This is a genomic window from Parabacteroides sp. (genome assembly GCF_977054455.1).
On the sequence record NZ_CDRTCT010000012.1, the window covers coordinates 1 to 115,343 of the forward strand.

The 115,343-nt window shown below is 48.9% G+C and carries 100 protein-coding genes, 2 tRNA genes, 1 rRNA gene and 1 pseudogene (1 of these 104 running past the window's edge); 53 read left to right on the plus strand and 51 right to left on the minus strand.

Translation table 11 applies throughout. The features are described from left to right. Positions 1-14: 14 nt before the first annotated feature. Positions 15-125, plus strand: a 5S ribosomal RNA gene (rrf, locus tag ACW6QF_RS07390). Positions 126-705: 580 nt separating this feature from the next. On the opposite strand, the gene ACW6QF_RS07395 is transcribed toward rrf, so the two are convergent. From ACW6QF_RS07395 to ACW6QF_RS07410, 4 genes are all read right to left on the minus strand, one after another. After that, entirely contained in the window at positions 706-1,878 is a 1,173-nt protein-coding gene (locus ACW6QF_RS07395) for an acyltransferase family protein (protein ID WP_298553226.1), read from the minus strand. An 81-nt stretch (positions 1,879-1,959) separates the two neighbouring features. Continuing rightward, positions 1,960-2,523, minus strand: a complete 564-nt coding sequence (locus ACW6QF_RS07400; protein ID WP_298553227.1) for a Crp/Fnr family transcriptional regulator — start codon at positions 2,521-2,523, stop codon at positions 1,960-1,962. 126 nt (positions 2,524-2,649) lie between these two features. After that, entirely contained in the window at positions 2,650-3,747 is a 1,098-nt protein-coding gene (locus ACW6QF_RS07405) for a phosphotransferase enzyme family protein (protein ID WP_456087334.1), read from the minus strand. 249 nt (positions 3,748-3,996) lie between these two features. Further along, positions 3,997-4,251, minus strand: a complete 255-nt coding sequence (locus tag ACW6QF_RS07410) for a type B 50S ribosomal protein L31 (protein ID WP_008150452.1) — start codon at positions 4,249-4,251, stop codon at positions 3,997-3,999. A gap of 226 nt (positions 4,252-4,477) precedes the next feature. Between ACW6QF_RS07410 and ACW6QF_RS07415 the strand changes: the two genes are divergently transcribed. Then, positions 4,478-5,476: a class II fructose-bisphosphate aldolase gene (locus ACW6QF_RS07415; protein WP_298553229.1), complete on the plus strand. Its 999-nt coding sequence runs from the start codon at positions 4,478-4,480 to the stop codon at positions 5,474-5,476. Between the two features lie 54 nt (positions 5,477-5,530). On the opposite strand, the gene ACW6QF_RS07420 is transcribed toward ACW6QF_RS07415, so the two are convergent. After that, positions 5,531-6,931, minus strand: a complete 1,401-nt coding sequence (locus tag ACW6QF_RS07420) for an MFS transporter (protein WP_456087335.1) — start codon at positions 6,929-6,931, stop codon at positions 5,531-5,533. Positions 6,932-6,944: 13 nt separating this feature from the next. Continuing rightward, positions 6,945-8,918 (minus strand): hypothetical protein, encoded by a 1,974-nt coding sequence (locus ACW6QF_RS07425; RefSeq protein WP_456087409.1) that lies wholly within the window; start codon positions 8,916-8,918, stop codon positions 6,945-6,947. A gap of 147 nt (positions 8,919-9,065) precedes the next feature. Between ACW6QF_RS07425 and ACW6QF_RS07430 the strand changes: the two genes are divergently transcribed. After that, positions 9,066-9,686 (plus strand): DUF4923 family protein, encoded by a 621-nt coding sequence (locus tag ACW6QF_RS07430; RefSeq protein WP_298553232.1) that lies wholly within the window; start codon positions 9,066-9,068, stop codon positions 9,684-9,686. A 60-nt stretch (positions 9,687-9,746) separates the two neighbouring features. On the opposite strand, the gene ACW6QF_RS07435 is transcribed toward ACW6QF_RS07430, so the two are convergent. Both ACW6QF_RS07435 and ACW6QF_RS07440 read right to left on the minus strand, forming a co-directional pair. Then, positions 9,747-11,873, minus strand: a complete 2,127-nt coding sequence (locus tag ACW6QF_RS07435) for an HRDC domain-containing protein (RefSeq protein ID WP_456087336.1) — start codon at positions 11,871-11,873, stop codon at positions 9,747-9,749. An 82-nt stretch (positions 11,874-11,955) separates the two neighbouring features. Beyond that, entirely contained in the window at positions 11,956-13,554 is a 1,599-nt protein-coding gene (locus ACW6QF_RS07440) for an aspartate:alanine exchanger family transporter (protein ID WP_298553234.1), read from the minus strand. Positions 13,555-13,681: 127 nt separating this feature from the next. Here ACW6QF_RS07440 and truA point away from each other — a divergent pair, with 127 nt between their 5' ends. Further along, complete coding sequence (gene truA, locus ACW6QF_RS07445; RefSeq protein ID WP_298553236.1) at positions 13,682-14,431, plus strand: tRNA pseudouridine(38-40) synthase TruA; 750 nt, start codon at positions 13,682-13,684, stop codon at positions 14,429-14,431. 27 nt (positions 14,432-14,458) lie between these two features. Continuing rightward, entirely contained in the window at positions 14,459-15,355 is an 897-nt protein-coding gene (locus ACW6QF_RS07450; protein ID WP_456087337.1) for an EamA family transporter, read from the plus strand. Here the strand turns inward: ACW6QF_RS07450 and ACW6QF_RS07455 are convergent. After that, positions 15,320-15,541 (minus strand): transcriptional regulator, encoded by a 222-nt coding sequence (locus tag ACW6QF_RS07455; RefSeq protein ID WP_456087338.1) that lies wholly within the window; start codon positions 15,539-15,541, stop codon positions 15,320-15,322. The genes ACW6QF_RS07450 and ACW6QF_RS07455 overlap by 36 nt on opposite strands. An 82-nt stretch (positions 15,542-15,623) precedes the next feature. On the opposite strand from ACW6QF_RS07455, the gene ACW6QF_RS07460 reads away from it, so the two are divergent. Beyond that, on the plus strand, positions 15,624-16,256 hold the full coding sequence (locus ACW6QF_RS07460; RefSeq protein WP_456087339.1) for a DUF3256 family protein: 633 nt from the start codon (positions 15,624-15,626) through the stop codon (positions 16,254-16,256). A gap of 12 nt (positions 16,257-16,268) precedes the next feature. Here the strand turns inward: ACW6QF_RS07460 and ACW6QF_RS07465 are convergent, their stop codons facing one another. Further along, the gene (locus tag ACW6QF_RS07465; protein ID WP_456087340.1) at positions 16,269-18,368 is read right to left on the minus strand and encodes a hypothetical protein; all 2,100 of its coding nucleotides are present in this window, start codon (positions 18,366-18,368) and stop codon (positions 16,269-16,271) included. 148 nt (positions 18,369-18,516) lie between these two features. Here ACW6QF_RS07465 and ACW6QF_RS07470 point away from each other — a divergent pair, with 148 nt between their 5' ends. The 4 genes from ACW6QF_RS07470 to ACW6QF_RS07485 all read left to right on the plus strand — a co-directional run bounded on the left by ACW6QF_RS07470 (position 18,517) and on the right by ACW6QF_RS07485 (position 27,042). Then, complete coding sequence (locus tag ACW6QF_RS07470) at positions 18,517-19,080, plus strand: helix-turn-helix transcriptional regulator (RefSeq protein WP_456087341.1); 564 nt, start codon at positions 18,517-18,519, stop codon at positions 19,078-19,080. 354 nt (positions 19,081-19,434) lie between these two features. Continuing rightward, positions 19,435-20,208: a DUF6261 family protein gene (locus ACW6QF_RS07475; RefSeq protein ID WP_456087342.1), complete on the plus strand. Its 774-nt coding sequence runs from the start codon at positions 19,435-19,437 to the stop codon at positions 20,206-20,208. Positions 20,209-20,522: 314 nt separating this feature from the next. After that, positions 20,523-25,184, plus strand: a complete 4,662-nt coding sequence (locus tag ACW6QF_RS07480) for a hypothetical protein (protein WP_456087343.1) — start codon at positions 20,523-20,525, stop codon at positions 25,182-25,184. 289 nt (positions 25,185-25,473) lie between these two features. Next, positions 25,474-27,042: an ATP-binding protein gene (locus ACW6QF_RS07485; RefSeq protein WP_456087344.1), complete on the plus strand. Its 1,569-nt coding sequence runs from the start codon at positions 25,474-25,476 to the stop codon at positions 27,040-27,042. Positions 27,043-27,063: 21 nt separating this feature from the next. Here ACW6QF_RS07485 and ACW6QF_RS07490 read toward each other — a convergent pair whose 3' ends face one another. Then, a complete protein-coding gene (locus ACW6QF_RS07490) occupies positions 27,064-27,549 on the minus strand; it encodes a PepSY-like domain-containing protein (protein ID WP_456087345.1) in 486 nt (161 codons plus the stop codon). On the opposite strand from ACW6QF_RS07490, the gene ACW6QF_RS07495 reads away from it, so the two are divergent. The 6 genes from ACW6QF_RS07495 (at position 27,548) to ACW6QF_RS07520 (ending at position 32,390) form a co-directional block, all read left to right on the plus strand. After that, entirely contained in the window at positions 27,548-27,697 is a 150-nt protein-coding gene (locus ACW6QF_RS07495) for a hypothetical protein (RefSeq protein ID WP_456087346.1), read from the plus strand. The genes ACW6QF_RS07490 and ACW6QF_RS07495 overlap by 2 nt on opposite strands. Before the next feature lie 238 nt (positions 27,698-27,935). After that, positions 27,936-29,828, plus strand: a complete 1,893-nt coding sequence (locus ACW6QF_RS07500; RefSeq protein WP_456087347.1) for a WG repeat-containing protein — start codon at positions 27,936-27,938, stop codon at positions 29,826-29,828. 95 nt (positions 29,829-29,923) lie between these two features. Beyond that, positions 29,924-30,418 carry an RNA polymerase sigma factor gene (locus ACW6QF_RS07505; RefSeq protein WP_456087348.1) on the plus strand — a complete coding sequence of 165 codons (495 nt, stop codon included), beginning with the start codon at positions 29,924-29,926 and terminating at the stop codon, positions 30,416-30,418. Positions 30,419-30,435: 17 nt separating this feature from the next. Continuing rightward, on the plus strand, positions 30,436-30,981 hold the full coding sequence (locus tag ACW6QF_RS07510) for a hypothetical protein (RefSeq protein ID WP_456087349.1): 546 nt from the start codon (positions 30,436-30,438) through the stop codon (positions 30,979-30,981). A 12-nt stretch (positions 30,982-30,993) separates the two neighbouring features. Continuing rightward, a complete protein-coding gene (locus tag ACW6QF_RS07515; protein ID WP_456087350.1) occupies positions 30,994-31,458 on the plus strand; it encodes a hypothetical protein in 465 nt (154 codons plus the stop codon). 20 nt (positions 31,459-31,478) lie between these two features. Further along, positions 31,479-32,390, plus strand: coding sequence for an outer membrane beta-barrel protein (locus ACW6QF_RS07520; RefSeq protein WP_456087351.1), 912 nt, complete (start codon positions 31,479-31,481; stop codon positions 32,388-32,390). Positions 32,391-32,622: 232 nt separating this feature from the next. Here the strand turns inward: ACW6QF_RS07520 and ACW6QF_RS07525 are convergent, their stop codons facing one another. Next, the gene (locus ACW6QF_RS07525; RefSeq protein WP_456087352.1) at positions 32,623-33,615 is read right to left on the minus strand and encodes an Rpn family recombination-promoting nuclease/putative transposase; all 993 of its coding nucleotides are present in this window, start codon (positions 33,613-33,615) and stop codon (positions 32,623-32,625) included. Positions 33,616-33,837: 222 nt separating this feature from the next. On the opposite strand from ACW6QF_RS07525, the gene ACW6QF_RS07530 reads away from it, so the two are divergent. From ACW6QF_RS07530 to rodA, 7 genes are all read left to right on the plus strand, one after another. Further along, the gene (locus tag ACW6QF_RS07530; protein ID WP_456087353.1) at positions 33,838-34,026 is read left to right on the plus strand and encodes a hypothetical protein; all 189 of its coding nucleotides are present in this window, start codon (positions 33,838-33,840) and stop codon (positions 34,024-34,026) included. 160 nt (positions 34,027-34,186) lie between these two features. Next, positions 34,187-35,710, plus strand: coding sequence for a bifunctional phosphoribosylaminoimidazolecarboxamide formyltransferase/IMP cyclohydrolase (gene purH, locus ACW6QF_RS07535; RefSeq protein WP_456087354.1), 1,524 nt, complete (start codon positions 34,187-34,189; stop codon positions 35,708-35,710). A gap of 5 nt (positions 35,711-35,715) precedes the next feature. Continuing rightward, positions 35,716-36,735: a rod shape-determining protein gene (locus ACW6QF_RS07540; RefSeq protein WP_005640987.1), complete on the plus strand. Its 1,020-nt coding sequence runs from the start codon at positions 35,716-35,718 to the stop codon at positions 36,733-36,735. 100 nt (positions 36,736-36,835) lie between these two features. Next, positions 36,836-37,690 carry a rod shape-determining protein MreC gene (gene mreC, locus ACW6QF_RS07545; protein WP_298548862.1) on the plus strand — a complete coding sequence of 285 codons (855 nt, stop codon included), beginning with the start codon at positions 36,836-36,838 and terminating at the stop codon, positions 37,688-37,690. Continuing rightward, positions 37,683-38,201 carry a rod shape-determining protein MreD gene (gene mreD / locus ACW6QF_RS07550; protein WP_456087355.1) on the plus strand — a complete coding sequence of 173 codons (519 nt, stop codon included), beginning with the start codon at positions 37,683-37,685 and terminating at the stop codon, positions 38,199-38,201. The genes mreC and mreD overlap by 8 nt, the downstream gene beginning before the upstream one ends. Further along, positions 38,191-40,068 (plus strand): penicillin-binding protein 2, encoded by a 1,878-nt coding sequence (gene mrdA, locus ACW6QF_RS07555; protein ID WP_456087356.1) that lies wholly within the window; start codon positions 38,191-38,193, stop codon positions 40,066-40,068. Before mreD ends, mrdA begins: the two co-directional genes overlap by 11 nt. Next, entirely contained in the window at positions 40,058-41,503 is a 1,446-nt protein-coding gene (rodA, locus tag ACW6QF_RS07560) for a rod shape-determining protein RodA (RefSeq protein ID WP_456087357.1), read from the plus strand. Before mrdA ends, rodA begins: the two co-directional genes overlap by 11 nt. A gap of 13 nt (positions 41,504-41,516) precedes the next feature. Here the strand turns inward: rodA and ACW6QF_RS07565 are convergent, their stop codons facing one another. The 3 genes from ACW6QF_RS07565 to spt all read right to left on the minus strand — a co-directional run bounded on the left by ACW6QF_RS07565 (position 41,517) and on the right by spt (position 44,769). Then, a complete protein-coding gene (locus tag ACW6QF_RS07565; protein ID WP_036724653.1) occupies positions 41,517-42,041 on the minus strand; it encodes a gliding motility lipoprotein GldH in 525 nt (174 codons plus the stop codon). Then, positions 41,968-43,428: a PSP1 domain-containing protein gene (locus ACW6QF_RS07570; RefSeq protein ID WP_456087358.1), complete on the minus strand. Its 1,461-nt coding sequence runs from the start codon at positions 43,426-43,428 to the stop codon at positions 41,968-41,970. The genes ACW6QF_RS07565 and ACW6QF_RS07570 overlap by 74 nt, the downstream gene beginning before the upstream one ends. A 153-nt stretch (positions 43,429-43,581) precedes the next feature. Next, the gene (gene spt / locus ACW6QF_RS07575) at positions 43,582-44,769 is read right to left on the minus strand and encodes a serine palmitoyltransferase (protein WP_298548873.1); all 1,188 of its coding nucleotides are present in this window, start codon (positions 44,767-44,769) and stop codon (positions 43,582-43,584) included. Between the two features lie 194 nt (positions 44,770-44,963). Between spt and ACW6QF_RS07580 the strand changes: the two genes are divergently transcribed. Then, on the plus strand, positions 44,964-45,935 hold the full coding sequence (locus tag ACW6QF_RS07580) for a diacylglycerol/lipid kinase family protein (protein ID WP_298548876.1): 972 nt from the start codon (positions 44,964-44,966) through the stop codon (positions 45,933-45,935). Here ACW6QF_RS07580 and ACW6QF_RS07585 read toward each other — a convergent pair. Beyond that, the gene (locus ACW6QF_RS07585) at positions 45,920-46,636 is read right to left on the minus strand and encodes a tRNA1(Val) (adenine(37)-N6)-methyltransferase (RefSeq protein ID WP_456087359.1); all 717 of its coding nucleotides are present in this window, start codon (positions 46,634-46,636) and stop codon (positions 45,920-45,922) included. The genes ACW6QF_RS07580 and ACW6QF_RS07585 overlap by 16 nt on opposite strands. Positions 46,637-46,764: 128 nt before the next feature. Here ACW6QF_RS07585 and lon point away from each other — a divergent pair, with 128 nt between their 5' ends. Beyond that, a complete protein-coding gene (lon, locus tag ACW6QF_RS07590) occupies positions 46,765-49,227 on the plus strand; it encodes an endopeptidase La (protein WP_456087360.1) in 2,463 nt (820 codons plus the stop codon). A 547-nt stretch (positions 49,228-49,774) separates the two neighbouring features. Here the strand turns inward: lon and ACW6QF_RS07595 are convergent. From ACW6QF_RS07595 to nusB, 5 genes are all read right to left on the minus strand, one after another. Next, positions 49,775-50,215: a DUF5606 family protein gene (locus ACW6QF_RS07595; protein ID WP_456087361.1), complete on the minus strand. Its 441-nt coding sequence runs from the start codon at positions 50,213-50,215 to the stop codon at positions 49,775-49,777. Between the two features lie 181 nt (positions 50,216-50,396). Beyond that, a complete protein-coding gene (gene coaE, locus ACW6QF_RS07600) occupies positions 50,397-50,975 on the minus strand; it encodes a dephospho-CoA kinase (RefSeq protein ID WP_456087362.1) in 579 nt (192 codons plus the stop codon). Next, positions 50,968-51,981, minus strand: coding sequence for a YbbR-like domain-containing protein (locus ACW6QF_RS07605; protein WP_456087363.1), 1,014 nt, complete (start codon positions 51,979-51,981; stop codon positions 50,968-50,970). The genes coaE and ACW6QF_RS07605 overlap by 8 nt, the downstream gene beginning before the upstream one ends. A gap of 12 nt (positions 51,982-51,993) precedes the next feature. Beyond that, a complete protein-coding gene (yajC, locus tag ACW6QF_RS07610; protein WP_005647768.1) occupies positions 51,994-52,305 on the minus strand; it encodes a preprotein translocase subunit YajC in 312 nt (103 codons plus the stop codon). Positions 52,306-52,367: 62 nt separating this feature from the next. Beyond that, positions 52,368-53,294, minus strand: coding sequence for a transcription antitermination factor NusB (nusB, locus tag ACW6QF_RS07615; RefSeq protein ID WP_456087364.1), 927 nt, complete (start codon positions 53,292-53,294; stop codon positions 52,368-52,370). A gap of 224 nt (positions 53,295-53,518) precedes the next feature. On the opposite strand from nusB, the gene ACW6QF_RS07620 reads away from it, so the two are divergent. After that, positions 53,519-53,881: a DUF3276 family protein gene (locus tag ACW6QF_RS07620; RefSeq protein ID WP_298548924.1), complete on the plus strand. Its 363-nt coding sequence runs from the start codon at positions 53,519-53,521 to the stop codon at positions 53,879-53,881. Between the two features lie 104 nt (positions 53,882-53,985). Here ACW6QF_RS07620 and ACW6QF_RS07625 read toward each other — a convergent pair whose 3' ends face one another. After that, entirely contained in the window at positions 53,986-54,156 is a 171-nt protein-coding gene (locus tag ACW6QF_RS07625) for a DUF362 domain-containing protein (RefSeq protein WP_005640945.1), read from the minus strand. 153 nt (positions 54,157-54,309) lie between these two features. Here ACW6QF_RS07625 and porT point away from each other — a divergent pair, with 153 nt between their 5' ends. Beyond that, on the plus strand, positions 54,310-55,044 hold the full coding sequence (porT, locus tag ACW6QF_RS07630) for a type IX secretion/gliding motility protein PorT/SprT (RefSeq protein ID WP_456087365.1): 735 nt from the start codon (positions 54,310-54,312) through the stop codon (positions 55,042-55,044). On the opposite strand, the gene ACW6QF_RS07635 is transcribed toward porT, so the two are convergent. From ACW6QF_RS07635 to rsfS, 3 genes are all read right to left on the minus strand, one after another. After that, positions 55,031-55,864 carry a phosphatidate cytidylyltransferase gene (locus ACW6QF_RS07635; RefSeq protein ID WP_456087366.1) on the minus strand — a complete coding sequence of 278 codons (834 nt, stop codon included), beginning with the start codon at positions 55,862-55,864 and terminating at the stop codon, positions 55,031-55,033. The genes porT and ACW6QF_RS07635 overlap by 14 nt on opposite strands. A 114-nt stretch (positions 55,865-55,978) precedes the next feature. Then, positions 55,979-57,973 carry an ATP-dependent zinc metalloprotease FtsH gene (ftsH, locus tag ACW6QF_RS07640; RefSeq protein WP_298548904.1) on the minus strand — a complete coding sequence of 665 codons (1,995 nt, stop codon included), beginning with the start codon at positions 57,971-57,973 and terminating at the stop codon, positions 55,979-55,981. 34 nt (positions 57,974-58,007) lie between these two features. Then, positions 58,008-58,367, minus strand: a complete 360-nt coding sequence (rsfS, locus tag ACW6QF_RS07645; RefSeq protein WP_298548905.1) for a ribosome silencing factor — start codon at positions 58,365-58,367, stop codon at positions 58,008-58,010. A gap of 217 nt (positions 58,368-58,584) precedes the next feature. On the opposite strand from rsfS, the gene ACW6QF_RS07650 reads away from it, so the two are divergent. Both ACW6QF_RS07650 and ACW6QF_RS07655 read left to right on the plus strand, forming a co-directional pair. Further along, a tRNA-Gln gene (locus ACW6QF_RS07650) sits at positions 58,585-58,655 on the plus strand. 35 nt (positions 58,656-58,690) lie between these two features. Beyond that, positions 58,691-58,761 (plus strand) — tRNA-Gln (locus ACW6QF_RS07655). A gap of 49 nt (positions 58,762-58,810) precedes the next feature. Here ACW6QF_RS07655 and ACW6QF_RS07660 read toward each other — a convergent pair. The 7 genes from ACW6QF_RS07660 to ACW6QF_RS07690 all read right to left on the minus strand — a co-directional run bounded on the left by ACW6QF_RS07660 (position 58,811) and on the right by ACW6QF_RS07690 (position 68,480). Then, positions 58,811-60,130 carry an ABC transporter permease gene (locus ACW6QF_RS07660; RefSeq protein ID WP_456087367.1) on the minus strand — a complete coding sequence of 440 codons (1,320 nt, stop codon included), beginning with the start codon at positions 60,128-60,130 and terminating at the stop codon, positions 58,811-58,813. Next, the gene (locus ACW6QF_RS07665) at positions 60,127-61,053 is read right to left on the minus strand and encodes an ABC transporter ATP-binding protein (RefSeq protein WP_456087368.1); all 927 of its coding nucleotides are present in this window, start codon (positions 61,051-61,053) and stop codon (positions 60,127-60,129) included. The genes ACW6QF_RS07660 and ACW6QF_RS07665 overlap by 4 nt, the downstream gene beginning before the upstream one ends. 5 nt (positions 61,054-61,058) lie before the next feature. Next, on the minus strand, positions 61,059-63,185 hold the full coding sequence (dnaG, locus tag ACW6QF_RS07670) for a DNA primase (protein WP_456087369.1): 2,127 nt from the start codon (positions 63,183-63,185) through the stop codon (positions 61,059-61,061). A gap of 85 nt (positions 63,186-63,270) precedes the next feature. After that, positions 63,271-64,377 (minus strand): redoxin domain-containing protein, encoded by a 1,107-nt coding sequence (locus ACW6QF_RS07675; RefSeq protein ID WP_456087370.1) that lies wholly within the window; start codon positions 64,375-64,377, stop codon positions 63,271-63,273. A gap of 310 nt (positions 64,378-64,687) precedes the next feature. Continuing rightward, on the minus strand, positions 64,688-66,847 hold the full coding sequence (locus ACW6QF_RS07680; RefSeq protein WP_456087371.1) for a S46 family peptidase: 2,160 nt from the start codon (positions 66,845-66,847) through the stop codon (positions 64,688-64,690). A gap of 86 nt (positions 66,848-66,933) precedes the next feature. Continuing rightward, on the minus strand, positions 66,934-67,401 hold the full coding sequence (locus tag ACW6QF_RS07685; RefSeq protein WP_456087372.1) for a CYTH domain-containing protein: 468 nt from the start codon (positions 67,399-67,401) through the stop codon (positions 66,934-66,936). A gap of 2 nt (positions 67,402-67,403) precedes the next feature. Then, positions 67,404-68,480, minus strand: coding sequence for a DUF2027 domain-containing protein (locus ACW6QF_RS07690; protein WP_456087373.1), 1,077 nt, complete (start codon positions 68,478-68,480; stop codon positions 67,404-67,406). 332 nt (positions 68,481-68,812) lie between these two features. On the opposite strand from ACW6QF_RS07690, the gene ACW6QF_RS07695 reads away from it, so the two are divergent. The 9 genes from ACW6QF_RS07695 (at position 68,813) to ACW6QF_RS07735 (ending at position 78,363) form a co-directional block, all read left to right on the plus strand. After that, positions 68,813-70,033, plus strand: a complete 1,221-nt coding sequence (locus ACW6QF_RS07695; RefSeq protein ID WP_456087374.1) for an S-adenosylmethionine:tRNA ribosyltransferase-isomerase — start codon at positions 68,813-68,815, stop codon at positions 70,031-70,033. A gap of 56 nt (positions 70,034-70,089) precedes the next feature. Further along, positions 70,090-72,078 (plus strand): PorE family type IX secretion system protein, encoded by a 1,989-nt coding sequence (gene porE / locus ACW6QF_RS07700; protein ID WP_298554901.1) that lies wholly within the window; start codon positions 70,090-70,092, stop codon positions 72,076-72,078. A 213-nt stretch (positions 72,079-72,291) separates the two neighbouring features. Beyond that, complete coding sequence (locus ACW6QF_RS07705) at positions 72,292-73,212, plus strand: DUF5106 domain-containing protein (protein ID WP_456087375.1); 921 nt, start codon at positions 72,292-72,294, stop codon at positions 73,210-73,212. Between the two features lie 8 nt (positions 73,213-73,220). Then, entirely contained in the window at positions 73,221-74,021 is an 801-nt protein-coding gene (locus tag ACW6QF_RS07710; protein WP_456087376.1) for a M48 family metallopeptidase, read from the plus strand. Positions 74,022-74,291: 270 nt separating this feature from the next. Next, positions 74,292-74,924, plus strand: coding sequence for a bifunctional nuclease family protein (locus ACW6QF_RS07715; protein WP_456087377.1), 633 nt, complete (start codon positions 74,292-74,294; stop codon positions 74,922-74,924). Further along, complete coding sequence (locus ACW6QF_RS07720) at positions 74,921-76,243, plus strand: NupC/NupG family nucleoside CNT transporter (protein WP_456087378.1); 1,323 nt, start codon at positions 74,921-74,923, stop codon at positions 76,241-76,243. Before ACW6QF_RS07715 ends, ACW6QF_RS07720 begins: the two co-directional genes overlap by 4 nt. A 49-nt stretch (positions 76,244-76,292) precedes the next feature. After that, positions 76,293-76,991 carry a 16S rRNA (uracil(1498)-N(3))-methyltransferase gene (locus ACW6QF_RS07725; protein WP_456087379.1) on the plus strand — a complete coding sequence of 233 codons (699 nt, stop codon included), beginning with the start codon at positions 76,293-76,295 and terminating at the stop codon, positions 76,989-76,991. A gap of 11 nt (positions 76,992-77,002) precedes the next feature. Continuing rightward, positions 77,003-77,560, plus strand: a complete 558-nt coding sequence (locus ACW6QF_RS07730) for a sugar O-acetyltransferase (protein ID WP_456087410.1) — start codon at positions 77,003-77,005, stop codon at positions 77,558-77,560. A gap of 113 nt (positions 77,561-77,673) precedes the next feature. After that, positions 77,674-78,363, plus strand: a complete 690-nt coding sequence (locus tag ACW6QF_RS07735; RefSeq protein ID WP_298554921.1) for a putative polyvalent protein kinase domain-containing protein — start codon at positions 77,674-77,676, stop codon at positions 78,361-78,363. A gap of 222 nt (positions 78,364-78,585) precedes the next feature. Here ACW6QF_RS07735 and guaA (ACW6QF_RS07740) read toward each other — a convergent pair whose 3' ends face one another. Continuing rightward, positions 78,586-79,893 carry a glutamine-hydrolyzing GMP synthase gene (guaA, locus tag ACW6QF_RS07740; RefSeq protein ID WP_298554924.1) on the minus strand — a complete coding sequence of 436 codons (1,308 nt, stop codon included), beginning with the start codon at positions 79,891-79,893 and terminating at the stop codon, positions 78,586-78,588. 57 nt (positions 79,894-79,950) lie between these two features. Then, positions 79,951-81,471 (minus strand): glutamine-hydrolyzing GMP synthase, encoded by a 1,521-nt coding sequence (guaA, locus tag ACW6QF_RS07745; protein ID WP_456087380.1) that lies wholly within the window; start codon positions 81,469-81,471, stop codon positions 79,951-79,953. 221 nt (positions 81,472-81,692) lie between these two features. Here guaA (ACW6QF_RS07745) and ACW6QF_RS07750 point away from each other — a divergent pair. The 8 genes and pseudogenes from ACW6QF_RS07750 to ACW6QF_RS07785 all read left to right on the plus strand — a co-directional run. Next, positions 81,693-82,868, plus strand: a pseudogene (locus tag ACW6QF_RS07750) (mechanosensitive ion channel family protein); the annotation flags it as partial. 97 nt (positions 82,869-82,965) lie between these two features. Beyond that, positions 82,966-83,871, plus strand: coding sequence for a hypothetical protein (locus ACW6QF_RS07755; RefSeq protein ID WP_298554930.1), 906 nt, complete (start codon positions 82,966-82,968; stop codon positions 83,869-83,871). A gap of 2 nt (positions 83,872-83,873) precedes the next feature. Then, positions 83,874-84,473, plus strand: coding sequence for a Crp/Fnr family transcriptional regulator (locus tag ACW6QF_RS07760; protein ID WP_298554933.1), 600 nt, complete (start codon positions 83,874-83,876; stop codon positions 84,471-84,473). 214 nt (positions 84,474-84,687) lie between these two features. Continuing rightward, a complete protein-coding gene (locus tag ACW6QF_RS07765) occupies positions 84,688-86,073 on the plus strand; it encodes a TolC family protein (RefSeq protein ID WP_456087381.1) in 1,386 nt (461 codons plus the stop codon). Between the two features lie 25 nt (positions 86,074-86,098). Continuing rightward, a complete protein-coding gene (locus ACW6QF_RS07770) occupies positions 86,099-87,106 on the plus strand; it encodes an HlyD family secretion protein (RefSeq protein WP_298554939.1) in 1,008 nt (335 codons plus the stop codon). Positions 87,107-87,124: 18 nt separating this feature from the next. Next, positions 87,125-88,303, plus strand: a complete 1,179-nt coding sequence (locus ACW6QF_RS07775) for an ABC transporter permease (protein ID WP_456087382.1) — start codon at positions 87,125-87,127, stop codon at positions 88,301-88,303. A 12-nt stretch (positions 88,304-88,315) separates the two neighbouring features. Beyond that, positions 88,316-89,512 (plus strand): ABC transporter permease, encoded by a 1,197-nt coding sequence (locus ACW6QF_RS07780; RefSeq protein ID WP_456087383.1) that lies wholly within the window; start codon positions 88,316-88,318, stop codon positions 89,510-89,512. Between the two features lie 97 nt (positions 89,513-89,609). Next, positions 89,610-90,497, plus strand: coding sequence for a sugar phosphate isomerase/epimerase family protein (locus ACW6QF_RS07785; RefSeq protein WP_298554948.1), 888 nt, complete (start codon positions 89,610-89,612; stop codon positions 90,495-90,497). Between the two features lie 49 nt (positions 90,498-90,546). Here the strand turns inward: ACW6QF_RS07785 and ACW6QF_RS07790 are convergent, their stop codons facing one another. The 8 genes from ACW6QF_RS07790 to ACW6QF_RS07825 all read right to left on the minus strand — a co-directional run bounded on the left by ACW6QF_RS07790 (position 90,547) and on the right by ACW6QF_RS07825 (position 97,777). Then, positions 90,547-91,281 (minus strand): HAD family hydrolase, encoded by a 735-nt coding sequence (locus ACW6QF_RS07790; RefSeq protein WP_456087384.1) that lies wholly within the window; start codon positions 91,279-91,281, stop codon positions 90,547-90,549. 94 nt (positions 91,282-91,375) lie between these two features. Continuing rightward, positions 91,376-92,719, minus strand: coding sequence for a glucose-6-phosphate isomerase (locus ACW6QF_RS07795; protein ID WP_298554954.1), 1,344 nt, complete (start codon positions 92,717-92,719; stop codon positions 91,376-91,378). A 10-nt stretch (positions 92,720-92,729) separates the two neighbouring features. Then, positions 92,730-93,725, minus strand: coding sequence for an NAD(P)H-dependent glycerol-3-phosphate dehydrogenase (locus ACW6QF_RS07800; RefSeq protein WP_456087385.1), 996 nt, complete (start codon positions 93,723-93,725; stop codon positions 92,730-92,732). Positions 93,726-93,738: 13 nt separating this feature from the next. Beyond that, positions 93,739-95,469: a lysine--tRNA ligase gene (gene lysS, locus ACW6QF_RS07805; RefSeq protein ID WP_456087386.1), complete on the minus strand. Its 1,731-nt coding sequence runs from the start codon at positions 95,467-95,469 to the stop codon at positions 93,739-93,741. Positions 95,470-95,559: 90 nt separating this feature from the next. After that, positions 95,560-96,171: a nicotinate (nicotinamide) nucleotide adenylyltransferase gene (gene nadD, locus ACW6QF_RS07810; RefSeq protein WP_456087387.1), complete on the minus strand. Its 612-nt coding sequence runs from the start codon at positions 96,169-96,171 to the stop codon at positions 95,560-95,562. Further along, the gene (locus ACW6QF_RS07815) at positions 96,156-96,329 is read right to left on the minus strand and encodes a hypothetical protein (protein ID WP_298554967.1); all 174 of its coding nucleotides are present in this window, start codon (positions 96,327-96,329) and stop codon (positions 96,156-96,158) included. Before ACW6QF_RS07815 ends, nadD begins: the two co-directional genes overlap by 16 nt. Then, positions 96,326-96,895: a guanylate kinase gene (gmk, locus tag ACW6QF_RS07820; protein ID WP_456087388.1), complete on the minus strand. Its 570-nt coding sequence runs from the start codon at positions 96,893-96,895 to the stop codon at positions 96,326-96,328. Before gmk ends, ACW6QF_RS07815 begins: the two co-directional genes overlap by 4 nt. Positions 96,896-96,904: 9 nt before the next feature. After that, the gene (locus ACW6QF_RS07825) at positions 96,905-97,777 is read right to left on the minus strand and encodes a YicC/YloC family endoribonuclease (protein WP_298554973.1); all 873 of its coding nucleotides are present in this window, start codon (positions 97,775-97,777) and stop codon (positions 96,905-96,907) included. A gap of 277 nt (positions 97,778-98,054) precedes the next feature. Between ACW6QF_RS07825 and tsaB the strand changes: the two genes are divergently transcribed. Beyond that, positions 98,055-98,759: a tRNA (adenosine(37)-N6)-threonylcarbamoyltransferase complex dimerization subunit type 1 TsaB gene (tsaB, locus tag ACW6QF_RS07830; RefSeq protein WP_456087389.1), complete on the plus strand. Its 705-nt coding sequence runs from the start codon at positions 98,055-98,057 to the stop codon at positions 98,757-98,759. 64 nt (positions 98,760-98,823) lie between these two features. After that, a complete protein-coding gene (locus ACW6QF_RS07835; protein WP_298554979.1) occupies positions 98,824-98,970 on the plus strand; it encodes a hypothetical protein in 147 nt (48 codons plus the stop codon). A 67-nt stretch (positions 98,971-99,037) separates the two neighbouring features. Here ACW6QF_RS07835 and ACW6QF_RS07840 read toward each other — a convergent pair whose 3' ends face one another. The 6 genes from ACW6QF_RS07840 to ACW6QF_RS07865 form a co-directional block, all read right to left on the minus strand. Further along, entirely contained in the window at positions 99,038-100,234 is a 1,197-nt protein-coding gene (locus ACW6QF_RS07840; RefSeq protein ID WP_298554982.1) for a sodium ion-translocating decarboxylase subunit beta, read from the minus strand. A gap of 4 nt (positions 100,235-100,238) precedes the next feature. After that, positions 100,239-100,670 (minus strand): biotin/lipoyl-containing protein, encoded by a 432-nt coding sequence (locus ACW6QF_RS07845; protein ID WP_298554985.1) that lies wholly within the window; start codon positions 100,668-100,670, stop codon positions 100,239-100,241. A gap of 22 nt (positions 100,671-100,692) precedes the next feature. Continuing rightward, the gene (locus ACW6QF_RS07850; protein WP_456087390.1) at positions 100,693-101,580 is read right to left on the minus strand and encodes an OadG family transporter subunit; all 888 of its coding nucleotides are present in this window, start codon (positions 101,578-101,580) and stop codon (positions 100,693-100,695) included. Positions 101,581-101,601: 21 nt separating this feature from the next. After that, positions 101,602-103,155 (minus strand): acyl-CoA carboxylase subunit beta, encoded by a 1,554-nt coding sequence (locus ACW6QF_RS07855; RefSeq protein ID WP_298554990.1) that lies wholly within the window; start codon positions 103,153-103,155, stop codon positions 101,602-101,604. A 97-nt stretch (positions 103,156-103,252) separates the two neighbouring features. Then, on the minus strand, positions 103,253-103,660 hold the full coding sequence (gene mce / locus ACW6QF_RS07860) for a methylmalonyl-CoA epimerase (protein WP_022322820.1): 408 nt from the start codon (positions 103,658-103,660) through the stop codon (positions 103,253-103,255). A 144-nt stretch (positions 103,661-103,804) separates the two neighbouring features. Next, positions 103,805-106,210, minus strand: a complete 2,406-nt coding sequence (locus ACW6QF_RS07865) for a TonB-dependent receptor (protein ID WP_456087391.1) — start codon at positions 106,208-106,210, stop codon at positions 103,805-103,807. A 228-nt stretch (positions 106,211-106,438) separates the two neighbouring features. On the opposite strand from ACW6QF_RS07865, the gene ACW6QF_RS07870 reads away from it, so the two are divergent. The 5 genes from ACW6QF_RS07870 to ACW6QF_RS07890 all read left to right on the plus strand — a co-directional run bounded on the left by ACW6QF_RS07870 (position 106,439) and on the right by ACW6QF_RS07890 (position 111,367). Further along, entirely contained in the window at positions 106,439-106,999 is a 561-nt protein-coding gene (locus ACW6QF_RS07870; protein WP_456087392.1) for a nitroreductase family protein, read from the plus strand. Next, positions 106,996-107,763, plus strand: coding sequence for a Rossmann-like and DUF2520 domain-containing protein (locus tag ACW6QF_RS07875; protein ID WP_456087393.1), 768 nt, complete (start codon positions 106,996-106,998; stop codon positions 107,761-107,763). Before ACW6QF_RS07870 ends, ACW6QF_RS07875 begins: the two co-directional genes overlap by 4 nt. After that, on the plus strand, positions 107,756-108,277 hold the full coding sequence (locus ACW6QF_RS07880) for a KdsC family phosphatase (RefSeq protein ID WP_298548839.1): 522 nt from the start codon (positions 107,756-107,758) through the stop codon (positions 108,275-108,277). Before ACW6QF_RS07875 ends, ACW6QF_RS07880 begins: the two co-directional genes overlap by 8 nt. A gap of 23 nt (positions 108,278-108,300) precedes the next feature. After that, positions 108,301-108,891 carry a Maf-like protein gene (locus tag ACW6QF_RS07885; RefSeq protein WP_298548837.1) on the plus strand — a complete coding sequence of 197 codons (591 nt, stop codon included), beginning with the start codon at positions 108,301-108,303 and terminating at the stop codon, positions 108,889-108,891. Positions 108,892-108,982: 91 nt separating this feature from the next. Then, a complete protein-coding gene (locus ACW6QF_RS07890) occupies positions 108,983-111,367 on the plus strand; it encodes a TIM-barrel domain-containing protein (protein WP_456087394.1) in 2,385 nt (794 codons plus the stop codon). Here the strand turns inward: ACW6QF_RS07890 and ACW6QF_RS07895 are convergent. The 3 genes from ACW6QF_RS07895 to feoB form a co-directional block, all read right to left on the minus strand. Continuing rightward, complete coding sequence (locus ACW6QF_RS07895; protein WP_456087395.1) at positions 111,364-111,744, minus strand: hypothetical protein; 381 nt, start codon at positions 111,742-111,744, stop codon at positions 111,364-111,366. The two genes, ACW6QF_RS07890 and ACW6QF_RS07895, sit on opposite strands and share 4 nt — an antisense overlap. Before the next feature lie 10 nt (positions 111,745-111,754). After that, positions 111,755-112,783: an FAD:protein FMN transferase gene (locus tag ACW6QF_RS07900; protein ID WP_456087396.1), complete on the minus strand. Its 1,029-nt coding sequence runs from the start codon at positions 112,781-112,783 to the stop codon at positions 111,755-111,757. Between the two features lie 204 nt (positions 112,784-112,987). Next, on the minus strand, positions 112,988-115,343 hold the 3' portion of the coding sequence (gene feoB, locus ACW6QF_RS07905; RefSeq protein ID WP_456087397.1) for a ferrous iron transport protein B. The gene runs 122 nt beyond the window's last position; 2,356 of the gene's 2,478 nt are visible here — the last part of the coding sequence; its start codon lies beyond the right edge, outside the window; the stop codon is at positions 112,988-112,990.

Here is a 115,343-nt window from a genome sequence, read left to right on the forward strand (position 1 = left end):
AGATCGTAAGGTATTAAGGTGGTTATAGCGTTGGGGATCCACCTCTTCCCATTCCGAACAGAGAAGTTAAGCCCAACCGCGTCGATGGTACTGCGTAAAAGTGGGAGAGTAGATAGCCGCCGTTTTATAAGTCAGTTAAAGCTGAAAGAAAGAGAAGGAGTCAGTCCGAAAGGATTTGACTCCTTTTTTCATATCCAGTAAGCAACAGTCGGTTTTTTGTTAGGGATAGACAGTAGTTAGGGATCATGGCCGCTTGACCGGTTCCCGGGGTCAACAGATTTTCCCGGTGGGCGGTGGGGAGTTCATGAGTAAAGTGTTAACTTTACAGTATGCACCTTCAAGGTTTACTACGAGCTATTCTTTTCGGATGTTCTGATAGACAATTTCGATTCGATGTCGACCGATTTGAAAAGACTGACACCCGTTTTGGCATCTGGCTTGACGAGAAGACAGTTCAGTTTCGCGAGGACAGTACAACAAAGATGTAATTGCCCACGGCTTCGGTGATTACCATATGATTGGAAGAGACAAGGTATTGTTAGGTGACTTGCGGGAAGGTTTCAGAAATACTCGAAAAAATGTCGGGTGCCGACGTTGTACTATCTTAATCCACATCGACACCCGTTAATTGTTGTTTGTTAGATGGTATATTAAAAGGTCTTGGAGCCGACCTTTTGGGTACAATAAATCTATATTAAAGTGTTTTTAAAGTGCAGGTTTCTTTTTCAGGAACTTTTTGCTTAACCACTTTCTTACCGGTTCGTCATAAAGTTTCAGGCAGAGGTAAGCCAAGACGATGCTGCCGGCGTAAACTACTATTGCCATAGGCCAGATTTCGGCTAAAGTATAGAGTTCGTTGTCGATCAGCCAAGCATAGAACAGGTACATGATCGGGTAATGAACAGCGTAGAGCGGATAGGATATGTCGCCTAAGAATTTACATATTTGCGTCGAACGTTTGTCTGTCGTTTTGCCGGAGGCTCCAAGCCAGACAAGAACCGGGAAAATAAGAATGATGCAGGCAGCTTCAAATAACCCGTTGAGACTGATAGGAACAGCGTCTGCCTTTATATAGGGGACACAGAAGAGGATCAACAGAACGATCGAACAAATCCAGAAAGCTCCCCTCATTTGGAATGGTTTGAAGTTGCGGGATAACAGCATTCCTAATGAGAAGGGAAAAAGCATGCGCAAGGAACCGCCGATGAAATTCACGCCGTCGAGGGTCCAGCCCACACCGATCATGTCGTATCCTGAAACATTGAAAAGCGTGAATCCGGCAAGTCCAATCCCTAAAAGGGCGACGAGTACGGTCAATGCTTTAGTGGAAAGACGGTGAATGAAAACGGCGTAAAGGATGTTACCGATATATTCGAAAAAAAGTGACCAACTTGGACCGTTGAGCGGGAACATTTCGCCATTGCCGCGCACTTCATATTTCGCACCGGGCAGGGCGGGAATGAAAAACATTGCACAAAGTGTGGATAACATCACTGCCGAGATTGTCACGTGTTTACCGTCCCACTGGACACAACCTTGTATGAAAAAGGCTATTGTTCCCAATACTACTCCCATGATAATCATCGGATGGAGACGGATCAGGCGGCGCTTGAAAAAGTTGCCGGTCGTCATTGTTTTTCCCAAGCGGTCGTCGTAGGCATAGCCGATTACGAAACCTGAAAGGATGAAGAAAAAATCGACAGCCAGGTAGCCATGATTGATCGTTGTGATAGGAGTTCCTCCGGCTGCAAAAGAAAGACCTTCAAAGATGTGATAAAAAACAACCAGTAAGGCTGCCACCCCTCGCAATCCGTCAAGAAGTTCGTAATGGGGTTTGGTATCCGCAAATGCGGCTGAAGAGATTGTTGTGTCTGACATTGATATTGAATTAGATATTTGTAATATGCGGCAAAAGTATTCGTTTTTTTGGGTAAAAAAATTGTCCTATGTCAAATTCGTCTATCCGTTAGCCCGGAGCCGGCTGAGCGTGGAAAGCCTGATACCCAAATAAGAGGCGATATATCCTAAGTTCACTCGTCGGTATGCGTCCGGAAACTGTTCCTTGAAAGCTTCGTATCGTTCCCGCGCCGACAAGGTCAAATGGTCTTTGTGGCTGCGATGTAAACGTCTGTATTCGTTCTGGTGGATGATTCTTCCCCAATTACACAGTTCGATGTTTGTTTCGAAAAGATGCGTCAAAGTAGCCAACGATATCCGGTAGGCTTCTACCTCTTCCAGTGTTTCGACAAATTCTTCGCTTATCTTTCCGTAATAGAGTTCATCCATACTGAACACAATACTCCCTTCGCCGGCAAACGATGTCGTGACCTCTTCGCCATCTACCAGCCAGAAGGAACGTGTAATTCCTTTCTCGATGAAAAAGGCGGATTTACAATAGGTGTCAGCTTTTATCAACTGATACTTTTTAGGAAAGCGGCAGTAGGTCACATTCTCTTTCAATACTTGAATGGTATCATCGGAAATAGGAAACAAAGAGTTTATTTTATTTAATATATTTGTCATGATGTTACTTTGGCATTGTCTGTCAATCACAAAGATACGAAAAAACCGGTAAAAAACAGTTGGCAACCGGGCAGTAATCATCTCACTGCCTGATTGCCAACCGTCAATTGAATTATTGAACTGTTCCTACAGCCATTCGCTCATGAACGCATCCATCTCGTCTGCATGTGCTTCGAGGCTTTGGAGCAGTTTGAACTGAGCCTTTGTGCGGATCAGGTTGTGCTTCGGGCTGTGGATCTTGTAATAGGTGTCGCCGTTGATGTAGTCGGTCAGGAAACGGACTGTCTGCATATAAGTCAGCAAGCGGCCGCCGTACGGGAGCAACTTGATCTCTGTCGGGGTCAGGAATGACTTGGCTTTTTCCATGTAACCGCGTGTATAGGCTTTGAAGATGTCCATGTTGACATTGACGTTGTCCAGGTTTTCGTCATCTTCCGCACCGGTATTGGCTCCTGTGCGGATGAAGTCACCGATATCCGACAGGACGAAGCCCGGCATGACCGTGTCGAGGTCGATCACGCATAACACCTTGTCGCTTTCGGCATCGAACATCATATTGTTAACCTTCGTGTCGCAATGGTTCGTGCGTTTTTTGAGCTTGCCTTCGCGATAGAGGCGTTCCTGGATACACATGGCTTCGGCGCGTTTTTCGATTTCCTCGATCAAGTCTTTCACTTCGTCCAGACGGCCGGCGGCATTGGCCTTTACTGCATCGTGGAATTGCTCCAGACGGAATTCCATATTGTGGAAGTTCGGGATCGTTTCGCCCAACGTGCCTTCCGGAATGTCGGCCAGCATGGACTGGAAGTCGCCGAAAGCCTTGCCTGCTTCGTAAGACAGTTCAGGGCTGACCTCTTCGTAGCTTTTGCTGTTCGGAATGAATAAACATACGCGCCAATAGCTGTCTCCGTCGAAATAGTACAATTTGTTATCTTTTGTCGGAAGGAAAGTCAGGACTTTGCGGTCGATATCGTTTTCGCCTTTTTCTTCCAGTTTTTTACGGATATGCGAAGTAACGACCTGGATATTGTTCTGCAACATATCCACGTTGGTAAAGATCAAGTGGTTGATGCGTTGCAGCACGTATTTGATTTCGCCTTTTTCGTTTGTTACTTTCAGCGTATCGTTAATGTGTCCGTTTCCGAATGGTTCGGCGGAAACTACTTTCTCTGTGAGCTGGAACTGGTCCAGGATGTTTAGTAATTGTTCTTTCGTTTTTGCCATGGCATTATGTTAATTGATGATTGATAATTGACAATTGAAGATGAAGGGATGCACGGTGCACGACTTCATTTCAATCTTCAGTTACGCACAAAAGTAAGAATATCTTTGTAAATAAAAAACGGAAGTTGCTTTCTTTATCGGTGAATCCCGTATAAAATAAGAAAGGCTATCCAATATGGACAGCCTTTCTTATTCGATATAATCGTAATTGAGAACCGGCAATTACGATTCTCAATTTTCCATTTCCAATTACTTCTTATTGCGGTTACCGTAGCGGCTCATGAACTTATCAACACGTCCGGCAGTATCGACCAATTTAGCCTTACCAGTGTAGAACGGGTGAGAAGTGCTTGAGATTTCGACCTTTACTAACGGATAAGTAACGCCGTCAATTTCGATCGTTTCTTTTGCATTGATAGTAGAACGAGTGATAAATACGTCCTCGTTTGACATGTCCTTGAATACTACAGGACGATAGTTGTCAGGATGAATTCCTTTTTTCATTGCTTTGTTATCTTATTTTTAATTTATACTCTTGTACTTAAGTCTGGTAACCGGTATTTTGGGTTGCAAAGGTATGGATTAGAGTTGAACAAACAAAGAAATTCGAACTATTTTTTCAATCAGGTCTACTTTTGTGTTATTTTATATGCTTAAAAGCATAATGTTACCGGATAGTTGTTATCTTTGTGGGAGATTTCTAATCATTAACGTAATAACATATACAACAATGGTAAATTACAAAGATTTAGGTTTGGTGAACACAAGAGAAATGTTCGCAAAAGCCATCAAAGGCGGATACGCAATTCCGGCTTTCAACTTTAACAACATGGAACAGATGCAGGCTATCATCAAGGCTGCTGTTGAAACAAAGTCTCCGGTAATCCTGCAGGTATCTAAAGGTGCTCGCCAATATGCAAATGCTACTCTGTTGCGTTACATGGCTCAGGGAGCTGTTGAATATGCTAAGGAATTAGGCTGTCCGAATCCTCAGATCGTTTTGCACCTGGATCACGGCGATACGTTCGAAACTTGCAAAAGCTGTATCGACTCTGGCTTCTCTTCTGTCATGATCGACGGTTCTCATCTTCCTTATGAAGAAAACGTAGCTCTGACAAAGAAAGTTGTTGATTATGCTCATCAATTTGATGTAACCGTAGAAGGTGAATTAGGTGTATTGGCAGGTGTTGAAGACGAAGTTTCTTCTGACCACCACACTTATACCGATCCGGAAGAAGTGATCGATTTCGCTCACCGTACAGGTTGCGATTCTTTGGCTATCTCTATCGGTACTTCTCACGGTGCATACAAGTTTACTCCGGAACAGTGCCATATCGATCCGAAGACAGGCAAGATGGTTCCTCCTCCATTGGCTTTCAACGTATTGGATGCTGTAATGGAAAAACTTCCGGGATTCCCTATCGTTCTTCACGGATCTTCATCTGTTCCTGAAGAAGAAGTTGAAACAATCAACAAATACGGTGGCGCTTTGAAGGCTGCTATCGGTATTCCTGAAGAAGAATTGCGCAAGGCTGCTAAATCGGCTGTTTGCAAAATCAACATCGACTCGGACTCTCGTCTGGCCATGACTGCTGCTATCCGCAAGACTTTCGCAGAAAAACCGGCTGAATTCGACCCGCGTAAATATCTGGGTCCGGCTCGTGATAACATGGAAAAGCTGTACAAGCACAAAATTATCAACGTACTCGGTTCTAACGATAAACTCTAATCCCTGTTTACGGGACGAGATAAAAGAAAGGGATGCCCGAAAGGTGTCCCTTTTTTATTTCCTTTTCAGGGGAGCCGGTTGGGAGATGCGCAGGCAACTGACGATTCCGGCAATGACGGCAAACGTCCCCGCCAGGTACAGGCAAGCCTGTGTGCTGTGGTTGGGAACGAGGTTGAACAGCATGGCGACCAGTGTCGCTCCTAACGTCTGTCCCAAAAGGCGGGCCGTGCCGAGCATACCGCTTGCGCCGCCGCTACGATTGGTGGGAGCGGACGAGATGATCGTGCTGTTGTTGGGTGTTTGAAACAAGCCGAAGCCTGCCCCGCAGATAAACAAACGCCAGATAATGTCCATATCGGCAGGATGGGCCGGCAGGGTAGCGAGCAGGAACAGCCCGGTTGCGAATATGCTCATGCCGATTCCGCCTAATATCCCCGGATGGATCTTTTCGACCAGGCGACCGGCTGTCGGAGCCATGATCATGGTTGCCAGAGGCCAGGGAGTCAACAGCAGTCCGGTGGCGACGTCGCTTCGTCCAAGTGTGTTTTGGAGGAAGAAGGGAAGGGAGATCATTGCCAACATCTGGGCCGTGAAGGAGCTGATCGAGGTTCCGATGGAGAGCGAGAAGATCGGTATCCTCATCAGGTCGACAGGAAGTAACGGGAAACGCTGGTGTAGCTGCCGGCGGACAAAGAAATACCCGATTATGCCCAGTGCCACGATCCCGATGATGACCAGGGCGGCGCTTTTCTTATGGGCGATCCCTTCCAACGAGAAGATCAGCAGTCCGAAGGTCAACGCGTTCATCAGGCAACTGACTTTGTCGAAACGTCTGCCATAGACTTTCACCGGGTTGCCGGGCAGGTGGGAGATGCCGATCACCAGAGCGGCGATGCCGAACGGGACATTGATGGCAAACAGCCAGTGCCACGAGCCGAGCGACAGGATAGCCGACGCGATGGTCGGTCCGGCAGCGATCGAGACTGCCACGACAAGGGCGTTTATCCCCATTCCTCTTCCCAAGAATTTTTTCGGATAGATGATGCGCAGCAGAGCCGTGTTCACACTGGTAATGGCCGCTGCCCCGAAACCTTGTAAGATACGGGCCACCGTCAGGGTCCAGAAGGAGCCGGACAGGGCGCAGATCAGGGAGGTGACGCTGAACACGGCGATCCCCGACAAGTAGATGCGCCTATAGCCATAAATATCTCCTAAGGAGGAGAAGGAGAGGAGCGAGATCGTGATGGCCAACTGGTAAGCGTTCACTACCCAGATGGTAACAGAGGGCTCTGTCCCTAAATCGCGTGCGATCGTCGGCAGGGCGACATTGGCGATAGTTCCGTCTATGACGGACATACCGACACCCAATGCGGTGGCAAGTATAGCCCAGTAGCGTTTGGGTAGCGGCAGTCCGTCTGTTTCGTTTACAGTTGTAGCACGATTGGCTGATATCATTTCTTTTGTCTCTTTAATGGATCACTTCCCGTACGGCTTCCAGCATCGGTTCGACAGTCAGCGGGTTGCCGGTTGCTTCCAGCATCCACTCGTTGGGTGTCAGGCGTCCCTGGCGGAAAATGCGTTCGACTTCGGTGGCGAAATCTTTTCCTTCCAAGTATTGGTCAAGCTGGAACTCGATGATCTGTCCGAAGGCATAGGCCGACAAGTATAGCGGGTAGCTGATCATATGTGAGTAAACTGCCAGAACCGTTTCGTCTTTCACGCCGAAAACGGGAGCATAGTATTTATTCCAGATCTCTTTGGACAGGTAGATCGTTGCCTCTTTCAGCTGTCCGGCCGTAGCATCGGGATGTGCATACATCCATTTCCAGACAGAGATGTCCAACATGGAGACGCCGCATATTTCGTACATCGTCCATATCTTGTCCAGGACTTCCATCGCTTTTTTGTCGGGATTGTTGTCTTCGATTCCCAACAGTTCCAAGTCTCGTTTCTGGAAGACGAAAGCCAGCGCTTCGGTAAAAGCCGTGTTGGGGACGCCGCTCAGCATATAATAATCCACATCGTACATGGACAAGGTCTGTTCCACATTGTGTCCGAACTCATGGATGGCAATGTTGTAGCCCTTATAATCCATGCCGGTTTCCGGTATGCGGGTGCGCAGGTGCGATTGCTGTCCCTTCATGGCCGCTCCCCAGGCATGGCCCGAACCGCGGGCGGCATCGACTGTGATCTTGTCGGCCAGGTACTTGGCGCGTTCCGGGGAGAAGCCGGCTTTGACAAGGATGTTCGGCAGGTCTTCGTCCAACGCTTCCGCGTTCGGATAGAGCGTCCGTGTCTTTTCGTCCAGCTTTTTTTCGTCCAGGTTGCTGCGTGCCTTGAAGCCGTCATACCAGATGTCGTAGGCTTCCAGCTTGCGGCCGAGGCGTTTGGCAATCATCTTGCCGACGGATTTCAGTTCCGGAGCGGAAAGGAATTCGTCGAAAAGTTTTTCCACGTCGTCCAGCGAGACTTCCATATCTTCCGAGAACTTCCGGTCAATGTAAGTATTCCCCGTGTATGTGTCTATTTCCTGCATCGCTTTGAAATTGTTCAACATCTTTTGGTAGCGGGTGGTCGATTCGGGTGTTCCGGACACCTGCTTGCTGTCGAGGCTGATCTCGTTTTTGTATGGGTTCCATTCGTATTTGCCGGAGTTGATGACTTCGACCGGAATGTCCTGTGCAATGATCCGTTTCATCACTTCGTAGACCGTGCGCTGTTTGTCGAGGCCCTCTTTCCCTTTGTTGTAGTTGGCTTTGATCTCGTCGCGCAGGTTCCAGTGTGAAAGCAAGATCATGTCTTTAGGAAACAAGTATTCCCCTTTTTTGTTCTCGACGTGTCCCATATAAATGTTGTAGTCGGAGATGTAGATGTCGGCATCGCTCTCTGCGTTTCCGGCGGCTTGCAAGGCTGTTGCCGGGATGCGCTCGGTGAACAGGTCGCCGAGGCGGGCATATGCCCATGCTTTCCGGTCTGCTCCTAACCTGCCTTTTTCTTCCAAGGTATAATGCGGAAAGTTCAGCATGACGATGAAAGCAATCTTGTTTTTATAGAAGTCGTCTTGCAGGTGCGTGCCCGGACTGTAGGAACCGAACTTCTCGTCGATGGCGTGGAGAGGGCCGGTCGGTTGGTGCAGGTTCTTCATCAGGCGCAGGGACATCTCGTTGAAGTGTCCGCTGATGCCTTCCATATAATCGCTGATTTTAAGGAATACCTGTTCTTTTTCGGCAGGATCGGAGATGTAGTTCTTTTCGCAGAATGTTTTGAATTCTTCAGCGTTTCCGTCGGATTCCTGCCAGAGGCGGGCGGCCTGGCAGACTCCTTTCTCGATGGCAGCCTTGTTCCGGCTGTCTTTTGCGACAAGTGACCGGATTGTCGATTGGACGACAGTCGGACTGATCTCTGCGCGACCGTTTAAACAAGCGAGTGTACAAACCAGCATAAGGCAGATGTGTTTAGTTAGTTTCACCATAGTTGTCATATTAATGTATATTAGAATATCCAAGTGTCGGGATGATTGCCCGGATACAAATGTAGGGATAATATTCGTATCTTTGCCTACTGTAAACATGAGTAAGAATAGATGAAAATGAAAAAAAATTGGATTTTGGGAGTTGCCGTTTGTGGCATTTTGTCCATATCGGATGCAGCGTATGGACAATCGATTAAAGATATCTTGAATTCTGCTGCCGTGAAGGATGCCGTAACCGCCGTGACCGGAGGCAAAAAGCTGACGGCGGAAAATCTGGCCGGTACGTGGACATATGTGAATCCGGCCATTCAGCTGGAAGGCGATAATGCTTTGAAAAATGTGGCGGCAAGCGTAGCCTCTTCGGAGATGGAAAAGAAGCTGAAAGAATATTGTGCGAAAGTCGGGATCATCGAAGGAGCATTCAAATATACTTTTAATACCGACAGTACGTTCACAAGCGTTTTGAAAGGCCGTACTTTGAAAGGCACTTATTCTTTCAATGCGGACGATAAGACGATGGAACTGCATTACGGCAAGATCGGAAAGTCCAAACTGACGACGATGACGGCTCATGTCGTTGTTACGAACGACCAATTATCCTTGCTTTTCAATGCGGATAAGTTGCTGGATTTCCTGACGAAACTCTCCGCCGTTTCCAAGAATACGACTTTGCAGACGCTTAATAAGCTGGCAAGCCAGTATGACGGGATGATGATGGGGTTCGAGTTGAAAAAGTAGGGAGGCCGGAAGTAGAGCCGCAAAGCGGCTCTCTTGCTATGGCCGGTGCCGGGTCTTTTTTTATGGCTTGCTTCTTTTGTATTCGTCTACTATTTCCAATAGCTTTGCACCATAGTTTTCAACGATCTTTTTCCCGATTCCGGGGATTCTGAGAAGATCGCGTCCACTGACGGGCAACGTGTTGACTACGCCGATCAGTGCTTTCTGTTGCAGGATGGTGTAAGGAGGAAGACCTTTTTCGGTTGCCAGTTCATAGCGCCAGTGTTTCAGGTTGGCATATAATTCCGGATATTTGATGTCGGTCGAAATCGCTTCTTTCTCCTGTTTGGCAGATTTTTCGGTCTTTCTGCGGGTCGGGGCTTGCGTCTGTTCGATGCTCGCCTTCGCTTTTGCCGACAAATAACCGGATATCGTGAATCGCTCTTTGCATCCTTCCAGGACGGCCAGTTTGACGCGAAGGTCTTCGTCCCATTTGTCCAATGCGCTCTTGACCGTTTTACGGATCTCCTTATTATCTATTTCCACCTCCGACGCTTCCTGCAAAGGCGTGCAAAGACGGTCTATCTGTTCCAAAAAATAGGAAACGCCTTTCCGGACGCGATCCTGTATCATTCCGTCTTTGAGATAGTCCGGATTTCCGCTTATCATCCGTTTCAGTTGCTGGATGAAACGTTCTCCGACATCCGTGACTGTAGACCGGAATGTGTCGCGGGTGTTAGAATATTGGACGCTTAGTTCCGGATAAAGTTTCTGCAGGTTGCCATACACGACAAAAGCGGCATATTGGATACGCTGTTGCAGGTTGTTGAAATCGAAAAGTTCGCAGATCAGTTCCGTGAAATACTGTTGCTGTGCGGCCTGCATTTGTTCTTCGCCCGGTTGGCGGTTGCCGACCGAAGAGGTGAATTCCTGAATCCGGTAATCGTTGATCATGGCATTGCGGGTAATCGGGCTGCTCAGCACAAGCCCTTCCAATGTCTTGCAACGGCTCAGTGCGACATACACTTGCCCATGCGAGAATGCGGCCGAGGCGTCGATGATGGCATGTTCGAAGGTCAATCCCTGGCTCTTGTGTATGGTGATCGCCCAAGCGGTTTTCAGCGGATACTGGTTGAAGGTCCCGGAAATGGTTTCGGTGATTTCCTGTGTTTCGGGGTCGATCGTGTATTTCACATTGTTCCAGGTTTCCTTTTCGACTATGATTTCGTTTCCTTCTTGGTCAACCACTGTTATTTTGCTGGGATTGATAAAAACGATCTTCCCGATCTTCCCGTTATAATAACGTTTTTCAGAAGAAGAGTCGTTCTTGACGAACATGACCTGTGCACCGCATTTCAGAGTCAGCTTGTCGTCGGTCGGATAAGAATATTCAGGGAAATCATGATTGATTTCAGCCGTAAAAGTATAAGTCTGACCGGGAAGTTCCGCCAGTTTGCGGTTGTTGATCTGCTGCGCCTGATAGTTATGTGTCGTAAGCGTGATGTAGCCCGACTGTTCAGCCGGCAGGAAGTTGGGAATATAGCGTTGGTTCAGCTGTTGCAGAGTCTCATCGTCGAAACGGTTTTCACGGATATTATTCAACAAGTGGATGAAATTCGTGTCGCTCTGGCGGTAGACATGTGTCAGCTCTATGCAGTAATAATTACTTTCCGATAGGGCTTTGCTGTCGAAAAAGAAAGTGGACGGATAGTGCTCTTTCAGCAGATTCCATTCCTCGTCTTTGGCGACAGGAGCCAACTGCTGCAAATCTCCGATAAGCAGTAGCTGGACACCGCCGAAAGGTTTGCTGCGGTCTTTGTAACGTCGCAAGACATCGCTGATCGCATCCAGCAAGTCCGCACGCACCATACTGACTTCGTCGATCACCAGCAGGTCCATGCTGCGGATGATATTGATCTTGTCCTTGCGGAATTGGTTCTTGAAATCTTTTTTACCGCCCTGATATTCCGGTGAAGAGGGAATATAGGGACCGAATGGCAATTGAAAGAAGGAGTGGATCGTGACACCCCCGGCATTAATGGCAGCTACCCCGGTTGGCGCTACAACGATCATTCGTTTGGGAGAAACCTCTTTCAACCTTTTTAAAAAGGTCGTTTTGCCCGTTCCGGCTTTTCCTGTCAGAAAAAGATTGGTCCCAGTGTTCTGCAGTAAGTTGAAGGCGAGGTCAAACTGTTGGTTTGTTTGCATGGCGAATTTGTAATATTGTTAGTTCTCACAAAATTAGGAAAAATATTAGAATCGCCAATATATAAGAGGGAAAACATGCCTCTTATACAACCAATGCCGCAATGAACTGGATGAAGAGGATCAGGAACACCATCGCGATCGGATAGACCGTCGCATAGGCGATGCTGGGAGCGGAACTGTCGCTCATCGAGTCGGCGGCGGCAAGCCCCGGCGTACTGGTCATGCCGCCGGCGATCGTCCCGATCAGGTCCAGGATATGGATCTTGAATACGAAATAGCCGAACAGGACAGCCACGACCATCGGTACTATCGTGATCGCCATACCGACTCCGAACAATGTCCACCCGCTTTCCTGGAAGGTCGATACCAGGTTGACGCCGGCGGATGTCCCGACCTCGGCGAGGAACAGCAACAGGCCGATCTGGCGAAGCAACTGGTTGGCGGAACCGGACATGGACCAGACGATCGGCCCCGTCTTGCCGATTGCGCTCAGGACAAGCGCGACGATCAGGATACCGCCTGTCAGGCCGGGCGAGAAGGAGAAAGAGTCCGAAAACGAAATATTCAGTTTTCCGAACAACACTCCGAGCACGATACCGGCGGCAATCGGGAAGAAGTCCGTGTCGGAAAGTTTCTTCTCGTCGTTTCCGAACACCTGTCCCAGTTCCTTGATGTCTTCTTTTTCTCCGGCGACCATCAGCTTGTCACCGAATTTCAGCAACAGGTCCGGTTCGGGCGAGAGGTCGATCCCGCTTCGGCGTACGCGGGTGACGGTGCAGTTGAACGTGCTTTGCAGGTTCAGATACCCTAAACTCTTGTTGATAACGTTCTTGTTCGTCACCAACAGCGATTGCAATTCCTGCGTGCTGCCGAAAGGAAGGTCGTTCTCCACACGTTCGCCGACGAGGAGTGCCAGTTGTTCCAAGGACTTGTCGTTGCCGACAGCCTTGATCAGGTCTCCTTCATGCAGGATGGTTTGCGCTACCGGTATGCTGGTCAGGTTGTTATGTTTCACACGGGAAATGACGGCGCCTGTCATGGAACGGAGTTGCAACTGGGCCAGCGTTTTCCCGAATATATTGGCATGGGTGATGCGGTAAGTCGCCGTGTGCAACGGAGGATATTTCCCTTTCCGCTGTGCTTCGAGCGCTTTCGCTTCGGCGACAAGGTCCTTGTGCAGCAGCTTCGGCAGTAATTTTATGAAAAGTATCACCCCGATCACTCCGAACGGATAGGCGATACCGTAGGCGATCGAGGCGGAGGAGGAATGCGTGCTGTCGATCGCGACGGCAAGACCCGGCGTACTGGTCAGCGCTCCGGCGATCAGTCCGACGAGGCTCGGCGTATCGATTCCGACCACATATTTAAGTATCAAACCGGTAAGGCTGGCGGAACCGACAATCAGAAGCGTCAGTATGATCAGCGTTTTCCCTTTCGAACGGAAGGAGTCGAAGAAACCGGGACCCGCTTGTATGCCGATGGTGAAGATGAACAATACCAAACCGAAATTTCCCAGTTCCTTAGGAATGATTACCCCGAAATGCCCGAACAGGAGAGCGATAAAGATAACGGCTGATACATCGAGCGAGAGGCCTTTGATCTGTATTCTGCCCAACACGAACCCTAAGGCGATAATCAGGAACAAGGCAAAATAAGACGATTGAAGCAATGTTTCAAACATGTCAAATAGTTTTGTTGTGAAGATTTATGTTTGCAAAATTACACTTTTCTGTCTGCATAGGCAATCCCCTGGCGAGATTTCTGTTACCTTTGCATCCGAAATCAAACAGAAGCAAGGATATCCGGACGTGAACAGATACTTTATATATTTAGGTTATAACGGCAAGAAGTTTTGTGGCTGGCAGATACAGCCGAATGGAATCACAGTGCAGCAATCCGTCGAAGAGGCATTGGCTACGTTGTTGCGACGGCCGGTCCCGGTCGTGGGAGCCGGGCGGACGGATGCCGGCGTGCATGCCCGCCTGATGGTGGCTCATTTCGACTGGCAGGAACCGATCGCCGACCTCGCTTTCTTGGCGGAGAAGCTGAACCGCCTGCTTCCCAAAGATATCGCGGTCTACCGTATCGTGCCTGTGCGCCCCGATGCGCATGCCCGGTTCGATGCCACTTCGCGTACCTATAAATATTATATCACGACCCGGAAAGACCCGTTCAATTACGAACAGGTCTATCGGATTCCGGGCAAACTCGATTTCGACGCGATGAACAAGGCTTGTCCGGTTCTGTTCGACTATATCGATTTCACCAGCTTCAGCAAGCTGCACACGGACGTGAAGACGAACAACTGCCGCATCTATAAAGCCGGTTGGGAGCAGGAAGGCGATGTCTGGGTTTTCACCATACAGGCGGACCGTTTCCTGCGCAATATGGTGCGTGCCATTGTCGGGACACTTTTAGAAGTGGGACGAGGCAAGCTCTCCGTCGACGGTTTCCGCCAAGTAATCGAAGCCAAAGACCGTGGCCGCGCCGGAACCTCCGCCCCCGGACACGCCCTTTATCTGTTCGACGTCACCTACCCCGAAACTATTTTCCTTTAATTTTTTAATTCTTAATTTTTAATTCCCATGTGGATTGGATTAGCTTTTATGTCAGCCTTCCTGTTAGGCTGTTATGAAGTAAACAAAAAAATTTCGTTGGATGGCAATGCCGTTATCCCGGTTCTGTTTTTCAATACATTGATAAGCAGTCTTATCTTCGTCCCTTTCATTTTTCTTTCGTTCTTTACGGATGTGCTCGACGGGACGATGTTGTATGTGCCGCGTGTCTCCTTTGAGACGCATGCGGCCGTGTTCGTAAAAGCCGTGATCGTCTTGTCGTCGTGGATATTCGGCTACTTTGCCTTGAAACATTTGCCGCTGACCATTACCGGGCCGATCAAGGCTACGCAGCCCGTCGTGACGCTGGTGGGAGCCATGCTTGTCTTTGGCGAACGGCTGAACCTGTACCAATGGGTCGGGGTGGTCCTTTCCATTGCCTCCTTCTATCTTCTTTCCTCATCCGGCAGAAAAGAGGGCATCCGTTTCACGCATAATAAATGGATCTTCTTTACCGTCTTGTCCATCCTCACCGGAGCGGCGAGCGGCTTGTATGACAAATATCTGATGGGAAGTCTGGATGTGATGACGGTGCAGGTCTGGTTCAATGTCTACCAGTGCCTGATGATGTTGCCGATCCTCCTGTTTCTCTGGTATCCGCGCCGCAAAAGCACGACGCCTTTTGTGTGGCACTGGAACATTATCTTTATCTCCGTCTTCCTCTGCGTGGCGGACTGGATTTACTTTTATGCCCTGACTTTCCCCGGTTCGATGATCTCCATCGTCTCGATGGTCCGTCGCAGCAACGTGCTGGTCACCTTCATCGCCGGTGCTTTGTTCTTCCACGAAAAGAACCTGAAAAGCAAGGCGATCGACCTGTTTTTAGTATTATTAGGAATGATATTCCTGTATCTCGGTACTCGCTAAAGGTCTCCGGTTTTGAGGTTTGAACAAGTCTTCTTTTCCGAAGAAGACATTTCCGTCTTCGGTCTCAGCAGAGATGACGACACCCACGAATGGGTTGTTTTCCACTTCGATAATTGTCCCTTCTATCCAATTTGGCAAGTGGGTAAGGTCTGGGGAAATTAATATTTTATCTCCTACTGTTTTCATATACGTTACCTTTTACGATTACTTATGGCAAAGGTAGATATTTTATTTTTATCTTTGTCTCCCTATAAATTCAATTTAAGATATGAAACGATTATTTCTTTCTATACTGCTTTGTGCATTTGCGTGGGGGATGAAGGCGCAGGAGATGGATGCGGTCTTTGTCGCCATGCCCGACCAATACGTGCCCCAACTCGAAAACGCCTGGCGTAAGGATTTGATAGATTTGTATAAATCGGGGAAGGAGGCGAAGCTGAAAAACACCATGAACGGCTTTTCCACCCTGAAGAAGCTGACGGACGATTACCTGTTGTTGCAGGTGACGGATCGCAGCACGGTGGAGATGAAACTCCTTCCGCTCGTCAACGATACCTATGTCGTTTGTATGGTCACGACCGTATGCGGCCCCGTTCCCGACAGCCGGGTCGAGTTTTTCACGACAGACTGGAAACCGTTGGAGGCCGCCGACCTGTACACTCCGGTCCCGGCAGAATGGTTTGTCAAAGACGATACCGACAAGGACCGTACCGCCTTCATCGAAGCGGCCGCCCGCCTGGACATGGACCTGCGGAAATATTCGCTCAGCCCCGACAACCGGACGTTGACGGTCGAATACACGACCCCCCTGTACCTGACGAAAGCCGAACGCCGGCAGGTGGAACCTTTCCTGAAGACCGAACCGAAGGTCTACACCTGGGAAAAGTCGCATTTCAAGTAAAACGATCCCGTCTCAGTCCACATTCTCCAGATAGGCTTCCAGCGATTCCTCTTTCCTGAGTCCGAACTTTTTGCGGATGCGGCTTCTGCCCGAATTGACGCTGGCACGCGATATCCCCAGTGCCAGTGCGATCTCGTCCGTGTTCTGGTTCAGGTGGATGAGCATGCAAAGGAGCTCGTCCGATTTGGTCAGTTCGGCACAACGGGCCCGCAGTCCCGGTAGGTAGCGCGGATAGAGCGCGGCGAAGGATTGCCGGAAACGCTTCTCGTCCTCCCCGCTGAGCAAAGTGGGATCGAGCTTTTGGCGCACGTGGTCGATGGTCTCGTTGTGCACCGCCTGTTCCAGTTCGAAGCTCAGTTGTTCGTTCCGCCGGTTCAGTTCCTGCTGGGCCGAGAGCAATCCGTTCAGTTGGCGGCGGTGCATCTCCTGCTCTTCGCGGTGCATCCGGCGGCGTTGGAAAAGATAGGCGACGGCGCCCGCCAGCAGGCATCCCGCCAGTATCAGGATGATGTGCATGTAGACCAGCGAACGTTCCTTCAAGGCCACCTCGGCCGTCAGCACGCGGTTTTCCTGTTCCTTGCGGCCGGTCTCGTACCGGATGTTGGCGGCGATGGTCGCGCGGATTTTGTCTTCCTTGCGGACAGAGTCGCGCAAGGCGATGAAATGCGGGAACAGCGTCGCCAGTTTGTCGTTCAGGCCTTGCGAGGCATACATCTTCATCAACTCCCCGTACGCGTGGTCGAGGTTTTCGTCGAACTGTTGGGCGGCAAATTCGCGTGCCGCCTCTTCCATTATCGGGATTCCTTTGCCGGGGTCCCCGTTCTTGGCGAATGCCAGCCCTAACATGAACTGTTCGGTTGTCGTATCCCTGAGCGTGTCGGCGCAGCTCTTTTGCAGTAGCGCGATCGCTTCGGGCAAGGCGCCGGGAAAGCGTTCGGAGTGGTCGACCATGAAGATGGCCCGGTCCGACCTGATCCCGTCCGCCAGGCTCTCCGCCCTTGCCTTGTCTGCGATGGCGGCGGCCGCCCGCAATGCCTCTTCGAAGCAGACCAAGGCGGAATCCGTCTGCCCCGACTCGTCAAACAGGTTGCCTCTCATCCGGAACAGGTCGGTCAGCAGCAGCCCGTTCCGTTCGCGGCTGGCCTGTATGGCGGAGGCGTTTGCTTCGAGCGCCTTGTCCGACATGCCCAGGCGGGCGTAGAGGTTGGACAGGTCTCCATAGAGGTAGATGGCCCCTATCTTTTTGTAGCCGGGATGGCTGCGCAGGTAGTCGACGCCCTCTTGCAGGCATTCCGCGCCCTTTTCATACTGGCCGGTGCGGTTGTAGAAATATCCCATCTGCGAGAGGATGTCGGTCGGGTCCTCGAATTGTCCGCCTGCCCGGAAAGCCCGGACGGCCCGTTGCTGCATCGGGATGTATTGTTCGGCGGGCCGGCTGTAGCGTTGCAAGGTACGGGCGACGAGGTGGGCGAATATCATCTCCTGCGTCGCGTCGCCGGCAGGCGGCAGCGAGGCGGCTTCGCGCAGCAGGGCTTCCGAATCCCCGTCGCCGGTAAAGCGGGTCGCCAGGCACCGGTAGGCCGTCAGGTAATGGAGGCAAGGCCCGGTCAGGTAGGGGTGGCGCGTGTGCGCCAGGCTATCCGTGATCTGTTTGAACACCTCCTCTTTGTTTTCGTAATAGGAAGAGTTGTAGAAATATTGCAGCGCGATGCCGGTTTCGGCCCGCAGGCTGTCCCGGTTGCCCGCCGGAGAAGCCGGGAAATTCCGGAAGATCCGGCTGTAGACGGTGAAAGCCGAGTCCGTACGGTCGGCTTCATAGAGCGTCCGGCATTCCCGGTTCAGTGCTTTCAGCGCTTTGTCCGTCCCCCGGTTTTCCCATCCGGCCGTCGGCGACGAGGGATCTTCCGCCGTGCGGCGGCAGGCCGTGAAGGCGATAAATGCCCCTGCGAGGGCGAAAACGAGCATTTGTTTCTTCATCATCTTTTTTTTCGACAAAAGTAGTCGAACGTTTGCAAAAACGGTCGGAAATCGGACGAAATCTATTGAATCGTCTATCGGTTTCCCCTTGCCGGCAGCTCGAACCCCTCTATATTTGTTTCTCTGAAAGGGCATGGGGACCGTGGCGAGTAATAGATGATTATCAAGCGTTGTTTCCAATAGAAAAATGCTATTGTTCAGCCGTTGTACAGACTATTGCCCATAAAAGTAAAGCGGAGGTACGAAATGGATTGCGTTACTTTGAAAGCACGGAAAGAACAGTATGATGAATAGAAAGCAAATAGCGACAATGGTCTTGCTTTTCGTCTTCTTCGCCTTCGTAGGCATCGGGATGGAAGGGGCAGCGACGGAGGACCGCGGAAGATGGCTGGCGGCCGTTGCGGTGGCTTCCTTTTTCTGTGTCGCGTTTGTCCTGGTCACCGATTATCTGTTCTGGCAGTTCTTGGTGCGCAAGATCGACGACCGCCTTGAAAAGTTGCAGGACCTCCTCGACCGCCACTCGCGCGAGTGTCCGGTGAAGAAGGAGCAGCTGCTTGCCGGATGCCTGGCGGTGGATGAGACGGGAAAGAAGGGAGACGCGTTCCGCCGCACCTTCACCGCCATCTATCCCGCTTTCCTGTTCCGCCTGCGCGAACTGGTCCCGGGCATCACGCCGGTCGAAGAACTGCTCTGCATGCTGATCAAGATGAACCTGAACAGCCGGGAAATCGCCGACCGCATGTCCATCTCGCCCGGCAGCCTCCACACCACGCGCTACCGCTTCAAGCGGAAGTTGCCGTTGCCGGAGGGCGTCACGATGGACGATTGGATACGACAGATCGAATAAAGAACCTCGACGGGCTGAAGATACTGTTCGACAGCTATTGGACAACTGAATGGCAGGCGGTTCGAGGCTCCGAACCTGTTCGGGAAGGCAAATGGCGGGCGGTTCGAGGTTCCGAAGTTCTTCGGAGAGGCAAATGGCCTGCGGTTCGAGGTTCCGAAGTTCTTCGGAGAAGTGAACGGCCTGCGGTTCGAGGTTCCGAAGTTCTTCGGAAGGGCGAACGGCCCGCGGTTCGGGGTTTCGAACCTGTTCGGAGAGGCGAACGGCCCGCCATTCGGGTTCCCGAAGCTGTTCGGAGGGCCAAATCGCCTGAAAACGATACGATTTTATTGATATTGACATTTTAAAATAAGAAATATGGTAAAACAAATTAAGACTTTCAGCATCTCGCGACTCACCGTGGGGTCGACAAGCGATTTCCACAGCAAGGTGAACGAACTGATCGTGAAGGCTACGCCCTCCGCGCTCTATATCGTGGACCAGGCGGCGCTCTATGCCGAGGCATGTGCGCTGCTGGCTTCGATCGTCAACCGCTCGACCACCTTCGTGGCTACGTCGGAGATGAAAGCGGAAGACAAGAGACGCGACAACCTGGTGGGCGTCGTCAGCAACGTCGTGCGTGCCCACAAGACGAACCCGATCGCCGCCAAGCAGGCCTACGCCATCCGGTTGGATGCCGACCTGGCCCCTTACAAAGGGATCGGCGGTGACGAATACAGCAAGCAGACCGCCGAGGTAAAGGGCATGTTGGCTGTCCTGGCGCTCGAAGCCAATGTGGCGGCGGTCAAGGCGTTGGGCCTGGAAGACGAAGTGGCGGAGCTTGCCAAGGCGAACACCGCCTTCGAAACGGCTTTCCTCAGCAAGGCAGGCGAGGCGTCGACCCGCTTGGCACAGACGGATGTCAGCTCCGACCAGGCCGTCGGGACGGCTAACGAGCTTTACGGGCAGATCATCACCATTGTCAATGCCTATGCCATTGTCAGCACCAGCGATGTGATCGAAAAATTCATCGACGACGTCAACGGCCTCGTCACCCTCTACGCCTCCATCGCCGGCAGCAGCACCTCCGGCGGCAGCGGGCCTGACAGCGGCGGGGGCGGGGGCGAAGAGGAGCGTCCCGGTGAATTGTAGGAGGTTGTTACTTTTCTCTTGAAAGAAAAGTAACCAAAAGTTCAAGGCTTAAGCTGCCTCGCTACTCCGTTCCCTTCGTTCGCTGTCGCGTCTGAAACTCGCTTCGCTCAAACAGCAGACGCTCCGGACGCTCACTGCGGTCTCTGCGCTTGACGCTCACCAGCTTAGGCCGGAGATAGAGCCTGACGGCTCTTTTGGGATGGCCGATGCTGACACCTATATGACTGACGGAGAAGCCTTGATCTTTTGGTTGCTTTCGGGTCAAGCCGAAAACAACGGATAAATCATCATCATTTAATAATATACATCTATTTATGAACGACTTTTTACTTATAAAAAGAAACCACCGCGCAGCGCCCCTCCGGCTCGCTGCGCGGATAATCAGTATCATGATACTGGCTTTTTTATGGCCGGCGAGGGGAGGGGCGCAAACAGAAGGAGGCCTTTCTGATCTCGATGTGAGTAACATTAATGGAAAACTAACTCTGACTTATAAGCTGAAATCCGGTTCGCAAGAATATGCCTGGTATTACAAGATCGGTGAGGCTGACGAAACCGAATTTACCGGTACGTTGAAGGGAACAAATGAAAACTGGTCGCATGGGTCGATCGATATCAAAAGCGAGAAAGCGATAAACGATCCTGATCATAATATGCTTGACAGCTACCCGATCCTAAAACTGGATGAGCTAAACCTGACCTACAATGCCAACGACTCATTGCTTTATATGGTAGAGGAGGGTGGACCGCTCTATATCCAAGCGACAGGCAGCTCTGCCAGTACCTTGAAATGCCAAGGAGTAGTAATCAGCAACTACAAAGGGTGCGACCTGCTTCTGGATGGTGGGGCTGCCGGATTGAATATCCTTGGGGAAGGGAAGTCAAATGGAATATATTTGTTCGCCAGTAATCATTCAGTAGACGCCATCCTCAAAGGCAAAATAAATATCGTAGCGGGTGGCGAATATGCTGTGTCGATAGGGAATAGCGCTTCTTTATCTGCGGCCGAAAATGCGAAAATAACGGTTTCTGCGGAATCAAAAGCAATTCTTGACAATAATGTAAAATCCCCCTTCCTCAGATGGGAGTTTGACACCGCCCCGGAGAGCAACAAGACGCTGGAAATAAAAGATGCCAACGGTAACTCGTTTAGTCCGGCTATCCAATTCAAAACCGATGGCACAATGAAGAGTTTCGCCATCAACGTACAGAAGGACACCGGCTACACCCTTTGGTTGGACGATGATATATTCATGATTAAGGATAAAACAACCGTCTTTACGGCGACGGACAAAAAATTATTCATCATCGAAGGAATGCAATTTCCTGGCGACTGGTCCGTCTACGGTCAGACAGCCCATGTCGGCCCGGATGGCACCGATGTCTCCGTCTCCGACGCAACCTACACCGTCAAGACCCCCCGCGGCCTCGCGTGGATCGCTTGGGTGACGAATAATGGGAAGACCGCCAATACTACTACCAATATCACCAATACCGGTGATGCTTACTATCCTGCCAATGCAGGCTTTAAGGACTGCACGGTTAAGCTTGCCAACGATATCTCGCTGGCTACGCCTAAGGGTGTCGCCGCTGATTTCAAGAATAATTGGATGCCGATAGGGACTTATAGCTACCTTTCAGGCACCGACTACACTAAATGCTTTCAAGGCACCTTCGACGGGAATGGCAAGACCATTACCGGAATGACGATCTCCTCGGCCTCGGTAAACTATGTCGGCCTTTTCGGCTATCTGTATGGAGCGACCGTGAAGGATCTGACGATGGCAGATGAGGAAAACACCCAAACAATTGATTGGAAGACTATTCCGAATAGCTCTGGTGACGCCAACTACTATCTTGGCAGCATTGCGGGGGCTGTGGCGAAAGGAAAAATCATCAATTGCCATAACCGATGCGCGGTCAGTTTCTCTGTGTCTGACAAGAAAGGGAGTGTCGGTGGAATTGTCGGTGTAATAAATGAAAACTCGGTGGTTAGCGCTTGTTCAAACAGTGGAACTATCAAGATGCAAGGATCGTTTGGTTATGGTGGTGGAATCGTAGGGGAAAGTGCCAAATCTTCTATTGTTTCCTGCTTCAACACGGGTAACGTTGATGTTAACGCCGGTGAAAGTTCCGCCTATGCGGGCGGTATCGTGGGCGACAGTGATACTAATGGTAGTAGCAGTAATCCAGGTCATATATCGCACTGCTATTCAACAGGGAATATAACCGCTAAAGCAAGCTCGGCCAGTACTTCCGGCGGTATTGTCGGAGGTGCTCAATATGTGGTTATTAAATCTTGTTTTGCCACGGGTACTGTTTCCGCGGAATCTTCAGGCAGCAGCAGCGACGCTGCTTATGCAGGCGGTATTCTCGGGTGGATTTGGAACCCTAGTAGCGTTACCGTAGAGGATTGCCTCGCCTTAAATACCGGCGGCATTAAAGCTACCGGAAACGTCTCTACGAAACTGGCCGGTCGTATCGTCGGAAAGAACAATGAGAGTGGTAATGGTACTGTTACCCTTTCCAGCAACTACGCCAGCGTCAATATTAAACTGACGGTAGGAGATAATACTGCCGCCCCGACCACCGGCATCGCCGTCGATGCGATCAACGGGGCCAACGTCTACCTCGATGAGGTCGCTGCCGTTATCGCCGGTTGGACAGGCGAGGGCAAAGCCTTCACCGCCATCGATACCACCGAAAACGGCAAGCTTCCGCGACTGAAAGTCATCACCGGCTATAATGCCGACGGACTGCCGGCCGCTTACAAGGAAGATTCTTTCATCCCCGGCCAGCCCGACAACTTGACCTCTTCCACCTATCTGCCTTACCCTGATCCGCTGTCTTTGTCTTCCGACAACACAGATCTCATCACCCTCTCTTGCTCCAATGGCAAATGGAGTTACAAAAAGGGAGAAAGTGAAGTTTCGACCCGTTTCGACGGCACGGTCAAGATGGCCGAAGACGTATCTTCGTCCACCAACAAACTCCGCATCTCCGCTGCCACCGGCAACCCGACGCTGATGTTCGACAAAGTGGAAATCAAACCGACCGGCGCTGCCGCCCTGACCATCGGGTCCGATTGCGTCCTGACCCTCAACACGACGGGAGAGGTCACTTCCACCCTTAGCGCATCCGGCGCCTCTACCTTCGTGAACAAAGGCTCTGTGACGCTGACGGGCAAGGGCCTGTACATCGGGAATACCGGCACGACCGATACGCATTACGGCCTCGATAACTCCGGCTCCTTCACCGTGGCCGATCCGTCGTCGACCTCCGTCACCTTCCATTGCGCCAACGCCGCCATCCATAACACCGGGACCCTCGGCAACGCGTGGATGGAATGGCAGTTCGCTGCAACAACGGAACAAAACGATGGAAACGGCACGAACGATGCCCAAATCGCCTTCGCCGCCACCGATGCCGCCGACCCATTCCCGGCCGCCCGACTGCGCCAGGGCAAAACCTTTGCCACGACCGTTACGGCAGGCAAGACCTACCGGCTCTGGACGGTGACGAATGGCGGTGCTGATAATGGCACTGAAGTCCGTACCCGCCAGCAAGGCCTGACAGCGGCCACCCCTGCCGAACCGGTCGTCTATTTCCAGGCGCCTGCCGATAACGGGGTCGCAGCCTTCACCGGCGTGAAAGCCGCTATCCCGGTGGCCGTCACCCAACCGGCACAGGGAGGCGGCACGATCTCCGTCTTCTCCGGCGACAGCCTGTTGGCAAAGGAGGACACCATCCCGAACGGAGTTAAGCTGGCACTCAAATACTACCCCTTGCCGGGCTACGAGCTGAAGGATGTGACAATATCACCAACGCCGGGTGAAAACAATACCAATACTAATCCGCCAACCGAATATACTGTCCCGACCGATGCTACGGCCGTTACCATCACAGCCGCTTTCAAGGCAAAGACTGTCGAGCCTGCCGACACCACCCAGACGGTTGTTGTCGCTGATGTAGACAAACTCCCGAAAACGCCGGTCGAAAAGCCGACTGCCGTGATCGATAAAAGCAATACTACCGCAAGCAGTAGCGCCGATTCCGAAGTCAAGCTGATCACCGGAACACTCGAAACCGAACATAAGGTGAGCGTGAAAGACACCCTCGAAAAGGTTGCCGCCGGTATAGGTGAAAGCAATATCATCTTTGCCGAAATCGCCCTGGTGGAAATCACGACTACCACCAGTAGCGGTAGCAGTGAGACCACCATGACCCCCATCCAGCCCGCAGAAGGGCACACGGTCCGTGTGGTCTATCCTTATCCTTCCGGCACGAACAGTAACGACAGTTTCGTCATCGTCCACTTGAAGACGGACGGCACGACGGAAGTCTACCGGGATGCACCCGACACAGGCAAGGGCGAAAAAGAGTTGAAGAAGACCGCTCGCGGCCTCGAATTCGACGTCGACAGCTTCAGCCCCTTCGGCATCGCCTGGATAAAAACCTACACGCCGCCGCCTTATGTCCCGCCTGTCACGAACTACTACACCGTCACCCTTCCCGACGTGGAGGGCGTCACGTTCAGTAAAAAGGCCGGAGCCTATACGGTCGAGGAGGGCTACAGCTTCTCGTTCGCCCTCGTGTTGCAGGAGGGCTACGAGCTGCATTCGAAGCCGGTCGTCAGGACCAGCCGGGGAGAAATACTCGAACCGCGTGCCTCGGACGGCAAATATGTCGTTCGCTTTGTCGAGGAAGACATCACGGTCGCGGTCGAGGGGATTGTCCGCAACGATGACCAGCCGACAGCCAATGCCGCCATTGCCTCCGACACACGGGTATGGGCGGCTGAGGGCCGGCTGCATCTTTCGCTCGACAGCCCGGCGCGTGTCTGCATCGTGGACATGGGCGGCCGTGTCTGCCTGCTCTTCGACGCGCCTGCCGGCGAAACGACGCGACCGCTACGTCCCGGCCTTTATCTGGTACGCCTCGGTGAAAAAGGGGTGTTCAAGGTCGCGGTAAGGTAAGTTTCAGGGGGTGTTATTAATCTGTATATTAGAACACAGATAACACAGATGAGACGGATTCACGCAGATTGATTATAGTAAATCAATAAAATAAAAACCTGCGGTTATCTGTTGAATCTGTGTCATCTGTGTTCTATTTTATATTTTGACACACCTTCCTGAAATCATAACACAACGTAAGCTATGACCGAGTTTCCGGACAGCCCCGCCCCGTAAATTCGAAACGGTTTTAGGGGGCATATTGCCGCATTATCCTTATCTTTGTGTGCATACTTAAAACAACGGATATATGGAAACGAGACCGATCAGAAAACTCCCGGTGGGGATACAGGACTTTACGAAATTGCGTGAAGAGAATTTTTTGTATGTTGATAAAACGGCTTTGGTCTATCGAATGGCTGTTTCCGGCAATCCTATATTCCTGAGCCGCCCGCGCCGTTTCGGCAAAAGCCTGCTGCTTTCGACGCTCGAAGCCTATTTCCTGGGGCGTAAAGAGGTCTTCAAGGGGTTGGCCATCGAGCAGTTGGAAAAGGATTGGAAAGTGTATCCGGTGCTCCATCTGAGTCTGAATGCCAAGTTTTACGAAACAAAGGAGAGTCTGGAGCAGATATTGGAATCTCACTTTATCCAATGGGAAAAGCAATATGGCGGGACTGACCGTGAATTGGGATACGAAGGCCGTTTCATGCAGATCATCCGGCAGGCCTGCGAGAAAACAGGTGAGAAGGTGGTGGTCCTGATCGACGAATACGACAAACCGCTGCTTCGCTCCTTGTTCAACGACGGTTTGCACGATCTTTACCGCGAAATGCTGACCGGCTTCTACACGGTGCTGAAAGATGCCGACCGCTATCTTCGTTTTGTGTTTATCACCGGTGTGACGAAGTTCTCGCAGTTGGGTGTCTTCAGCAACTTGAACCAGTTGATGGATATCAGCATGAATCCCGACTATGCGACCGTTTGCGGCATGACGAAGGACGAGATCGAACGTGATTTCCAACCCGAACTGGCTGCGCTTGCCGCCATGAACAGGCTGACTTACGAACAGGCGGTAAACGAACTGGCGAAACGTTACGACGGTTATCATTTCTCGGAGTTCCAGACGGAAGGGGTCTTTAATCCGTTCAGCGTGCTGAATGCATTGATCCAGCGTCGTTTCAGCAGCTATTGGTTTGCGACCGGCACGCCCACCATGTTGGTCGATATGCTGAAAAAGACGGACTACGACCTTCGGGAACTGGATGGCATAGAAGTGCCTGCCGCCGCCCTTACCGATTACCGGATGGATTTCCATAACCCGGTGCCGGTCATTTACCAGAGCGGCTACCTGACGATAAAGGAGTACGACCCCCTGAAGGACTTCTATGTGCTCGGCTATCCGAATGCGGAAGTGGAATACGGATGGTTGAATTTCATTACCCCTTATTACACGTCGATGTCGGAAGTGAATGCCCCTTTTTATATAGGGAAGTTCTGGGATGAGTTGCGTAAGGGGGATGTCGACGGTTTTATGGAACGCCTTCGCGCCTTCTTCGCCGGTATGCCTTACGAGTTGAACAACAAGACGGAACGTCATTATCAGGTGGTCTTCTATATTGTCTTTAAGCTGCTGGGACAATATGTCGATGCCGAAGTGCGGAGCGCCCGCGGGCGTGCCGATGCCGTGGTAAAGACAACGGATTACATCTACGTATTCGAGTTCAAGCTGAACGGTTCGGTAGACGAGGCCCTCCGCCAGATCGACGACAAAGGCTACCTGATCCCTTACGCCGTCGACGGCAGGCAACCGGTCAAAGTCGGCGCCTCCTTCGACAAAGAAGAACGCAACATCGGCGAATGGAAAGCGGTTTTCTGTTGACCGATCCGTTTGCCGTATTCTTTACCAGTCATATCCCGGTGCGCGGGTCGTCCCTTGTGTTACGATCTGCGCGTTGGAATTGAGTACGACGTGTATCTCGTTGTTGTCCTGTTTCAGTTCGAAATCGTAGAACAGGCCGTCCGGCCGTTCGATCGCCGTGATATCTTCTACTTTATATTGGTTGTAGGCGGAGCTTTGCAACGCGTCCATGACGGCGACAGGCACGTCGCGGGCGCTGATTTCCCAGTGCGTGGAAACCCATTGGTCCTTCGTGTCGAACCATACTTCTTTGTGCAGATTCTTTTCTTGTATATCCACTTCCGTCCCGTTAGTCTCCTTTTCGGATTTCAGGATCGTTGCGGCCGGATACTTATGTTTCAGGAAGTTCTGGATAGGGGCTGCGACATTCTCGGCAGCTGCCTTTTGTTTTTGCGGGCTGTTGCTGCATGTGGCGAACAGGGTGAGGCTGCATAGGCACAAGAGCAAGACGGATAATTTAGTTTTCATGACTCGTTGTTTTTTTATTGTTACTATTCGTGGCGGGTTCCCGATCGAACTCCGCCTCGAAAGAAACAATTCTTTTGCCGTCAAGGTTGTCCGCATGCATGAAAAAGCATCCCGGCATATAGATGTGAAAGTATTATCCGGCGGGTAAAAATTTTTTATAATGAACTCTTCGACAAGAGAAGCCGAGGCGCTTTTTTGTTTCCACTTATTGGCCGTTTTCTTCCGCATAACGGCAAAATCTGCAACTTGTCTGATTTTTGAAAAAAACTGCTTGCCTGAAAGAATGTGTTTTTATATATTTGAAAACTATATTTAGGTTTGTTTGTGGAAAAGAGATTGCAAGCAGAGTTGGGTACGGTGGTGTACAAATAATAAATATAATGCATATGAAAAGGTATTGGACAAATAGGGTTAAATGGGCTATCATTTTAGCTTGGGCAATTCCGGTTTTGGGTTTTGCCCAAGCCGACGGTTCCGGCCTGTCTGCTAAGGCGGGTGAGAACAAGAGATGGGGATATGAGAACAAGGGGGAGAAAAGCGGTTGGTGGCAGAAAGCCGCTACACTTTCCAATAACGGAATTTTGGGGACAGGGATTTCGTTTGGAAATCAGTTGGATGATATCTTGCATGTCGGTTATGAGACGGAATGGGCGATTCCCGCCCAGTATGAGAAGGTCGCCAAACGGTTTGAGGAAAACTTGGCAGGCGTGCAGCTGAACGGGAGAGTCGGTTTTGTAGACCGTTATAACCGTTTCATTATCGAACCGCAGTTTGAATCGATCGACAGGCTGGAGGGGTTCAGCCGGGGATTGGCTGCGGTGAAGAAAGACGGGATGTTCGGATTTATCGACAAGTCAGGCAAGTTTGTGATCCCCCCGAAATTCGAGTGGGCGGAGAATTTTGAGGAAAATGATCTGGCGGCCGTTAAGATGGATGGGAAGATCGGAGCGATCGATCTGAAAGGCGAAATTGTCGTTCCCTGTAAATATAAGTTGAAAGAGATGATGACCAAGTTGCCGACATCGAATAAGCTCTATAAGGAAGCCGCTAAAAAGGTGAAGTCCGACCGTGACAATGGGTTGTATGACGAGCCCCTGGCTAAGATAGAGGAAGCAGGGAAGACTATCGATGCCTTGATTTTGGATAGCCTTTATCGTACGCCTGTTCCGGCAGATTCGCTTTGGACCGTACCTATGCGCTATGAAGAGATCGCACGTGTAGGCGATGGTTTTGCTTTGGTCGCCCAGGACGATAAATGGGGAGTGGTTGACCATTATGGACGGTTGGTGATACCTTGTGCATTTGAAATGATCGAATATATGGCCGAAGGGGAAATGTTTGCGGTCTATGAAAATGAATCGGTCGGACTGTATAGTCGGATCGGGGCATTGGTTGTCCCGCCGAGTTACGACCGGATCGAACCCTTTGTGGCCGGAACTTCTGTGGGTTGGATCAATTTCGAGCATGGACAGATTGGGGCGGACGGACTTGTGATGGATGATCTCTTGGACCGGGCGTTTGCCAAGGCTGTTGTCTACGATGAAGCCGGTTTACATGCGGAGGCACGCGTGCAATATAAGAAAATATTATGTATTGATCCGACTTATGCAATGGTACATAACAACCTGGGTATTATGGATATCGAAGGTGAAAGCTTTAAAGAAGGAATGAACCGCTTGAAGATCGCCAATAAACTGGACCCTGATAACAAAGAGATAGAAGCCAACCTGAAACAAGCCAAGAAAGACAGGCGTGAACGACGGTGGAACCGGGTGGAACAAGGATTCATGACTGCCGCAAACATTATCGGAGTTGCTGCCGGAACAGCATTGGCTGTGGACGCTGTTGCGAATGGAGGTGGTGATATCGGTTCGGTCGGGCAGGCTGTGGGCAGCCTTGTTGAAGGCGATGTCGCCGGGTATGTGTCGGCAACGAGCAATATGTCGTTGGCTGCCCATGCAAATGACGGTGGAGGCTATGGCGGAGCCGATTATGGCAGTGGCGGAAGTTCCGGGGGAGGCGGAAACAACTGCGCTTTCTATCGTTCCGAAATCAAACGGCTCTCTTCCCGCCTGGCAAACGGGACAAAGGCGAATGCCGGACGAAAAGGAAGGGCGGAAGGTATGAACAAAGCCCACTCGATTGCACCGGATATGGCGGACGGGGCGAGTGCAAGCGATTATCGGGTCATCCATAGTTCGGATCGCTTGAATGACACATACGCGAAATCTTTGGAACAGATGCAGCGAAAGGCGATAAAGGCCGGGTGCACATTCTGAGAAACAGGAAGGGTCGGAAGTTTTTTCCGGCCTTTTTTGTTTTTTCCGGGTTTTCCATGTTATGTTTTCGTTTCTTTGTCGTCATAATAGCAGAAATGGAACTCGAAACGTTTAAAATAACCGTGCTGCCGCTGCGGGAGAAGTTGATCAATATTTCGTGGCGGATGATGGAGGACAGGTCGGATGCAGAGGATATCGTGCAGGAGACTTTTCTGAAATTGTGGCAGATCCGCGGGAAGCTGGACAGCTATGACAGTGTCGAGGCGCTGGCTGTACAGGTGGCTAAGAACCTGGCGCTGGACAAACTGAAACAGCACCGGCCGGAAGGGACGGATGTCGCCTTGCTTTCGCTCGATTCGGGAACCAGGAACCCGGCGGAAGAGCTGGAACAGCACGATACGGTTGCCCGTATCCGTTGGTTGATAAGCAAGCTGCCTTCGCTTCAGCAAACCATTATCCGGATGAAAGACGTCGAAGGATATGAGTTGGCGGAGATAGCCGAGATAACAGGCACTCAGGTCGAAGCGGTCCGGGTGAATCTTTCGAGAGCCCGGAAAAAGATACGGGAACAGTTAATGAAGGAGTTATGATTTATAATTTATGATTTATGGGAAAGAGGAATCTACATATGATGGAGGAGTTGCTGGAACGGTATTTCGAAGGTGAGACTTCTGCCGCGGAAGAAAAGCTGATCCGTGCCTTTTTCGCTTCGGGAGAGGTGCCGGAGCATCTGTCCGCCTATGCTCCTCTGTTCGCCTATTTTGACGAAGAAATAGAACGTTATGAGGAAGCGCAAGTTGGCGAACCGGATTCGAAACCCGAACCGGTATTCGTTCCGCTCCGCCCTGCGAACCGGAAGCGTGCAATCCTTTACATCTTTTCCGGCGTGGCTGCCTGCGTGCTGGCTCTGTTGAGCCTTACCCGTCTGCTGTATCCTGCCGATCCTTGTTTCTGCTCCGATAACTATGTCGTGATAAACGGCCGTTGCTATACCGACATCCATAAGGTTCGTTCACTGGCGATCGAAGCGTTGCAGGAGGTGGCCACTCCTGCCGATGACTACTTCCCGGAAATGGATAAGGATGAGGCGGACCGACAAATAATAGACAATCAATTAAAAGAATTAGGTAGTCTTTTTAGTGAGGACGAATAAAAGAATATCAAGATGAAACAGTTGGGATATACATTATTAATAATGTTGGCGGCCTTGATGTTGGTGCCGACCGGTGTGGAAGCTGCCGAAATGCAGAAAGACCTGAAGATACAGGATGTCTTTACCCGCTACGGGAAAAAGAAGAATGTCACGATGGTGGAACTTTCCAACGAAATGCTGGAAACATACGGCATGACGCGTTACAAGAGCATTACGATCAAGAACGATCCGGACGCTCTTCGCTTTACCCGCCAATGTCTCGAAGCCGACCAACGGGGAGCACGCAAGATCAAGGAGGTGACGGACGACGGGGGAGTGGTTTCCGCTTATTACCAGCTTCCGGGCAAGGAACCCGACGTGAACCGCTTTGTCCTGTTCAAAGTCAATTCCAAAGGGACGATTACGCTGGTCTATATCGAAGGCGAACTGGACAGCGACGACCTGATCACCCTTTTATTTACCAAAAAAGATTTATAAACTGATAAACAAGAAAAGATATGAAAAGATTTCTACTGATCATAGCCGCATGCTTTCCTGCCATCGGATTGCTGGCTGCAGATGTTGAACCGATGCCGGCCGATACGGTCATCCGGTTGGAAAACAAACGTATCGTAGTGAAGGACAACGGCGAACGGATGAAAGTGAAGGTGTTCGAGCTGACCGAAGAAGGCGATTCGATAGACAGCGAAATGGTCTTCGAAGGGCATTATCGGGACGGACAGAGTTACGAACGGCGCAAGCATATCAAATCGATCAATATCCCGATCCCTTCCTGGGACAAGGATTTCGATCCGCACTGGGCGGGCTTCGGCATGGGCTTCGCCAACTTTTCCGGTAGCGACGGGATCAACGATGTGGACGGTGTTTCGCTTCGTAGCGGGAATTCGTTGGAATATAATTTGAATTTTATGGAGTTCAGTTTCCCCTTCTCCCGTCATAGATGGGCGGTTGTGACGGGAGCCGGTATGCGTTGGAGCCGTTACCGTCTGGATATGAATGCCCATTTTCAGGAAGTGGACGGTGTGACGCAATTGATTCCCGCTCCCGAAGGTGTCGTCTATAATGCCAGCAAGTTGAACATCACCAGCCTGACGATTCCGGTCCTGCTGGAATGGCAGTCGCCGAAACATCGCCGCAAGTCTCCGCGTTTCTTTGTCTCCGGGGGTGTCGTTGGCGTGGTCAAAACTATTTCTTCTTCCAAAATTGTCTATCATGATGCGGATGGCGACAAACAAAAGAAGAAGATGGATCGGGGCATGAACCTTCGTCCGGTAACGATGGATTTCTTTTTCCAGGCGGGTGTCGGTTGCATCGGTTTCTATGCCAAATATTCTCCTTTCGGCCTGTTTGAAAAGGACAAAGGCCCGAAAGTCCATCCTGTTTCGTTGGGATTGCAGTTGCATATTTAATCTTGCTTGGCGTCGTTCTTTGGAATGAGGATTAATCATTTTCGGTTCAAATCATCTTGGATTATCCTCTAAATGCCACTTGGTTATTTTATGCAATTAGGGTTCACGGCGTTTGAAAGCCCTATAGATCAGTATGCTGCTGTGAACCCTGTTTTCAATTTTGTCATATAGAGGGGATCGGATGGGTTCCATTCTTATAAACGAACCTTTTCATTACGGTAATAAGCCTCCCTTATAAAGACCGGATCGTTTCTTCGCTTAAGCCGGTGCACTTTGCGATGGTAGCTATATCCACGCCCGTCTCTTTCATTTTGGAAGCGACTTGGCGCATACCTTCGGCAATTCCTTCGGCTTTTCCTTTTGCCTCACCTTCAGCGAGCCCTTCGGCTTTCCCTTTCGCCTCACCTTCGGCAAGCCCTTCCGCTTTCCCTTCTGCGATTCCTTCCAGTCGGGAGGTGTAGATCGCGTTGTTCTGGATGTTGATGTCTTCGAGGTGACGGATGTAGACGAGGCGTTCGGCGGGCGACATGGAATAGAATTTCAACTTTTCGCGGGCTTCCTTCAGGCCGGGGACGGTCGTGTCCGGGCGGATCGTGCCGTCTTTCAGGTATTCCATCCATTCGTCCAAGGGCGTGAGAGCCACTTTGTCGAACTCGTTCACGCGGATCAGGATATATTCGGGGAAGATTTCGGCGGGAAGGCGCGAGACGAGGACATTGCGTTCGCGCTCGTTGACACGCAACTGGTCGCCCGTATGCACGCCGACGAAATGGTTCTGGCCGTGGTAGATATAGTCCGTCCCGATACCGATGTCGAAATAGAGGACGCTGATGGAGTAGACTTTCTTGATCTTGTCGTAGTCTTCACCCAAGGAGATGTGTTCGGTGATGGCTTTGGCCACGCCGTAGAGGATGCGTTCGAGGTAGTTTATCTCGCGGGTGTTCTGGATCTCGACGATGATGATCTCGCCTTTGCTGTTGAGCGCCTTGATGTCGACGCGGTTGAACTTGTCGTCGGCGCGTTCCTGGTTGCCCTCGCTTTCGAGGATCTCGACGATCTTGATCTCTTCGTTCAGCATGACGGTCAGGAAACCGTCGAGCACGTCGAAGTTGGCCTTCTGGCGCAACAGACGCTTGATGGCCCAATCAAAACGGATATACCTGTCCTGCAACTCTTTTCTTTCCATCTCTTCCATGATTTTCAGATCTGACTCTTCCTTTTTCATAGTTACTGTTTTTTATTTGTTATGTAATCCACAAATATATGCATTATTTATGAACAGGAGGATGAAACGGGAAAAATGTTTCGGATATTGCCAATATTGAGTGTGAATCATGGAGGCAAATCAAAGTAATCTCCCGGCAGACGGATCTGTAATGTACGGGTTCAACAATTTAGCCTTCCGGTTTGTTCTATTCTCGTATTAACAAATAAAACACAAATAGTTATGGCTGGAATAATGAACACTTTGTGGGACGAAAGTTCCGAACTGGAAGATGAAACGCTTACCCCGCATCCGATCTTGTCCGATGATTACACCGCTCATGATGTAACCGAATTGGACGAAACGATTGAAAAAGCGGATGAAAACGAGAAGATTATCGAAGAATCGTTGAAAACGTCTCAGGATAAGTGATTTGTTCCCGGCTGTTTCGCTTGTTTGCGGACAGCCGGGTTTCGCTTTATGTAGCACTCTTTAATAGTTGGTGACGGGAAATTATTTTCATACCTTATATACATATTGAAAATAAATCCCTACTTTTGTGCTCTAAAACATTAAAATAAACCCAACGAAGATGGCTGCAACAAAACGTATTAAACGTGCATTGGTATCGGTATACCATAAAGATGGATTAGATGAAATTTTAAAGAAGCTCCACCGCGAAGGTGTTAGTTTTGTGTCAACAGGTGGTACTCAGAAGTTTATAGAAGACTTGGGACTTCCTTGCGATGCCGTAGAGGACCTTACCGGTTATCCCTCTATCTTGGGCGGACGTGTGAAGACGCTTCACCCGAAAGTGTTCGGCGGCATTCTGAACCGTCGTGACAACGAAGGCGATCAGGATCAGATTGCCCAATATGAAATTCCTGAAATAGACTTGGTGATTGTCGACCTGTATCCGTTCGAGGAAACAGTCGCTTCCGGCGCGGAAGAACAGGCAATTATCGAAAAGATAGATATAGGCGGTATTTCTCTTATCCGTGCCGCCGCAAAGAACTTCAAAGATGTAGTGATCGTAGCATCCAAAGCCCAGTATCAGCCGTTGATGCAGTTGCTGAACGAAAAAGGTGCGGAAACTTCTATCGAAGACCGAAAATGGTTTGCCAAAGAGGCGTTTGCCGTTTCTTCAGGCTACGATTCTGCAATCTTCAACTACTTCGACGATCGCCAGGGTTCGCATTTCCGTGCTGCCGTAGACGATCCGATGCACCTGCGCTACGGTGAAAACCCGCACCAGGCTGCCAAGTTCTATGGCAAGTTCAACAATATGTTCGACCAGTTGCATGGTAAGGAGATTTCCTACAACAACCTGCTTGATATCGACTCGGCTGTCAATCTGATCGACGAGTTCGACGAACTGACTTTCGCCATTCTGAAACATAACAATGCTTGTGGTATCGCATCCCGCGGTAGCGTGGTGGAAGCCTGGAAAGATGCTTTGGCCGGCGACCCGGTGTCTGCTTTCGGAGGCATCCTGATCACGAATACGACTGTAAACAAGGAAGTGGCGGAAGAAATCAATAAGATCTTCTTCGAAGTGATCATCGCTCCGGCTTATGATGCCGACGCTCTTGAAGTATTGAAACAAAAGAAAAACCGTATCATATTGGTCCGCAAGGAATGCAAGACTTGTCCGATGCAGTTCCGTTCGTTGCTGAACGGCGTGCTGATGCAGGAAAAAGACCTTAGCATTCAGGGGGAAGCCGATCTGGAACCGATGACGGAAAAGAAACCGACGGCTCCGGAAGTAGAAGACCTGTTGTTCGCCAACAAGATCGTGAAGAACAGCAAGTCCAACGCGATCACACTGGTGAAGAACAAGCAGCTTTGTGCAAGCGGTATCGGACAGACTTCGCGTGTAGACTCTCTGAAACAAGCCATTGAAAAGGCCGCTTCATTCAATTTCGACCTGAATGGCGCCGTTATGGCTTCGGATGCGTTTTTCCCGTTTGCCGACTGTGTGGAAATTGCCGACAAGGCGGGTATCACAGCCGTTATCCAGCCGGGAGGTTCTATTAACGACAAGCTGTCCGTTGATTATTGCAACGAACATGGCTTGGCTATGGTCAAGACGGGTATTCGTCACTTTAAACACTAATTAAAATGGGATTATTTTCTTTCACACAAGAATTGGCAATGGACCTGGGGACTGCCAATACCATTATTACCTGCAATGATAAGATGGTAGTGGATGAGCCTTCCGTAATCGCTCTGGATGCTCGTTCGGAAAAGGTGTTGGCGGTAGGACGTCAGGCACGTGAGATGTACGAAAAGACCAATCCGAATATTCGTACGATCCGTCCGCTCCGTGAAGGTGTCATTGCTGACTTTTACGCTGCCGAGCAGATGATGCGGGGATTGATCAAAATGGCCAGCGGACGCAAACGCTGGTTCGCTCCTTCGCTCCGTATGGTGATCGGTATCCCGTCGGGTAGTACGGAAGTGGAAATCCGTGCCGTACGCGACTCTGCCGAACATGCCGGTGGCCGTGAAGTATATATGGTTTTCGAACCGATGGCTGCCGCTATCGGGGTCGGCATGGATGTGCTTGCTCCCGAAGGGAATATGATTGTCGACATAGGCGGTGGTACGACCGAGATCGCGGTGATTTCGCTGGGTGGTATTGTTTCTAATAAATCGATCAAGATGGCAGGTGACGACCTGACGAACGATATCGTGGAATATATGCGTCGCCAGCATAATATACGTGTCAGCGAACGTATGGCGGAACGTATCAAGATCAATGTCGGCTCCGCTTTGAGTATCCTCGAAGATGCGCCGGAAGACTTCGAAGTCTGCGGACCTAACCAGATGACGGCTCTGCCGATGAAGGTGCCTGTTTCCTATCAGGAGATCGCGCATTGTCTGGACAAATCGATCTCCAAGATTGAAGCTGCCGTTTTGAGCGCGTTGGAACAGACGCCTCCCGAATTGTATGCCGATATCGTGAAGAACGGTATCTATCTGGCCGGTGGCGGCGCTTTGCTGCGTGGTATCGATAAACGTTTGCGTGACAAGATGGGTATCGAATTCCATGTGGCGGACGATCCGCTGCATGCTGTTGCCAGAGGTACGGGGATTGCGTTGAAGAATATCGACAAGTTTAATTTCCTTATCCGGTAAATATAAGTTGAAAGTTGGGGGTTGAAGGTTGAGAATAAGCGGGTGGTACACTTGCTGAATATTCAACTTTCGACTTTCAACTTTCAATTTTCAACAGATTATGCGTAAACTTCTGGATTTTTTAGTCAGAAAGAGGCATTGGTTCTTATTCATTTTGCTTGAGATCATATCGTTGACGCTGGTGTATCGTAATAATGCGTATCAACGGAACATCATGTTCAGTTCGGCAAATGTGATAACCGGGCATATTGCCTCTGTCTCCGGCTTCGTGACTTCCTACCTGAACCTGCGTGACATAAACCGGGAGCTTCTGGAGCGGAACGGGCAACTTGAAATGGAGTTGCTCGAATTGCAGGACCAGTTGGAGATGATGCGGGCCGATACGGCTCTGTTTGCCGGTTTTGCATCCGACTCGACCGAACAGTTTCCGTATAGTTTTGTGACGGCGGATGTCGTGAACAACAGTGTTACGCATTTATCCAATTATATCACGGTGAACAAAGGCCGTAAGGATGGAGTGGAGCCGGACATGGGGGTCGTGTCCGAACGGGGTGTCGTGGGAATCGTGTCGACGGTTTCCGATTATTTTTCCGTTGTAATCCCGTTGTTGAACCCGAAGTTCAAACTGAGCTGCAAGGTGTTGGGGAGCAGTTATTTCGGGACGTTGAGTTGGAACGGGCGTAACGCGCGTTTTGCTAATCTGGATGAATTGCCGCGCCACGTGGAGTTCGAGAAAGGAGATACGATCGTGACGAGCGGTTATTCCGCCATTTTCCCGTCCGGGATTATAGTGGGCAAAGTTGTGAATTTCGAGAAACAGCATGATGATAACTTCTATTCGCTTGAAGTGGAACTGGCTACTGATTTCCAGGCCTTGAACAATGTGCGTATCATAAAGAACTACCGTCAGGCGGAGCAAAAAAATACAGAGCGGGAGGCGAAAAAGAATGATTAACAATATACTGCGGGGCTTCATCTATTTTGTGGTGTTGGTGTTGGTCCAGGTCTTGATCCTGAACAATATCCATTTCCTGCGTGTGGCCACGCCGTTCTTGTATCTTTATTTCATATTGAAAATGCCTGTGGGGAGTTCACGGACGAATGTGGTGTTTTTCTCTTTTCTGATCGGATTGGTGATCGATATCTTTTCAAATACGCCCGGAATGCATGCGTTTGCCTGTACGCTGGCCGGTTTTATCCGCCCCCCGTTGATTCAGTTGTTGATGGGAAAAGACCTGCCGGAAGGAATTAATCCTTCCTACAAAACGTTCGGATATGGCGGTTTCTTCCGCTACACGCTGTTTTTTGTCGTGATTCATCATGTGGCGTTGTTTTTGATCGAGTCGTTGACTTTATTCGATCCGCTGTTCCTGGCGATTCGCGTCGCAGCGAGTGTGGTGACAACGACCTTGTTAATTTGTACAATAGAAGCATTCAATATAGAGTCCCAGAAAAGTGGAGATTAATACGAAGTATACTCTTGAGAACAGGCGTTACGTGATTGGCGGCGCCGTTGTTCTGCTGGTTCTCATCTTTATCATTCGTCTGTTCTTCCTGCAAGTGGTGGACAGCGATTATAAAGCGTGGGCTGACAGCAATGCGTTTCAGAAAAAGACACTGATCCCTTCCAGGGGTATCATTTATGACCGCAACGGGAAATTGCTGGTCTATAACCAGCCTTCTTATGAGGTCATGCTGATCATGCGTGAGATCCAACCGTTCGATACGCTCGACTTCTGCAATATCCTCGGTATTACAAAAGAACTGTTTGTAAAACGTATAGCCGAAATCAAGAACAGGCGGCTGAATCCCGGTTATTCTTCTTATGTCCCGCAGGTGTTTATGAATCACCTCTCCGCACAGGAATGCGGCGTCTTGCAGGAAAAGCTATATAAATTCCCCGGTTTTTATATCCAGAACCGTACGATCCGGGAATATGAATATCCCTATGGCGCCCATCTGTTGGGCAATATCGGGGAGGTCAACCGGGGGGATATCGAAAAAGATCCCTACTATGTGCAGGGAGATAATGCCGGACGTTCGGGCGTGGAATTGTCTTACGAAGAGGCTCTACGCGGTGTGAAAGGTGTGGAGATCCTGCTGCGGGATGCGCATGGACGTATAAAAGGGCGATATGAAGAAGGCCGTCACGATGTGGCTCCCGTGTCCGGCAAGAACCTGACGCTTTCGATCGATATGGATTTGCAGGCTTTGGGTGAGAAGCTGATGCAGAACAAGAGGGGCAGCATTGTCATGATCGAGCCGGAAACCGGGGAGGTCCTGTGCATGGTTTCTTCGCCTTCTTACGATCCGAACTTGTTGGTCGGCCGCCAGCGGGGGAAGAACCATATCATGCTGTCGAAAAATTCGGATAAGCCTTTGCTGGACCGTGCCATCATGGGCCGTTATCCGCCGGGATCGACATTCAAGCCGACACAGGCGTTGACTTTCCTTCAGGAGGGGGTGATTACGACAGAGACCCTGTACACCTGTGCACATGGATATACAGGGGCCCGGAACGGCAAACCGGCCTGCCACGGCCATCCTTCTCCTCTGAATGTGACCTATGCGCTGGCTACTTCCTGCAACTCCTTTTTTTGTTGGGGGTTGCGTGATATGATCGATAGCCGCCGGCGTTATCCGAGCGTGGGAGAGGCGTTTGAGGTCTGGAAAAACTACTTGGTATCTATGGGATACGGTTATAAGCTGGGTATTGACCTGCCTGGGGAAAATAGAGGTTTTTTGCCAAACAGCGAGTATTATGACAAATATCATGGTAAACGTTGGAGTTCCAGTACTGTCATCTCCATTGCGATCGGGCAGGGTGAAGTGTTGGCTACGCCATTGCAGATTTGTAATCTGGCGGCAACCATCGCTAACCGGGGGTATTTTATTACTCCTCATGTCGTGAAGGAGGTGCAGGACACCCCGTTGGATTCCCTTTACACGGATAAACGGTACACGATGGTGGAACGCAAGAATTATGAAATCGTAGCCGAAGGTATGCGGAATGCCGTTATAGGCGGGACTTGCCGGGGGGCGGCTATTCCGGATATCGAAGTCTGCGGCAAGACCGGTACGGCCGAGAATCCGCATGGAAAAGACCACTCGGCCTTTATCGGTTTTGCTCCTTATCGGAATCCGAAGGTCGCCATCTGCGTGTATGTGGAGAATGGCGGTTTCGGTGCGACCTACGGCGTGCCGATCGGCAAGCTGATGATGGAGAAGTATCTGAAAGGCGAGATCTCGGAAGAGAACAAGTTGCTGGAAGAGACGATGTCGAATGCGGTTGTATCGCCAAACGTTTTATCTTTACCGAATCGTGAGTTATAGGAAGACAGAAATATGGAAGACGGTTGACTGGTTGACGATCATCCTTTATGTGGTGTTGATCGTAGCCGGGTGGTTCAGCATCTGCGGTGCCAGTTATGAATTCGATAACGTGGGGTTGTTCGATCCGTCGGGTCGTCCCGGTTCGCAGTTGATATGGATGGGGTTGTCGGTTGGGTTGATCTTTGTGATCCTGATGCTGGAGAGTGAGTTTTTTGATGTTTTCGCTTATCTGATATATGCCGGTGTCATCGTGTTGCTGATAGCTACGATCTTTCTGGCGCCGAATATAAAAGGTTCCCATTCGTGGCTCGTTTTGGGGCCTGTCAGGTTGCAGCCGGCGGAGTTTGCCAAGTTTGCGACGGCACTTGCTGTCGCGAAGCTGATGAATACGTATGGTTTCAAGTTGACTGTTCCTAAAAACTTCATACTCGTCTTGTCGCTGATATTCCTGCCGATGGTTTGCATCCTGTTACAGCAGGAGACTGGTTCGGCGCTGGTTTACCTGGCTTTCTTCCTGATGTTATACCGGGAGGGGATGTCGGGATATATTCTTTTGTCGGGAGTCTGCGCGGTCGTCTTTTTTGTCACCAGCATGAAGTTCTCGGATGTAACGGCGGGGGCTACGGCGGTGGGAGAGTTGCTGGTCTCTTCTTTGATCCTGTTGATCACGGTTATCCTGATACAGATTGAAAGAAAAGACACCCGTGCGATACAGGTGATATTGGGCGCTGCGGGAGTAGCCTGTTTAGGGGGGTATGCCGCTTCTTTCTTTATGCCGGTCGATTATTCCTTGATATCGATCGGACTGGTCTTGCTGGCTGCCTGCTATCTGATTTTCCTTTCTGTCCGCAACTGGGTGTGGCATTATGTGCTAATCGCTGTCTTTGCATTGGGATCGCTGGCTTTTATGTATTCGGTGGATTATGTGTTTACCGATATCCTGGAACCGCATCAGCAGATACGCATCAAGGTGTCATTGGGGTTGGAAGACGATCCGAGCGGTGCCGGCTATAATGTGAACCAGTCGAAGATCGCGATCGGTTCGGGTGGGTTTACCGGAAAAGGCTTTCTGAACGGTACGCAGACCAAGTTGAAGTATGTACCAGAGCAGGATACCGACTTTATCTTTTGTACGGTAGGTGAAGAACAGGGGTTCATCGGGGCCTCGGCTGTCTTGTTGTTGTTCGGATTCCTGATCCTGCGCCTGATCGTGCTGGCGGAGCGGCAAAGCTCCACTTTCAACCGGGTGTACGGCTATAGTGTCGCTTCTATCTTTTTCTTCCATTTGGCCATTAATATCGGGATGGTGACGGGGCTTACGCCTGTGATCGGCATTCCGCTGCCTTTCTTTAGTTACGGCGGTTCCTCCCTTTGGGGGTTCACGATCCTGCTCTTTATCTTCCTTCGCCTGGATGCTTCCAGGAGGGAACGGTAGGGCTAAGGGCTGCTCACTTGGCCGGGCGAACCGAGAAACCGATTTCCTGTATTCCTTTCAAAGCATCGTCGCGCATCCCCTGGCGGAAACTGAACGTATATTGTCCGGCATGCGGAAACTTATATTGCGAATGAATGGGAAAACTGCTTTGGTATAAGGAAATGCCATGTCCGTGCCATTTGCCGAATTCGTCGGCAAGCATGCATTCGATGGTGTCCCGGCGGAGCGGGCCGATCGGCTGCTCTTCACTGCAGAAAAGCCATAAGTTCTGATAGGGGTACAAGTTATTGTTCCTTACTTCCAGTGTCAGGTCGTAAGGAACAGATATATCCTTCACCTCGAAGGTGAAATAGTATTCCTTGTCCTTTTCCCACGTGATATTGTTGATCGCCTGGTATTGGTCGTACAAGGCTGGGTTTTCGCAGGAAAAGAACAGAGAACAAGTCAGTGCGGCAATGACTCCTTTAAGCTTCCGGCTTTGTGTCCGGCTTGCTTTCCGGTTTGGCAGCAGGCTTAGCTTGTTGCTGAGGTTTGTCATTATTCGGTTGCTTATCGTTATTTACTCGGCTCGGACGCGGTCTGTTACGGTTGTTTTCGCGGTTCTCCCGTTCGCGATTGTTTTCCCGGTTGTTGTTCTCCCGGTTTCCGTTGTTACGGTTGCGGTTTCCGTTTCTGTTGCCGTTCCCTTTGCCGTTTTTATTTTCGTTGCCGTTGTTGCCGTTCGCTTTTTCTCCGTTGGAAGGTTTGCTGTTCCCTTCGTTGCCGGTGTTGGCGGCGGCTTCTTTCGGCAGGTTTTCCTTGTTGCCGTTATTTTCCTTGTTGCCGTTTCCGTTGCGTTTCTTTTTCTTCTTTTTCAGGGAAGCATCGAAACGGGTAACACTGTCCTGGCCCAGGATATCCTGCGCATCGCGTTTGGGCGGCTGCGGTTTGGTATCGGCTTCGAGCGTGACGGGCTTCATGCCTTTCTTGTTCATGTTGATCACATCGAAGGCGCGGTTGGCTGAGATCGTAATCAGGTTGGCCGCGAACGATTTATCGGTAGAGTAGGTGATTTCCCGTTTGAAGATATCCGTTTTAAAGTGATAATAGGTATTGTCCTTTGTTTCCAGCACCACTTCACGGGACGGTAAGCGTTTTTGCGCTTCCACATAGGCGTCCACTTCATAGTTGATGCAACATTTCAGCTTGGCGCATTGGCCGGCCAACTTCTGGGGATTCATGGATATATCCTGATAGCGGGCGGCTCCGGTGGCTACCGATACGAAACTCGTCATCCAACTTGAACAACACAATTCTCGTCCGCAAGGACCGATACCTCCGATGCGTCCGGCTTCCTGGCGGGCACCGATCTGCTTCATTTCGATGCGGACACGGAAGGCTTCGGCGAGTACCTTGATCAACTGGCGGAAGTCGACACGCTCGTCGGCGATGTAATAAAAGATCGCCTTATTGCCGTCACCCTGGTATTCCACGTCCCCGATCTTCATATTCAGTCCCAAGTCGGCAGCGATCTGGCGCGAACGGATCATTGTGGCGTGTTCCTTGGCCTTCGCCTCTTCGTATTTCTCGATATCGGTCGGTTTGGCTTTACGATACACCTTTTTGGGTTCATTGCCTTCGCCGATGCGGACATTGTTCTTTTTCATCTGGAGAAGGACGAGCTTGCCGGTCAGTGTCACGGTCCCGATATCATGTCCGGGGCTGGCTTCCACTGCGACTAAATCTCCTTTTTCCAGAGGTATCTTGGAACTGTTGAGGTAATACCCTTTGCGGGTATTTTTAAACTGCACTTCCACGTAATCGGTAGCGTTTGCCGCATCGGGCACGTCGCAAAGCCAGTCGTAGGTGTTCAGTTTATTATTTTGTATCTTGCTGCATCCTTTTTTACCCATGCAGCAACTTCCTGTATTTAATTTAAAATCCATTTGTCTGGTATATATAATGTATTTATAGTGCGTACAATTACGCAAAAATAGTCAAAATATTTGGTTCGTAGCAAATGAAGAATGAATTATAAAGAGAAAGGGCAAAACAGAATGCTCCGTTTTGCCCTTTTCGATATCGTTGTCCGTGCTGATTTACTTAACCAGACCGTGACTTTTAAATACTTTGTGGATTGCTTCCAATGCGTAGTCAAGCTGTTCGATCGTGTGAGTCGCCATCAGTGAGAAGCGGATCAGCGTATCTTCAGGCGCAACAGCCGGAGAGACTACCGGGTTTACGAAAATACCGGCTTCGAACAATTCTTTTACAATCAGGAATGTCAGATCATTGTTGCGGATAAACAACGGAATGATCGGGGTTGAGGTATGGCCGATTTCGCACCCCATGTTACGGAATCCGTCCAATGCATAGTGAGTCAGTTTCCACAGGTGCTCGATGCGTTCCGGTTCGCTCAGCATGATGTCGAGTGCTGCGCCGGCGGCTGCTGTAGCGGCTGGAGTATTACTTGCACTGAATATGTAAGAGCGGGAGTTATGGCGGAGATAGTTGATCGTCTCCTTGTCAGAAGCGATAAAACCGCCGATAGAAGCAAGCGACTTGCTGAATGTGCCCATGATCAGGTCTACATCGTCGGTTACGCCGAAATGGTTGCAGGTCCCGCGACCGTGATCGCCCAGAACACCCAGGCCGTGTGCTTCGTCTACCATTACGCTTGCATTATATTTCTTGGCTAACGCAACGATTTCCGGTAATTTGGCAATGTCGCCTTCCATACTGAACACGCCGTCGATAACGATCAGCTTCACCTTGTCGGGTTCGCATTTCTGGAGTTGCTTTTCTAAGGACTCCATATCGTTATGCTTGTATTTCAGTTTGGTAGAGAAGGAAAGACGGTGTCCTTCGATGATGGATGCATGGTCCAGCTCGTCCCAGATGATATAGTCTTCACGTCCTGTCAGGCAGGAAACGACACCTAAGTTCACCTGAAATCCCGTAGAATAAACGATGGCATCTTCTTTTCCGACAAATTCGGCCAGACGTTTTTCCAACTGAATGTGCAAATCCAGCGTTCCGTTCAGGAAACGCGAACCGGCACAACCCGTACCATATTTCTTAATGGCATCAATAGCCGCCTCTTTTACTTTCGGATGGTTTGTCAGGCCCAAATAGGCGTTAGAACCAAACATCAGGACTTTTTTACCGCTGATCATTACTTCCGTATCCTGATCACTTTCAATCATTCTGAAGTATGGATAAATTCCTGCGGCCATAGCCCGCTGAGGTGCATCGTACTTTGATAGTTTCTCTTGTAAAAGTTTCATATTATAATTAACAGAGAATGATTTTCTCGCTACGTTGTTATTCTAAAAGAACCCAGGTCTGCTTACTACATAATATCTATGTTTCGGCAAATCCAGCCGCAAAAGTAGTAAAAAAATAACTTATAGTAGCCGAAATGCTTTAAAAGTTTTACAAAAGCATTATTTTTGTCCTCTCAAAGTAAGTAGCAGTGAGAATGGAGGGACAAACAATCAATATACAGGCCATTATAAATCCGATTTCGGGTGTCGGTTCGAAAAGAAAGATTCCGAAAATGATTGAAACCGCTTTTGCGGGCGAAAATTGTTGTGTTGAAATTTCTTTTACGGAATATCCCGGACATGCCAGCGAACTGACGCGGCAAGCCCTCGATAAAGGAGCCAATTGTGTGATTGCCGTCGGGGGAGACGGGACTGTGAACGAGATTGCCCGCGCCATGCTCCGTTCGGATGCCGTGCTGGGGATTATCCCGAAAGGTTCCGGCAACGGCCTGGCGCGTGAATTGCATATTCCGATGGATGTACGCCGGGCGATCGACCTGATCGTAAAGGGGCACGTCTCGACAATCGATTGTTGCAAGGCGAACGGACGTATCTTTTTCTGTACCTGCGGAGTCGGTTTCGATGCGGCGGTCAGCCAGAAGTTTGCCGGGGAGAAACGTCGCGGGTCGCTTACTTATATAAAAAACACGGTGGAGGAATATCTGAGCTATCAACCCGAACCTTATGAACTCTTGATCGACAACCAGACGGTCAAGGAGAAGGCGTTTTTGGTGGCCTGCGGGAATGCTTCGCAGTATGGTAACAATGCGTTTATCGCTCCCCATGCCAATATCCAGGATGGTAAAATGGATATTACGATCCTTTCCCCTTTCGGTCCGCTGGACATAGCACCGTTGGCTATCCAGCTATTCACGAAGCAGATCGACCGTAACAGCAAGATCAAGACATTCAAAGGAAAAGAGGTGACGATCATCCGCCAGAAACCGGGAGTCATGCACCTGGACGGCGAGCCGGTCATGGCGGACAGCCGGATCGAAATCTCCGTTCTTCCTAAATCATTGAACGTATTGACGCCGGAAACTGTTTCTTTTACGGAAGAGGTGCAGAACCTGTTTGGTGAAGTAACTCGTTTCTTCGATAAGAAACTCCCTTACATCTTTAGATAAAAATCTTTGGTCAGGTTGACATATTCATCGGTGTACTGATGTCTTGCAATCTCGATGGCCAACCGGTCGGAACGAACGGGAGATGCGGGTGGTTCTGCCGTCAGCTCGGCCAACAGCCGTTTCGGTTCGGCACCGGGCACGGGTATGACGGAAGTTTCTTTCAAAAGGAACAGGTTTTGTGTCCGGATGCAATCCGCAAGACGTTCTTTCTGGTCGTAGGGCAGGATGAGGGCGATGCGTCCCTGCGGGGCAAGCAGCCTGCGGCTGTCCTGCAACAAATCTTCCAATGTCAGCGTATCGGTGTGCCGAGCCGTGTTCCGTTTCCGGTCGGGACATTTCAATGAATCGGCGAAATAAGGAGGATTGGATACAATCAGGTCATATAAGTTCGTGCCGGCTTGTGCGAAATCGGACAGGGCGGAATGCCGGATCTTTATCCGTCCGGCAAAAGGGGAGGATTCTGCATTTTCCTGTGCCTGAAGACAGGCATCGGCATCTATGTCGATAGCGTCGATAGCCGCCTTGCTGCGTTGAGCCAGCATCAGGGCGATCAGTCCGGTCCCTGTCCCGATGTCCAGTATGCGGTTGCACGATTCCGTTCCGGCCCATGCACCGAGCAGAACACCGTCGGTTCCTACTTTCATTGCACATTTATCATGACGTATGGTAAATTGTTTGAATTGGAAAAAAGGATTTGACATAGTAATTGACAATTGTTTTGTGCAAAAGTAATCGGAATTGAGTTAAAAATAGTAACTTTGGCACGTTTATTGTATGAAATAGAATTGCGGGCGATAAAGGAATATTCCGCAACTATGATAAAGAATATATGAAGAAAGATAAAGTAACGATGTTTGCCGAGGAGTCGTACAACGACCTGGATGATAATATTGGTATCGTAATGCCTATCCTCACAGATTGTGATGTTGATGAAGACTTTACTGAGGGAATGGAGAAGGTGGGAGAGGAATTGCCCATTCTTCCGCTCCGGAACATGGTGTTGTTTCCGGGTGTAGCCATGCCGGTCATGATAGGGCGTCCTAAATCCATGCGCCTGATCAAGGAGGCCGCCCATAAGAAAAGTTTGATCGGAGTGGTTTGCCAGAAGGATATGAATACGGAAGATCCGAAGATGGAAGATCTGTATACGACGGGAGTTGTGGCCGATATTGTCCGCGTGCTTGAAATGCCGGACGGAACGACGACTGTGATCCTGCAAGGCAAGAAACGTTTCCAACTGGAAGAACTCTCAGCTTATGATCCTTACCTGAACGGAAAGATCAGATTGCTCGAAGATGTCATGCCGGACAAGTCCGACCGTGAGTTCGAAGCACTTGTCTCGACTATCAAGGATTTGACGATCAAGATGCTCGGAGCTGCTTCCGAACCGCCCCGCGACTTGATATTTTCAATAAGGAATAATAAAAATATCCTTTACCTGATCAATTTCTCTTGTTGCAATGTCCCCAACGGATCGTCTGAAAAACAGGATTTGTTGCTGATCGGTAACCTGAAAGATCGTGCGTACCGTCTTTTGTTCATCCTGAACCGGGAGTATCAGTTGGTGGAACTGAAAACGTCCATCCAGATGAAGACGCACGAGGATATTAACCAGCAGCAGAAGGAATACTTCCTCCAGCAGCAGATCAAGACGATCCAGGAAGAATTGGGGGGCAATATCAATGAGTTGGAGATAAAGGAACTGCGCGAGAAGGCTGCCAAGAAAAAATGGTCGCCGGCTGTGGCCGAAACGTTTGAGAAGGAGGTGCGCAAGTTGGAACGCCTGCATCCGCAATCTCCGGATTTCTCCATCCAGACGCAATATGTGCAGACGATCATCAATCTGCCTTGGAACGAATACAGCAAGGACAATTTCAATCTTGCCCATGCCCAGAAGGTCCTGGATCGCGATCACTACGGACTGGAGAAGGTGAAAGAGCGTATCATCGAACATTTGGCTGTGTTGAAACTGAAAGGGGACATGAAGTCGCCCATCGTCTGCCTATACGGACCTCCGGGGGTCGGTAAGACTTCGCTGGGTAAATCGGTGGCAGAAGCCTTGCACCGCAAGTATGTCCGGGTTTCGTTGGGTGGCCTGCATGACGAGGCGGAGATACGCGGCCATCGCCGTACCTACATCGGTGCGATGTCCGGACGTATCATCCAGAACCTCCAGAAGGCCGGAACTTCAAACCCTGTGTTTATCCTTGACGAGATCGACAAGGTGACGAATGATTTCAAGGGCGATCCCGCTTCCGCCTTGCTTGAGGTGTTGGACCCGGAGCAGAACAATGCCTTCCATGATAATTATCTGGATATAGATTATGACTTGAGCAAGGTTATGTTTATCGCTACCGCCAATAACCTGAACACGATTTCCCAACCGTTGCTGGATCGTATGGAATTGATCGAGGTGAGCGGTTATATCATGGAAGAGAAGGTGGAAATCGCTGCCCGTCATTTGGTCCCGAAACAGTTGGAGATTCACGGCCTGTCGAAAGGAAAAGTGAAGTTCCCGAAAAAGACGTTACAGGCGATCATCGAATCTTACACCCGTGAGAGCGGTGTCCGTGAGCTGGATAAGAAGATTGCCAAGATTATGCGTAAGCTGGCCCGCAAGCTGGCTTCCGATGAGGTGCTTCCTGCACAGATACGCCCCGAAGACCTGCACGATTACCTGGGAGCTGTCGAATATACCCGTGATAAATATCAGGGAAATGACTATGCGGGTGTCGTGACCGGGCTTGCCTGGACGGCTGTCGGCGGTGAGATCCTGTTTGTGGAATCCAGTCTGAGCAAAGGAAAAGGTTCAAAGCTCACTTTGACAGGTAACTTAGGCGACGTGATGAAAGAATCTGCCATGTTGGCACTCGAATATATCCATTCGCATGCCGGACTGTTCGGTATCGACGAAGAGATGTTTGAAAACTGGAATGTCCATGTCCATGTGCCTGAGGGAGCGATTCCGAAAGACGGTCCGAGTGCCGGTATCACGATGGTCACTTCATTGGTGTCTGCCTTTACGCAGCGCAAGGTGCGCAGCAACCTGGCCATGACCGGCGAGATCACGCTGCGCGGCAAAGTCCTTCCGGTGGGTGGCATCAAGGAAAAGATATTGGCGGCCAAACGTGCCGGCATCAAGGAACTGATCCTTTGTCAGGAGAATAGGAAAGATATCGAAGAGATCAAGCCCGACTATCTGAAAGGGTTGACTTTCCACTATGTGGATGATATCCGCCAGGTGGTCGATCTGGCCTTGTTGAAGGAAAAGGTGGCTAATCCGTTGTTCTAAAGATTATATTTTGTACAATAACCCCTTTTCTGGCTGTTTTTCTATTTCATCCGAAATCTTGGCCTGTTTTGGATTGACTCTTTTCAAGGTTTCAGCTGCCTTTTTTGACAACAGGAGAAATGAGGTGCTGAGGTCGTTTGGAAAAGCAGGCAATTGGGTTGCCGGAAGCGGGAAACGCGTGCAAAGTGATAAACCTTAACTCCCGGAGAATCGAATATTTTCAGACAAATCGGGTGGCGTTCCAAATATTCCATCGGTATTTTAGGGGCTTGCTGCCGTGAGGTGCGCGGTTTTTTACAAAGACAAGGGACTTCATCATCATGAGGTCCCTTGTCTTTATATATGACGACCGTTCTCATGGCGATGAAGTCCCTTATAAATGAAATGACGACCGTCTTCGTGACGAAGAAGTGCCGGAAAACGGGTAAAAGTCCCTTTTTGACGTCGAAAAAGCGAATTAACCTCTGTTTGGTCTCAGATCTCTTTTGAGCCTGAAAAATGCGTTTTCTACAATAAGTACCCTTACGCGCCAGCTGGTAGGGATCTATTACGCTTCTTCTTTTGTTTCTTCTGCCGGAGCCTCTTCCGCTGCCGGTTCTTCCGGGGTGAATTCCGTGATGCCGGCCCCGATCAGGATGTTATACCACGAAATCAATTTCTTGATGTCGCTCGGATATACGCGTTCGCGATCGAAATTAGGCAGGATCTCTGCGAAATAAGCACGCAGTTCGTCCGGTTTGGCGGAAGTGGAAACAGATGCTTGCTGTCCGTTTTCTTTATTTTTGACGCTGGTCAGAACTTCGTGTAAGGGAACTTCTGCTTCATCTGTGTAGATAGCGATATCACCCAGAGAAATTACTTTATCTTTTGCGTATGCAGGAACTCTTTTCTGATCTGCTAACGACTCAACAATCAGCATGTTTTTCCCGTGGGAAACCAATTTAAACAATCCCGGTTTGCCCGAGATAGACAAAATCGTCTTCAACATAATACTTTGTTTTTCTAATAGTGTTTAACTTTTGTGTTGCAAATGTAGTATAACTGCCGGAAATTTCCGGCAGTTTTGAACATATTTTCTTGTTTCTAATGATTATTCACTAAGCGTAAAAGTTCCTTCCAACCGGACATCTTCGTTCTTATGTTTGCTATAAAATTGAAAGTCAATGTTTTCATATCTTTAGCCAGGCAAGGAAAGCGGTTATTTGCGGAAGTAAAGCCTGTTCTACGCCATTGAAGATCACGTAGTCCGATTTCTCTTTCTTCACTTCGTCCGGCAACTGGCTTTCGATGCGACGCATGATCTCTTCGCGCGGAACGGCATCGCGTTCGAGTGCCCGCGCGATACGTACTTCCATCGGGGCATAGACCATCAGCGTCGTATCGACGATCCGGTTAAAGCCCGATTCGAAAAGGATGGCTGATTCGATGGCGCATGCCGGAGCATCCTGCTTGTCCGCCCAGGCAAGAAAATGGCGGTTCACTTCGGGGTGAATGATGGCATTTACCTGCTCAAGCCGTTTCGGATTACCGAAAATATGGGAGGCGAGACGTTTTTTATCCAAACCGTCGGCCGTATAAAGTTCCTCGCCGAACAAGGCCATCAGTTTTTCCCGGATAACGGGCGACGTGGTTGTCAGAAGTTTGCTTTCCGTATCGGCGATATACACGGGAATGCCCGACAACTCCAGCAGAGCGGCTACCACTGATTTGCCGCTTCCGATTCCTCCGGTGATTCCTACCTTAATCATTTGATTTTGTTTGTTCCAATATAAATTCGATCCGGTCCGGTGAAATTGTCGCGACATCCACCCAACTTGGTTTCTTGTCCAGTTGCAAAGGCAATGTCCCCGAAGCGTTTTGCTCCAGGTCGGCAAAAGAGATCCGTATCTCGAAATCATCCGCCGAGACGTCCTTGAAGCGTGAAAGGGGGACGCTGCAACTCACCTTTACGACAGACGGGAATGTGCGCAAGGTGTAATGGCGGGGGAGGTTGGTGCAGATAACCGGTATTTCCAGCGTCTTTTCCGTATATTCTTCTATCGGGATCGTAACGGTCACACTTGTCGGTTCGAGAGTGGCTCCGTCTATCTTTTCCAGTTGGACGGTACGCGTGACGCTCTTGTTTCCTTTCTTGATCTCGGTATAGACCGTTTTTATCTCTTTCAAGGTATCCAGTACGACATCGCTGGCGTAAACGCTGATGTTACGGGGAGTAATGGATATGTCGCCTGAGACTTTGAAACCGGCATTCGTCCGGACGGTTCCCTCGAACACGGCCGGAATTTCTTTCTTGATGCGTTTGCTGTAAGCCGCATCGATAAGCTGGGGCTCGAAGCTGAGCAGGGAAGTAGTCGCAATCAACTGTTTCTTTATATCGCTTTCGATATCTTTCCGGCTGATGACCAGTTTACCGGCTTTTTCCGGCTGTGTCTTCATGTTGGCCTCAATCGGGGCAAACGAACGGCCGAAAGAGTAGTTCAGTAACACGCTCCCTTTGTCTTTCACTTTGACCGTAATGGCTTCGGGCGGCGTTTCCGTGAAAGATATATCCGGCGGTACATTCTTGTATTTGACCGGAATCTTGATATCTATTTCATATTCCTGTTGCAGGCTTTGGAGAAGCCAGAAGCCGAAAGCCAACAGGATAAAACAGAAAAAGATCAAGGCTTCTTTCCACTGTTGACGGCGAAGAAAAGCCTTAATCTCTATCCGGACAGACTTGAATGTTTGTTTGGTTTGTCCAAGTCGTGACATATGTTCCGTTGTTTATTTTTGCTGCGCGTCCTCTGCAGATGCAAACACGGATGTTTTGTCTACACGGATGCGTACGCCATCAGAAATTTCAATCAACATATATGTGTCACCGATTTCTTTAATCTTTCCGTAGATACCTCCGGCAGTGATCACTTTGTCTCCCGCTTTCAAGGCTTCACGGGCTTTCTGAATTTCTTTTTGTTTCTTTTGTTGCGGACGGATCATAAAGAAATAGAAGATCGCAACAATGACAACCATCATCAAAATACCAGACCATTGCTGGCTTCCGCCTGCGGCCTGAAGTAAAATAGTAAGTAAGCTCATATAACTATAAACATTAATAAGTTAATATCAATTCGATACTGACACAAATGTAAGGATAATAATTAATCTTTGAGCAATAACTTTTCTTTTTTTAACTCGCTGACTACAGAATCTAAAATACCGTTGATGAACGTTCCGCTTTTCGGAGTACTGTAGTACTTGGCCGTGTCGATATATTCGTTCAGCGTCACGTTGATGGGAATTGTCGGGAACGTCATGATTTCAGCCAGCGCAACCTGCATGATAATGAGGTCCATATTGGCTATGCGTTCGGTCTCCCAGTTCTTCATGTGCTTGTTGATACGTTCACGGAATTCGCTTCCTTTCATCAAGGATTGGCGGAATAATTTGATGGCGAAAGACTGGTCTTCGAGATCTTTAAACATCGGCAACAATTTTTGTTTGCTTCCGGCTGCTTCTTCGAATTGTTTGATCGTTTTCAGCGTAAATGTTTCGATGATGGAGATGTCGTCGTTCCAGTAAATGCTTTTGTCTTGCAGGTAGTCGTCGATCGCTTCGTTGCCGCATATCAGTTTTTTGAATACGGTGCGCCAGAATTCCTTGTCCGTTTCGTATGAATCGTTTTCGTTCTTCAGATATTCGGCGTACTGTTCGGACGATAAGATCAGGTCGAGTACCATCTTGATGAAATCTTCATCGTTATCCCATGAAAGGCCTTGCTCGGTTACATATTTCCGAAGCACTTCGTTCTCTGCTATTTGTGCAGCAAAACGATTGTTTATCAGGCGAGTGTTTGGATTCAATTCGGCTTCTGTCGGCATATACTTGTTCTTACGGGCATCCAGGATGCGTCTTTGCAAGTTTGTGACGTCGACAATTAGGAGAAGAAAATAATGATATAAGTCATAAGACTTTCTAAGACTGAAAAGCAATTCGTTTTCCGCTACTTTGAGGTCGTTGTTGCCGTTTTGATAGTAAGAATATACTATCTGTAAAACTTTAATGCGGATTAAAATTCTGTTGATCATCGTTTGAAGGAACTACTTGTTATAAATTTGGCTGCAAAGTTAGTCATTCTTTTGATAAAAGTTCGCCGCTTCGCTTAATTTTATGTGCGTTATTTATTATTTCATAATATTCCGATTCTTTATATGCATTTTCATGCGTTAAAATAGTTGTTGTTTAAAAAAAAATGCACATATTTGAAGCAAGTTATGATAAAAGGGTGGGTGTTTAACGAAAGTTTGCTATAATGGAAGACTCGGTGAAGAAAATGCAGGTTGAAGGTGGTGACAAAGAGATTTTATACTCTAAAACCATTAAAGCAGGAAAAAGAATTTATTATCTGGATGTAAAGAAGAATCTGAAGGACGATTTGTTTCTGGCTGTGACGGAAAGTAAAAAGGTGCAGCCGAAGAATGGTACGCAGGTCTCTTTTGAAAAACATAAGATTTTCCTGTACAAAGAGGACTTTGACAAGTTCATGGATGGAATGAATGATGTAATCAGTTACATTAAGCAATGTAGAGCCGGTGAAAGGCCGGCGGAGACGGCGTCGGATGAAGATCGGCAGGAAGACGACTCGGATGAGATCAAACTGAATATCGAATTTTGACGGAGCCGGCGCAAAGAATGAGGAAATAATAAGGGGCTGTTCCGAAAGGAAACAGCCCCTTATCTTTATAGGTCCTGTTGAAGGAAACCTATTGATGTTGCGGTTTATTCTGCCGGATGAATTGCTTCAGTAGGACAAGCATCTGCGCAAGTTCCACAATCTGTACACATTTCAGGGTCGATGCTGTATTTGTCGCCTTCTGAAATTGCTCCTACCGGACATTCGTCAATACAAGTACCGCAAGCGATACAATCGTCACTAATTACGTAAGCCATTTTTTTAAACGTTTAAATTGATAACTATTAGTTCGTGCAAAAATAGAGCTTTCTTTGAATTAAAAAAAGAACTCCTCGTTTTTTTTACAAATAAATGCTCTTTTGCAATAAGTCGGGCTCTTTCCCGTTATAAATTCAAAATTACGAAAAGAATTGAGACGTCTACTATTTATCATATGTGTGTTCTTTCTGTCTTTAACTGCTGTAATGGCGCAGAAAGAAAAGGTGAAGAATCAGCCCTATGCGGATTTGAAATGGTTCCATCTGGGGTTTCATGTAGGTTTGCATGCGCAGGATTTGATATTGACTAATACCGGTGTGGCGACAAACGGTGAAACCTGGTATGCCGAGATTCCGAGCTATTCGCCGGGTTTTAGTGTCGGGGTTATCGGGGATATGTACCTGAATCCATATTTCAACCTGCGTTTTACGCCGACGATCCACTTCGGTGACAAGAAATTTGTGTTCCGTCGTCCTGAAATGGAAGGGGTGGAGGGAACAGATGAAAATCCGGTGGTAAGCATGTATTCCACTTCCGTCCGTTCCAACTACCTGACGTTTCCGCTCGATGTGAAGTATAGCGCTTTTCGCGTGAATAACTATCGTCCTTATCTGATCGGAGGTATTTACGGCGCTTTCGACCTGGGGCGTAAAAAAGGAAATCCGATCCTGTTGAAAGGAACGGATTTCGGTGTCGAGTTCGGTATCGGATGTGATATTTATCTTCCGTTTTTCAAATTATGTCCGGAACTTAAGTTCAGTTTCGGTCTGGTAGACTTGCTGGAGAAAGACCGGGGCGACCTGACAGACCAGGATTTGATCAAATATCCGAACTCCCTGTCCAAAGCGACTTCCCGGATGGTGACGCTCACCTTTAATTTCGAATGAATAATTCGATATAGATGTAGCTGGCGGGAACAGCCAGCATAACGCTGTCGAAGCGGTCCAGCATTCCTCCGTGGCCCGGCAATACATTGCCGGAGTCTTTTACTCCGAGCGTACGTTTCAGCAGGGATTCGATCAAGTCTCCCCAGGTACCGAACAGGACGACCGTAGCTGCCAGCCCCAACCAATTAAGCCGGCTTATTTCCGGGGCGAACCAGGCGAATGCCTGCGAGGAAGCCAAAACGAGGATCAATCCGCCCAAAAAACCTTCCCATGATTTCTTGGGAGAAATCCGTTCAAATAATTTCCTTTTTCCGATCAGGGAGCCGACCAGATAGGCTCCGGTATCGTCCAACCAGACAAAAATAAAGATCGCCATGATGAAGAGCGGCGTGTAGCTCATGACACCGGGTGTTCCCGGCTCTGCACCGATGAAGTTCAGCATGGAGAAGGAGCCGGCACAATAAACCTGGGCAAAGAGCGTAAATGCCCAGTTGTTGATCGGATTCGGAGCCTTATAGTAGAGTTCGGCTATCATTGTCAACATGATAAATAGCAGATAGGGGAGGAAGATCTTTCCGTCCGTCAACCCGTTTGCATAAACGAAGGTGGCGATAAACAGATATACTCCTCCGAGCACATTCACGGCCCGTTGCAGATTCGCATTTTCGTAATGCTTGACCAGACCACCGAATTCCCAAAGGGTCAATCCCGTTATGATACAAAAAAGAATGAGGAAAAAAATCGGATGGATACAAATGGCACTGACCAGTACCACGACGAATATAATGCCGGTTAACGCCCGTATAATCAAATTTTTCAAGATGATAGTGTTTTTTTATTGATTTATTCAGGTACAAATATACGTAAAAAATAAATTCCATGCCCATCTGTTTCAAATTTCGTGGGCATGGAATTAGTATTTGTTCGCGTCATGTTACTGCTTGTCGGCTTCGGCAACATTCGCTTCTTCGGCTTTTTTACCGTTTGCTTTTTCTTGCAATTCCAGGATCTCTTCCGAACGGGAAACCCAAGCACGCTTACCGAAGATATGTTCGACATCTTCCGTATAGATTACTTCCCGTTCCAGCAATACCTGGGCCAGCATGTTGTGGCCCGACGCGTATTCTTTCAGGATGCTTTTGGCCCGTTCGTATTGTTCGTTGATAATGGCCTGTACTTCCTGGTCGATCATCCGGGCTGTTTCTTCGCTGTACGGTTTGGTGAAGCCCCAGTCCTGTCCGCTTGAATCGTAGTAGTTCAAGTTCGGCAGACGGTCGCTCATACCGAAATAGACGACCATCGCGTAAGCCTGTTTGGTCACCCGTTCGAGGTCATTGGATGCTCCGGTAGAGATTTTTCCCAAGAAAAGTTCTTCGGCAGCACGGCCGCCGAGGGTAGCGCACATTTCGTCCAGCAATTGTTCGCGGGTGGTAATCTGACGTTCTTCCGGCAGATACCAGGCGGCGCCTAATGCCTTGCCTCGCGGAACGATCGTGACTTTAACCAACGGATTGGCATGTTCCAGCAGCCAGCTCAAGGTGGCATGGCCCGCCTCATGGTTGGCTATGCATTGGCGCTCATCCGCAGTCGTTATTTTAGTGCGTTTCTCCAGACCTCCGACGATACGGTCGACCGCATTCATGAAGTCTTCTTTCTGGACAAACTTTTTACCGCTGCGGGCGGCAATCAAAGCGGCTTCGTTGCAGACATTGGCAATATCGGCACCGGAGAAACCGGGAGTCTGGCGTGCCAGGAATTCGGCATCGACGCTTTCGTCGATTTTGATCGGACGCAGATGGACTCCGAATATCTCCTTACGCTCGTTCAGGTCGGGCAGTTCCACGTGAATCTGACGGTCGAAACGTCCGGCACGAAGCAACGCCTTATCCAGGATGTCGGCACGGTTCGTGGCGGCCAGGATGATAACACCGCTGTTGGAGCCGAAACCGTCCATTTCCGTAAGCAACTGGTTCAACGTGTTTTCACGTTCATCGTTGCTGTTCATGTTTACATTTTTGCCACGGGCACGGCCGACGGCATCGATCTCGTCGATGAATACGATACAAGGAGCTTTCTCTTTTGCCTGGCGGAACAGGTCACGTACGCGGGAAGCACCTACGCCGACGAACATTTCAACGAAGTCCGAACCGGACAGGGAGAAGAACGGAACGTCGGCTTCTCCGGCTACAGCCTTGGCCAATAAAGTCTTACCGGTTCCGGGAGGGCCTACGAGTAAGGCGCCTTTAGGTATTTTACCTCCTAATTCCGTATATTTTTCGGGACTTTTCAAGAAGGAAACGATCTCTTCCACCTCCTGTTTTGCTTCTGCAAGGCCGGCGACATCCTTGAATGTCACTTTCCGGTCGTTGTCTTTATCGAAAAGCTGTGCTTTTGCCTTTCCCACACTGAATACTCCGCCGGGACCGCCGCTTGTGCCGCCTGACATGCGCCGCATCAGGAAGATCCACACGACGATGATCAACAGGATCGGACCGAACGAAACAAGGAAATTCCAGATCGCATCATCGCCTTCTTCAAAACTGACCTGCGTAGTGATATGATTATCGGCAACGGCTTTGTCATAGAAGTCCGAGAATTTATCGGCCGACGGTATTTTGACATACACTTTCGGGTTTGTGCCCAATGCCACACTGTCTTTCCTGAACACCAGACCTTTCCGTCCATCTTTTACGGTTGCTTCAACCAGATTCTTTTTGTTGTAGACGACCATCCGGTCGAATACGTTTTCCTGAGCTAATTTCTGGAACTCGGTCCAGCCTAATTCTTTAGATGCCGAAGAGTCGTTTGTCAGATACAAAGCAAAAAGCATGATAAAGATGAGCCCGTACATCCAATAAAGATTAAACTTGAACATCTTTTGCTTATTATTCTTCGGTGCTTTGTTGAACATGTCGTTTTTATTTTCCATATATGATTATCTCTATACTATGTAAGATCGGTCATCAGTCGAGATCGGCAATCTGAGTCACTTTGGCATCCGACCAAAGATTTTCCAGATTGTAAAACTCGCGAAGTTCCGGTAAAAATATGTGTACAAGAACCGTGCCATAGTCCATCCCTATCCATTCGGCACGCTGTGCTCCATCTATCGAAAGCGGTTTTTCACCTGCCCGGCGATGAGCAAAATCCCAAGCCGAATCAGACAATGCGGAAACCTGGGTAGGAGTGCTTCCTTCGCAGATTATCATATATTGGCAGATCGAGCCGGATAATTGGGTTAAGTCTACGGTTACAATGTTTTTACCTTTTTTTTCCTGTAGGCCTTCTACAATCGTTTTAACTAATGCTTCTGTTTGATCCATCTATTTTTTATTGAGTAATATTCGAAGTCGCAAATATACTTCTTATATTTATTATGTGGGTGATTTCCTCCTATTAATATATGTATATACTTGCAAAATCAAAACAAGCAGGAAAAGAAAAAAGTTTATTAATGAAAAAAAATTACCGTATCGTTTGTTTGTTTTGAAAAAGTATGTACTTTTGCACTCGCAAACAAGGGAGTTAGTTGTTTGAAATTGTTCAATGGTGTAATGGCAGCACAACAGATTCTGGTCCTGTTAGTCCAAGTTCGAGTCTTGGTTGAACAACAAAAAATAAATAATTCCTTTAGTCAGAAACACATTGTTCAATGGTGTAATGGCAGCACAACAGATTCTGGTCCTGTTAGTCCAGGTTCGAGTCCTGGTTGAACAACAAAAAAGGTTCGTCATTCTTTTGAGTGACGAACCTTTTTTATATCCGGTTATTTATATTTTACCCATTTAATCATCTCCTTGATGCTCGGTTTCTTACCGTACATCAGGATACCTACACGGTAGATTTTGGCCGAGAACCAGACGATAAGTATGGATGTGGCAAACAGCAAGGCAAACGAAAGCGCCAATTCCCATACCGGAATGTCGAACGGCAAGCGGACCATCATCACGATAGGGGAGGTAAACGGAATCATCGAACACCAGAAGGCCAGCGGGCCGTCGGGATTATTCATGCTGTAGATTCCGGCATACAAGCTGAACGCCATCAAAAGCATGATCGGAGTCATGAACTGCTGGGTGTCTTCCTGCTGTTCCAGGGCACTTCCGATAGCGGCGAATAGAGCTGCATACAGCAAATAACCTCCGATAAAATAAAGAACGAAGCAGATGCCGATCATCCCGAAGTTGATCGAATTGATGATTTCCTGCACCTGGATGCTGATATTGGATGAACCGGCAGCCACATCGCCCACACCTTGTGCCGCCATCTGTGCTGTCATCATGTCTTCAGGCGACGTGCTGCCACCGAAAAAGAAAAGGCTTCCCGATACCAAAACGGTTGTCAGGATTCCCCACAGGAATACCTGTGTCAGGCCGACGAAACCGATGCCGATGATTTTTCCCATCATCAGGTCAAACGGCTTGACGGACGAAATCATCACTTCGATGATGCGGTTCGTCTTTTCTTCCATCACTCCCTGCATAACCATCGCTCCGTACATGATAATAAACATATAGATGATGAATGTCAATATCATACCCAAGATAGAGGCGACTTCGGCCGAAGTGCTTTTCTCGCTTCCGTCTTCGTCCCATTTGATGGTCTTGATGTTGAAATCGATCTTACTGTCCTCGATGATCTGTTTCAGGTTGTCGATATTGTAAGAGGCGAGTTTCTCGTCTTTCAGGTATTCGGACAGCGTTTTGTCGATCGTGTTTTTCAATCCCATCGGAATCTGTTTCTGCGAATAGAGCGTTGCGGCGGTCGGATTTTGCAGCAAATCGTCTGTGATATTCAGGAAAGCGAATATTTCCTTATCCGGATTTTTACGATATTCTTCCAGGCTGGAACCTTTTTCGGTGATGAAAGTGTATTCTTCCGTATCTTTGAACAGCGGGGCGTATTTGCCTGTCGTATCGATGATTGCCACCTGCTTGGCATCATCTCCTTTGATAGTGGATAACCAAAGCGGGACGAACACGAGGGCGGCAAACAGGAACGGCGTCAGGAATGTCAGCAACAGAAACGATTTTTTGCTGACACGGCGGAGGTATTCTCTTTTTATTATAAGTCCTATCTTATTCATGCTTGCGTGGTATTTGTACCGGAGACGGTGTTAATAAATATGTCGTTCATCGAAGGGATCTCTTCCGTGAAGGAGATGATCTCAGTCTGTCCCGCCAATGCGGAAAGAAGTGCGGAGTTGGTAATCCCCGGCTCTTTATGGATGCGCACTTCGCTTGTTCCGGCCAGGTCTTTCTCCGTCAGCAGGCTGAACATTTCCGGGATAGGCTGCAACTTCCCTGATTCGGTATGGAAACGGATGGTGAAATTGTTTGTCCGGAAACGACTTTTCACTTCTGTCACATTGCCGGAGAGCACAACTTGCGAACGGTTGATCAAAGCGATATTGTCACAAATTTCTTCAACGGACGACATGTTGTGCGTGGAAAAGATAATCGTGTGTCCGGCATCTTTCAGTTCGAGGATTTCTTTTTTCAGCAATTCGGCATTTACGGGGTCGAATCCGCTGAACGGTTCGTCGAAGATCAGCAGCTTCGGTTCGTGGATGATGGTGATGATGAACTGTACTTTCTGCTGCATTCCTTTGGACAACTCTTCGAGTTTCTTGTTCCACCAGGGCATGATATCGAATTTTTCGAACCAGCGCATCAACCGTGTGCGGGCTTCCTGGTAGGAGAGTCCTTTGAGCTGCGCCAGGTAGATGGCTTGTTCGCCGACTTTCATTTTTTTATACAGTCCGCGTTCTTCCGGCAGGTAACCGATCTGGTAGATATCTTCCGGCTGGAACTCGCGTCCGTTAAAACGGACAAGGCCGCTGTCGGGGGCCGTGATGCGGTTGATGATACGGATCAGTGTGGTCTTGCCGGCTCCGTTCGGCCCTAATAACCCGAAGACTTTCCCTTCGGGAACCTGGATGCTGACCTTGTTGAGGGCGAGGTGGTTGGCGTATTGCTTTACCACGTCTTCCGTTTCTAAAAAGTTCATAGGCATTACATTTTTAATATGATTCTTTCTCCCAATTCTTTACTTAATACATTCTTTATTTCGTTCAGGCGCGTGAGCTTTTTCATCAGCTCGAAAACCTGTTCCATGTCTCCGTTGTTTTGCATGCTTTTGATCTGTGCCTGTATCTCTTTGATTTGCGAGAGGATATAGGCGTCTTTGAAAGCATACAGTTCCCGGATTACCAGTTGGTCGAGTTTGTCTTCTTCCTGTTCCAGTTCCCGATATTTGGTGTGATACTTGCTGAGCTGATATTTTTCGCTGATCAGGTTGGCGGCAAGGCGGCTCACGTTCGGGTCGGGATGGGCGAGGAAATACCGGTTCGCGATGAACCCTTCGGACCGGCAGCGATCGGCCGCTTCATCCATCATACTCTTGAAGAGCGGAGTATAAAAGGTCAGGTCGTCGCGTTCCAGCTCGGAACGGATATATTCGGAAACGCGGATCACGACATCCTCGTTCGTCTCTTCGTCCGTATATTGGAACAGGATACGTTCGCCATAACGCACGATGTAGCGCAGCAGGGCGACTTCGTATGCTTCGTAAGGCGAACGCTTCGGCCCTACCGGAATGTTTGCCGGCGGCGTGAAAGGCGCTGGCGGCGGCATGCTGCCTCCTCCGTCATCGGGACTGTATTCTTCCGGTGGGGGGGGCGGAATCGTATTGTCAGGAGGCAGGGGACTTTCCTGCGGTTGTTCCGCCAGCGTCTCTTCCGGGTAGGGCTGGTAACCGGGAATATCCGGGTATTCGGGGATATTGACGGGGGCAGCCGGAATGGGGGAGGACGGAGTGTTCGTTTGCCTTTCTTCCTTGTTGAGGCGGATTTTGTTCACTTCGTTCAACAGGAGCATCTCGTCTATTTCCATCATCGTACTGCATTCCCGGATATAAAGGGAGCGGGCGATATTGTCGGGGATGATGGCCACCGTCCGGATAATGTCGGAGATCAGCGCCGACCGTTTGATCGGGTCCGTTCCTGCATCGTCCAATAGCAGGCGCGTTTTGAAACGGATGAAATCGGTCTCGTTCTGCCGGATAAACTCGGCAAACTGGCTCGCGTTGTGCTTGCGGGCAAAGGAGTCGGGGTCTTCTCCGTCCGGAAGGAGCACCACTTTCACGTTCATGCCGTCTTCCAACAGCAGGTCGATACCGCGCAAGGCCGCCTTGATACCGGCTGCATCGCCGTCATACAAGACCGTGATGTTACTGGTGAAGCGGTGTATCAGGCGGATCTGTCCCTGCGTGAGGGCCGTACCCGACGAGGCGACCACGTTCTCGACCCCTGCCTGATGCATGGAAATCACATCCGTGTAGCCTTCCACCAAGAAGCAGCGGTCAGCCTTTACGATCGCCTGTTTGGCGAAATAGATCCCGTAAAGCTCGTTACTCTTATGGTAAATCTCACTTTCGGGCGAGTTGACATATTTGGCTGTCTTTTCGTCTTTCTTCAGGACGCGTCCTCCGAAAGCGACGACTTTTCCACTGAGCGTATGGACCGGGAAAATGACACGCCCGCGAAAACGGTCGTTTACCCCGCCGTTGTCGTAGGCGATCACCAAACCTGTCTTTTCGAGAAATTCTTTTTTGTAACCGCTCTTTGTTGCGGCTTTGTACAGGGCGTCTCGTTGGTCGAGGCTGTAGCCTAACTGGAATTTGCGAATGGTATCTTCCCGGAAACCACGTTCGGCAAAGTAGCGCAGGCCGGCGGCTTTGCCTTCCTGGTGTTCGTAGAGTTGGGTCGTGAAGTATTTCTGCGCCCAGCTATTGACGATCAGCATGCTTTCGCGGTCGCTGCGCACCTGCTTTTCGCGTTCCGACAGTTCCCGTTCCTGTATTTCGATGTTGTATTTCTTGGCAAGGAAGCGAAGCGCATCATAATAAGAAAGCTGCTCATGCTTCATAATGAAGTGAACAGCCGTACCCCCTTCGCCGCAGGCAAAGCATTTACAGATATTCTTTGCCGGCGACACATAGAAAGAGGGCGACTTGTCGCTATGGAAAGGACACAACCCTACATAGTTTATGCCTCGTTTCCGAAGGGTAACGAATTCGGAAACAACGTCCACAATGTTTGCGGCATCCAATATCCGGTCTATGGTAGGTTGATCGATCATAAATCTTCTTACTTTTCCTCCGCAAAGGTAAGAAGATTTATGATTTTTGACTTATACAACGACTGCCTGTTTTGCTATTTTACTTTTATTCTCCATATAGTTCTATCAGTTTTTTCTTTAATGAAACATTCCATAGATTATTGGCAATGATGGTTCCTTCATGGTTCAATAGTACGCCATGTGGTATTATTGAAAAATTGAATGTATGTTTCAATGATTCTCCTCCGGTCAAGTCTATTAAATGGTCAAAACCTGATGCGTGTTCATTTATGGCATGCATCCAGGAACTGAATTTTGTATCAATGGAAATAAGTATTATTTTCAATCCTTTATCCTTGTATTTTTCGCGAATCAACTTTAATTTAGGAAGTTCTTGGATGCAAGGACCGCACCAGGAAGCCCATATATCCACATATAGGTAGCTGTTGTTTAGATAATCCGACAATTCTACTTTGCAGCTGTCCATCGTGTGAAGCTGTATGTCTTTTATTTTTTGTCCGATTTGTTGCTCCATTGCTTTTTGCGTTTGGTCCATTTCTTGTCTTCGTGCACAATAGCGTTGGACATTAGGATGAGATTTGATATCCAAAGGCAATTGCTCGTAATTCTCCCAAAATGACGGATCCCAAAAACGTCCGATTTCTTTTATGTAAAGGTATTTCCCTACAGCATTGCTAATGTTCTCTATCTGAAATTTAGACATATAAGCAAAAAGTTCTTTTTGAAGTGATTCGAATCGTTCTGTTTGCGGATCTTCTTTGTTTTCAATATTTGCTTTATACTCTTTTTCGGCAGTAGCTATGCGGTTTTGATATTCGGATAGATAGGCTGCATATAAATCATTAAGAAAAGTACCTTTTACATGGCTTATGCTGTCCAAGCTAACTTGAATGTCCCCAGCCTCCAAAAAAACTTCGGCTGAATAATTATGTTCCGAGTCATTCAATCGAACTATTGCGACTTGTTCTAAATACTTGCAGCCTTTGAAAGAAAAAGTTGCGTTTTGTATCGTGTCGACGGATAATAGTAATAAAGAGTCACTATGAATAACTGATAGTGTCACTTCTTGCCCATTGAATTTATTTGAAATTGCACCTATTATAGAAAATGTACTATTGTTGAATGTTTCTGCTTGCAAGTTTAATAAATGCAATATCGTTAAAAATATTGTTGAAAGAAATCTCTTTTTCATGTGTGTTTGAAGTTATTCCCGGTTGCGGTCGAAAACGCATCAGCCTCTCTAAAGCTATGCATTAGGTGGCGTAACCCATAGCATTAGCCCTCGTAAAGCATAGCTTTATGTTTTTCCGGATCGAGTCGTGTGAAAACAAGCCGTTTCTTTTGCATCCGGGAAAAATAAAAAAGCAGTGGGGAAAAAGCTATTATTGATTATCAGTTGTTTATGGTGATAGGTGACAGGTGAAAGCCTGTCACCCGTAATAGGGGCGATGGCGCCGTGCCTTGCGTGTACCCTCCGCCGGATCAATCGGCATATATATCAGTTACTCTTCAATCTCCATCTCATCCAGCAAATATCCCGCTCCGGCATATTTGTCCATGATGAAAAGGACGTAACGGATGTCGACGATGATGCTGCGCTGGTAGTCGGGGAGATACTGGATGTCACCGCCGACTCCTTCCCAGTTGCGGTCGAAATTGATGCCGATCAGTTCGCCGTTCGCGTTCATCACGGGGCTACCGGAGTTCCCTCCGGTCGAATGGGTGGTCGCGCTGAAGGCAACCGGCATTTTTCCGCCGGGAGCTTTGTAACGTCCGAAATCTTTGGCGGCATACAGTTCTTTCAGGCGGGCGGGCACTACGAATTCCCAATTGGTGGAATCTTCTTTTTCCATCACGCCGTCGAGGGTTGTCTGGTGGCCATAGTAGTCGCAATCACGCGGGCTGTACCCTTTTACCTGTCCGTAGGTGAGGCGAAGGGTAAAGTTGGCGTCGGGGAAATTGGCACGATCGCCGTACATGGCCAGCAAACCTTTTACATAACTACGGTGAGCCATTGCATATCCATCCTCAAACTCTTTTAACGCATTCTTCAGATGGGCTTCCTCCGTACGGACTGATTTGGCGAAAAGAATCATCGGGTCGTTTTCCAACGCTTTGACAGACGGGCGGGAGAGGAATTTGTTGAAGTTATCTTCACTGCCGAAGATGGATTCCTCGAACAGATAGTCGACGAACCGGTCCGTGTCTCCCTTGAACTTCTTGTCGATCTGTTCGAAATAGGCCGGTTGCACTTTCGGATCGACCTGGCTGCGGTATTCTTTCAGCATCACTTTGGCGATTTTCCGGTCTACATCGGCCGAGTAATTGTTGTTGGCGAATCCGTGATAAGCCCGTTCCAACAACCGGAGCTGTTCCTGCCGCGCGTTTTTATCTTTTCCTTTCAAGGCTTCTATGACAGCATCCGTTTGAGTCGGCACACTTGTGAATTCAATGCCTCGCAGGATGGCTTCATCTAACATCCAACTGCGGAAACGCAGGTCTTTGCGATCCGATACGATCTGTTCGAGCGCCATCAGGGCGTCGGGATAGTTCGGTTCGCACATTTTGTTGGACCAGGCGATCAGCTTGTCCTGTTCCTCCTTTTTCACTTGTTCGAAATTGCGCTTTTTGATGGCCCAGTTGCTGCCGATCGCGTTTTTGTAGGCATTCGTCGAGCCTGCATATTTGCTGGCATACTGGATCCGGACAGCGGGGTCTTTCAACATTTCGTCCAACATGACTTTCTGACGCAAGTCGCGGATGTGGATGCGGACCGTGTTGTCGATGTCGCGGCGTTCCGCCACTTCCCAGGAAGTATAGTATTTATTGGTACGGCCGGGAAATCCCATCATCATGGCATAGTCGTTTTCCTGGACGCCCTTCAATGAAATCTTGAACCAGCGTTTCGGGCGAAGCGGCACATTTTTGTCGGAGTAGGGAGCGGGATTGCCGTTCGCATCGGCATAGACGCGGAAGACGGAGAAGTCGCCCGTATGGCGCGGCCACATCCAGTTGTCGGTGTCTGCGCCGAACTTCCCGATCGATGAGGGAGGAGCCCCGACCAGACGGATGTCGGAATAGATTTTCTTTGTGAACATGAAATACTGGTTGCCGCCGTAGAACGCCTTTATCTCGACTTCCGTGCCCGGATTGTCCTGCAGGAACTTTTCTCCGGCTTTCGCTTTGGCCAGTCCGTTCAGGAATTTGGGAGAGAGGAAGTTCATGCTGTTGGGATCGGTGTCTTTTTCCAGTTCCTTTTTCACATAGTCGGTCACATCCTCGATTTTGTCGATAAACGTGACGGTCATGCCGGGGTTCGGAAGTTCCTGTTCGCGCGACATGGCCCAGAAGCCGTCTGTCAGGTAATCGTGTTCCAGCGTGCTGTGGCGTTGGATGCAGCCGTAGCCGCAATGATGGTTGGTCAGGAGCAATCCTTCCGGCGAAACGATCTCGCCCGTACAACCGCCTCCGAATATGACGACGGCATCTTTCAGGGAAGCCGAGTCGGGGCTATAGATATCGTAGTCCTGCAATTTAAGTCCCAGTGCTTGCATTTCCGGGAATTTTTGTCCTTTCAGCAAAGGCAGCAACCACATGCCTTCATCGGCTACTGCCGGTAGCGACAGGATGGCTGCCGCGAGGGAGATGATGAGTCTGTTCATTGATTGATGATTTATGAATTATGAATTATGATTTCAGGTTTATGACTTTATCGTTTTCATAAATCATAAATCTGAAATCATACATCTTACCATTGTTTATACGGATGTTTTGTCAACATCGAGTTGTAGTAACGACGATCTCCGCTGACCTCTTGTCCGACCCAGTCAGGCCGTTCAAAAGGCTCGTCCTCGGATTCCAGTTCGATTTCCGCTAAGATCAGCCCTTCGTTGTCGCCGTGGAAGACGTCGACTTCCCAAGTGTGTTTTCCGACAGGAACCAGATTGCGCACTTTGTCGATGGCACCGGGTTCGCAGAGTTTCAACAGTTCTTCCGCATCCGCGGGCGGTATCTTCTGCTCGAACTCGTAGCGGCTCAACCCTTTCTCGTCCGATGCGCCCTTGATCGTGAGGAATCCTTCTTTCCCCCGGATGCGTACCCGTACCGTCCGTCCGGGTTGCGAGCAAATATATCCTTGCACGATACGTTCGGATTTGGAAACTTGTTTGCTGAAATCCCCTTTTACCAGAAATTTCCTTTCAATTTCAGTCGCCATGATCATTTGATTGTTACCATCGTCGCCCCGAAGCCGTATTCACGGAAAGAGGCATCCTGGTAATAATATTGTTTGTATCTTGTTTTCAGCTCTTTCTCGATTGCCTTGCGCAGTACCCCGTCGCCTTTACCGTGGATAAAGACGATTTTCTGTCCTTTGTTGGCGGCATATTTGGCGAGCACTTCATGGAATTTCTCCAATTGGTAGTTCAGCATGTCCGCATTGCTCAGCCCGTTGGTGTTGTCCAGCAGCTCGGTGATATGCAGGTCCACTTCCAGAATCGAGCTGTCGGTCGCTTTCTTCTTGACGATCGTTTGGGGAGCACGGCGGTCTTCGTGCACCTTCTGCTGCATGGCTTGCTGGAGTTCGGCAGCAGAGATCAGCAATTCTTTTTCGGGGATGTCCTGGCGCACGATCGGGTAGACCATCGCATCTTCATCGAAGAAATCGTTTTCCATGAAGCAGTGTTGCTTATAGAATTTGACCGTATCGAGATGGAGTTCTACCGAAATGGCATTCTTCAATGAATAAGGTTTGTCTTTTTTGAAAGCGATCAGTTGCACGCAGATACGTTCCAAGTCGTTCAGTCCTTCTTTGCCGAATTCTTCCAGGAAAATCTGTGTGTTCGGTTCCACGATGCCGTTATATCGGCTGATCCAGCTGTTGTTTTGGCGATTCATATAATTGAAGAACAGATAGTAATTGCTGTCGTTGATGAAATAGGTTTCATAGCCGCTTCCCTGCATCACCTTGGCAGGCTCTATCGGGAGGTAAGCCAGGTAGATATTCAGCCGTTCGCCTTCCGCGGTCTCTGTTACCTTTTCCATTTCGGGTTGGGGTTCCGGTTTCTTGGGTTGCGTGACAGGTGCCTGTGCCACGGAAGGCAGCGGTGAACGCCGGGAGCTGTGTACCTGCATCTCGCTGTCTCCTACGACTACACATTCGCGGATCAGCGCCGGCACTTCGAACCCGTCTTCATCTTCCACCAAAACCTGGTCTTTCCCTTTGAAACTGCGAACGACACCTCCACCGGTGCTGTTCAGGAAACGCACTTTGTCTCCTACTTTTATGTTACTCATAATGCGATTTACTTTTGTTATTTGCCACAAAAATAGTAAATCCTGAAGAGTAATCCCGGTTCTTGTTGATATTTTCTGGTTTGATATTTTGGGGGGATATGCTTGTCAACTATTTTTGTTTCAAAGAAAATTTCAGATTGAAACAAAAGTTTCAGAAGTTTCTTGAGCATGAAAATAAATTTTCACTTGCGGGAAACTTTATTTTCATACGGGAGAAACTTTTTTCTCATGCCGATGAGAGTTTGTGGTACAGGGCGAAAAACAGCTTCTGATTATGATGGTGGAAAATATTAATTTGTACTTTTGCAGGCATATATAGAGATTAAGAAGTCATGACAACAAAGACGCAACAGATACGCATTGAAGATTTTGATTATCCGCTGCCTGACGAGCGGATCGCCAAATTCCCGTTACCTAAACGGGATGAGTCGAAACTCTTATTATATAAAGAAGGAAAAGTCAGCGAAAGTATATTCAAGCATATTACGGATTACCTGCCGGAAGGTTCCCTGATGGTATTCAATAATACGCGGGTGATCCAGGCGCGTCTTCTGTTTCAGAAAGAGACTGGTGCGAAGATCGAGGTTTTCTGCCTGGAACCGGTCGAGCCGCATGATTATGCTTTGGTTTTCCAGCAGACCGAACGTTGCCGTTGGACTTGTCTGGTCGGCAACCTTAAGAAGTGGAAAGAAGGGGTTCTGCGTAAGGAAGTGCTGTTGGATGGCGAGACAGTTGTGCTGAAAGCCGAAAAATTGCAAACCTGCGGGGATAGCCATCTGATTGAATTCACATGGGATCATCCGACTTGTACGTTTGCCGACCTGTTGGATGCTGCCGGCGTTTTGCCGATTCCTCCTTATTTGAACCGCGAAACCGAGAAAAGCGATTTGCAGACTTATCAGACTGTCTATTCCAAGATAAAAGGTTCGGTTGCTGCGCCGACAGCCGGTTTGCACTTTACGCCGGAGGTCCTGGCAGATATCGATGCACGTGGTATCGGAAGGGAAGAACTGACGCTCCACGTCGGGGCGGGGACGTTCAAACCCGTGAAAAGCGAGACGATCGAAGGACATGAGATGCATACCGAATTTATCTCGGTACGCCGGAGTTCGATCGAACGGATCAAGAATAACCTCGGTAAGGTTATAGCAGTCGGCACGACTTCGGTCCGTACGCTCGAAAGCCTTTATTATATGGGTGTCACGTTGGCTTCGAATCCGGATGCCACTGCCGAAGAACTGATCGTCAAACAGTGGATGCCTTATGAAGAGGCGAATAATAGGTTGACGGCTGATGAAGCGTTGCAAAATATCCTGGATTATCTGGATCGGCACCAAGCGGACAAGTTAGTGACGGCTACCCGGATCATTATCGCTCCGGGCTATGAATTTAAAATCGTGCGCGGTATTGTGACCAATTTTCATCAACCGAAAAGCACGTTGCTGTTGCTGATATCCGCCTTTGTGAAAGGGGATTGGAAAAATATTTATGATTATGCCTTGGGGCATGATTTCCGTTTTTTGAGTTACGGGGACAGCTCGCTGTTGTTGTAATGATCATACAATAAATAGTACATAATCCTGTTTATATAAAACATAGATTATAGCAAATGAGACAATTTACCCCATATTTGTTCCTGTTCTTGGCAGTGTCTTTTCTGTATTCCTGTAAATCAGCGAAGTTGAGCGATGCGGAAGAGAAGCAGCGTATCGGCGAATATTTTGAAGCGGCGGCCATTTACCGGAAAGTATATACGAAGACTCCTCCTGCCAAGCGGGACTTGCGTGGATATATCGCTTTCAGGATGGCGGAATGTAACCGTTTGATCAACAATACGCCGCGTGCGACCAGCGCTTATATGAACGCGCTCAGGTACAAATATCCGGACAGTATCGTGAATCTTCGCCTGGGGCAGATGTACCAGAAGAGCGGACGTTATGGGGAAGCAGTCAAATATTACAACGACTACCTGCTGGCGGAACCGGGCAGCGTATTGGCCTTTAACGGCGTGACCGGTTGCGAGGAGGCCGTGAAATGGAAACAGTCGCCGACCCGCTATACGGTGAAGCGGATGGACAAGTTTAATTCCCGCCGTTCCGAATTCAGTCCGATGTTGTACGGTGAAAAGTACGATCAGCTGTATTTTGCTTCTACCCGTACCCCGAAAGGAGCCGGGAAAGATAAGGAAGAAACGAATAGTGCCATCACCGGACAGCGTAACAACGATTTATTTCTGGTAAAGCAGGACGAGAATGGAGCTTGGCTGGCTCCGGTCGAACTCGAAGACGAGGTGAACACCGAGTTTGACGAGGGAACGCCTTCTTTTTCCAAAGACGGGAATACGATGTATTACACCTATTGCGCACAGGATCCGGAAGGGCCGCGTACTTCTGAAATCTATATATCTTCCCGCAGCAGTGCCAAATGGGGAAAAGGAACCAGGGCGAATATCGTAAAAGATTCGGTGACGGCTCTCGGCCACCCTTCGATATCGCCGGACGGCAAGTATCTGTATTTTGTGTCGGATGCCGTTGGCGGCTATGGAGGCAAAGACCTGTTTCGGGCGCGTGTCATGGGGAGCGACTTCGGCCCGATGGAGAATCTGGGGCCGGACATCAATACACCGGGCGATGAGATGTTTCCGTATGTGCGGGATTCCGTGACGCTCTATTTTGCTTCCGACGGACATCCGGGAATGGGCGGGTTGGATCTTTTCAAAGCCACCTTGGACAGCACGGGCAAGTGGAACGTCGAGAATATGAAAGCGCCGATCAACTCTGCCGGCGATGATTTCGGCATTACGTTTGCCGGAAATAAGGAAAGCGGCTTTTTCAGCTCCAACCGCAATGACGCGCGTGGGTATGACCATTTGTATTCCTTCGAATTGCCGGTTATCACTATCTTTATCGAAGGCATCGTGTCGGATGTGGACGAGAACCCGATAGAAGACGCAACGGTCCGTATTGTCGGCAAGGACGGTCTGAACGAAAAAGTATTGGCCAAGAAAGACGGTAAGTACAGGGTTGAACTGGAACGTGATATCCGCTATGTGATGATGGCAAGCGCACGCGGATACTTGAATCAGAATTTTGAGTTGAAAACAGGGCCGGAGGAGAAGAACGAAACATATATCGTGGACTTTTTCCTTTCCCCGATCAGTAAACCTGTCGTGATCGAAAATATTTTCTATGATTTCGACAAGGCGACTTTGCGTCCGGAATCGAAGAAGGCGTTGGACGAAATGATCAAGATGCTGAACGACAATCCGAACGTCACGATCGAGTTGGGAGCGCATACCGACCGGAAAGGTTCGGAACAGTACAACGAACGGTTGGCGCAACGGCGGGCACAGTCGGTTGTCGACTATCTGATTGCCGGAGGGATCGCCCAAGACCGGCTTGAGGCCAAAGGGTATGGCGAAAGCGTTCCTAAAACAATCAATAAGAAGATGGCCAAGAGTTATGATTTCCTGAATGAAGGAGATGTCCTGACCGAAGAATTCATAGAAAAACTGACTCCTGAACAGCAGGAGATTGCAGACCAGATAAACCGTCGGACGGAATTTAAAGTCTTGCGGACGAACTATAATTTATTTTGATTTATCAATTAAGGTAAAAAGATATAAGGACCTCGAATTTCAACCTGTAGCCTGTAAGAGGTTATCTATAGAGCACCGGCATTTTTTTCTGAATGAGCCCGCCGGTTTTCGGATAACCTCTTACTTTTATGGATGAGATCGTTAATTATTTGTTCCTCCGGTTTTTTAATTGTTGATAAATCATATCTTTGTAACGAATAAAAACAAGATACTATGAGAATAAGAATGCTTTGCCTATTATTTTTTACATTGATCTTTAGCGCCTGCAACGGCCAACAGACGAAGAAAACGGAAGCAGGAAACACGAAAGAACGTGTTTTTCAAATGGTTTCTGTCCCCAGTGTCATTACGGAACCGGAGGAACGCGCCGCTTACCTGGTAAAACATTATTGGGATAAGTTCGATTTTACGGATACGACTTTGATCCATCTCCCGGAAATAACGGAGCAGGCGACTTCCAACTATATCGATATGATGAAATATGTCCCGGCAGAGGCGGCTGCTTCTTCTATTAAGGATATGATGCATAAAGCGTCGGCAGACAGTACTATGTTTGCCTATTTTGCCGGTTTGTATGAAAAGTATCTCTATGATCCGAATTCTCCCATGAGGGATGAGTCTTTGTATATTTATGTGCTGGAAGCTGTTTTGGAAGCTCCGGTCCTGGATGAGGTCGGCAAGATACGTCCGGCTCATTTGCTCGAATTGGCTCTTAAAAACAGGGTGGGAGAACCGGCAACCGATTTCACGTACACGCTGGCGGACGGTAAGAAAGGAACTTTGTATCATACGAAAGCCGATTATCTGCTCTTGTTTTTCTATAATCCGGATTGTCATGCCTGTAAGGAAATTACGGACCGGCTCGCTGCTTCGCCGCTTGTGGCGGAGCGGATCAAGAATAACAAGCTTAAGATCCTGGCCGTTTATCCGGACGAGGACCTGGAGGCCTGGAAAAACCATATTTCTTATATGCCTGCAAGCTGGATCAATTCTTATGACAGTACGGTGAGTCTGAAAAATGACGAGGTTTATGATCTGAAGGCAATACCGACCCTTTATCTGCTTGACAAGGATAAGAGAGTGGTGTTGAAGGATGTGACATTCAATCAGGTAGAGAATTATTTAAAACAATAACAAATGATATGAAAGTAAGGACTATTTTATTATCAATGGCTTTGGTTGCCGGAGTCAGCCTGAATGCTTCGGCTCAGTTTAAAATCGGAGGTAAATCCATCAATACTAAAAAATTAGTGAATGCAGCATCCGATGCGGTAAAAGCGGTGACTTTGTCGGACGAGGACGTGGCTGCCATGGCTCGCGAGTATATCCAGTGGATGGATACGCATAATGAGGTTGCCGGACCGGAAACGGAGATGGGACAGCGTTTGGCAAATCTGACGAAAGATATCAAGGTCGAAGGTCTCGATCTGAATTTTAAGGTGTATAATGTGATCGACGTGAACGCGTTTGCTTGCGGCGACGGGAGTGTTCGTGTTTGTGGAGGTTTGATGAAGATTATGGATGATAATGAAGTGCTGGCCGTTATCGGTCATGAGATCGGTCATGTTTTACATACGGATTCGAAAGACGCCATGAAGCAGGCTTATCTGACTTCGGCCGCCAAGAATGCTGTCGGGGCTGCCAACAATACGGCTGCCAAGCTGACCGATTCGCAATTGGGGAGCCTGGCCGAAACGCTTGCCGGTGCACAGTATTCGCAAAAGCAGGAGAATGCGGCGGACGATTACGGCTTTGAGTTCAGCATCGCGAACGGTATCGATCCTTATAGTATGTATAATTCGCTTAACAAGCTCTTGGAACTAAGTGCGGAAACTCCCAAGTCATCCAAGTTCCGCCAGTTGTTTTCGAGCCATCCCGAAACACAGAAACGCGTCGAAAGGATGAAAGAAAAAGCGGATGAGTACACAAAGAATCAGCAATAAACTGTTAACCACCTTTAAACAGGAGATTTGCAGGTTAAAATAATGCTAAAAACTTAAATATTCTGCCGTAAAACTATGCTGAATAACATAAAACTCGTATATTTGCACTGTGTTTTTCATGGTATTAGATTTAAGGTTAGCAATGAAGATTGGTTGTCGTGATGACAACCTTTTCTTTTTTTAGTCCCTTTGTACTTTTCTTTCCTTTCGAAAGTTTTTAAGATTCCGAAATAATATTACTTTTGTGTATTGACTAAAAAACTAAATAGTGTGGATACAAGAATAAAACTACGGGTGCAGGGTTTAACGAACAGTCAGATACAGTCTGGCGCTTATGCCTTGATCCTGGCGGAAGAAGATGGCGTTCGCCGCATACCTATCATTGTCGGAACGTCGGAAGCCCAGTCAATCGCGATCGCTTTGGAACGTATCACGCCTCCTCGCCCTTTGACGCATGATTTGTTTGCGACCTTTGCACAGGCATTCGGTGTTCGTTTGTGTGAGATTTTCATCTATAAGTTTGAAGATGGCGTGTTTTATTCCGAACTGCTTTTTGAGGATGGAATAAAACAGATCCGCTTGGATTCACGTACTTCCGATGCTATCGCTATCGCTTTGCGCGTGAAATGCGATATCTATACGACACTCGAGATCGTCCGCGGATGTGGAGTCGTGCTTGAAGATGCAGCGGAAGAGGTCGATAAGGATAGTGATGATTCCATTCTGGCTATGGAGCCGGAAGAAATACAAGATGAAGCTCAATTGAAGAAGTGGCTCTCTCTTTTGGATGCCGATGAATTGTCGGACCGTTTGGACGATGCGATCTCCGACGAGAATTACGAGTATGCAAAGATGTACAAGGATGAAATACGACGCCGTGAAGAGGAGGGCGGGGCCAGATGATGGAACAACAACTTGGTTTTAGTCTTGAATCTTTTTTACGTGGTATTCTGGGTATTGCTACTGTTTTGGGGGTGGCTTACCTGATGAGCTACGACCGGAAACGGGTCGATTGGAAACTGGTGGGGGGCGGATTGTTTATGCAGTTTGTCTTTGCCCTTGCCGTGTTGTATGTTCCGGTAGTCGGGATCGTCCTGGAATGGATGGGAAAGGCTTTTATCAAGTTGATGGATTTTACCCAGTCCGGGGTCGCTTTTCTTTTGGGGCCGCTGGTAACCAAAAGTGAAGGGTTTATCTTTTTGTTGAACTCGCTTCCTGTGGTGATTTTCTTCTCTGCCCTGGTTTCTCTGTTTTATTACTGGGGGATTATCCAGCGCGTAGTGGGCGGGTTTTCCTGGGTGCTGCGGCGGTTCATGAATATTTCCGGAGCGGAAGGACTGGTCACGTCCGGCAATGTGTTTATGGGAATGACGGAATCGCCTGTTTTGATCAAGAATTATCTGCCGGCGATGAACCGGTCGGAAATATTCCTGGTGATGGTTTCCGGGATGGGGACGATAGCCGGAACGGTGATGGGAACTTATATCGGCATGTTGGCGGGAGGTGATCCCGTGTCGAGGGTTTTGTTTGCGAAGCATTTGCTCTCGGCGTCGCTGATGGCGGCTCCGGGCTCTATCGTCCTGGCTAAAATCCTTTGTCCGCAGACAGAAAAGGTCGACGACCGCTTGGTGAAGATGGAGAAGATCGGACAGCATTCCACTGCCTTGGACGCATTGGCGGCCGGAACGTCGACCGGTGTACGCCTGATGGTGAATATCGCGGCGATGTTGCTTGTGTTCATAGCGATGGTCGCACTTGCCAATTATATCCTGGAGGGTGTGATCGGACGCTATACCGGGCTGAATGGCTGGATCGTTTCCGTTACGGACGGGAAGGCCCAGGGATTGACGTTCCAGTTTATATTGGGAGTGATCCTGTCTCCTTTTATGTGGCTGATCGGTGTCCCTTACCAGGATGTGATGCTGGTCGGTTCCTTGTTGGGACAGAAAACCATTTTAAACGAGTTTGTGGCTTATTTCCAGCTACAGGAATGGAAAGATGCCGGTTTGTTCATGTCTCAGAAATCTATTTTAATGTCTACCTATATCTTATGTGGTTTTGCCAATATCTCGTCTATCGGCATCTTGCTGGGAGGAATGGGCGTGCTGGCTCCCGAAAAGAGGGAACTGATCACCCGTTTCGGTTTTCCGGCTATGATTGGCGGTGCGTTGGTATCGGTACTTTCGGCTACGATTATAGGAATGATGTTGATTGTCAATTGACAATGGGGAAATCTTTTAATTTTTAATTTTCAACTTTTAATTTATTCAAGTGCAGATATTTTATACGCCGGATATAGCCGTGAATCCGGAGCTTCCGGAAGAAGAGGCCGGGCATTGTATTCGTGTACTCAGGCTAACTGAAGGCGACGAGATCTTATTGACGGATGGCAAAGGTTCCTTTTTTAAAGCGGCAATCAGCCGTGCCCATCCTAAACATTGCGAAGTGAATATCCTGGAAAAGTGGGAACAGCCTGCTTTATGGAACTTCAATCTTCATATAGCAGTGGCTCCGACCAAGAATATGGACCGTATGGAATGGTTTGCGGAGAAAGCGACCGAGATCGGCATCGATGCCATCACTTGCCTGAACTGCCGTTTTTCCGAACGGAAGGAGATTAAGCCTGCCCGTTTGGAAAAGATCTTGGTCAGTGCAATGAAGCAATCACAGAAAGCGACTTTGCCGGAACTAAACGGGATGACCGATTTCCGTACGTTCGTCAGCCAGCCTTTTGACGGTCGTAAGTTTATTGCCCATTGCGAAGAAGGGGTAAAACCTCTCTTGAAACAAACGTATCATCCGGGTGAAAACGCACTCGTCCTGATCGGTCCGGAAGGAGATTTCAGTCCCGAAGAAATAGCGCTTGCCCTAAAACAGGGATTCGAACCCATTTCATTAGGCGAGAGCCGTTTGCGTACGGAAACGGCGGCATTGGTCGCTTGCCATACGATACATGTGTTGAATCAATGATAAGAAACACAATGACCGAAAAAGAAAAATGCCGTCTCGGCCTGTTGTACGATGCCAATTATGATCCGGAAATATTGGCGGATCGTGAGCGTGCAAAAGAATTGCTTTATGATTATAACCGTTTACGTCCTTCAGAGCAGGCAGGACGGATGGAACTCCTGAAGAGACTTTTGGGGAAGACCGGGGAGAACCTGATCATCGAACCTCCTTTTGCCTGCGACTACGGGTATAACATAGAAGTAGGGGAGAATTTTTATGCGAATGTCAATCTGGTTATACTGGACGGGGCAAAGGTCCGTATAGGAGATAATGCTTTTATCGCCCCCAATGTCGGCATTTATACGGCAGGACATCCTTTGGACGCATCCGATCGCAACAAGGGACTGGAATATGCTTACCCGATCACGATCGGTGATAATGTATGGATCGGTGCCGGAGTGATCATCCTCCCTGGTGTTACAATTGGTGATAACGTGGTAATCGGAGCCGGTAGCGTGGTGACAAAAGACATACCCGCCTGTTCGCTCGCCGTAGGGAATCCTTGCCGGGTGATCAGGAAGATCGGGTAGAAGCAGGCTTCTTTGCAAGCAAGACGCATTGATATCGGGTATTTTATTTTTATCCATTTCCTTTGGAATTAAGAGAAAATCTCTATATTTGTGGGTAAACCAATAAATGTGTAATGAATGGAAGTCTATCTCAACGAATATCACAAAAAAGTAACTATCGAGAAACTCAAGTCGATGGCCTCTTGGAAAAAGCTGAAACTTTCGCACGAGGAGTGCTTGAAACACTTGAGTCACTTACGGGAACAACGGCTTGCAAGGGAGTCCAAATTGCAAGATTGAAAGAGTGGGCCATTGAAAATGCCTGTTGGGTTGATTCAATGGATGAGTTGGGAACTTTTGTGGACCGGGGTTCCGAGAATGAAGTTTATTTGTCAAAAGGGAATAGCCAGTTTATATATAAACTCAATGATTTTCGCTATTCGGATGATAATCTTTCTCCCTTTTTCTTTCGGTTGAAAGCCCAACAGAGGTTATTTCCGGATTGTAACTATGTGCTCATGGGGTTTTCTACGAATAGAGAAGGAAATGTGTGTGCGTTGTTAGCTCAAAAGTATGTTATTTTTGGGCGTGAAGCTACAGAAGATGAAATTCACAATGAATTTTTGAAACTCGGATTCCATGCGGAAATGGATGGAGAGTATTATACGAATGGAGAGTACGACATATTCGATGCCTCTCCCAATAATGTGCTTGTGGGGATAGATGGCGGTCTGTATTTTATCGATACGATTATTTATAAGTCTGATGAAATGAATCTATCCGTTTATAAAAGCCAATCTCCTAAGTATTCAAATAACGGATAAATATTAATGTGGCATATAAGCATGCTATTTCGTTCGGACAAGTAACCGGGTAGCCAAGATTATCAAGCGATAAATGGGACGTTTGACTATCTTTTTCCGTACAAAGCGTATTGTAAAGTAAAACCCTATGCATTACGTCACCTAACCCATAGGGTTACGGAGGCTAATACATAGGGTTTGTTGTCATAAAGCTATGCTTTGTTCGGCACGGCCTTTTTTATCTTATTCCCATTCGATTGTCGCATTGGGTTTCGGAGACATATCGTAGCAAACGCGGTTGACGTTTTTGACTTCCTTCAGGATACGGTCCGTAATCTTCATCAGGATAGGCCAATCGACAGGCTCGATAGTAGCCGTCATGGCATCTACCGTATTGACGGCACGGATGATGACAGGCCAGTCGAAAGAACGGGCATTGTCGCGCACGCCTACGGATTTGAAGTCGGGCACAACGGTGAAATATTGCCAAACCTTCTTGTCCAATCCGGCTTTCCGGAATTCTTCACGCAAGATGGCATCCGCTTCGCGAACCGCTTCCAACCGGTCGCGTGTGATAGCGCCTAAGCAACGCACTCCTAAGCCCGGGCCGGGGAACGGCTGGCGGAAGACCATTTCGTAAGGTAAACCCAATTCGAGGCCGCAAGCGCGAACTTCGTCCTTGAACAATTGGCGTAACGGTTCGACCAGTTCGAATTTCAAATCTTCGGGCAGACCGCCTACGTTATGGTGAGATTTTACCATCTTGGCTGTCTTTGTGCCGCTTTCCACGATATCGGGATAGATAGTACCTTGCGCCAAGAAGTCGATGCCGTCCAACTTGCGGGCCTCTTCTTCAAAGACACGGATGAACTCGCCACCGATGATCTTACGTTTTTCTTCCGGATCGGCGACACCTGCCAGTTTATCTAAGAAACGGTCGGTAACGTCTTTATAAATCAGGTTTGCGTTCAACTGGTTCTTGAAGACTTCAACGACATCTTCCGATTCGCCTTTACGCATCAGGCCGTGGTTGACGTGCACGCAAACCAGGTTGTCGCCGATGGCTTTCAGAAGCAATGCGGCAACGACCGAGCTATCGACCCCGCCGGAAAGCGCCAACAATACCTTGCGATCGCCTACCTGGCGTCTTACCAGTTCGATCTGGTCGTTGACGAAGTTCGTCATATTCCAGTTCGCTTCGGCTTTGCAAGTGTCGAACACGAATGACTTTACTGCATTTTTGATGGCTTCAACGTCGTTTGTGAACTCGTCTAATTTCACCTCGCAAAGAGCCTTGTCGTGGCCGGCGGCCATAACCGGGATTCCAACCGAATAGATTTCCGGGTTCACGTCGATGGCAACGCCGTCGATCACATTGTTAGGACCGCCGTTGATGATGATGCCTTTTACATTCGGAAGCGCTTTGAGTTCTTCAACCGTGATGTCGTGCGGATAGATTTCGCTATAGACACCCAATGCACGGATCGCCCTGGCCAGCACCGTGTTTTCGTGGCTACCCAGATCTAAAATAATGATCATATCCTGCTTCATTATATATCTCCTTTAAATTATATTAAGTTAGTCTTATGTTCCGTTCCTTTATGATTCTTATTCCCACTCGATCGTTGCAGGCGGTTTGGAGCTGATGTCGTAGACAACGCGGTTTACGCCTTTGACCTTGTTGATGATTTCGTTGGAAACTTTCGCCAGGAATTCGTAAGGGAGCTGTGCCCAATCGGCCGTCATGGCATCCGTCGAGGTTACGGCACGCAAGGCAACCGTGTTTTCGTAAGTACGTTCGTCACCCATGACACCTACGGATTGGATCGGGAGGAGGATCACTCCGGCTTGCCAGATTTTGTCATACAAGCCCCATTCGCGCATCAGCGACATATAGATATCGTCGGCATCTTGCAAGATCCGTACCTTCTCCGGTGTGATATCGCCCAAAATACGAATGCCTAAGCCGGGACCGGGGAACGGATGGCGTTTGATCAGGTGGGGTTGCATACCCAGTTCCATACCGACACGGCGTACCTCGTCTTTGAACAGGAGGCGCAACGGTTCGACCAGCTTCAGGTTCATTTTGGCAGGCAAGCCGCCTACATTATGATGGCTCTTGATAACGGTCCCGGTAATGGATAGCGATTCGATTACGTCCGGATAAATAGTGCCTTGGCCCAGCCATTTTATGTCTTTCAGCTTGTGGGCCTCTTCGTCGAACACATCGATAAACCCTTTGCCGATGATCTTACGTTTCTTTTCAGGTTCGCTGACACCTGCCAGTTCCTTATAGAATTTCTCTTTGGCGTCGACTCCGATTACGTTCAGTCCCAAGTGCTCGTAATCTTTCAACACGTTTTCGAATTCATTCTTACGGAGCAGGCCGTGATCGACGAAGATGCAAGTCAGGTTCTTGCCGATCGCCTTGTGTAGCAAGACGGCCGTGACCGAAGAGTCCACGCCGCCGGAAAGTGCCAGGATTACTTTGTCATCTCCCAACTGTTCTTTCAGTTCGGCAACGGTCGATTCGATAAAGGAGGCCGGAGTCCAGTCTTTGGCACATCCGCAGATATTCAGGAAGTTGTCTAATAATTTAGTACCATCGGTCGAATGGAACACTTCAGGATGGAATTGTACGCCCCAGGTCGGTTCGCCTTCCACGTGATAGGCGGCTGCTTTTACATCGTCCGTGCTGGCGATTACTTTGAAGTTCTCGGGGAGGACCGTGATGGTGTCTCCGTGAGACATCCAGATTTGTGAACCGACATTGATGCCTTTCAGCAATTCGTCTGTGCCCGCGACATACGAGAGGTTGGCACGTCCGTATTCGCGTGAGTTGGCCGGTTCGACATTTCCGCCGGATGTGTAGGCCAGGAATTGGGCTCCGTAACAGATTCCCAATACGGGATATTTACCGCGTATTTCACTCAAGTCGGCTTTGAACGCATTGGCGTCATATACGGAATAGGGACTTCCGGAAAGAATAACACCTTTTACGTCTGTAGCATCATGGGGGAATTTGTTGTAGGGGACAATCTCGCAATACATATTCAACTCACGGACTCTACGCCCGATTAATTGAGTTGTTTGCGAGCCGAAATCAAGAATAATAAGTTTCTCGTGCATGCAAATTATTATTTAATTGAGTGGCACAAAGGTAGGAATAATATTCGAAACTTGAACCATTTTTGAGGCATCAGGTTATAGTATTATTCAATCAGAGGTCACAAAAAATGAAACGGATTATCTTTTTATCAGCGTCATTGCTCTCATCTCCCTTTTTCCTACAGGCGGAAGACGGCTTGGCTAAGAAAATGCAAGCTTTGTCGTTGGAAGATTCGGAAATAAAGCGTGTCTTGTATTTCCTGGCGATTCTTCTGGTCCAGTCCGCCCTGATCGGTCTGACCTCGTTTGTGTACCGGAAGGCCAAGGAGAAGATTGCTTCCCTGAAAGAGACGCGGCTGAAGTCGATCTCCTTTCACGGCTACGATCTGCTGGATACCGACAAGCAGGTGAAGCTCTTGATTTTTCTGGCCAATATGATACGTTGGCTGTTGATCGTATTACAATTGTTATTTACGGTTCCGATCCTGTTCTCTATTTTCCCGGAAACAAAGAATTTCGCGTCCCGGCTCTTCTCTTATGTTTGGAAGCCGCTGGAATTCATCGGAAAAAGTATTGTCAATTATTTGCCCAATCTCTTTACCATCATCGTGATCGTGTTGGTGATCCGGTATGTCGTGCGTATCCTTAAATATATGACGGACCAGGTGTCTGAAGGGAAGCTGAAGATATCCGGTTTCTATCCCGACTGGGCGTCGCCAACCTACCATATCGTCCGTTTCCTGCTATACGCCTTTATGATCGCGATGATTTATCCCTATTTGCCGGGAGCCGATTCGGGGGTGTTCCAGGGAGTGTCGGTCTTTGTCGGCCTGATCGTTTCGTTGGGGTCGAGTACGGTGATCGGCAATATCATTGCCGGCTTTGTGATCACCTATATGCGCCCGTTCAAATTGGGAGACCGCATAAAGTTGAATGATACGGTCGGGAACGTGATAGAGAAAACAACGTTGGTCACCCGTATCCGTACGCCTAAGAACGAGCTGGTGACAATCCCTAACTCGTTTATCATGTCTTCCCATACCACCAATTATAGCGAGTCGGCGCGTGACTTGGGATTGATTATCCATGCAGAAGTGACGATCGGCTATGATACGCCCTGGCGGAAAGTCCACCAGTTGTTGACCGATGCGGCAAAAGCTACGCCGGGCGTGAGCAGCGAACCGGAACCCTTTGTCCTGGAAACTTCCCTGAGCGACTTTTATCCCGTTTACCAGATCAATGCTTATATCAAGGATGCCGATAAGCTCAACCAGTTGTATTCGGAACTTTTCCAGAATATCCAGGATCAATTTGCGGCTGCCGATGTCGAGATCTTATCTCCCCACTACACCGCTTTCCGTAACGGCAACGCTTCTACGGTCCCTAAAGAGGAGAAGCCGGTTGCCACGAAAGGATGATCTTCTTTTTTCTTAAAAAAAGTATAATAAACCGTCCGCCTTTTTTTAGCAACTTATTAAATACTACCTTTGCGTGTTCATTTTTAATCGTAACCGTATGGATGCTGAAAAGAAAGAGACAAAAGAAATAAATAAGATGTCATTGCTGATCATGGCAGTGGTTGTGTTATTGTTGATTATCGCCGGTGCTGCCTACTATATTTTCCATCAGAACCGGCAGATGGAAGACTTGGAACAGGCCTATGTCCTGGACAAGGAATCATTGGAAGATGAATTTAACGAATTGTCTCTCCAATATGAAGGATATAAATTTAATATAGGTAACGACTCGTTACTGAATCTATTGTCTACCGAGCAAGCCAAAGTACAACGCTTACAGGAAGAACTTCGTACCGTAAAGGCGACAAATACGAAAGAGATTGCCCGCCTGAAGAAGGAATTGCAGACATTGCGTAAGATCATGCGTAACTATGTAGTTCAGATCGACTCCCTGAACCGTGCCAACGAACAGTTGAAAGTGGAAAAGAACGAAGCGGTAAAGAAATACAAACAGGCTTCCTCCACCGCTACCACGCTTAAAAAGGAAAAAGAGAAACTGACGGAACGCGTCACCTTGGCAAGCCGGCTGGATGCGACGGGTATCAATGTGACTCCTGTCAATGGCCGCGGAAAGAAGGCGAAAGTGATCAAGAAGATGGAACAATTTGTCGTTGACTTCCGGATCGGCAAGAACATTACGGCCCCGGTCGGAGAGAAGACGATCTATGTGCGCATCATGAAGCCGGACGATGATATCCTGTTGAAGAGCCGTGCCGATGTCTTTACCTTCGAAGGCAAAGAAATCAATTACTCCATGAAGAAGATGGTCGAATATGACGGAGAGGAATTGCCAATTACGATGTACTGGAATATCGAAGAGTTCCTTTCTCCGGGCACCTACCGGGTCGATATATTTGCGGATGGCAATTTGATCGGCCGTAAAAGCTTCACACTCGAAAAATAGCGATGGAAACGGATGTCCATTTCGCGCGACTACTTGCCGACCTTCCGGATGCCCTCGCCCGCGATGAAGCTTTTCTCGGCGAACTGGAGAACCATGCGAAGGTGATCTCCGTGAAGAAAGGAGATTACCTGTTGCGTACGGGCGAGTTGTGCCAGGACGCCTATTTCATCAACAAAGGCCTTTTCATCAATCTGTATGTAAACGAGAACGGCAACGAATGTGTCACCGGCTTTGCGGCCGACAACATGTTTCCGTTCCTATCCGCCATCGGCTATTTCACCAAGCAGCCTTCCGAGTTCGAGATCAAGGCGCTTGAAGCCGGCGAGTTGCTTTGTTTCTCCCGCGACCATATCGAGAGCCTTTCGTTCCGTTACCCCTTGTTTGCTTCCTATTATCAGAATATCATGTTGATGATCATCTATAAATTGGATGTATTGTTGGCCGTCCGCCTCTCCTCCACGGCGGAAGAGTTCATCCAGTTTCTCTACACGAACTACGCCTGGATGATCAACCGGGTTCCCGATAAGTATATCGCCCATTATATGGGGATCAGCAATGCCTGGTACTGCAAGCTGAAGCGGAAAGTCCTTTCATTCACCTGAACCGATAGGCGGGGAAAAAAAGTTTCATAGGCATGGAACTATGTTTTCATAGGCATGGAACTATGTTTTCACCGGCGGGAAACTATATTTTCATCGGCGGGAAACAAAGGTTTCATCAGGAGGAAACGAATTATTGAATTAGTTCAATTTTATATTTAAAGCGAACCCGTACTTTTGCACCGTTAGAGAAGAATCCGAATAAAACAAGATAGAGATGAAAAGATTCGTCGTATTAGTCGCGTTACTGGTTTCGTCGGGCTATGCAAGTGCCGGGCGTACGTTGACATTGGAGGAATGCCGACAGATGGCTATCCGGAACAACAAAGAGCTGAAGATTTCGGGAGAAAAGATTAAAATGGCCGGTTATGAGAAAAACGCCGCTTTCACCAAATACTTTCCCGGGCTCTCGGCGACCGGTGCGTATATGTGGAACCAGAAAGATATCAACCTGTTGGATATGGGGGCACTCGGCTCTTCTATCGGAGGGGCTCTCGGACCGATCGCCCAATTGCCGGTGTTCGGGAAGTTGGCGGAAGGGGTGGACGACTTGCAACACCTCGACATCCAGAATATCTGGGTCGGAAGCGTTTCACTCGTGCAACCTGTGTTTATGGGGGGCAAGATTATCAATTACAACCAGATCGCCAAGTACGCCAAGCAATTGGCCGAGTCGATGAATGACCGGCAATTGCAGGATGTCATCTATAAAACCGATGAAACCTATTGGCAGGTGATTTCTTTAGTAAATAAAAAGAAGCTGGCCGACGCCTATGTCGATTTGCTCCGCAAGACCGATCACGACATGACGGCGATGATCGGCGAGGGAGTGGCGACCGAAGCCGACGGGCTCTCCGTTAAAGTCAAACTGAACGAAGCCGAGATGGCGCAGACGAAGGTCGATAACGGGCTGGCCCTTTCCCGTATGCTATTGGCACAGATATGCGGGTTGCCATTGGAAGAGCCGCTTGCTTTGGCCGATGAGGATATGGAAGATTTCCCGACGGAGCCCTCCGTTACGGCTGCCGATGTGAATGAGGCCTTCATGAACCGTAGCGAGTTGAGGAGCCTCGACTTGGCGACCAAGATTTATAAACGCAAGGAACGGATCGTCTTGGCGGATATGTTGCCGAATGTGGCATTTATGGCGAACTACTTGGTCACGAATCCTAATTCCATGAACGGCTTTAAGAACGAATTTGCCGGGATGTTCAATTTCGGGGTGATGGTGAAAGTGCCGCTTTCCGGCTGGTGGGAGGGAAGCTATAAACGCAATTCGGCCCGTGCCGAGACACGCATCAAATCGTTGGAGTGGCAGGATGCCCGCGAGAAGGTGGAATTGCAGGTCAACCAATCCGTCTACAAGGTCAATGAGGCGAACAAGAAGCTGGCCGCCTCCGCCCGCAATATGGAGAATGCGGAAGAGAACCTTCGCCATGCCAACCTCGGATTCGAGGAAGGCGTGATCCCGGCCCTAAACCTGATGCAGGCCCAGACAGCCTGGGTGTCGGCGCGTTCCAGCCTGATAGATGCGCAGATAGAGGTGAGGCTGACGGAGGTCTACTTGACAAAAGCGATGGGGAAATTAAAAATTGAGAATTAAAAATTAAAAAATAATACATACTCTTATGAACGAGGATAAGAAGTTTTCGATCAACAACATGCTGCTGGCATTTATTACATTCTTAGGTGTGGTCGGATTAGTCGCATTAACCGGTTTCTTTTTGCTGACACCGCCGGACGATATCATCATGGGACAGGCGGAAGCTACGCAAGTCCGGATTTCCGGTAAAGTGCCCGGACGGATCGAAGCCTATCGTTTCGGTGAAGGCGACAAGGTGAAGGCGGGTGACACGCTTGTCTTCCTGGATACGCCCGAAGTCCTTGCCAAGCTCCAGCAGGCGGAGGCCGTGCGCCGTGCCGCCGAAGCCCAGCAAGCAAAGGCTGTCAAGGGAGCCCGCGCTCAGGAGATCGCCGGCGCATACGAGATGTGGCAAAAGGCGAAGGCCGGATTGGATATTGCCCGTAAATCATATACGCGCGTGCAAAACTTGTTCGACAAAGGGGTCATGTCGGCCCAGAAACGTGATGAGGCGGAAGCCAATTACAAGGCGATGATCGCTACCGAGAAAGCCGCCAAGTCCCAGTATGACATGGCCGTGGACGGAGCCCGTGCGGAAGATAAGGCCGCCGCCTCCGCTCTTGTGCAACAGGCCGGGGGAGCGGTTGCCGAAGTGGAATCCTACCTGAAGGAAGCGGCTCTCGTCTCACCGATCGACGGCGAAGTGTCCGAACGTTTCCCGGAAGTGGGCGAACTGGTCGGTACGGGCGCACCGATCATGAATATCATTGACCTCAACGATATGTGGGTGACCTTCAGCATCCGCGAAGACCTTCTGAAAGACATTAAGGTCGGCTCCGAGATAGACGCTTTTATTCCGGCGTTGGACAACCGGCCGGTCAGGTTGAAAGTCTATTATATGAAGGATATGGGGACATACGCCGCTTGGAAAGCGACGAAAACGAACGGGCAGTTCGACTCCAAGACATTCGAGGTGCGTGCCCGGCCGGTGGAAAAAGTGGCTGACTTACGTCCTGGAATGTCGGTCATTAAGAAATTAAAAATTGAGAATTAAAGATTGAAAAATAAATCAATGAGTCAATTATCAATTGCCAATTGTCTATTGTCAATCGCAAAGCGTGAGGTATCCAGGATTAGCAAGAACCCGGTCTACTTCTTTTGCATGTTGGTGGCTCCGGCTATCTGTGTGGTCTTTTTCCTTTCGTTGATGCGGGAGGGCTTGCCGACCGATATGCCTGTTGCGGTTGTCGATCTGGACGGCTCTTCCAACTCTCGCAACTTGGTCCGCCAGTTGGATGCTTTCGAACAGACGAAGGTGGTGCTGACGACCGTCTCGTTCGAGGAAGCCCGCCGGGCGATGCAGGAAGGGAAAGTCTACGGCATTTTCTATATCCCGAAGGATTTCGGCGTGGATGCGACGGCAGGCCGGCAGCCTAAGTTGTCGTTCTATACGAACGGGACTTATCTTATTGCCGCATCCCTGCTCTTCCGGGATATGAAAACCATGTCGGTCTTGGCTGGTGCTTCGGTCGGTCTTCAAACGGGGTTGGCGCATGGCTATACCGAAGCCCAGACGCGCGCGCAACTCCAGCCGATCGTGATCGACACGCACGCGATCGGGAATCCGTGGCTTAACTATTCGGTCTATCTGAACAACACGCTTTTGCCTGGTGTCTTGCAATTGATGATTTTCCTGGTGACGGTGTTGAGCATCGGTTCCGAGATCAAATACTCGACGGCCCGCGAATGGTTGGAGATGGGAGGGAACTCGCTTACGGTGAGCCTCATAGGAAAGCTATTGCCTCATACGCTGGTTTTTACGATCGTGGCATTCTTGTATGCGGCGGCCTTGTACGGGTTCAATTCGTTTCCGTTGAATAGCGGCTGGCTACCGATGTTGTCGGCCTTGTTCTTGTTGGTGATCGCTTCACAGGCGGTCGGGATTTTCATGATCGGTGTGTTGCCGACTTTCCGCTTGGGACTGAGCTTCGCTTGCCTGTTCGGGATGATCGCCTTTTCCATCGTCGGGTTCTCTTTCCCGGTGTTGGGGATGGATCCTACGTTGCAGGCGCTCTCCGACCTGTTCCCGCTCCGGCACTATTTCCTGATCTATGTCGACCAGGCTTTGAACGGAAGGCCTTTCATCTATAGTTGGACCGAATATGCCTGGCTCACGGGCTTTCTCGTTTTGCCTTTCCTGATCGGAAGGAACCTGAAGAAGGCGTTGTTGTACTTTAAATATATTCCGTAAAACCGAAAAGCAATGAAAAGAGAACATCGTTTACGATATATGATCAAGGAAGGGATCCTGGATATCTTTTACATCTGGAAGGACGAGCTGAAAAACGTCTTCAAGGACGAAGGCGTGCTGATCTTCTTTTTCCTGGTGCCTTTTGCTTATCCGTTGCTCTATTCTTTTATTTATAATAACGAAGTGGTGCACGAGGCGAAGATGGTGGTCGTGGATCAGTCCGATACTTATCTGAGCCGCGAGTTTACTCGTCGTGTGAATGCTACGCCCGATGTCAAGGTGGTCGCCGTCCGGACGGATATGGAGGAGGCCCGGCGGATGCTGGACCGGAAGGAAGCCTATGGGATCCTCTATTTCCCGGCCGAGTTCAGCAAGGATTTGCATGCGGGGAGGCAGACGACCGTCCCTTTGTATTGTGATATGAGCAGCCTTTTGTTTTATAAGGCGTTCTTGTTGGCGGCAACGGAAGTGTCGTTCGATCTGGGGAAAGAAATACGGATGCATAACGCTCCGGGTGCGTCGGCGAAGCAGGAGGAGATAACGGTCGACCCGATCCCCTATGAGTCCGTGACCCTCTTCAATACGCAAAACGGCTTTGCCAGCTTCCTGGTTCCGGCCATCCTGATTTTGGTCATCCAACAAACGTTGGTTTTAGGGATCGGCATGTTGGGAGGGACGGCACGCGAGAAGAACCGTTCCCATGGCCTTGTCCCGGCAGACCGGCATTTTAACGGGACTTTGCGTATCGTGTTGGGCAAGTCTCTGACATATATCCTGATTTATGTGCCGGTCTGCATCTGGGTGTTGGCCGTCGTGCCGAAGCTCTTCTCCCTGCCTCAGGTGGGCGATCCGGTCACGATCTTGTTGTTCATCCTGCCATACCTGTTTGCCTCGATCTTCTTTGCCATGACGTTGTCCGGTTTCATGACGACCCGCGAGGCGCCCATGCTGGTGTTTGTCTTTACGTCCGTGATCCTGATCTTCATTTCCGGAGTTTCCTGGCCGAAAGAAGCGATCCCTCCTTTCTGGCAGGTCGTAGGGTATCTGTTCCCCTCGACGCCGGGCATCCAGGGATTCATCCGCATCAATACTTGCGGAGCGACATTGAACGAGGTATCGCATGAATATCATGTGTTATGGATTCAGGCGGGCGTCTATTTCCTACTGGCCTGCGTGATCTACCGTTTCCAAATAAGAAAAAATTCATGACTCCGTTTTGATGATTTTAACGTTATTATGTTAGAATCCACCGAATATAGTTTTACTTTTGTAGAAATTCTCAAAGCAAACTTAATTTTTTAGTACTATGCAGAACAGACGTGAGTTTTTAAAGCGGGCTTCGTTAATGCTCGCAGGGGGTATGGTGATGCCTCAGTTGTTATCTTCTTGTGCCGGTAAAGCGTCAGCTTCCGAGTCCTCCAAGTATATCGGGCTTCAGCTATATTCCTTAAGAGACCTTGTAAAAGAAGAAGGGATCCAGAAGGTGTTGGAAACGGCTTCCAAGATGGGCTATAAGAATCTTGAAACAGCCAGCTATGACAATGGCAAGATCTACGGTTTGGCTCCGGCCGAGTTCAAGAAGATGGTGAACGACCTGGGTATGAAATGCACGAGCGCCCACTTGGGTCAAGCATTCACGAAGGAAAAAGAAGCCGAAGTGATGAGTTGGTGGGATCAGGCTATCGATGCCCACAATGAATTAGGTGTCAAATACATGGTTCAACCGTGGATGCCGGTTACCGACCAGACGACTTTGGACGACTTGAAGATGTATTGCGACTATTTCAATACCGTCGGCTATAAGACGGCGGCTGCCAGCATCGCATTCGGTTATCATAATCATGCTTTTGAATTCCGCAAAATCGAGGACCAGTTGATCTACGACTTCTTGTTGGATAATGTAAGCCCGAACCATGTGTTCTTCGAAATGGACGTATATTGGGTACAGGAAGGCGGTGGTGATCCGGTTGCTTACCTGAAGAACCGTCCGAGCCAATTCAAGGCGGTCCATATCAAAGACGAAAAGGAAATCGGAGCCAGTGGCAAGATGGACTTCAAGCCAATCTTCGACCAGATGTATGCTAACAATATCAAAGACTGGTATGTCGAAGTCGAACAGTACACCCAGAACGATCCGGTTGCCAGCGTCCAGCAGAGCTATGATTTCCTGAACAAGGCGGATTATGTGAAGTAAGAAGTTCTTATAAGTTTTTTAGGGAGGTGTCACAACCTCCCTAAATTTATTAAGAGTTCTTGATCGCATTTATAAGATTATCCCAATCCTCCGCTAAAGCCGTCATGCTCGGATAAAGCAGGTCGGCACCGGCGTCGAGCAAAACCCGGTTATCCAATGGTCCGGTATTGACCGCTATCGTGAAAATCCCGGCTGCTACTCCTGCCTGTACGCCCATCGGGGCGTTCTCTATGACGAAGGCTTCATGGGCTTTGACGCCCGCTTTTTCCAATCCCATCAGATAGGGTTCGGGATGGGGTTTACCAAACTTCACGTCGAAGGCCGTCACCATCTTTTCCCGTTTGAAATAGCCAGGGTAGGTATGTTCCAGCTTGTCCAGCAGGCTGTGTTGTCCGCTCCCGGTTACGACAAGTGTTTGCAAGCCGGAGGCTCTTGCCGCTTTCAATACCTCGGCTGCTCCTTGCATCTCTTTTCCGTCGTTATATTGATTGAACAAGACCGCTTTTTCTTCGTAGATGGACTTCTTTTCATCTTCGGTCGCATCCCGCCCGAAAGTCTTTTGGTACAACTCGTTGATCGTGCTTTCACCCGTCCGGCCTTCATACAGGTAGAATAGTTCCGGAGTGGAGATCAACTGATGGTGTGTGGCCGTTTCGTACCAGGCCCGGGCGTGGAAACGCATGGAATCATATAGGACGCCATCCATATCGAAAAGTACGGCCTTGGGAAAAAGGAAAGTTTGTTGCTGCTTTTGCAGATATCGGGTGATTGCTTCTTGGATCATTTCTTTTTTACGCTTACTAATAGATAGTTTTCAGGCACGATTCTTTTGAAAGGACCGTGCCTGAAAAAATTATTTTATGTTGTGTGATTGCTGATTACAACCGTGCGCGGATCGCTTCGCTTTCCTTTTCGTAACCCGGTTTGTTCAGCAGGGCGAACATGTTCTTTTTATAGGCTTCTACACCCGGCTGGTCGAACGGGTTTACACCTAACATGTAACCGCTGATACCGCAGGCTCTTTCGAAGAAGTAGAACAACTGGCCGATGTAGTAAGGGCTTACTTCCGGCATGGTGATTTTCAGATTGGGGACGCCACCGTCTACGTGGGCCAACTGAGTACCCAGTTCTGCCATCTTGTTCACTTCGTCCACACGTTTGCCTGCGAGGAAGTTCAGACCGTCCAAGTTCGCCTCGTCCGTCGGGACAAGCATCTTGTGAGTCGGTTCTTCAACAGAAATGACGGTTTCGAATATCGTACGTTCTCCATCCTGGATCCACTGGCCCATAGAGTGCAGGTCGGTTGTCAGGTCGACGGAAGCCGGGAAAATGCCCTTACCGTCCTTGCCTTCGCTTTCACCGTACAGTTGTTTCCACCATTCAGCGATGTAGTGGAGTTTCGGGTGGAAGTTAGCGAGGATTTCGACCTTCTTGCCGCTCTTATATAATTCGTTGCGTGTAGCGGCATAGATTTCTGCCATGTTTTCGGCAAAAGGAACGCTTACGTCTGTTGCTTTTTCCATCGAAACGGCTCCAGCAACCAGATCGCGGATGCTGATACCGGCAACGGCGATAGGCAACAAACCGACCGGAGTCAGTACGGAGAACCGACCGCCGACGTTGTCGGGGATAATGAATGTCTTGTAGCCTTCCTGGTCAGCCAGTGTGCGCAGGGCGCCTCTTTTGGCATCCGTGATGGCGACGATGCGGTGTTTGGCTTCTTCTTTGCCGACGGCGTCTTCCAATTGCTTTTTCAGCATGCGGAAAGCCAGAGCCGGTTCGGTAGTCGTACCGGATTTGGATATATTGATCAGACCGAACTGTTTGCCTTTCAGGATTTCGCAAAGTTCATACAGGTAATCTTCACCGATATTGTGTCCGGCATATACCAGAACCGGGTTCTTACGGTCCGTATGTAACCAGTCGAAGCTGTTGTTCAAGGCTTCTACCACTGCTTTTGTTCCCAGATAGCTACCGCCGATACCGATGGCGACAACCACTTCACATTTGGAACGAAGTACGTTTGCCGTATTTTCGATGTCTGTCAATTCGGCATCTGTAATAGAAGAGGGGAGGTGCAACCAACCTAAAAAGTCGTTACCTGCTCCATTTCCATTTTGTAAAGTGGCATTACATTCGTTAGCCTTTGAAGCCTGAGCGTACACTTGTTCTTTCGTTACGGTACCCAGTGCTTTGTCAATGTTAAGACTGATGTTCTTCATATTTACATTATTATTTAAATGTTTCAGTCAACTGCCGTATCGCGGTAGTCGGCGATTTCTTTTCGTATAGAATACTATATAAAGTATCCAGGATCGGCATGTTTACTTTATATTTTTCGTTTATCTCACGGATACACTTTGTCCCGTAATATCCCTCGGCAATCATTTCCATTTCAAGCTGGGCTATTTTGACGGAATAACCTTTCCCGATCATGGTTCCGAACGTACGGTTACGGCTGAAGCGGGAATAGGCGGTTACCAGGAGGTCTCCGAGATAAACCGAATCTGTCACGTCCCGTTCCAATCCGTGTACGGCGTCGAGGAAGTTACGCATCTCTTCGATGGCGTTACAGATGAAAACAGCTAAAAAGTTGTCTCCGTATTTCATACCGTGGCAAATACCTGCGACGATGGCATATACGTTTTTCAATACGGAAGCATATTCAATACCTGTAACATCCTTGCAACAGGAGTTGTTCAGATACTGGTTCTTGAATACGGAAGAGAAGGCTCTTGCGTTCTCGATGTTCGGACAGGCCAATGTGATGTAGGACAACCGTTCGAGCGCGATCTCTTCGGCATGGCACGGGCCACCGATAACGGCGATATTGTCGATCGGGACATTGTAGTATTCGGCAAAGTAGTCGGCTACGAGCATGTTCTCGTCCGGCACGATCCCCTTGATGGCCGAAATGATGAATTTGTCTTGCATGGAGGTCGTCACCTTCATTAAATGCTGCTTTAGGAAAGGAGACGGGGTGGCGAAAATCAAGGTGTCGGAATCGTTGATTACTTCGTTGATATCCGTGTAGAATTTGATTTTGTCAGTATCGAATTTGACGGCGGACAGGTAGCTGGGGTTATGTCCCAACGACAAAAACTCTTCCACTTGGTCGGGCCGACGCATATACCAGTTAATACTATCTTGTGTAGAAAGTACAATCTTGGCCAAGGCGGTAGCCCAGCTACCACCTCCCATTATTGCAATTTTTCCGGGCAATTTCATAGTATTATTCTATTTATTTGGTTGCGTTGGCAATCCATGCCTCCACTTCTTCGGCAGAGGGGTTTTGCAATTCCAGTTTGTATTTCTTATTCATTTCGCATAGCTCCTGTCTCAACTTGTTGGGATTGACATCGGCCAGCGTGTCGATTGTAATATATCCGGCTTTTTGCAAAGCGGGAACCCATGCTTCATCGATGCCCAATGCCGCGTATTTATCAGCCCCATCTTTCTTAACGGTCTTTTCCGGGCGCATCTGCGGGAAGAGCAACACTTCCTGGATGGTCGTCTGACCTGTCATCAACATCACCAGGCGGTCGATGCCGATACCGATACCGGACGTCGGAGGCATACCGAATTGCAAGGCGCGTAAGAAGTCTTGGTCGATGAACATCGCTTCGTCGTCCCCCTTTTCGCTCAGGCGCAATTGCTCTTTGAAGCGTTCTTCCTGGTCGATCGGATCGTTTAGCTCGCTATAGGCATTTGCCAATTCTTTTCCGTTGACCATCAGTTCGAAACGTTCTGTCAATCCCGGTTTGCTTCGGTGCATCTTGGTCAGCGGGCTCATCTCGACCGGATAGTCGATGATGAAAGTCGGCTGGATAAACGTGCCTTCGCAAAATTCGCCGAAGATTTCGTCGATCAGTTTGCCTTTGCCCATTGTCTCGTCGATTTCGAGGTTCAATTCCTTGCAAATCGCGCGTATCTCGTCTTCGCTTTTGCCGTTCAGGTCGTAACCGGTCTTTTCCTTGATGGCATCCAGGATCGGCAGACGGCGGTAAGGGGCTTTGAAGTTGATGGTTTTGCCTTCGACTACGCTTTCGCTCGTGCCGTTGACCGCGATGCAGATACGCTCCAACAATTGCTCGGTGAAGCTCATCATCCAGTTGTAGTCCTTATATTGGACGTAAAGCTCCATGCAGGTGAATTCCGGATTGTGCGTACGGTCCATGCCTTCGTTGCGGAAGTTCTTGCCGATTTCGTAAACACCTTCGAAACCTCCGACGATCAATCGTTTCAGATAGAGCTCGGTTGCGATGCGCAGATAGAGGCCGATATCGAGTGAGTTATGGTGCGTGATGAACGGACGTGCGCTTGCCCCTCCGGGAATGGATTGCAGGATCGGAGTTTCTACTTCCGTATATCCGGCTTCGTCCAAAGCGGCACGCATGGTTTTGATGACCGCCGCACGCTTCATGAAAATATCTTTTACTCCGTCATTGACCACCAGGTCGACATAGCGTTGGCGGTAACGCAATTCCGGGTCGTTGAATCCATCGTATGCCACACCGTCTTTGTATTTGACAACCGGTAGCGGCTTGAGTGATTTGGATAATACCGTTATTTCTTGTGCATGGACGGAAATTTCACCCATTTGCGTACGGAATACGAAACCTTTGATTCCGACAAAGTCGCCGATATCCAGCAATTTCTTGAAAACGATGTTATACAGATCTTTGTTTTCTTCCGGGCAAATATCATCACGAGAGATGTAAACCTGTATTCTTCCTTCCGAATCCTGCAATTCCATGAAGGAGGCCTTTCCCATGATACGGCGGCTCATGATACGGCCGGCAATACTTACGGGACGAGGCTCTGCATCGTCTTTAAAATTCTCTTTTATCTCTTTGGAAAATGCGTTCGTTACATACTCAGCTGCGGGATAAGGCTCTATCCCCATCTGGCGCAACTGCTCCATGCTGTTACGTCTTATGATTTCCTGTTCACTCAGTTCTAATAGATTCATTACGCTATTATTTTGTATAATACGGCGCAAAAGTACAAAACTTTTCTTACTTATTGCCTAAAAACGTATGTGACTTTACGCTTTATGTTCTTAAAGGGTATTGTTTTGTAATGGGAAAGGCAGGTTACGTATGGCTTCGGGCAGGAAGAAACGGACATCTTTTCCGGCCTCGAATGCTTCGCGTATAAAGGTTGAGGATATTTCGATCAAAGGGGCGTCTGCCATTTTTATATGGGGATATTGAGGAGGGATTTCAACATCAAACCCTTTGCGCGGATAAATGAAGATCGGGTATTTGGAAATGATGGCTTCGTACTCTACCCACCGGGTGATATATTTCCAGTTATCCGCCCCCATGATGAAGTAAAATTCACGGTCCGGATAGCGTTCTTCCAATGCCCGGAGCGTGTTGATGGTATAGGTCGGTTGAGGCAGGGAAAACTCAAAATCGCTGGCATGGAATTTGGGATAGCCGGCAATGGATTTCTTCACCAGCTCATAGCGGAGCCGGTCATCCATGAGTGCCTCCTTTTCTTTTAGCGGATTGTGGGGGGTGATCAGGAACCATAATTCATCCAGCTCCGTGAATTCACACAGCCAGTTGGCTAATGCCAGGTGGCCGATGTGAACCGGGTTGAAGGAACCGGAATAGATGCCGGTTTTCCGTTTTCCTTCCGTCTGCCGTGTTAGTTTCGTTTCCACTTGATGATGTTGAAGACTTGTGCGCCAAATACCAACCCCGTACCGATTGCGATAATGTATTCTTTATTATACAGACCGACGACGCAGGTGGCAAGAGCGGCGATTGCTATTATAATGAACGTGCATAACCACTTTTTGGATAATCTCTTGTTATTCATGATTTTTCAAGAAACTCTTTTATCACATTTAAGGCTTCTTCTTGTGCTGCTTCCAACTTGTCGTTTACTACGATTACATCAAACTTGCCGGCAAAACCCAATTCGAACTCAGCTTTTGCTATGCGGCTTTCGATTACTTCCGGGGCATCTGTTCCGCGTCCTTCCAGACGTTCGCGCAGGTCTTCGATAGAGGGAGGTTGGATAAAGACCGACAGGGCACGGTCGCCATAAAACTTTTTGATGTTGCAACCGCCAACGACATCGACATCGAATATCACGTTATCGCCGTTATTCAGCCTTCTTTCTACTTCGCTTTTCAGCGTGCCGTAATATTTGTCGGTATATACTTCTTCGTATTCTAAAAAATCACCTGCTGCTATACGGGTACGGAATTCATCCGGCGTAAGGAAATAATATTCCACACCGTTTTTTTCCGTCCCGCGCGGGGCCCGGCTGGTTGCCGAGATAGAGAAATGCAGGTTCAGGTTCTGCTTCAGCAGGAAATTGATGATAGTGGATTTGCCCGAACCTGACGGTGCGGAGAATATGATCAGTTTGCCAGCCATAGATCTGTCTTATAATACGTTTAATACTTGTTCCTTGATCTGTTCCAGTTCGTCTTTCATCTGCACGACGATCTTTTGCATTTCGGCATGGTTGCTTTTCGAGCCGAGCGTGTTGATCTCACGTCCCATTTCCTGGGCGATGAAACCGAGCTTTTTGCCTTGTCCGTGTCCGCTTTCCATCGTGCTGATGAAATATTTCAGATGATTGTCCAAGCGGTTCTTTTCTTCGTTCACGTCCAGCTTTTCGATGTAATAGATCATTTCCTGCTCGAAACGGTTCTTGTCGTAATCCTGTCCGGCAATCTTTTCGAGGTTGTCCATGATACGGGTTTTGATCTTTTCGATCCGTTCCTTCTCGTATAGTTCGACTTCCGAAAGCAGGCGGGCTATATTGTCGATTTTCTGTTCGAATAGCTTTTGCAACATCGCTCCTTCCTGAATACGGAAATCGCAGAGGTGCTTGATGGCCTCTTTGATCGCTTTCTCAACCACGTCCCATTCTTCTTCGTTTACTTCCTGGGCTTCTGTCTTGATCACGTCCGGCATGCGGAGCAATGTCTGAAACCAGTCGGAGGGGACCGATATATTCAGTTTGTCGGCGATATCTTTGATCTGGGTATAGTAATTTTCCACCGCAGCCTGGTTGATCTGTGTAGGCATGTCTTTGCCAATATACTCGATGAATATATTAAATTCGACTTTTCCACGTTCAAGCGACTGGAGTAACAAACTTCGTATTTGCATTTCTTTTTCTTTGTAGATGGAAGGAATGCGGGTAGACAAATCCAGTTGCTTGCTGTTCAGAGCCTTTATTTCTACGGTTACTTTTTTAGAAGGGAGTTCGGATGTAACCTTACCGAATCCTGTCATTGATTGTATCATTGTTCTAAAAATTAGATTGCAAAGATAGTTAATCAATTGACAATAGGCAATTGGCAATTGACAATTATTGGAAAAAGTCGGGCTTCCCGTATTTCAGACGGATCTTAACCCATAGCTTTATGCCTCCTAACCCATAGCTTTACACCTTCTAAAGCTATGGGTTAGGAGGCATATTCCGCCATTAGGGGTTTGTCGGTCTTAATAAAATCGATTTTGATCATGCGATTACAGTTATGTTTTATACTTTTGCATCCGTAATCAAGATTGGCAATTAATTATGTCCTGTATATTAAGTATCGAAACATCGACTTCCGTTTGTTCTGTAGCGTTGTCTATGGACGGTGAAGTTCTTTTTGAGAAGGCCTCCTTCGACGGTCCTTCGCATGCAGCCTTGTTAGGCGTATTTGTCGAAGAAGCCCTTTCCGTATTGAAAGAGAAGGGGGGAAAGCTGGATGCCGTTGCGGTCAGCAGCGGTCCCGGTTCCTATACCGGCTTGCGTATCGGAGTGTCAGTCGCTAAAGGTCTCTGCTTCGGTTTCGGTATTCCTCTGATCGGTATTCATACATTAGATATAATGGCCGCTACTGTTATCAGGCAAGATAAGGCAGCTACCGGTTGTCTGTATTGCGCCATGCTGGATGCCCGCCGGATGGAAGTCTATGCCGCAATTTATGACTCTTCTTTGAAACTTGTCCGTGAGACAACGGCCGATATAGTGGAAGCCGATACCTATTCTCCTTATCTGGAAAAAGGCAAAATCTGTTTCTTCGGTAACGGTGCTGCCAAATGCAAGTCCGTCATCACTTCCCCGAATGCCATTTTTATAGAGGACATCCATCCGCTTGCCGTCAACATGGTCCCGCTTGCCGAGCAAGCCTTTGCCGCCGGTCGATTCGAAGATACGGCCTATTTCGAACCGTTCTACCTGAAAGAGTTTCAGGCGACGATAGCGAAGAATAAGGTGTTGGGAAACCAAAAGTAGGAAACGGTTGAACCAAAAAAGGGTTCGTCTTGTTTTATCTTCAAATCAATATTGAAGAATAGACATGAGACGAAAGAATACGAATGTACTGCTGATCTTCGGAGTGGTGATCGCGATTATCCTGTTGATGATCTGGTTGTTTTTGGGAACAACATTGGAACAGGAGGCAAATCCTGAGACAGATCCGATGACCATCGAGCAGAATATCTGATAAAACCGGATATAAAAAATCCTCCGTATCAAGGCGATGCGGAGGATTTTTGTGTAGAATAAGTCGATTATCCTAAGAATCCCAACAAGATACCGGCTGCTACGGCAGAACCGATTACACCTGCTACGTTCGGACCCATGGCGTGCATCAACAGGTAGTTGGTCGGATCATATTCCAGACCTACATTCTGAGAGATACGGGCAGAGTCGGGTACGGCAGATACACCGGAGTTACCGATAAGCGGATTGATCTTATTGCCTTCTTTCAGGAACAGGTTGAAGAACTTGACGAACAGGATACCTGCGCAAGTTGCAATCACGAATGACAAAGCACCCAAACCGAAGATCTTGATGGAGTTCAGTGTCAGGAACTGAGTTGCCTGAGTGGAAGCTCCTACGGTGATACCTAACAGGATCGTGATCGTATCGATCAGCGGACCACGGGCTGTTTCTGCCAAACGGCGTGTCACGCCACTTTCTTTCAACAGGTTTCCGAAGAACAGCATACCCAACAGAGGCAGACCGGAAGGAACCAGGAAGCAAGTCAGCAACAAACCTACGATCGGGAATACGATCTTTTCCGTAGAAGAAACAGCTCTCGGCGGTTTCATACGGATCAGACGTTCTTTCTGAGTAGTCAGCAAACGCATGAACGGCGGTTGGATAATAGGAACCAACGCCATATAAGAGTAGGCCGATACCGCAATAGCACCCATCAGGTTCGGGGCCAGTTTGGAAGAAAGGAAGATCGCCGTCGGGCCGTCGGCACCACCGATAATACCGATAGCACCGGCCTGGTTCGGTTCGAATCCCATCTGGAGGGCAATGATATATGCACCGAAGATACCGAATTGGGCAGCCGCACCGATCAACATCAATTTAGGGTTGGAGATCAAGGCGGAGAAGTCGGTCATAGCTCCGATACCGAGGAAGATCAACGGCGGATACCATCCGGAGGTTACACCCTGGTAGAGGATGTTCAGTACGGAACCTTGTTCGTAAATACCTACCTGCAATCCTGCATCCTTGAACGGAATGTTACCGATCAGGATACCGAAACCGATAGGGATAAGGAGCATAGGCTCGAATTCATATTTAATGGCCAGGAAGATAAACAACAGACCGATGAGGATCATGATGATATGACCCGGTGTCGCGTTGTAGACTCCTGTATACGTGAGGAACAACTCCAGGTTTTCTCCCAGGAACTGGAGAAAACTTTCGTGAGCCGCACCTGCAGCCTGTAATAATACTGATCCTAACATAATATTATCCTATTACGACGAGGTCAGCACCTTCCAGTACGGAATCCCCTTTGTTTACTTTTATTTCAATGATCTTGCCGTCACGGTCGGCGTTGATGTTATTTTCCATCTTCATGGCTTCGAGGACAAGCAGATTCTGGCCTCTCTTGACTGCATCGCCGACTTTGCAGTTAACCTGCAGGATTACGCCGGGCAGCGGAGATTTGACAGCGCCTTTGGTCGTTGAGGCAACCGGACGTGAAATAACCGGTTCGCCGCTTGCCGTTGTCGGAGCCTGAGCCGGGCGTTTCAATGTAACCATCTGTTTTTTTGCCGGTTTCTCCATCTTAACATGGTAGGGAGTGCCGTTTACTTCTAATTCAGCAATATCATCTACTACCGAGTTGATATGTACTTTATATACGTTACCGTTAATAGTATATTTAAAACTTTTCATTCTTGTTTGTTTTTAGAGATAATTACTTTTTGGGAACTTCACGTAAACCGTAAATCTTGGAACTCCACGGAGAATAAGATCTTTGAACCTTGCGGATCGTAAGAACCGTATGTTCGATGTCGTGGTTATCGTCGCTCATTTCATACAGGGCAGCGCCGATGGCAGCAAAGATTTCTCCGGATTCCTGACCTGCATTGTCTGCAACGACAGCAGCTCCGGCAGCTTTCCGTGCATTGCGTTTGCTGGCAGCGATTGAGAATTTACCGATTTGCTTAAAGATAATGAACAACAGGAATAATCCGGAAAACACAACTGCCATGGCAGTCAGGGTCATACCGATACCCCAGGAGTCATTTTTCTTAAAGTTTTCAATCTTCTCGTTAGAGTCTAATGTCACGTTATTGGTGCTGGGGGTAACTTTTGTTAAAGTTGTCCATTCACCTTGTCCGTCTAACGTTCTGCCATAGCTGACATCCGCTTTTTGTGAAGCCGGAACAACAATCTCATCGATCAGAGTTTTACCGTCTGCATCATACAATGCGATGTAATTTTCTTTTGATGGGTCAAGAGTGAAATTAACATGGAATGTACCTCGATTAGGTTCTCCGTCCGCCCAGAACAAAGTGTGCTGGCGGGGAGGGATGACTGTCAGAACGTCGCCCTTCGGAATCGGATATTTTTTCGGGTTGCTCTTGTCGTTAGTCAAGTAACAACCGGCAATATTGACCGAACCTGCCGAATTGTTGAACAATTCGATCCAAGCGTGGCGTTTGCCGTAATCATCAATGAAGTTATCCTCATTGACGACCAGCACTTCATTTATTCGCATGGAGGTTGCACGCTGTGCTTTTGCCCCGAATGAAACGAGCAACGCGAACAGCAGCAATACCCCTATTTTCTTATTCATCATATTCATTTCCTGTTTTAAGAATTATAGAGGCAGATTGTCATGTTTCTTGGCAGGATTGCTTAACTTCTTAGTCTGCAACTGTTGTAAAGCACGAATGATACGGAAACGGGTGTTACGCGGTTCGATAACATCGTCGATATAGCCGTATTGAGCTGCATTGTACGGATTTGCAAATGCTTTTTTGTATTCGGCTTCTTTTTCAGCTGCGCAAGCTTTCGGATCTTCTGCGGCAGCCACTTCTTTTGCGAAGATGACTTCTACGGCGCCGCTCGGGCCCATAACTGCGATTTCGGCTGTCGGCCATGCGTAGTTCATATCGCCGCGCAGGTGTTTGGAACTCATCACACAGTAAGCGCCACCGTAAGACTTACGCAATGTTACGGTTACTTTGGGCACTGTAGCTTCTCCGTAAGCGTAAAGCAATTTTGCACCGTGCAGGATTACACCGTTATATTCCTGGCCTGTACCCGGCAAGAATCCCGGAACGTCTACCAATGTAACCAGAGGGATGTTGAACGCATCGCAGAAGCGGACGAAACGGCCTGCCTTGCGGGAAGCGTTGCTGTCCAGACAGCCTGCCATTACTTTCGGCTGGTTGGCTACGATACCGACTGTCTGGCCGTTGAAACGGGCAAAACCGACGATAATGTTCTTGGCATAATCGGCATGTACTTCCAGGAATTCCCCATTATCGATGATGGTTCCGATTACGTCGTACATATCGTAAGCCTGGTTGGGATTATCAGGGATGATGTCGTTCAGGTTATCGTCCAGACGGTCGATCGGATCTTTACATTCGATCAGCGGAGTTTCTTCTAAGTTGTTCTGTGGCAGGAAGCTGATCAATTTACGGATCAACTGCAAACCGTCTTCTTCCGTATCGACTGCGAAGTGAGCCACACCAGATTTGGTCGTGTGTACGCTTGCACCACCTAACTGTTCCTGTGTAACATCTTCACCTGTTACTGTTTTTACTACTTTCGGACCGGTCAGGAACATATAGCTTGTTCCGCGGGTCATGATATTGAAGTCTGTCAGGGCAGGAGAGTAGACCGCACCGCCGGCACACGGGCCGAAGATACCGGAAATCTGGGGAATAACACCGGAAGCCAGGATATTGCGCTGGAAGATTTCCGCATAACCGGCCAAAGCATTAACGCCTTCCTGGATACGTGCACCACCTGAGTCGTTCAAACCGATGACAGGAGCGCCCATCTTCATTGCCTGATCCATAACTTTACAGATCTTCATGGCCAATGCTTCAGACAAAGCACCACCGAATACGGTGAAATCCTGAGCATAAATATATACCAGGCGTCCGTCGATCGTACCGTAACCTGTTACGATACCGTCGCCCAGAAACTTAGTTTTTTCAATACCGAAGTTTGTACAACGGTGTTGTACGAACATATCGAATTCTTCAAAACTTCCTTCATCCAGCAACATGGCAATACGTTCGCGTGCTGTGTATTTGCCTTTCTTGTGCTGAGATTCAATTCTTTTTTCTCCACCACCTAAACGAGCTGTTTCGCGAAGGGCGATAAGCTCCTTTACTTTTTCAAGTTGGTTACTCATTGTACTATAGATTTGTTGTCGGAGCGGTTCGCGAACCGCCCGTACTTGTTAGAAATGAATATTTAATTGTTGGTGCGGTTCGCGAACCGCCCGTACTTTATTTTCCCGGCATGCAAAGCTCAGTCAGAACGCTGCAAGTCGATTTCGGGTGAAGGAATGCAATGTTCAAGCCTTCTGCGCCTCCGCGCGGAGCTTTGTCGATCAGTTTGACACCTTTTGATTCTGCTTCGTCCAATGCTGCCTGTACGTCGGGAACAGCAAATGCAATGTGGTGGATACCTTCACCTTTCTTTTCGATAAATTTAGCGATTGTGCTATCTTCGCTTGTCGGTTCCAGCAACTCGATCTTAGTCTGACCGACTTTAAAGAATGCTGTTTTTACTTTCTGATCTGCAACTTCTTCGATGTTGTAGCATTTCAATCCTAAAACTTCTTCATAATACGGCAGACAAGCTTCGATGCTCTTCACTGCGATACCCAAATGTTCGATATGTGTAAGTTCCATGTCAATAATAATTTAGTAATTTAATATTGTTTTTTGTTCTATGTGGGCAAAGGTACACTCTTTTTATGAATAGTGAAATAATTCGTTAATATTTATCAGCATGATTCGGATATGTTTAAAAAGCATATTTTTAAAATCATACGGCTAAAAATCAACGATAAGGCGAACATTCAACTGCCGTCCGGTCAGGTAGTTCGGGATTGCGTACTGGTGGTTGTCTATGTTGGTTATCCAATAATAGGAACTTGTGTTCTTTATGTCGAACAGGTTGAAAATGTCGAGTCCGAGCCAAATGTTCTTGAGATTGCGGAAGAATCCGCGGTCCATGATCGCATCCGTCCCTCCGGCAAGCTGGTAAGAGAAACCGAGGTCCACACGTTTGTAGGTCGGAGTACGGAAATAGCCGTCCTCGTAGCCTGTACGCGGGGCTGTGACGGGAAGGCCGCCGGACAGTACGCCTTTCAGATTCAGTTTGACGCGCTTGTAGCCGGGAAAATAATCCTGGAAAAAGAGCGAAACGTTATAACCCTGGCTGTTAGGCATCGGCACATATTCGCTGCCCCGGATGCTTTGCTCCGCTTTCATCAGGGAGAAACTGATCCAGGAGTCCGTGCCCGGCACAAATTCGCCGAAGAATTTGACATCAAGGCCCATTGCATGACCTTGTGCGCAGTTCTCACCGTAATAGCGGATTTTGACATTATCTACCGTATAAGGGTTCAGGTTATCCAGCTTTTTATAATACATATCGGCACTGACTTTGAAATTCCTGCCGGATGCCCGGAAGGTATAATCGCCACCTGCGATGACATGGATGGAACGTTGCGATTTCAGGTCTTTATTCAGTCGTATGATACTGTTGCCATGTTCATCCTGTACGGTCGTACGCAATTCCTTATAGAAAGGAGACTGGTAATATAGGCCGGAAGCCAGGCGGAAGGTCAGGTTCTGGTCGAAGTTCGGAATGAAGCCGAGTGAAGCACGCGGGCTGAATATAAACTCTTTGTTATAGCTCCAGTAACTGCCGCGTACACCGCCGACCAGCGTGAACAGACCTTGTTTGGTACGGAACTTGAATACATCCTGCAAATAGCCGGAAATGCGTGTGCTTTCCAGTTTGTTGTCCGAGAACAGGTTTGCGATCACGTTGACATTCCCGCCCCCTTGTGGCAGCGAGTATCCGGCTGAGTCGCGCTTTTCCCATTCGCTGATCTTGTCGTTGATCTTTTCCATCTGGACGGTGGCGCCCCATTTCAACGTGTTGTTTTTCAGGCGGGCGATGCCATAATGTCCGATATTCATGATGTTGGAGTGCAAGCGGTTGCGGGCGTGTTCGTTATAGCGTGCTATGGACAAATTCTGTATTTCCCCTCCGCCTTCTTCGGCCGCATCTCCCAGCCAGTAATCGCCGGCAATATCATATCCTTCCTCTTCTTTGCTGGTAAAAGCGGATGCTTGCAAGCCGAGTTCGGTGTTCTCGTTCAGGTTGTGCTTTAAGGTAAGCGCACCGAATAGCGTTTCGAATTTATCCCGTTCCTGCCCGTTCATGAATACTTTGAATTTTTTAGCGTTGGCTGCTGTACCGAAGGATGTTTCACGGGTATGGGGAATGAATTTATAATTGTTTATGGCCAGGTTACCGAGGAAGTTGATCTCCCATTTCGGGGCAAACCGGTATGTCATATAAGTCTGCAAGTCAATAAAGTTCGGATCGTATTCGGCATCCGTATCGGTCGTTTTCAAGAGGGAACGCCCCGTTTTGTAGCGGAAACCGGTCACCTGTGTGAACTTTCCGGAAGAACTTCCCACGTAAGCATTGGCCCCCAGCAGGCTGGCGGAGGCCGAACCTTCGAATCCTTTCGATTTCTTGTAGGTGATATCCAACACGGAACTCATCTTGTCTCCGTAACGGGCTTCAAACCCGCCGGCGGAAAAGTTGACGGCTTCCGTCATGTCCGGATTGATAAAACTCAGCCCTTCCTGTTGCCCGGAACGGATGAGCAGCGGACGGAACACTTCCAGTCCGTTCACATATACGATGTTTTCGTCATAGCTGCCGCCGCGTACGGAGTATTGCGAACTTAATTCGTTATTGGAAGTAACGCCCGCAAAGGTGACGACCAGGCTTTCGATACTTCCTCCGGCAGGGTCGGGAAGCAGCTTGACGCGGTCGGCATTCAGGGTTTCGAGGGTGGTCGTTTGTTTGCGGATGGCGGTGGCCGTCACTTCGCCCAGTTCGATCGAGGTGTAGTTCATTTGCACGTTGAGCCGCATATCTTTGGTTACCTGCGGGATGATCCGCTCGGCCTTGTTGTAGCCCAGGCATGAATAGATAAGCGTTACCGAGTCGCCGGTCGCAACCGACAACGAATAGTGGCCTTTTTCATTGCTCATCGCCCCGTTTAACGTGTTCTTGACCCGGATGTTGACCAGATCCAGCGGATTGCCGTCCGCATCGCGGATGTAACCGCTGATTTTGGCACGTCCCTGTCCGAAAGCAGGTATCGAAAGTAATATAAATAGTAGCGTAGCTATCGTACGAATCTTCATGATCTATTGTCGTTATAGGTTTATTAACGGGAGAAACAAAGATTTATTTTCTCCATGATCTGTTTAACTGGCAAAAATAATAAGCACCGGGCTGTTCTGTACCGGGTAGCGGGGCAATAATCAATTATGTATTAGGGAATGATACATTTTATTTCAGGACAATCGTTCATTATCTGTTAAATAATTATCTTTGTCTCTTCTATCGTAATCAATAAAAGTAAAATATACATGGAAAGTTTCGCAACATTAATAAAAAGCAGAAGAAGTACCCGTAAGTTCACGGACCAGTTACTGAATCCCGATCAGGTGGAAATGATCTTGAAAGCCGCTCTTATGGCACCGGCGTCCAAACGGAAAAATCCCTGGCAGTTTGTTGTCGTGGAGGACAAGGAGATGCTGGCCAAGTTGTCGGCATGCAAACCGGCGGGAGCCGCTTTCCTGAAAGATTGCGCCTTGGCCGTCGTCGTGCTGGCGAATGTGATGGAAAGTGATGTTTGGGTGGAAGATGCTTCGATTGCTTCCATCTATATGCAATTGCAGGCCGAGGATTTGGGATTGGGAAGCTGCTGGTGCCAGATTCGCAATCGGCAGACGGAAGACGATGCGGATGCCGCCCAGTATGTGCGTGGCCTGCTCGACGTGCCTTACCAGCTGGAAGTCCTGTCCATTATCGGTTTTGGGTATAAGGACCAGGAACGTAAGCCTTTTGACGAATCGCACCTCCAATGGGAAAAGGTTCATCTCGGAACTTTCCGCATGCCAACCGAAAACCAACAGGAGGAAGCATGAAAATCATCTTTTTAGGTTCCGGAAACCTGGCAACGCGCCTGTCACTCGAAATGCACCGCAAAGGGATGCGGATCGGGCAGGTGTATAGCCATACGCCGAAAAACGCGCAGCAGCTTGCCGTCCGGTTGGGCTGTCCCTGGACGACCGACCCCGAAGCTGTCGGGACGGATGCCGACCTGTATGTCTTTTCGCTCAAAGATACGGTTTTGGCGGATGTGATTGCCCGTATAAGGCCGAACGACGGCTTGTGGGTGCATACGGCAGGCAGCATGCCGATGGACGTTTTCAGCGGATATGCCGCCAACTACGGAGTCATGTACCCGATGCAGACATTCAGCAAAACACGCGAGGTGGACTTCAGTGTCATTCCTTTTTTCCTCGAAGCGAACACGCCCGGAAATGCCGGCAAGTTGCAACAGCTGGCGGAGAAGTTTTCGGGAAATGTCCGTTTCCTGTCTTCCGAAAAACGTAAAAGTTTGCATCTGGCGGCTGTCTTTGCCTGCAATTTCACCAACCATATTTATGCGTTGGCTGTTAAATTATTGCAGGAACAGGATATACCGGCCGATGTCTTGCTGCCGCTTATCGACGAGACGGCTGCCAAGATACACACGATGCCGCCAAGGGAGGCGCAGACCGGTCCGGCTATCCGGTACGATGAGAATGTGATCAATAAACATCTGGCTATGCTGGGCGATCCCGATATGCGGTCGATCTACCGGCTGATCAGCCAAAGCATACATAAGGAGGCACAACATGAGTAGTATCAATTATGATCTGAGTAAGATAAAGGCGTTCGTTTTTGATGTAGACGGCGTTTTGTCCTGTGATGTAATCCCGTTGCACCCGAACGGCGATCCTATGCGTACTGTCAATATAAAAGACGGCTATGCCTTGCAGCTCGCCGTCAAGAAAGGCTATCACGTTGCCATCATCACCGGGGGCTATACGGAAGCGGTACAGATCCGCTTTTCGCGTCTCGGCATTACCCATATCTATATGAGAAGCGCCGTAAAAGTCCATGACTACCTGGATTTCTTGCAAAAGACCGGTTTGCAGCCCGAAGAGGTCATGTATGCCGGAGACGATATCCCCGACTACGAAGTGATGACAATGGTCGGCCTGCCTGTAGCACCCGCTGATGCGGCTCCTGAGATCAAGCGTATCGCCAAATATATCTCCCACAAAGACGGGGGAGCCGGCGTTGCCCGCGATGTAATCGAACAAACCATGAAAGCCCAAGGCCACTGGATGGGTGACGAGGCTTTCGGCTGGTAGAAACCGACTGATAAAATAAAACGATGAAAAACATACTCCCCAACCTGAGCCGATATAAGATCGTATTAGGCTCCAATTCTCCCCGGCGGCGCGAATTGCTGGCGGGGCTGGATATCGATTTTGAAGTACAGACGATCCCCGGTATAGACGAATCCTTTCCCGAAACGCTGCGGCCGGATGAGGTGCCGGTCTATATCGCCGGGAAAAAGGCGGAAGCCTACATCCCTTCCATGTCGGCAGACGAGCTGCTGATCACGGCCGATACGATCGTGTGGACCTTCAGTGAAATCTTAGGAAAACCGAAAGGTCGCGAGGATGCCATCGCGATGCTTCGGAAACTGTCCGGACGCGTACACGAGGTGATTACCGGCGTTTGCATTACGACAAAGGAGAAAACGGTTTCCTTCTCCGCTTCGTCGGCCGTTAGTTTTGCCGGTCTGGATGAGGAGGAGATCGTCTACTATGTCGATAAGTACCGCCCGTTCGACAAAGCCGGCAGCTACGGCATACAGGAATGGATCGGTTATGTGGCGGTCGAGGCTATCAACGGCAGTTTCTATAACGTGATGGGGTTGCCGGTCAGGCTGCTTTACCAGGAGTTGAAGAAGTTCTGAAGATTGGACAAAATTCTAAGTTTTAAGGTGATTTATTGAAGGTAAGGCCGATAGGAAGTCCCTATTTTTGTGGTATTAACTTTTAAGTATCATGAAAAAGATCTACTATTTGCTTGCATGCCTGTTTTTCCTGCAATCCGTATTTGCGGCAGGAGAGAAACAATCCTTCGATGTCCGTTTGCAGAACGGGCTGAACATGAATGTGGAAGTCTGTACGGATGGAATATTCCGGATTCGGGTCACCCCTCGTTCAACCTTTTCCGAGTCGTTGATGCAACGTTACGGGATTATTAAAACGGATTGGGAGCCGGTTCAGGTCTCCCGGAAAGACAACAAACAGCAGTTTGAAGTCTCGACCGGCGCCTATCGGCTGAAAATCGATAAAAAGACCGGCGCCATATCCGTCTCCGACCGGAAAGGGCGGGTGGTTATCGAGAAAGCAGTCTTTCTCACCTCTGCCAATCCGCTGTGTGCCGATCTGGGGGAAGTGATCAATGCCAGATACAAGGACATGAAAGTCCCCAACAACGGTACGATCATCGGCGACGACAAAAATCCGGGAAGCATGAAAGACCAGGCTGAAACCGGCGATTACAAGAACACCAGTATCCTCTCGATCTCGCTGAAAGACGGCGAGCGTTTCTATGGCGGCGGCAGTACCAGCCGCGACCATATCCAACATCGGGGCGAACTGTTGCGCATGTGGACCACTTACCAGCACACCGAGATCCCGATGCCTTTTATGATCAGTTCCGAAAACTGGGGTATCTTCAATAACACGACGCGGAAGAACTTCTTCGATATCGGCAACTACCAGCCGGATGTTTTCTCTATCTATAATACGACGGACGAGACGGATTTCTACCTGATGTTCGGCAATTCGATGCCCGATGTGATCAACGATTATACGGCTATTACCGGTCGGCCTTACCTGTTGCCGAAATATGCATACGGGTTGTGTTTCGGCCCGAATATGCTGGAAGACCAGTTCGACATCCTTAATGATGCCGTGCGTTTTCGTGAGATGGGTGTCCCTTGCGACCTTTTCTGGCTCGAACCGCAATGGATGGAGAAACGCTATGATTTCTCGACCAAGAAGAAATGGAACTACCGGAAGTTTTCGGCTGAGGCTTATTGGGATTCCACCCGCTATCCGAAGAAAGAAAACCACCGTTTGCTGATCGGCCGCCTGCATGGGATGGGCTATCACATGGGACTTTGGCTCTGCATCGAGTATGATCTGAGCGTTCCGGAGGAGGATGCGTTGGCAAAGGCGATGGGGAAGCCTCTTTCCGGGCAGGAGTATTGGATGGATCATCTGAAGAACTTCGTGGACAATGGCGTGGACGGTTTCAAGATGGACCCCGCACGTACGATAGACGAACATCCGAATTTCAAGTATTACAACGGACATACCGACAAGGAGATGCACAACCTGAACCAGGTCCTTCTGCCGAAGCAGATGTATAAGATGATGCGTGGACACACCGGACTCCGTTCCTGGCATCATTATACCGCCGGTTGGGCAGGGACGCAGCATTGGAGCGCGTCCACCAGCGGCGACAACGGAGGAGGGCGTACGGCATTGTTCGACCAGTTGAACCTCGGCATGAGCGGCTTCCTCAATACCTCCTGCGACGTGATGAATGTCAACAAGGACGAGGAGTTGCAAAGCCTGCATTTCGGCCTTTTTCTGCCGTGGGTACAGATCAATAGCTGGTATTCCCTGCACCAGCCGTTCTATTTTCCGGAAAAGGAGAAGAAGATGTACCGGGAGTATGTCAAGTTGCGTTATGCGCTGATGCCCTATATCTATTCGGCCGCACTGGAGGGAGCACAGACGGGTATGCCGATCGTGCGCTCCATGCCTTTGATGTTCCCTGATGACCACAAGACGGATGATATGGTCTACCAGTATATGTTCGGCCAGAGTTTTCTGGTCGGTATCTTCAGTGATTCGATCTACTTGCCGAAAGGAAACTGGTTTGACTTTTGGACAGGCGAGAAGCTGGCCGGCGGAAAAGAAATCAGACATGCGATACCCGATAACCGTGCAGGGCTGCTGTTCGTTCGCGAAGGAGCGATCATACCGTTCCAGAAAGATATGCAATTCATCGGGGAGAAACCGTTGGACACCCTGATGGTGAAAGTATTCCCCAAAGATATCTCTTCCTATACGATGTATGAAGATGACGGTAAAACCTATCATTATGAAAACGGAGCGATTGCCGCCACCCGTTTCGAATGCAAGCAGAGCGGACGGAAGGTCGAGTTCACTGTCTTCCCGGTGGAAGGAGCATATGACGGCATGTGCAAAGCGCGGACATACGAATTGGAGATCGACGCCCCGCAACGCCCGTCGGAAGTGCTGGTCAACGATATCCCGGTAACGGACTGGCTGTATGGCGACGATCACAAGGTGCGCGTCAGTTTGCACCAGGAAAATAACGAACTGGTGAAAGCCACGCTCCGTTAGTTCAGTTCGTTCCGCTCTTCATTTTGATAATATTCGATCAGGTATAAGGTTTTGGCTAAAGACGGGCAAATAGGAAGTACCACAGGACGATCCGGATTCCATTCCGGGTCGTCTGTTATCATTTCGGAAAGCGGACCGGCATGCATGAGTATGAGCCGTGTTGATGTGACGGCCGTTGCAAAAAATGATTTTTCGGCAGGCAGTAATACAAAATGCCCTTCGTCCACATCGGCAACCGGCATCTGGTCCCTGTTATAGATCACCAACTTTCCGGAAGAGACGAACAATAAGACATTGCCGGTGTCATCCGTATTACATAAAATCTCGCCTGCTTTTCCTATTTTACACTCAAACTGGTCCAGGACGTTTCTTATCATATTTAATCAATCAGGAATTATCCGAGCTTATCATTGTTTTCCGTTTAGGCAGATATTGGAGCATCCCTTTCGAGTATTCAATCTGGTGCTTCCCGTTCTCGTCGGCATATATCACATAGTATTCGATCTCTGGTAAGGAATCAGCCATTTGCCGGGCTTTTGTCAGTCCCATTGCCATAAATGCGGTGGCGTAGGCATCGGCTGTCATGCAGTCGTCTGCCACGATTGTGGCGCTCAAAACGCTCTGTTCGGCAGGATAACCGGTACGGGGATCGATCGTATGGGCATATTTCTTACCGTCTTTGATGTAAAAGTTGCGGTAATTGCCGGAAGTGGCGATCGCTCCCTTTTTGCATAGCTGGACGATTTCGTCATAATTGTTTTTGGTGCCGTCCGGATCTTCTTCGGGGAGGTTGATGCCGGTGCGCCAGCATACGCCGTTCTGGTTGACACCTTTTACCACCACTTCGCCGCCTATCAAAATCATATAGTTCTCCACCCCTTCCTTTTCAAGCAGGCGGGCAATCACGTCGCAAGAGTATCCTTTGGCCATGGCGGAGCAGTTCAGGAGCAGGCGGGGATCGTCTTTCACGACTTTCTTGCCTTCCAGATGGACTTTCCGGTAGCCTACAAAAGTTTTGAGGCTGTCGATCATGGCAGGTGTCACACTGTCTTTCTTGCTGAAGCCGAATCCCCAGAGATTGACTAAAGGGGCGCAAGTGATATCGAAAACACCATCCGAATTGCGGGAGACTTCCATCGCCTTGTCGAATACCTCCGTAAACCATTCGTCTGCTTCCACCGATTCGTTATTATTCACTTTCGCGATGATCGAATTGGGGTTGAAGGGATTCAGGGACAGGTTGAACTTTTGCAGTTCGGCGTCGATTTTATCCGTTAAAATATGGGGCGCCTCATATTTGATCGTGTATAGGGTATGAAACACGGTGCCACTTTCTTCGTAATATTGTTTTTTGTCTTTGCAGGAAACGAAGGACAGAATCCCCAGTATAGCCAGTAAGTAAACTTTTTTATGCATCTTTTTGTCGTTTAGGCCACAAAGATAATGCAAATCGAATGCAGAGACAAATTTATTTGGCTCTGTCCTTTAGCGTGCACCCCGGACATCCGTGGCAAGGATCGTTCGCTTTGGGGGAATGTGCCAGGAATTTATATATTTTTCTTCCGATGTAGAAAATGACGATAAGGCCGATGATGGAAACTGCTATTTCTTGCCACATGATTAAAATAGATTTATGAAGAAATGACCTGTTTGGTAGACCACGCATGAGACGATCCACGCAAGTACACAGGTGTAAATAATGACGAATATCCCCCATTTCCAGGAACCGGATTCGTGGACAATGGCCGATATCGTAGCGATACAAGGGAAATAGATCAGGACAAAGAGCATGAAGCTCAGTGCGATCAAAGGGGTAAAGACCGGTTCCCCTTCGGCGTTCTTATCCTGCTTCAACCGTTCGGTCAGGACCTGGCTGTCATCCGACTCTCCCGTGTATAAGACGCTCAGCGTGCTGACGACGACTTCTTTGGCCGCCATGCCCGTCAACAGGCTGACACTCATCTTCCAGTCGAAACCCAGTGGATGGAGTGCCGGTTGTATGGCCTGGCCGATGCGGCCGATATAGGATGCCTGCTGATGATCCATCGATTTCAGGCGTTCCAGCTCGGCGATAGTTTCCGCTTTGTCTTCCGGGGTTGTATCGGACTGTTCCACTTCGGCGATCTGTTTGTCGAAAGCATCGCCGTTTTCCGAGTGGCGGGGGAAATATCCCAAGAACCAGATGATGATGGAAGCAACCAGGATGACCCCCCCCATCTTGTGCAGGTATTGCTTGGCTTTTTCCCACATGTGAATCATGATCGACTTTCCTGTCGGCATGCGGTAGGGGGGAAGTTCCATCACGAAAGGCACATCTTCGTCATTGAAGAGGAAGCGCTTGAACAGGCGTGCCATCAGGACGGCAAGCAGGATGCCCGAAGCATAGAGGATCAGCATGACCGTTCCGGCCGTCTGCGGGAAGAATGCGCCTGTCAGCAGGACATACACCGGAAGCCGGGCGCTGCAACTCATCAACGGGTTTACCAGCATGGTGATCATCCGGCTGTTGCGGCTTTCGATCGTGCGGGATGCCATGATGGCCGGCACGTTGCAACCGAAGCCCATCACAAGCGGGATAAACGATTTGCCGTGCAGCCCCATCTTATGCATGATCTTGTCCATGATGAAAGCGGCGCGCGCCATGTAGCCGGAATCTTCCATAAAAGAAATGAAGGCATACAGTATCAATATGTTGGGCAGGAATACGATAACGCCTCCCACGCCTCCTATAATGCCATCGACCAGCAAATCCTTCAACGGGCCTTCGCTCATGTTTCCACGTACGAACTCTCCGATCCAGCCTACAAACGATTCGATCCATTCCATCGGGTATTCTCCCAGGCGGAAAGTGGCTTCGAACATGATCCACATGAAAAGGATGAAGATCGGGAACCCCAACACTTTATGGGTTACGAACAGATCGATGATCTGGGTGCTCGTCGCTTCTTTTATTTTGTTTTGCTCGTAGGTCTCACGCAGTGCGCCGGAAATAAAACCGTAACGGGCATTGGTGAAGGCTGTCTCACAATCTTCTTTCAGAAGGGTTTCTATTTGAGCGACATTGCGGTCGCGTTCCTGAAGGACAGCTTGGGAACCGGGCATTGACTTTACGAACGATTCCACTTCCGGATCCCCTTCGAGCAACTTGATGGCAAGGTAGCGCTTGGAAAGGCTTTTGGGGACGTTCCCGTTCAGTTTCAAAGCATGCCTTACCGGATAAATGGCCTTCTCCAGTACATCGCCATAGTTGATATGGATATGACGGAGCACGGGATCTTCTTCTTCGTAGACCTTTATGACGCGGTTGAAAAGTTCTTCGATACCGAATCCGGTCTTACTGATGGTTGGGACGATCGGCGTACCGATCATCCTTGATAGCGAGTTATGGTCGAACTTATTTCCGTGCCGTTCCAGTTCGTCGTACATGTTGAGGGCGATTACCATGCGCACGTCCATGTCGATCAGCTGGCAGGTCAGGTATAGGTTGCGTTCCAGGTTGGAAGCGTCGACAACATTGATCACGACATCCGGCTGTTCTTCATTCAGATGCTTGCGGACGTAGAGCTCTTCAGGCGTGTAGGCCGATAGGGAATAGGTCCCCGGCAGGTCTACGATCTTGAAGGTGTATCCGTTCTGATGGAATGTCCCGGCTTTGGCGTCGACGGTCACGCCGCTGTAGTTGCCGACATGCTCGTGTGCGCCGGAGGCGAAATTGAATAAAGATGTCTTACCGCAATTGGGGTTTCCGACCAATGCGACATTGATGGTCTTGCCTTTGTGCATCGCCATGGCCTGCAAGCTCTTGCCGGATGTTTGGATGTAGGAGTCGACCGGGCGGTTTTCCGGTTGCCCGGTTCCGGCTTCTGCGAATTCGGCCGCACTGACGACTTCTATCATTTGCGCGTCGTTTCGTCTCAGCGAAACGTCATACCCCATTACACGATAGTGTATAGGGTCTTTAAGCGGTGCGTTCTGG

What these genes read in the sequence shown, in the direction of transcription:
- ACW6QF_RS07395 (WP_298553226.1), bottom strand. Translation starts at nt 1,878, where the DNA reads ATGTCAGACACAACAATCTCTTCAGCCGCATTTGCGGATACCAAACCC.
- ACW6QF_RS07400 (WP_298553227.1), bottom strand. Translation starts at nt 2,523, where the DNA reads ATGACAAATATATTAAATAAAATAAACTCTTTGTTTCCTATTTCCGAT.
- ACW6QF_RS07405 (WP_456087334.1), bottom strand. Translation starts at nt 3,747, where the DNA reads ATGGCAAAAACGAAAGAACAATTACTAAACATCCTGGACCAGTTCCAG.
- ACW6QF_RS07410 (WP_008150452.1), bottom strand. Translation starts at nt 4,251, where the DNA reads ATGAAAAAAGGAATTCATCCTGACAACTATCGTCCTGTAGTATTCAAG.
- ACW6QF_RS07415 (WP_298553229.1), top strand. Translation starts at nt 4,478, where the DNA reads ATGGTAAATTACAAAGATTTAGGTTTGGTGAACACAAGAGAAATGTTC.
- ACW6QF_RS07420 (WP_456087335.1), bottom strand. Translation starts at nt 6,931, where the DNA reads ATGATATCAGCCAATCGTGCTACAACTGTAAACGAAACAGACGGACTG.
- ACW6QF_RS07425 (WP_456087409.1), bottom strand. Translation starts at nt 8,918, where the DNA reads ATGCTGGTTTGTACACTCGCTTGTTTAAACGGTCGCGCAGAGATCAGT.
- ACW6QF_RS07430 (WP_298553232.1), top strand. Translation starts at nt 9,066, where the DNA reads ATGAAAAAAAATTGGATTTTGGGAGTTGCCGTTTGTGGCATTTTGTCC.
- ACW6QF_RS07435 (WP_456087336.1), bottom strand. Translation starts at nt 11,873, where the DNA reads ATGCAAACAAACCAACAGTTTGACCTCGCCTTCAACTTACTGCAGAAC.
- ACW6QF_RS07440 (WP_298553234.1), bottom strand. Translation starts at nt 13,554, where the DNA reads ATGTTTGAAACATTGCTTCAATCGTCTTATTTTGCCTTGTTCCTGATT.
- ACW6QF_RS07450 (WP_456087337.1), top strand. Translation starts at nt 14,459, where the DNA reads ATGTGGATTGGATTAGCTTTTATGTCAGCCTTCCTGTTAGGCTGTTAT.
- ACW6QF_RS07455 (WP_456087338.1), bottom strand. Translation starts at nt 15,541, where the DNA reads ATGAAAACAGTAGGAGATAAAATATTAATTTCCCCAGACCTTACCCAC.
- ACW6QF_RS07460 (WP_456087339.1), top strand. Translation starts at nt 15,624, where the DNA reads ATGAAACGATTATTTCTTTCTATACTGCTTTGTGCATTTGCGTGGGGG.
- ACW6QF_RS07465 (WP_456087340.1), bottom strand. Translation starts at nt 18,368, where the DNA reads ATGCCCTTTCAGAGAAACAAATATAGAGGGGTTCGAGCTGCCGGCAAG.
- ACW6QF_RS07470 (WP_456087341.1), top strand. Translation starts at nt 18,517, where the DNA reads ATGATGAATAGAAAGCAAATAGCGACAATGGTCTTGCTTTTCGTCTTC.
- ACW6QF_RS07475 (WP_456087342.1), top strand. Translation starts at nt 19,435, where the DNA reads ATGGTAAAACAAATTAAGACTTTCAGCATCTCGCGACTCACCGTGGGG.
- ACW6QF_RS07480 (WP_456087343.1), top strand. Translation starts at nt 20,523, where the DNA reads ATGAACGACTTTTTACTTATAAAAAGAAACCACCGCGCAGCGCCCCTC.
- ACW6QF_RS07485 (WP_456087344.1), top strand. Translation starts at nt 25,474, where the DNA reads ATGGAAACGAGACCGATCAGAAAACTCCCGGTGGGGATACAGGACTTT.
- ACW6QF_RS07495 (WP_456087346.1), top strand. Translation starts at nt 27,548, where the DNA reads ATGACTCGTTGTTTTTTTATTGTTACTATTCGTGGCGGGTTCCCGATC.
- ACW6QF_RS07490 (WP_456087345.1), bottom strand. Translation starts at nt 27,549, where the DNA reads ATGAAAACTAAATTATCCGTCTTGCTCTTGTGCCTATGCAGCCTCACC.
- ACW6QF_RS07500 (WP_456087347.1), top strand. Translation starts at nt 27,936, where the DNA reads ATGAAAAGGTATTGGACAAATAGGGTTAAATGGGCTATCATTTTAGCT.
- ACW6QF_RS07505 (WP_456087348.1), top strand. Translation starts at nt 29,924, where the DNA reads ATGGAACTCGAAACGTTTAAAATAACCGTGCTGCCGCTGCGGGAGAAG.
- ACW6QF_RS07510 (WP_456087349.1), top strand. Translation starts at nt 30,436, where the DNA reads ATGGGAAAGAGGAATCTACATATGATGGAGGAGTTGCTGGAACGGTAT.
- ACW6QF_RS07515 (WP_456087350.1), top strand. Translation starts at nt 30,994, where the DNA reads ATGAAACAGTTGGGATATACATTATTAATAATGTTGGCGGCCTTGATG.
- ACW6QF_RS07520 (WP_456087351.1), top strand. Translation starts at nt 31,479, where the DNA reads ATGAAAAGATTTCTACTGATCATAGCCGCATGCTTTCCTGCCATCGGA.
- ACW6QF_RS07525 (WP_456087352.1), bottom strand. Translation starts at nt 33,615, where the DNA reads ATGAAAAAGGAAGAGTCAGATCTGAAAATCATGGAAGAGATGGAAAGA.
- ACW6QF_RS07530 (WP_456087353.1), top strand. Translation starts at nt 33,838, where the DNA reads ATGGCTGGAATAATGAACACTTTGTGGGACGAAAGTTCCGAACTGGAA.
- purH (WP_456087354.1), top strand. Translation starts at nt 34,187, where the DNA reads ATGGCTGCAACAAAACGTATTAAACGTGCATTGGTATCGGTATACCAT.
- ACW6QF_RS07540 (WP_005640987.1), top strand. Translation starts at nt 35,716, where the DNA reads ATGGGATTATTTTCTTTCACACAAGAATTGGCAATGGACCTGGGGACT.
- mreC (WP_298548862.1), top strand. Translation starts at nt 36,836, where the DNA reads ATGCGTAAACTTCTGGATTTTTTAGTCAGAAAGAGGCATTGGTTCTTA.
- mreD (WP_456087355.1), top strand. Translation starts at nt 37,683, where the DNA reads ATGATTAACAATATACTGCGGGGCTTCATCTATTTTGTGGTGTTGGTG.
- ACW6QF_RS07565 (WP_036724653.1), bottom strand. Translation starts at nt 42,041, where the DNA reads ATGACAAACCTCAGCAACAAGCTAAGCCTGCTGCCAAACCGGAAAGCA.
- ACW6QF_RS07570 (WP_456087358.1), bottom strand. Translation starts at nt 43,428, where the DNA reads ATGGATTTTAAATTAAATACAGGAAGTTGCTGCATGGGTAAAAAAGGA.
- spt (WP_298548873.1), bottom strand. Translation starts at nt 44,769, where the DNA reads ATGAAACTTTTACAAGAGAAACTATCAAAGTACGATGCACCTCAGCGG.
- ACW6QF_RS07580 (WP_298548876.1), top strand. Translation starts at nt 44,964, where the DNA reads ATGGAGGGACAAACAATCAATATACAGGCCATTATAAATCCGATTTCG.
- ACW6QF_RS07585 (WP_456087359.1), bottom strand. Translation starts at nt 46,636, where the DNA reads ATGTCAAATCCTTTTTTCCAATTCAAACAATTTACCATACGTCATGAT.
- lon (WP_456087360.1), top strand. Translation starts at nt 46,765, where the DNA reads ATGAAGAAAGATAAAGTAACGATGTTTGCCGAGGAGTCGTACAACGAC.
- ACW6QF_RS07595 (WP_456087361.1), bottom strand. Translation starts at nt 50,215, where the DNA reads ATGTTGAAGACGATTTTGTCTATCTCGGGCAAACCGGGATTGTTTAAA.
- coaE (WP_456087362.1), bottom strand. Translation starts at nt 50,975, where the DNA reads ATGATTAAGGTAGGAATCACCGGAGGAATCGGAAGCGGCAAATCAGTG.
- ACW6QF_RS07605 (WP_456087363.1), bottom strand. Translation starts at nt 51,981, where the DNA reads ATGTCACGACTTGGACAAACCAAACAAACATTCAAGTCTGTCCGGATA.
- yajC (WP_005647768.1), bottom strand. Translation starts at nt 52,305, where the DNA reads ATGAGCTTACTTACTATTTTACTTCAGGCCGCAGGCGGAAGCCAGCAA.
- nusB (WP_456087364.1), bottom strand. Translation starts at nt 53,294, where the DNA reads ATGATCAACAGAATTTTAATCCGCATTAAAGTTTTACAGATAGTATAT.
- ACW6QF_RS07620 (WP_298548924.1), top strand. Translation starts at nt 53,519, where the DNA reads ATGGAAGACTCGGTGAAGAAAATGCAGGTTGAAGGTGGTGACAAAGAG.
- ACW6QF_RS07625 (WP_005640945.1), bottom strand. Translation starts at nt 54,156, where the DNA reads ATGGCTTACGTAATTAGTGACGATTGTATCGCTTGCGGTACTTGTATT.
- ftsH (WP_298548904.1), bottom strand. Translation starts at nt 57,973, where the DNA reads ATGGAAAATAAAAACGACATGTTCAACAAAGCACCGAAGAATAATAAG.
- rsfS (WP_298548905.1), bottom strand. Translation starts at nt 58,367, where the DNA reads ATGGATCAAACAGAAGCATTAGTTAAAACGATTGTAGAAGGCCTACAG.
- ACW6QF_RS07660 (WP_456087367.1), bottom strand. Translation starts at nt 60,130, where the DNA reads ATGAATAAGATAGGACTTATAATAAAAAGAGAATACCTCCGCCGTGTC.
- ACW6QF_RS07665 (WP_456087368.1), bottom strand. Translation starts at nt 61,053, where the DNA reads ATGAACTTTTTAGAAACGGAAGACGTGGTAAAGCAATACGCCAACCAC.
- dnaG (WP_456087369.1), bottom strand. Translation starts at nt 63,185, where the DNA reads ATGATCGATCAACCTACCATAGACCGGATATTGGATGCCGCAAACATT.
- ACW6QF_RS07675 (WP_456087370.1), bottom strand. Translation starts at nt 64,377, where the DNA reads ATGAAAAAGAGATTTCTTTCAACAATATTTTTAACGATATTGCATTTA.
- ACW6QF_RS07680 (WP_456087371.1), bottom strand. Translation starts at nt 66,847, where the DNA reads ATGAACAGACTCATCATCTCCCTCGCGGCAGCCATCCTGTCGCTACCG.
- ACW6QF_RS07685 (WP_456087372.1), bottom strand. Translation starts at nt 67,401, where the DNA reads ATGGCGACTGAAATTGAAAGGAAATTTCTGGTAAAAGGGGATTTCAGC.
- ACW6QF_RS07690 (WP_456087373.1), bottom strand. Translation starts at nt 68,480, where the DNA reads ATGAGTAACATAAAAGTAGGAGACAAAGTGCGTTTCCTGAACAGCACC.
- ACW6QF_RS07695 (WP_456087374.1), top strand. Translation starts at nt 68,813, where the DNA reads ATGACAACAAAGACGCAACAGATACGCATTGAAGATTTTGATTATCCG.
- porE (WP_298554901.1), top strand. Translation starts at nt 70,090, where the DNA reads ATGAGACAATTTACCCCATATTTGTTCCTGTTCTTGGCAGTGTCTTTT.
- ACW6QF_RS07705 (WP_456087375.1), top strand. Translation starts at nt 72,292, where the DNA reads ATGAGAATAAGAATGCTTTGCCTATTATTTTTTACATTGATCTTTAGC.
- ACW6QF_RS07710 (WP_456087376.1), top strand. Translation starts at nt 73,221, where the DNA reads ATGAAAGTAAGGACTATTTTATTATCAATGGCTTTGGTTGCCGGAGTC.
- ACW6QF_RS07720 (WP_456087378.1), top strand. Translation starts at nt 74,921, where the DNA reads ATGATGGAACAACAACTTGGTTTTAGTCTTGAATCTTTTTTACGTGGT.
- ACW6QF_RS07730 (WP_456087410.1), top strand. Translation starts at nt 77,003, where the DNA reads ATGACCGAAAAAGAAAAATGCCGTCTCGGCCTGTTGTACGATGCCAAT.
- ACW6QF_RS07735 (WP_298554921.1), top strand. Translation starts at nt 77,674, where the DNA reads ATGAATGGAAGTCTATCTCAACGAATATCACAAAAAAGTAACTATCGA.
- guaA (WP_298554924.1), bottom strand. Translation starts at nt 79,893, where the DNA reads ATGAAGCAGGATATGATCATTATTTTAGATCTGGGTAGCCACGAAAAC.
- guaA (WP_456087380.1), bottom strand. Translation starts at nt 81,471, where the DNA reads ATGCACGAGAAACTTATTATTCTTGATTTCGGCTCGCAAACAACTCAA.
- ACW6QF_RS07755 (WP_298554930.1), top strand. Translation starts at nt 82,966, where the DNA reads ATGGATGCTGAAAAGAAAGAGACAAAAGAAATAAATAAGATGTCATTG.
- ACW6QF_RS07760 (WP_298554933.1), top strand. Translation starts at nt 83,874, where the DNA reads ATGGAAACGGATGTCCATTTCGCGCGACTACTTGCCGACCTTCCGGAT.
- ACW6QF_RS07765 (WP_456087381.1), top strand. Translation starts at nt 84,688, where the DNA reads ATGAAAAGATTCGTCGTATTAGTCGCGTTACTGGTTTCGTCGGGCTAT.
- ACW6QF_RS07770 (WP_298554939.1), top strand. Translation starts at nt 86,099, where the DNA reads ATGAACGAGGATAAGAAGTTTTCGATCAACAACATGCTGCTGGCATTT.
- ACW6QF_RS07775 (WP_456087382.1), top strand. Translation starts at nt 87,125, where the DNA reads ATGAGTCAATTATCAATTGCCAATTGTCTATTGTCAATCGCAAAGCGT.
- ACW6QF_RS07780 (WP_456087383.1), top strand. Translation starts at nt 88,316, where the DNA reads ATGAAAAGAGAACATCGTTTACGATATATGATCAAGGAAGGGATCCTG.
- ACW6QF_RS07785 (WP_298554948.1), top strand. Translation starts at nt 89,610, where the DNA reads ATGCAGAACAGACGTGAGTTTTTAAAGCGGGCTTCGTTAATGCTCGCA.
- ACW6QF_RS07790 (WP_456087384.1), bottom strand. Translation starts at nt 91,281, where the DNA reads ATGATCCAAGAAGCAATCACCCGATATCTGCAAAAGCAGCAACAAACT.
- ACW6QF_RS07795 (WP_298554954.1), bottom strand. Translation starts at nt 92,719, where the DNA reads ATGAAGAACATCAGTCTTAACATTGACAAAGCACTGGGTACCGTAACG.
- ACW6QF_RS07800 (WP_456087385.1), bottom strand. Translation starts at nt 93,725, where the DNA reads ATGAAATTGCCCGGAAAAATTGCAATAATGGGAGGTGGTAGCTGGGCT.
- lysS (WP_456087386.1), bottom strand. Translation starts at nt 95,469, where the DNA reads ATGAATCTATTAGAACTGAGTGAACAGGAAATCATAAGACGTAACAGC.
- ACW6QF_RS07815 (WP_298554967.1), bottom strand. Translation starts at nt 96,329, where the DNA reads ATGAATAACAAGAGATTATCCAAAAAGTGGTTATGCACGTTCATTATA.
- gmk (WP_456087388.1), bottom strand. Translation starts at nt 96,895, where the DNA reads ATGGCTGGCAAACTGATCATATTCTCCGCACCGTCAGGTTCGGGCAAA.
- ACW6QF_RS07825 (WP_298554973.1), bottom strand. Translation starts at nt 97,777, where the DNA reads ATGATACAATCAATGACAGGATTCGGTAAGGTTACATCCGAACTCCCT.
- tsaB (WP_456087389.1), top strand. Translation starts at nt 98,055, where the DNA reads ATGTCCTGTATATTAAGTATCGAAACATCGACTTCCGTTTGTTCTGTA.
- ACW6QF_RS07835 (WP_298554979.1), top strand. Translation starts at nt 98,824, where the DNA reads ATGAGACGAAAGAATACGAATGTACTGCTGATCTTCGGAGTGGTGATC.
- ACW6QF_RS07840 (WP_298554982.1), bottom strand. Translation starts at nt 100,234, where the DNA reads ATGTTAGGATCAGTATTATTACAGGCTGCAGGTGCGGCTCACGAAAGT.
- ACW6QF_RS07845 (WP_298554985.1), bottom strand. Translation starts at nt 100,670, where the DNA reads ATGAAAAGTTTTAAATATACTATTAACGGTAACGTATATAAAGTACAT.
- ACW6QF_RS07850 (WP_456087390.1), bottom strand. Translation starts at nt 101,580, where the DNA reads ATGATGAATAAGAAAATAGGGGTATTGCTGCTGTTCGCGTTGCTCGTT.
- ACW6QF_RS07855 (WP_298554990.1), bottom strand. Translation starts at nt 103,155, where the DNA reads ATGAGTAACCAACTTGAAAAAGTAAAGGAGCTTATCGCCCTTCGCGAA.
- mce (WP_022322820.1), bottom strand. Translation starts at nt 103,660, where the DNA reads ATGGAACTTACACATATCGAACATTTGGGTATCGCAGTGAAGAGCATC.
- ACW6QF_RS07865 (WP_456087391.1), bottom strand. Translation starts at nt 106,210, where the DNA reads ATGAAGATTCGTACGATAGCTACGCTACTATTTATATTACTTTCGATA.
- ACW6QF_RS07870 (WP_456087392.1), top strand. Translation starts at nt 106,439, where the DNA reads ATGGAAAGTTTCGCAACATTAATAAAAAGCAGAAGAAGTACCCGTAAG.
- ACW6QF_RS07875 (WP_456087393.1), top strand. Translation starts at nt 106,996, where the DNA reads ATGAAAATCATCTTTTTAGGTTCCGGAAACCTGGCAACGCGCCTGTCA.
- ACW6QF_RS07880 (WP_298548839.1), top strand. Translation starts at nt 107,756, where the DNA reads ATGAGTAGTATCAATTATGATCTGAGTAAGATAAAGGCGTTCGTTTTT.
- ACW6QF_RS07885 (WP_298548837.1), top strand. Translation starts at nt 108,301, where the DNA reads ATGAAAAACATACTCCCCAACCTGAGCCGATATAAGATCGTATTAGGC.
- ACW6QF_RS07890 (WP_456087394.1), top strand. Translation starts at nt 108,983, where the DNA reads ATGAAAAAGATCTACTATTTGCTTGCATGCCTGTTTTTCCTGCAATCC.
- ACW6QF_RS07895 (WP_456087395.1), bottom strand. Translation starts at nt 111,744, where the DNA reads ATGATAAGAAACGTCCTGGACCAGTTTGAGTGTAAAATAGGAAAAGCA.
- ACW6QF_RS07900 (WP_456087396.1), bottom strand. Translation starts at nt 112,783, where the DNA reads ATGCATAAAAAAGTTTACTTACTGGCTATACTGGGGATTCTGTCCTTC.